Annotated in this window: 99 protein-coding genes, 3 tRNA genes and 1 pseudogene (2 of these 103 only partly in view); 65 read left to right on the top strand and 38 right to left on the bottom strand. The window is 61.4% G+C overall.

The annotated features are described in order from the left end of the window. The 3 genes in view from AB4O22_RS11815 to wecB are tightly spaced (at most 38 nt apart) and all read right to left on the bottom strand, a layout consistent with a single transcriptional unit that may run on beyond the window. A protein-coding gene (locus AB4O22_RS11815; protein ID WP_003201631.1) for a glycosyl transferase family protein crosses the window boundary here: on the bottom strand, positions 1-1,003 show its beginning. Its footprint begins 1,112 nt before the window's first position; 1,003 of the gene's 2,115 nt are visible here — the first part of the coding sequence; it begins with the start codon at positions 1,001-1,003; its stop codon lies off the left edge, out of view. A 12-nt stretch (positions 1,004-1,015) separates the two neighbouring features. Continuing rightward, entirely contained in the window at positions 1,016-3,229 is a 2,214-nt protein-coding gene (locus tag AB4O22_RS11810) for a hypothetical protein (RefSeq protein ID WP_223471928.1), read from the bottom strand. A 38-nt stretch (positions 3,230-3,267) separates the two neighbouring features. Then, positions 3,268-4,494 (bottom strand): non-hydrolyzing UDP-N-acetylglucosamine 2-epimerase, encoded by a 1,227-nt coding sequence (gene wecB / locus AB4O22_RS11805; RefSeq protein ID WP_080560970.1) that lies wholly within the window; start codon positions 4,492-4,494, stop codon positions 3,268-3,270. Between the two features lie 935 nt (positions 4,495-5,429). Between wecB and AB4O22_RS11800 the strand changes: the two genes are divergently transcribed. From AB4O22_RS11800 to AB4O22_RS11790, 3 genes are read left to right on the top strand one after another with little or no spacing between them, the layout of a single operon-like run. After that, positions 5,430-5,990, top strand: a complete 561-nt coding sequence (locus AB4O22_RS11800; RefSeq protein ID WP_460096361.1) for a TRAP transporter small permease — start codon at positions 5,430-5,432, stop codon at positions 5,988-5,990. Then, a complete protein-coding gene (locus tag AB4O22_RS11795; protein ID WP_460096360.1) occupies positions 5,987-7,267 on the top strand; it encodes a TRAP transporter large permease subunit in 1,281 nt (426 codons plus the stop codon). The genes AB4O22_RS11800 and AB4O22_RS11795 overlap by 4 nt, the downstream gene beginning before the upstream one ends. 55 nt (positions 7,268-7,322) lie before the next feature. Then, positions 7,323-8,342 (top strand): TRAP transporter substrate-binding protein, encoded by a 1,020-nt coding sequence (locus tag AB4O22_RS11790; RefSeq protein ID WP_027911695.1) that lies wholly within the window; start codon positions 7,323-7,325, stop codon positions 8,340-8,342. A gap of 150 nt (positions 8,343-8,492) precedes the next feature. Here AB4O22_RS11790 and AB4O22_RS11785 read toward each other — a convergent pair whose 3' ends face one another. Together AB4O22_RS11785 and AB4O22_RS11780 are read right to left on the bottom strand one after the other, a co-directional pair. Beyond that, a complete protein-coding gene (locus tag AB4O22_RS11785; RefSeq protein ID WP_223471930.1) occupies positions 8,493-9,284 on the bottom strand; it encodes a transporter substrate-binding domain-containing protein in 792 nt (263 codons plus the stop codon). Positions 9,285-9,376: 92 nt separating this feature from the next. Further along, entirely contained in the window at positions 9,377-10,030 is a 654-nt protein-coding gene (locus AB4O22_RS11780; protein ID WP_003201644.1) for a TetR family transcriptional regulator, read from the bottom strand. 141 nt (positions 10,031-10,171) lie between these two features. On the opposite strand from AB4O22_RS11780, the gene AB4O22_RS11775 reads away from it, so the two are divergent. Together AB4O22_RS11775 and AB4O22_RS11770 are read left to right on the top strand one after the other, a co-directional pair. Further along, entirely contained in the window at positions 10,172-11,398 is a 1,227-nt protein-coding gene (locus AB4O22_RS11775) for an arabinose transporter (RefSeq protein WP_003201646.1), read from the top strand. A gap of 55 nt (positions 11,399-11,453) precedes the next feature. Then, entirely contained in the window at positions 11,454-12,323 is an 870-nt protein-coding gene (locus tag AB4O22_RS11770; protein ID WP_223471931.1) for an SDR family oxidoreductase, read from the top strand. 51 nt (positions 12,324-12,374) lie between these two features. Here AB4O22_RS11770 and AB4O22_RS11765 read toward each other — a convergent pair whose 3' ends face one another. Together AB4O22_RS11765 and AB4O22_RS11760 are read right to left on the bottom strand one after the other, a co-directional pair. After that, positions 12,375-13,007 (bottom strand): response regulator, encoded by a 633-nt coding sequence (locus AB4O22_RS11765; RefSeq protein ID WP_223471932.1) that lies wholly within the window; start codon positions 13,005-13,007, stop codon positions 12,375-12,377. Positions 13,008-13,038: 31 nt separating this feature from the next. Further along, positions 13,039-14,400 carry a cache domain-containing protein gene (locus tag AB4O22_RS11760; RefSeq protein ID WP_223471933.1) on the bottom strand — a complete coding sequence of 454 codons (1,362 nt, stop codon included), beginning with the start codon at positions 14,398-14,400 and terminating at the stop codon, positions 13,039-13,041. Between the two features lie 310 nt (positions 14,401-14,710). Here AB4O22_RS11760 and AB4O22_RS11755 point away from each other — a divergent pair, with 310 nt between their 5' ends. After that, positions 14,711-16,771: a carbon starvation CstA family protein gene (locus tag AB4O22_RS11755; RefSeq protein ID WP_460096359.1), complete on the top strand. Its 2,061-nt coding sequence runs from the start codon at positions 14,711-14,713 to the stop codon at positions 16,769-16,771. A 15-nt stretch (positions 16,772-16,786) separates the two neighbouring features. Beyond that, the gene (locus tag AB4O22_RS11750; RefSeq protein ID WP_003201656.1) at positions 16,787-16,984 is read left to right on the top strand and encodes a YbdD/YjiX family protein; all 198 of its coding nucleotides are present in this window, start codon (positions 16,787-16,789) and stop codon (positions 16,982-16,984) included. A 192-nt stretch (positions 16,985-17,176) separates the two neighbouring features. On the opposite strand, the gene AB4O22_RS11745 is transcribed toward AB4O22_RS11750, so the two are convergent. Beyond that, a complete protein-coding gene (locus tag AB4O22_RS11745) occupies positions 17,177-18,973 on the bottom strand; it encodes a methyl-accepting chemotaxis protein (protein ID WP_223472738.1) in 1,797 nt (598 codons plus the stop codon). Positions 18,974-19,264: 291 nt separating this feature from the next. Here AB4O22_RS11745 and AB4O22_RS11740 point away from each other — a divergent pair, with 291 nt between their 5' ends. Further along, positions 19,265-21,388 carry a TonB-dependent siderophore receptor gene (locus tag AB4O22_RS11740; RefSeq protein WP_223472737.1) on the top strand — a complete coding sequence of 708 codons (2,124 nt, stop codon included), beginning with the start codon at positions 19,265-19,267 and terminating at the stop codon, positions 21,386-21,388. Between the two features lie 204 nt (positions 21,389-21,592). Here the strand turns inward: AB4O22_RS11740 and AB4O22_RS11735 are convergent, their stop codons facing one another. The 7 genes from AB4O22_RS11735 to ribBA all read right to left on the bottom strand — a co-directional run bounded on the left by AB4O22_RS11735 (position 21,593) and on the right by ribBA (position 28,597). Next, on the bottom strand, positions 21,593-22,636 hold the full coding sequence (locus AB4O22_RS11735) for an LLM class flavin-dependent oxidoreductase (protein ID WP_223472736.1): 1,044 nt from the start codon (positions 22,634-22,636) through the stop codon (positions 21,593-21,595). 29 nt (positions 22,637-22,665) lie between these two features. Then, positions 22,666-23,151 (bottom strand): flavin reductase family protein, encoded by a 486-nt coding sequence (locus tag AB4O22_RS11730; RefSeq protein WP_223472739.1) that lies wholly within the window; start codon positions 23,149-23,151, stop codon positions 22,666-22,668. Between the two features lie 44 nt (positions 23,152-23,195). Continuing rightward, on the bottom strand, positions 23,196-24,347 hold the full coding sequence (locus AB4O22_RS11725; protein ID WP_223472735.1) for an ABC transporter ATP-binding protein: 1,152 nt from the start codon (positions 24,345-24,347) through the stop codon (positions 23,196-23,198). A gap of 17 nt (positions 24,348-24,364) precedes the next feature. After that, on the bottom strand, positions 24,365-25,174 hold the full coding sequence (locus AB4O22_RS11720; RefSeq protein WP_028237711.1) for an ABC transporter permease: 810 nt from the start codon (positions 25,172-25,174) through the stop codon (positions 24,365-24,367). A gap of 6 nt (positions 25,175-25,180) precedes the next feature. Then, positions 25,181-26,125, bottom strand: coding sequence for an ABC transporter permease (locus AB4O22_RS11715; RefSeq protein ID WP_013693316.1), 945 nt, complete (start codon positions 26,123-26,125; stop codon positions 25,181-25,183). Continuing rightward, entirely contained in the window at positions 26,110-27,135 is a 1,026-nt protein-coding gene (locus AB4O22_RS11710; RefSeq protein WP_223472733.1) for an ABC transporter substrate-binding protein, read from the bottom strand. Before AB4O22_RS11710 ends, AB4O22_RS11715 begins: the two co-directional genes overlap by 16 nt. Positions 27,136-27,487: 352 nt before the next feature. Continuing rightward, positions 27,488-28,597, bottom strand: coding sequence for a bifunctional 3,4-dihydroxy-2-butanone-4-phosphate synthase/GTP cyclohydrolase II (gene ribBA, locus AB4O22_RS11705; protein WP_460096358.1), 1,110 nt, complete (start codon positions 28,595-28,597; stop codon positions 27,488-27,490). An 81-nt stretch (positions 28,598-28,678) separates the two neighbouring features. Here ribBA and AB4O22_RS11700 point away from each other — a divergent pair, with 81 nt between their 5' ends. Next, positions 28,679-28,972, top strand: a complete 294-nt coding sequence (locus tag AB4O22_RS11700) for a DUF1330 domain-containing protein (RefSeq protein ID WP_053162629.1) — start codon at positions 28,679-28,681, stop codon at positions 28,970-28,972. A 6-nt stretch (positions 28,973-28,978) separates the two neighbouring features. Here the strand turns inward: AB4O22_RS11700 and AB4O22_RS11695 are convergent, their stop codons facing one another. From AB4O22_RS11695 to AB4O22_RS11665, 7 genes are all read right to left on the bottom strand, one after another. Further along, positions 28,979-29,542, bottom strand: coding sequence for an NUDIX hydrolase (locus AB4O22_RS11695; protein ID WP_003201681.1), 564 nt, complete (start codon positions 29,540-29,542; stop codon positions 28,979-28,981). Between the two features lie 2 nt (positions 29,543-29,544). Continuing rightward, positions 29,545-30,297 carry a GntR family transcriptional regulator gene (locus tag AB4O22_RS11690; RefSeq protein ID WP_003201683.1) on the bottom strand — a complete coding sequence of 251 codons (753 nt, stop codon included), beginning with the start codon at positions 30,295-30,297 and terminating at the stop codon, positions 29,545-29,547. Between the two features lie 60 nt (positions 30,298-30,357). Next, entirely contained in the window at positions 30,358-30,762 is a 405-nt protein-coding gene (locus tag AB4O22_RS11685; RefSeq protein WP_460096357.1) for a carboxymuconolactone decarboxylase family protein, read from the bottom strand. 133 nt (positions 30,763-30,895) lie between these two features. Next, the gene (locus AB4O22_RS11680) at positions 30,896-31,381 is read right to left on the bottom strand and encodes a flavin reductase family protein (protein WP_003201687.1); all 486 of its coding nucleotides are present in this window, start codon (positions 31,379-31,381) and stop codon (positions 30,896-30,898) included. 12 nt (positions 31,382-31,393) lie between these two features. Then, positions 31,394-32,875 (bottom strand): aldehyde dehydrogenase, encoded by a 1,482-nt coding sequence (locus AB4O22_RS11675; RefSeq protein WP_460096356.1) that lies wholly within the window; start codon positions 32,873-32,875, stop codon positions 31,394-31,396. Continuing rightward, complete coding sequence (locus AB4O22_RS11670; protein WP_003201690.1) at positions 32,872-33,705, bottom strand: alpha/beta fold hydrolase; 834 nt, start codon at positions 33,703-33,705, stop codon at positions 32,872-32,874. Before AB4O22_RS11670 ends, AB4O22_RS11675 begins: the two co-directional genes overlap by 4 nt. A 45-nt stretch (positions 33,706-33,750) precedes the next feature. After that, positions 33,751-34,341 (bottom strand): amino acid synthesis family protein, encoded by a 591-nt coding sequence (locus AB4O22_RS11665; RefSeq protein ID WP_460096355.1) that lies wholly within the window; start codon positions 34,339-34,341, stop codon positions 33,751-33,753. Positions 34,342-34,544: 203 nt separating this feature from the next. Here AB4O22_RS11665 and AB4O22_RS11660 point away from each other — a divergent pair, with 203 nt between their 5' ends. The 24 genes from AB4O22_RS11660 (at position 34,545) to nudC (ending at position 63,886) form a co-directional block, all read left to right on the top strand. Beyond that, on the top strand, positions 34,545-36,032 hold the full coding sequence (locus AB4O22_RS11660) for a hypothetical protein (protein ID WP_460096354.1): 1,488 nt from the start codon (positions 34,545-34,547) through the stop codon (positions 36,030-36,032). 503 nt (positions 36,033-36,535) lie between these two features. After that, positions 36,536-37,945, top strand: a complete 1,410-nt coding sequence (locus tag AB4O22_RS11655; protein WP_003201697.1) for a circularly permuted type 2 ATP-grasp protein — start codon at positions 36,536-36,538, stop codon at positions 37,943-37,945. A gap of 3 nt (positions 37,946-37,948) precedes the next feature. Continuing rightward, a complete protein-coding gene (locus AB4O22_RS11650) occupies positions 37,949-38,899 on the top strand; it encodes an alpha-E domain-containing protein (protein ID WP_003201699.1) in 951 nt (316 codons plus the stop codon). Continuing rightward, positions 38,896-39,693, top strand: a complete 798-nt coding sequence (locus tag AB4O22_RS11645; protein WP_003201701.1) for a transglutaminase family protein — start codon at positions 38,896-38,898, stop codon at positions 39,691-39,693. Before AB4O22_RS11650 ends, AB4O22_RS11645 begins: the two co-directional genes overlap by 4 nt. A 349-nt stretch (positions 39,694-40,042) precedes the next feature. Continuing rightward, positions 40,043-40,645 carry a transposase gene (locus tag AB4O22_RS11640; RefSeq protein WP_003201705.1) on the top strand — a complete coding sequence of 201 codons (603 nt, stop codon included), beginning with the start codon at positions 40,043-40,045 and terminating at the stop codon, positions 40,643-40,645. A 68-nt stretch (positions 40,646-40,713) separates the two neighbouring features. Further along, positions 40,714-42,276: a ShlB/FhaC/HecB family hemolysin secretion/activation protein gene (locus AB4O22_RS11635; RefSeq protein WP_377588945.1), complete on the top strand. Its 1,563-nt coding sequence runs from the start codon at positions 40,714-40,716 to the stop codon at positions 42,274-42,276. A 17-nt stretch (positions 42,277-42,293) separates the two neighbouring features. Continuing rightward, positions 42,294-44,093 carry a DUF2341 domain-containing protein gene (locus tag AB4O22_RS11630; RefSeq protein ID WP_460105610.1) on the top strand — a complete coding sequence of 600 codons (1,800 nt, stop codon included), beginning with the start codon at positions 42,294-42,296 and terminating at the stop codon, positions 44,091-44,093. 10 nt (positions 44,094-44,103) lie between these two features. Further along, the gene (locus AB4O22_RS11625; protein ID WP_003201710.1) at positions 44,104-44,529 is read left to right on the top strand and encodes an ExbD/TolR family protein; all 426 of its coding nucleotides are present in this window, start codon (positions 44,104-44,106) and stop codon (positions 44,527-44,529) included. Between the two features lie 2 nt (positions 44,530-44,531). Next, positions 44,532-45,236: an energy transducer TonB family protein gene (locus AB4O22_RS11620; RefSeq protein ID WP_003201712.1), complete on the top strand. Its 705-nt coding sequence runs from the start codon at positions 44,532-44,534 to the stop codon at positions 45,234-45,236. 38 nt (positions 45,237-45,274) lie between these two features. Further along, positions 45,275-46,966: a putative porin gene (locus tag AB4O22_RS11615; protein WP_460096352.1), complete on the top strand. Its 1,692-nt coding sequence runs from the start codon at positions 45,275-45,277 to the stop codon at positions 46,964-46,966. A gap of 15 nt (positions 46,967-46,981) precedes the next feature. Beyond that, on the top strand, positions 46,982-47,629 hold the full coding sequence (locus AB4O22_RS11610) for a hypothetical protein (protein ID WP_013693324.1): 648 nt from the start codon (positions 46,982-46,984) through the stop codon (positions 47,627-47,629). Positions 47,630-47,651: 22 nt separating this feature from the next. Then, positions 47,652-48,131 (top strand): YbjN domain-containing protein, encoded by a 480-nt coding sequence (locus tag AB4O22_RS11605; RefSeq protein ID WP_003201719.1) that lies wholly within the window; start codon positions 47,652-47,654, stop codon positions 48,129-48,131. Continuing rightward, a complete protein-coding gene (locus AB4O22_RS11600; RefSeq protein WP_003201720.1) occupies positions 48,128-49,072 on the top strand; it encodes a peptidylprolyl isomerase in 945 nt (314 codons plus the stop codon). The genes AB4O22_RS11605 and AB4O22_RS11600 overlap by 4 nt, the downstream gene beginning before the upstream one ends. A 40-nt stretch (positions 49,073-49,112) precedes the next feature. Next, positions 49,113-50,093: a LysR family transcriptional regulator gene (locus AB4O22_RS11595; RefSeq protein WP_003201721.1), complete on the top strand. Its 981-nt coding sequence runs from the start codon at positions 49,113-49,115 to the stop codon at positions 50,091-50,093. 153 nt (positions 50,094-50,246) lie between these two features. Beyond that, positions 50,247-50,744 (top strand): GNAT family N-acetyltransferase, encoded by a 498-nt coding sequence (locus AB4O22_RS11590; RefSeq protein ID WP_003201722.1) that lies wholly within the window; start codon positions 50,247-50,249, stop codon positions 50,742-50,744. Between the two features lie 99 nt (positions 50,745-50,843). Next, positions 50,844-51,338, top strand: a complete 495-nt coding sequence (locus tag AB4O22_RS11585; RefSeq protein ID WP_027913040.1) for a hypothetical protein — start codon at positions 50,844-50,846, stop codon at positions 51,336-51,338. A gap of 94 nt (positions 51,339-51,432) precedes the next feature. Further along, entirely contained in the window at positions 51,433-52,104 is a 672-nt protein-coding gene (locus tag AB4O22_RS11580) for a DUF3313 domain-containing protein (protein ID WP_003201727.1), read from the top strand. Positions 52,105-52,230: 126 nt separating this feature from the next. Beyond that, positions 52,231-52,731 (top strand): thiol peroxidase, encoded by a 501-nt coding sequence (tpx, locus tag AB4O22_RS11575; protein WP_013693326.1) that lies wholly within the window; start codon positions 52,231-52,233, stop codon positions 52,729-52,731. A gap of 177 nt (positions 52,732-52,908) precedes the next feature. Beyond that, positions 52,909-54,225, top strand: a complete 1,317-nt coding sequence (locus tag AB4O22_RS11570; protein ID WP_460096351.1) for an MdtA/MuxA family multidrug efflux RND transporter periplasmic adaptor subunit — start codon at positions 52,909-52,911, stop codon at positions 54,223-54,225. Then, positions 54,222-57,317 carry an MdtB/MuxB family multidrug efflux RND transporter permease subunit gene (locus AB4O22_RS11565; RefSeq protein ID WP_460096350.1) on the top strand — a complete coding sequence of 1,032 codons (3,096 nt, stop codon included), beginning with the start codon at positions 54,222-54,224 and terminating at the stop codon, positions 57,315-57,317. Before AB4O22_RS11570 ends, AB4O22_RS11565 begins: the two co-directional genes overlap by 4 nt. Before the next feature lie 112 nt (positions 57,318-57,429). Then, positions 57,430-60,534: an efflux RND transporter permease subunit gene (locus tag AB4O22_RS11560; protein ID WP_013693328.1), complete on the top strand. Its 3,105-nt coding sequence runs from the start codon at positions 57,430-57,432 to the stop codon at positions 60,532-60,534. Further along, complete coding sequence (locus AB4O22_RS11555; protein WP_003201735.1) at positions 60,531-62,021, top strand: efflux transporter outer membrane subunit; 1,491 nt, start codon at positions 60,531-60,533, stop codon at positions 62,019-62,021. Before AB4O22_RS11560 ends, AB4O22_RS11555 begins: the two co-directional genes overlap by 4 nt. 215 nt (positions 62,022-62,236) lie before the next feature. Next, positions 62,237-63,049 (top strand): crotonase/enoyl-CoA hydratase family protein, encoded by an 813-nt coding sequence (locus AB4O22_RS11550; RefSeq protein ID WP_460096349.1) that lies wholly within the window; start codon positions 62,237-62,239, stop codon positions 63,047-63,049. Positions 63,050-63,055: 6 nt separating this feature from the next. Then, a complete protein-coding gene (nudC, locus tag AB4O22_RS11545) occupies positions 63,056-63,886 on the top strand; it encodes an NAD(+) diphosphatase (protein WP_013693330.1) in 831 nt (276 codons plus the stop codon). Here the strand turns inward: nudC and AB4O22_RS11540 are convergent. Then, a complete protein-coding gene (locus AB4O22_RS11540) occupies positions 63,854-64,633 on the bottom strand; it encodes a TSUP family transporter (protein WP_013693331.1) in 780 nt (259 codons plus the stop codon). The two genes, nudC and AB4O22_RS11540, sit on opposite strands and share 33 nt — an antisense overlap. Positions 64,634-65,030: 397 nt before the next feature. Here AB4O22_RS11540 and AB4O22_RS11535 point away from each other — a divergent pair. From AB4O22_RS11535 to AB4O22_RS11525, 3 genes are all read left to right on the top strand, one after another. Next, positions 65,031-65,104: transfer RNA gene (locus AB4O22_RS11535), tRNA-Cys, on the top strand. 194 nt (positions 65,105-65,298) lie between these two features. Beyond that, positions 65,299-65,385: transfer RNA gene (locus tag AB4O22_RS11530), tRNA-Leu, on the top strand. 230 nt (positions 65,386-65,615) lie between these two features. Beyond that, positions 65,616-66,083, top strand: a complete 468-nt coding sequence (locus tag AB4O22_RS11525; protein ID WP_032833317.1) for a hypothetical protein — start codon at positions 65,616-65,618, stop codon at positions 66,081-66,083. A 128-nt stretch (positions 66,084-66,211) separates the two neighbouring features. Here AB4O22_RS11525 and AB4O22_RS11520 read toward each other — a convergent pair whose 3' ends face one another. Beyond that, positions 66,212-66,574: an NUDIX hydrolase gene (locus AB4O22_RS11520; RefSeq protein WP_003201745.1), complete on the bottom strand. Its 363-nt coding sequence runs from the start codon at positions 66,572-66,574 to the stop codon at positions 66,212-66,214. Between the two features lie 285 nt (positions 66,575-66,859). On the opposite strand from AB4O22_RS11520, the gene AB4O22_RS11515 reads away from it, so the two are divergent. Further along, entirely contained in the window at positions 66,860-67,045 is a 186-nt protein-coding gene (locus AB4O22_RS11515; RefSeq protein WP_460096348.1) for a hypothetical protein, read from the top strand. Positions 67,046-67,133: 88 nt separating this feature from the next. After that, entirely contained in the window at positions 67,134-67,361 is a 228-nt protein-coding gene (locus AB4O22_RS11510; protein WP_003201749.1) for a PLD nuclease N-terminal domain-containing protein, read from the top strand. A 25-nt stretch (positions 67,362-67,386) separates the two neighbouring features. On the opposite strand, the gene AB4O22_RS11505 is transcribed toward AB4O22_RS11510, so the two are convergent. The 3 genes and pseudogenes from AB4O22_RS11505 to AB4O22_RS11495 form a co-directional block, all read right to left on the bottom strand. Beyond that, positions 67,387-67,812 (bottom strand): hypothetical protein, encoded by a 426-nt coding sequence (locus tag AB4O22_RS11505; RefSeq protein WP_003201751.1) that lies wholly within the window; start codon positions 67,810-67,812, stop codon positions 67,387-67,389. Positions 67,813-67,933: 121 nt separating this feature from the next. Further along, entirely contained in the window at positions 67,934-68,164 is a 231-nt protein-coding gene (locus AB4O22_RS11500) for a hypothetical protein (protein ID WP_069970838.1), read from the bottom strand. A gap of 153 nt (positions 68,165-68,317) precedes the next feature. Then, positions 68,318-68,571: pseudogene (locus AB4O22_RS11495) on the bottom strand (DUF6555 family protein). Between the two features lie 230 nt (positions 68,572-68,801). Here AB4O22_RS11495 and AB4O22_RS11490 point away from each other — a divergent pair. Together AB4O22_RS11490 and AB4O22_RS11485 are read left to right on the top strand one after the other, a co-directional pair. Further along, positions 68,802-69,701, top strand: a complete 900-nt coding sequence (locus AB4O22_RS11490; protein ID WP_003201756.1) for a polysaccharide deacetylase family protein — start codon at positions 68,802-68,804, stop codon at positions 69,699-69,701. A gap of 103 nt (positions 69,702-69,804) precedes the next feature. Beyond that, positions 69,805-69,996 carry a hypothetical protein gene (locus AB4O22_RS11485; protein ID WP_013693334.1) on the top strand — a complete coding sequence of 64 codons (192 nt, stop codon included), beginning with the start codon at positions 69,805-69,807 and terminating at the stop codon, positions 69,994-69,996. A 148-nt stretch (positions 69,997-70,144) separates the two neighbouring features. Here the strand turns inward: AB4O22_RS11485 and AB4O22_RS11480 are convergent, their stop codons facing one another. The 3 genes from AB4O22_RS11480 to AB4O22_RS11470 all read right to left on the bottom strand — a co-directional run bounded on the left by AB4O22_RS11480 (position 70,145) and on the right by AB4O22_RS11470 (position 73,260). Beyond that, the gene (locus tag AB4O22_RS11480) at positions 70,145-71,941 is read right to left on the bottom strand and encodes a DAHL domain-containing protein (RefSeq protein ID WP_003201758.1); all 1,797 of its coding nucleotides are present in this window, start codon (positions 71,939-71,941) and stop codon (positions 70,145-70,147) included. 252 nt (positions 71,942-72,193) lie between these two features. After that, entirely contained in the window at positions 72,194-73,048 is an 855-nt protein-coding gene (locus tag AB4O22_RS11475) for a prohibitin family protein (protein WP_003201760.1), read from the bottom strand. Positions 73,049-73,172: 124 nt separating this feature from the next. Next, positions 73,173-73,260, bottom strand: a tRNA-Ser gene (locus tag AB4O22_RS11470). 124 nt (positions 73,261-73,384) lie between these two features. Here AB4O22_RS11470 and AB4O22_RS11465 point away from each other — a divergent pair. Next, positions 73,385-74,056, top strand: a complete 672-nt coding sequence (locus AB4O22_RS11465; RefSeq protein ID WP_003201763.1) for a Bax inhibitor-1/YccA family protein — start codon at positions 73,385-73,387, stop codon at positions 74,054-74,056. A gap of 996 nt (positions 74,057-75,052) precedes the next feature. On the opposite strand, the gene AB4O22_RS11460 is transcribed toward AB4O22_RS11465, so the two are convergent. Continuing rightward, on the bottom strand, positions 75,053-75,331 hold the full coding sequence (locus AB4O22_RS11460; RefSeq protein ID WP_003201764.1) for a DUF1652 domain-containing protein: 279 nt from the start codon (positions 75,329-75,331) through the stop codon (positions 75,053-75,055). A 193-nt stretch (positions 75,332-75,524) separates the two neighbouring features. Next, a complete protein-coding gene (locus AB4O22_RS11455) occupies positions 75,525-76,985 on the bottom strand; it encodes an MFS transporter (RefSeq protein WP_460096346.1) in 1,461 nt (486 codons plus the stop codon). A gap of 131 nt (positions 76,986-77,116) precedes the next feature. On the opposite strand from AB4O22_RS11455, the gene AB4O22_RS11450 reads away from it, so the two are divergent. From AB4O22_RS11450 to AB4O22_RS11415, 8 genes are all read left to right on the top strand, one after another. Continuing rightward, positions 77,117-78,022, top strand: a complete 906-nt coding sequence (locus tag AB4O22_RS11450; RefSeq protein ID WP_003201768.1) for a LysR family transcriptional regulator — start codon at positions 77,117-77,119, stop codon at positions 78,020-78,022. A 332-nt stretch (positions 78,023-78,354) separates the two neighbouring features. Next, entirely contained in the window at positions 78,355-79,812 is a 1,458-nt protein-coding gene (locus AB4O22_RS11445) for a serralysin family metalloprotease (protein WP_003201770.1), read from the top strand. A gap of 56 nt (positions 79,813-79,868) precedes the next feature. Continuing rightward, a complete protein-coding gene (locus tag AB4O22_RS11440; protein WP_371916703.1) occupies positions 79,869-80,306 on the top strand; it encodes an AprI/Inh family metalloprotease inhibitor in 438 nt (145 codons plus the stop codon). A 139-nt stretch (positions 80,307-80,445) separates the two neighbouring features. Continuing rightward, complete coding sequence (locus tag AB4O22_RS11435; protein WP_003201775.1) at positions 80,446-82,245, top strand: type I secretion system permease/ATPase; 1,800 nt, start codon at positions 80,446-80,448, stop codon at positions 82,243-82,245. Next, positions 82,242-83,576, top strand: a complete 1,335-nt coding sequence (locus tag AB4O22_RS11430) for an HlyD family type I secretion periplasmic adaptor subunit (RefSeq protein WP_460096345.1) — start codon at positions 82,242-82,244, stop codon at positions 83,574-83,576. Before AB4O22_RS11435 ends, AB4O22_RS11430 begins: the two co-directional genes overlap by 4 nt. Before the next feature lie 14 nt (positions 83,577-83,590). Continuing rightward, positions 83,591-84,940 carry a TolC family outer membrane protein gene (locus AB4O22_RS11425; RefSeq protein WP_003201779.1) on the top strand — a complete coding sequence of 450 codons (1,350 nt, stop codon included), beginning with the start codon at positions 83,591-83,593 and terminating at the stop codon, positions 84,938-84,940. Between the two features lie 187 nt (positions 84,941-85,127). Continuing rightward, positions 85,128-88,220, top strand: a complete 3,093-nt coding sequence (locus AB4O22_RS11420; RefSeq protein WP_460096344.1) for an autotransporter domain-containing protein — start codon at positions 85,128-85,130, stop codon at positions 88,218-88,220. 63 nt (positions 88,221-88,283) lie between these two features. Continuing rightward, positions 88,284-90,137 carry a polyurethane esterase gene (locus AB4O22_RS11415; protein WP_013693342.1) on the top strand — a complete coding sequence of 618 codons (1,854 nt, stop codon included), beginning with the start codon at positions 88,284-88,286 and terminating at the stop codon, positions 90,135-90,137. A 129-nt stretch (positions 90,138-90,266) separates the two neighbouring features. On the opposite strand, the gene AB4O22_RS11410 is transcribed toward AB4O22_RS11415, so the two are convergent. Continuing rightward, complete coding sequence (locus tag AB4O22_RS11410) at positions 90,267-90,491, bottom strand: YgdI/YgdR family lipoprotein (protein ID WP_003201785.1); 225 nt, start codon at positions 90,489-90,491, stop codon at positions 90,267-90,269. A gap of 220 nt (positions 90,492-90,711) precedes the next feature. On the opposite strand from AB4O22_RS11410, the gene AB4O22_RS11405 reads away from it, so the two are divergent. The 3 genes from AB4O22_RS11405 to AB4O22_RS11395 all read left to right on the top strand — a co-directional run bounded on the left by AB4O22_RS11405 (position 90,712) and on the right by AB4O22_RS11395 (position 96,845). Next, positions 90,712-92,442, top strand: coding sequence for a VRR-NUC domain-containing protein (locus tag AB4O22_RS11405; protein WP_043042139.1), 1,731 nt, complete (start codon positions 90,712-90,714; stop codon positions 92,440-92,442). Next, entirely contained in the window at positions 92,439-94,769 is a 2,331-nt protein-coding gene (locus AB4O22_RS11400) for an ATP-dependent DNA helicase (protein ID WP_460105612.1), read from the top strand. The genes AB4O22_RS11405 and AB4O22_RS11400 overlap by 4 nt, the downstream gene beginning before the upstream one ends. Positions 94,770-94,916: 147 nt before the next feature. Further along, entirely contained in the window at positions 94,917-96,845 is a 1,929-nt protein-coding gene (locus AB4O22_RS11395; RefSeq protein ID WP_460096342.1) for a hybrid sensor histidine kinase/response regulator, read from the top strand. 43 nt (positions 96,846-96,888) lie between these two features. Here the strand turns inward: AB4O22_RS11395 and AB4O22_RS11390 are convergent, their stop codons facing one another. Then, positions 96,889-97,119, bottom strand: coding sequence for a hypothetical protein (locus tag AB4O22_RS11390; RefSeq protein ID WP_003201793.1), 231 nt, complete (start codon positions 97,117-97,119; stop codon positions 96,889-96,891). A 153-nt stretch (positions 97,120-97,272) separates the two neighbouring features. Between AB4O22_RS11390 and AB4O22_RS11385 the strand changes: the two genes are divergently transcribed. Then, positions 97,273-97,809 carry a hypothetical protein gene (locus tag AB4O22_RS11385; RefSeq protein WP_003201795.1) on the top strand — a complete coding sequence of 179 codons (537 nt, stop codon included), beginning with the start codon at positions 97,273-97,275 and terminating at the stop codon, positions 97,807-97,809. 12 nt (positions 97,810-97,821) lie between these two features. Here the strand turns inward: AB4O22_RS11385 and AB4O22_RS11380 are convergent, their stop codons facing one another. Continuing rightward, positions 97,822-99,159 (bottom strand): cation:proton antiporter, encoded by a 1,338-nt coding sequence (locus AB4O22_RS11380; protein ID WP_460096341.1) that lies wholly within the window; start codon positions 99,157-99,159, stop codon positions 97,822-97,824. A gap of 401 nt (positions 99,160-99,560) precedes the next feature. Here AB4O22_RS11380 and AB4O22_RS11375 point away from each other — a divergent pair, with 401 nt between their 5' ends. The 4 genes from AB4O22_RS11375 to ligD are packed head-to-tail and all read left to right on the top strand — an operon-like array spanning position 99,561 to position 105,717. Further along, positions 99,561-100,946, top strand: coding sequence for an iron-containing redox enzyme family protein (locus AB4O22_RS11375; RefSeq protein WP_460068961.1), 1,386 nt, complete (start codon positions 99,561-99,563; stop codon positions 100,944-100,946). 10 nt (positions 100,947-100,956) lie between these two features. Beyond that, positions 100,957-101,970 (top strand): methyltransferase, encoded by a 1,014-nt coding sequence (locus AB4O22_RS11370; protein WP_460096340.1) that lies wholly within the window; start codon positions 100,957-100,959, stop codon positions 101,968-101,970. Beyond that, positions 101,942-103,105: a carboxylate-amine ligase gene (locus AB4O22_RS11365; protein ID WP_003201801.1), complete on the top strand. Its 1,164-nt coding sequence runs from the start codon at positions 101,942-101,944 to the stop codon at positions 103,103-103,105. Before AB4O22_RS11370 ends, AB4O22_RS11365 begins: the two co-directional genes overlap by 29 nt. Beyond that, positions 103,102-105,717 (top strand): DNA ligase D, encoded by a 2,616-nt coding sequence (gene ligD, locus AB4O22_RS11360; RefSeq protein ID WP_460096339.1) that lies wholly within the window; start codon positions 103,102-103,104, stop codon positions 105,715-105,717. Before AB4O22_RS11365 ends, ligD begins: the two co-directional genes overlap by 4 nt. A 205-nt stretch (positions 105,718-105,922) precedes the next feature. Here the strand turns inward: ligD and AB4O22_RS11355 are convergent, their stop codons facing one another. Further along, positions 105,923-106,534, bottom strand: a complete 612-nt coding sequence (locus AB4O22_RS11355) for a Yip1 family protein (RefSeq protein WP_223471548.1) — start codon at positions 106,532-106,534, stop codon at positions 105,923-105,925. A gap of 167 nt (positions 106,535-106,701) precedes the next feature. Here AB4O22_RS11355 and AB4O22_RS11350 point away from each other — a divergent pair, with 167 nt between their 5' ends. The 3 genes from AB4O22_RS11350 to AB4O22_RS11340 are packed head-to-tail and all read left to right on the top strand — an operon-like array spanning position 106,702 to position 108,187. Further along, positions 106,702-107,202, top strand: coding sequence for a CinA family protein (locus tag AB4O22_RS11350; RefSeq protein WP_460096337.1), 501 nt, complete (start codon positions 106,702-106,704; stop codon positions 107,200-107,202). Positions 107,203-107,211: 9 nt separating this feature from the next. Continuing rightward, positions 107,212-107,730, top strand: a complete 519-nt coding sequence (locus AB4O22_RS11345) for a hypothetical protein (RefSeq protein WP_212795124.1) — start codon at positions 107,212-107,214, stop codon at positions 107,728-107,730. Positions 107,731-107,737: 7 nt separating this feature from the next. Next, positions 107,738-108,187, top strand: a complete 450-nt coding sequence (locus tag AB4O22_RS11340) for a DUF421 domain-containing protein (RefSeq protein WP_212795125.1) — start codon at positions 107,738-107,740, stop codon at positions 108,185-108,187. A 166-nt stretch (positions 108,188-108,353) separates the two neighbouring features. Here AB4O22_RS11340 and AB4O22_RS11335 read toward each other — a convergent pair whose 3' ends face one another. Next, a complete protein-coding gene (locus AB4O22_RS11335; RefSeq protein ID WP_003201809.1) occupies positions 108,354-109,211 on the bottom strand; it encodes an SDR family oxidoreductase in 858 nt (285 codons plus the stop codon). 187 nt (positions 109,212-109,398) lie between these two features. Here AB4O22_RS11335 and AB4O22_RS11330 point away from each other — a divergent pair, with 187 nt between their 5' ends. Then, complete coding sequence (locus tag AB4O22_RS11330; protein WP_003201811.1) at positions 109,399-109,803, top strand: VOC family protein; 405 nt, start codon at positions 109,399-109,401, stop codon at positions 109,801-109,803. Between the two features lie 57 nt (positions 109,804-109,860). Here the strand turns inward: AB4O22_RS11330 and AB4O22_RS11325 are convergent, their stop codons facing one another. Beyond that, positions 109,861-111,009, bottom strand: coding sequence for a MalY/PatB family protein (locus tag AB4O22_RS11325; RefSeq protein WP_460096336.1), 1,149 nt, complete (start codon positions 111,007-111,009; stop codon positions 109,861-109,863). A gap of 213 nt (positions 111,010-111,222) precedes the next feature. Here AB4O22_RS11325 and AB4O22_RS11320 point away from each other — a divergent pair, with 213 nt between their 5' ends. The 4 genes in view from AB4O22_RS11320 to AB4O22_RS11305 are tightly spaced (at most 60 nt apart) and all read left to right on the top strand, a layout consistent with a single transcriptional unit that may run on beyond the window. After that, positions 111,223-111,480: a DUF2790 domain-containing protein gene (locus tag AB4O22_RS11320; RefSeq protein WP_003201821.1), complete on the top strand. Its 258-nt coding sequence runs from the start codon at positions 111,223-111,225 to the stop codon at positions 111,478-111,480. Between the two features lie 37 nt (positions 111,481-111,517). Next, positions 111,518-112,888 carry an epoxide hydrolase family protein gene (locus AB4O22_RS11315; RefSeq protein ID WP_003201823.1) on the top strand — a complete coding sequence of 457 codons (1,371 nt, stop codon included), beginning with the start codon at positions 111,518-111,520 and terminating at the stop codon, positions 112,886-112,888. 60 nt (positions 112,889-112,948) lie between these two features. Continuing rightward, the gene (locus AB4O22_RS11310; protein ID WP_043042146.1) at positions 112,949-114,022 is read left to right on the top strand and encodes an alpha/beta fold hydrolase; all 1,074 of its coding nucleotides are present in this window, start codon (positions 112,949-112,951) and stop codon (positions 114,020-114,022) included. Between the two features lie 24 nt (positions 114,023-114,046). Next, positions 114,047-114,779, top strand: the 5' portion of a protein-coding gene (locus AB4O22_RS11305) for an alpha/beta fold hydrolase (RefSeq protein WP_003201829.1). Its footprint extends 44 nt past the window's final position; 733 of the gene's 777 nt are visible here — the first part of the coding sequence; it begins with the start codon at positions 114,047-114,049; the stop codon falls past the right edge of the window.

Genomic DNA, 114,779 nt, shown 5'->3' with positions numbered 1-114,779 from the left:
CCAGGGTCCAGCGTGCCTTCTGCCGGAAGGCGGTGCGGAACGTGTCCGGGAAGAACTCGCGCACGCACAATGGCATGGTCAGGGTCGATTCGTAGGGTTTGCGAAACCAGGATTTGCGCAGCACCCGGAACTGCACCGGGAAACGTACGAAGATCGCATTCATGCCAACCTTGGCCAAGCGCGCGCCAACGTCATAGTCCTCGGTGAGGCTGTCGGTGTTGAACGGCTGGTTTTCGGTTTCACCGGCCAGCACCCGCAGGGCGCGATGGGAAAAGCAGGTTCCGACGCCGGCCGAGGGTACGGTATCGGTCATGCTTTCACGCACCACCAGGTCCTTGCCGTGCCATTCGGCGAACTCGTCCATGTAGACGCCCGCCACCCATTCGTACCAGTTGCGCTCCAGCGACACCACGGGCAACTGGATCATGTCCTTGCGCGGCAACAGGTAGTTGAACAGACGCAGTTCCAGCGGATGCAGCACGTCCTCGCTGTCGTGCAGGACGACGCCGGCGAAGGTCATGCCATGGGTTTTCTCATGCAGGAAAATCGCCTGGATCACCCAGTTCAAGCAGTCGGCCTTGCAGGTCGGCCCGGCATGGGGCACTTCCACGCGGTGCAGTTGTTTGTAGCGTCTGCGCATCCGCTCGACTTCGTCGATGGTGCGCTGGTCGTTGATGTACGTACCGACGAACACCACGTAGTTCTGGTAGTCGAGTGTCGACACCATGTTCTCGATCATCGGCGCGATGACGTCGTATTCCAGCCAGGCCGGCACCATGATCGCCAGGGGCTGTTCGTCCCGGGCCAACAATTGCTCGACGGTCAGCGGCCGGTAGCGGCGGTCCACGGTGAACTTGCGGTACAGGCGACGAGACCAGTACCACACGTCAACGATCAGATCGTCCAGGCTGGAGATCAGGATCAGCACCGCGACCACGATGGTCGCGATCTCCAGGTAGTTGTAGTAATGGGCCAGCCAATAGGGCCAATAAATCGACGTCATCGAAGGGTACCGTTACTGGCGATTGCGACGGGCGCTACGGCCTGCCAGCAACAAGAGGAGGAACAGGATAATGGCGCCTGGAATCAACCAGAGCAGCGAAGGTTTACGCCAGGCGTCCAGGCCCTTGGGTTCTTCGCTGCCGATCAGCAGGCTACCGCTTGGGTCTTGGGTATCGAAGATCGCCACGGCCCCGTTGTTGCCCAGAATCGCCACGTCGCCACGGGTCAGCACAATCGGCTTGGCCAGGCTTGGCGGCTGGTTGCCCAGGGCCCGGTAGACCAGGCCGTGCTGGCCTGCGGTCTGCACCACTTGCAGCGAGGCCAATTGGTTGAGGGGTTGTACGTCCAGCAACACCTGGTCCTTGTGGTTGATGCGCAGGCGACCTTGCTCGTCGACCTGGACCGATTCCTGGCTGTCCTTGAGCGGCAACTCGAAGGCCAGGAAGGCTTTGTCCGGGCTGACGACGGCTTTCGGATCAGCGCTGACCTTGAGCTGCGCGCGCAGCGGCGATACGCCGCTGGTATCGGCCACCGAAATGACCCGCGTCAGGCTGCTGGCCGGTTGGTCGAGGTAGGCCTGGGGAACCAGGATCTGGGTGTCCACGGCGAAGCGTGCGGCCATGCCGGAGAAGTCGTCGTCCAGCGAGGTTTTTTCCAGGACGATGTGGCTGGTCGGCAGGACCGATACCGGGAAGGCTTGCGGCGTTTCCAGGCAGCGGTCGCTGACCGGCTGGCGCTGGAACGACACGCGCAAGGTGTTCTTCGAGCCCAGGGCGTAGCGTGGGATGTGGGCCTGGATGCGCTGTGGCTCACCATCGGTAGTCAGTTGCTGCGCGCCGATCAGGAAATCATTGAAAAACAGCGAGGCCACCGGTGCTGTAGCGGAAGCCCCCGGGGCTGCGGAGACGTTCACCACGGCCGTGACCGGCAGGCGACCGTCGTAAGCCACGCTGCCCAGAGGGAACGAAGTGCTCCAGTCGAATCGCGAGGCCACGTCGAAGTTGCCAGGGGCGCCGCCCAGTCGCGACAGGGCTACACGGCCATCGTCGCTCAACGGTGTTTGCGCTTCGCTCACGGTCAATTGGCGACTTTTCGCCAGTTTGCTCCACGCCGAACCGAGCAGCGACAAGGCTTTGCCGGTGGATTGCGGGGCGATCATCAGGACCGGGCGAGTGCCGAGCAGCGCCAGGCTTACGTTGTCGGTGCCGGCGCTCGCCAGCGCTGCGTTGACGTGCTGTTCGCGCCATTGGGTCAGCGCGCTGGCTGCCGTTGTGTCGAGGCCCTGGACCTGGTTTTGCAAGGCGTCCAGGGACTGGTTGATGGCCTTGAGCAGTTCCGGGTCGTTGATCGCCAGGTCTGCCTGTACGTTCGAGGTCTGGCCCAACACCAGCAGTGCGCCGATCTCGGCCGGGTTGGCCAAGGTGTGCGGGCCTTTGCCGTTGAGGCTGGCGAAGGCTGGAATGCTCAATAACTCGGCAGGAATGCGCAGGCTGCTCAGGTCCACGCTGTCCTGCACGACAGGGAAGGGCAGGATGCGGCTGTGTTTGCCGATGCGCTCCAGTGCCACGCCCAGGCGCCAGGCCGAATCGTAGCTGGCAGCGGACAACGAACCGGGGGCGACGAGGATGCCGGGTTCACCGGGCAGGGCCGTCCAAGCCGTACCAACGTCGCGTAACTGACTGGCGTCGTAGCTGTAGTTCAGGCGTGTCTCGGGTTGGATGCGCAGCACGTTGCCGATGACCCGATCGTCTTCGCACAACGGTCGAGACACCACCGAGGACCAGGCAACGCCCAGGCGCACCAGGCCGTTGTCACGCGCGGCCTTGTCGACGCCGAGTGTGGCGCTGGCATCGCCTTGTGCCTCGCTGAGCCCTTCGGCGCGCACCGGGTAACCATCGAGGGACAGCAGCAGGGTGTTGCGACCGCCTTCGCCATTGAGGTAGCTGGCATCCAGTTGCAAGGTTGCGTCATCGAGGGCAACGCCGGCGGGCACTGGCAGGTAGAGTTCGCGGCGGGCGTCGCTGGCGCTCAAGAGGATCGGCGCAGTGATACCCAGGTCGCTCAAGCGCACTTCACGTGTCTGGCGGGTATCGGCGTTGAGTCGATGAATAGCCTGGGTCAGCGGGCTGTCCGCAGCCAGGGCAAAGGTCGGCATGAGCGCGAGCAGGCTCAAGCCGCAGGCAAGGGCGCTGAGCGCACCCGTAGGGATGGCAACGGAAGGCTTCATTCAGGCAAGTCTCGATCTGATAAGAGGAATAACGGTGGTCAGTTGAAATCGGCGAGCAACTCACGCGGCTCGGACAGTGATGGAGCGACCGGCTGCTGTGCAGGCGGTTGGGCCACGACGAAGTCGTCGACCGGGCGCCCCATCAGGGTATCGACGATGCGTTGGCTGGCATTGCCGTCGCCATAGGGGTTGGCGGCTTGTGAGGCGCGGCGCCACAACGCGTCATCGTCGAACAATGCGTCCACGCCAGCGATGATCGATGCCGGCGAGGTGCCGACCAGGCGCACCGTGCCCGCCGCTACTGCTTCAGGGCGTTCAGTGACATCGCGCATCACCAGCACCGGTTTGCCCAGCGACGGCGCTTCTTCCTGCACGCCACCGGAGTCGGTGAGGATGACATGGGCGTGTTGCATCAAGCGTACGAAGGCCAGGTAGTCCAGCGGCTTGATCAAATGCACATTGAGCAGATCGCCCAGCTGTTCGGTCACCGGGCCTAGTACGTTGGGGTTGAGGTGCACCGGGTAGACGATCTGGATATCCGGTCGCTGGGCCAGGTGACGCAAGGCCTTGCAGATGTCCAGGAAGCCCTCGCCGAAGTTTTCTCGGCGGTGGCCGGTCACCAGCAGCAGCTTGCGTCCGGTTTGCAGGTATGGGAACTGTTGATCCAGTTCGTCACGCAACCGGGCATCGTCATTGATGCGTCGGGCCGTCAGTTGCAGCGCGTCGATCACGGTGTTGCCGGTCACCAGGCAACGGCCTTGCAGACGTTCGCCCAGCAAGTTGTCACGCGATTGTTCGGTAGGTGCGAACAGCAGGTCGGCGCTGAGGTCGATGCAGCGGCGGTTCATTTCTTCCGGCCAAGGGCTGTAGATGTCGCCGGTGCGCAGGCCGGCTTCCACATGGCCGACAGGGATGCGTCGATGGAAAGCGGCCATCGACGCGACCATGGCCGAAGTGGTATCGCCGTGGACCAACACCCGATCCGGCCGGGTCTGTTCCAGCACCGGGTCGATGGCTGCGTACAGCGCGGCAGTCAGGGAGTTGAGCGTCTGGTGCGGCGTCATCACGTCGAGGGTGAAATCGGCCTTGAGGTCGAACAGATCCAGGACCTGCTTGAGCATGCTCTGATGCTGGCCGGTGACACAGATCAGTGACTCAATGCCCGGTTCGGCGGCGAGGGCCTTGACCAAGGGGGCCATCTTGATGGCTTCCGGACGGGTACCGAAGATCGAAAGGATCTTGATTCGTGGATGATTAGTTGCGATGACGCCCTTCCTCGCGCAGTTTGCTGCGCCGCACAGCAGCTCGCCCGGACGCGATGAGGCATTCGAGAAAGCAAGCGATTTAAGTTGAGTAGTGACCCGTTGTCAGACAGCGGTTTGACGTACACAGGAAGTGACGCAGTGGCATCTTGAAGTTCGGGGCGGCAGATTATTAGCATCAAAAATCATGAGCGCAAAGATTTATATGCGGAAGTTTATTAATAATTTTCCTGAGGGTTGTTTAGTGGTCGGGTAGAGGTGTCTTAAAGATGCGCTATAACTTCTGTTACTTGTTGATATAAAAAGATTTTTTATTATTTAGATGCCGATTTAATGGCCTGTTCAGAATTGGGACGGTGGTGCCGATGTTTTTTTGGCGCCTAATTTCTCGCTTGGCCGGTGCGGGGGTGTCATTGGAATGGCGCCTGTAAGTCGTCTGAAATAACGGTTTTTACTTGGTTAGTTGGAGTTGAAGTTGGCTATCTGTAAAAAAGTTCAATTTAATTTTAGCTTTTATACTAATAAGCCAAAAGAATGGTTCCACTCGCAATGGCCCACTAGGCGGAGTCGTTACTTGTAATCGGTAAGTTGCGTAGAACGGTCCCACTCACATCCAAGAGGCGTAAGTCGTCCTCTCATGGCGACCGATAATCGCACGCTTTGTGTTGTACGCCTGTCGGGGTTATTGACCAAACTAACCGGGTGGTACATTTTATCGGCAACCCGTCTTGCCCTACGAGGCCAAGACCATAATAAAAATAGAGGAATACTCCATGCCTACTCGTCTGCGAGCGCCACACGCCTTTCCCTTGATCCGTTGTTCCAATCCGGAAGCACCTTCCAGCCTCTCAGGTTCGATCCGCTAGCGGCCCACGCTGTTTGCGGTCTTATCGCGCCAATGGGATGTCGGCGCTCGACAAGCCTCGGAGTTCTTCAAGATGACAAAAATCGTCGATCTGTATTTCAAGCTGCTCAAGCTACTGATTGTGTTGTGCATGGTCGCGATGATCGTGCTGGTGTTCGGCAATGTGGTGCTGCGTTATGCCTTCAACTCTGGCATCAGTGTGTCGGAGGAGCTGTCGCGCTGGTTCTTCGTCTGGATGATATTTCTCGGTGCCCTGGTGGCGCTCAAGGACCGTGCTCACCTGGGCATGGACAGCCTGGTCAAGCGCTTGCCGCCGGCCGGCAAGCGTATATGCCTGGTCATCAGTCATCTTTTGATGTTGTACATCTGCTGGCTGATTTTCAGTGGCAGTTGGCAACAGGCCGCGATCAACCTGAATGTAGTTGCCCCGGCGTCAGGATTGTCCATGGCGCTGTTTTATGGGGCCGGCCTGGTGTTTGGCGCCAGTGCCGCAGCGATCCTGCTCTACGAGCTCTACCTGGCGCTGTCCGGCAAGCTGGGCGACGACGAGTTGGTGATGGTCAAGGACAACGACGCCGAGGTGATCACCCCTAACTCCATCACCCCTGACCCCATCAAGAGTACCCGCCCATGACACTGGTTATTTTCCTCGGGTCCTTGATTGGCAGCATGGCACTGGGCATGCCCATCGCGTTTGCCTTGCTGGTGGTCAGTGTGGCGTTGATGTTCTACCTGGATCTGTTCGACGCGCAAATCATTGCCCAGAACCTGCTCAACGGGGCGGACAGCTTCCCACTGATGGCCGTGCCGTTCTTCATGCTGGCCGGCGAGATCATGAACGTCGGTGGCTTGTCCAAACGCATCGTCAACATTGCCATGGCGCTGGTGGGGCACAAGCGCGGTGGTCTCGGTTACGTGGCGATCATCGCGTCCTGCCTGCTGGCGTCGCTCTCCGGTTCGGCCGTGGCCGATGCGGCGGCACTGGCGGCCTTGTTGGTACCGATGATGGTGCTGGCCGGGCATAACCGGGCACGCTCGGCGGGTTTGATTGCCGCCGGTGGCATTATCGCGCCGATCATTCCGCCGAGCATTGGCTTCATTGTCTTTGGCGTGGCGTCCGGGGTGTCGATTTCCAAGTTGTTCCTGGCCGGCATCGTGCCGGGGATCATGCTCGGAGCGGCGCTCGCCATTGCCTGGTGGTTCGTTTCCCGCAGCGAGAATGTCGAGACGCCACCCAAGCAATCCCGTGCCGAGGTCCTGCGGGCATTGGTTGAGGGCAGCTGGGCCATGGGCTTGCCGATCATCATTATTTTCGGCCTCAAGTTCGGCATTTTCACCCCGACGGAAGCGGCAGTGGTGGCGGCGGTCTATTCGCTATTCGTGTCCCTGGTGATCTACCGGGAAATGAAAGTCAGCCAGTTGTACGAGGTGATCCTGTCCTCGGCCAAGACCACCTCGGTGGTGATGCTGCTGGTCGCCGCCGCCATGGTTTCTTCCTGGCTGGTGACCATTGCCGACTTGCCAGGCCAATTGGCGGCGGTGCTCGAGCCGTTCATGGATAGCCCGACCCTGCTGTTGGTAGTGATCATGCTGATGATCATCCTGGTCGGTACGGTCATGGACATGACGCCGAGCATCCTCATCCTCACACCGGTGCTGATGCCGGCGATCACCCAGTCGGGCATCGACCCGGTTTACTTCGGCGTGTTGTTCCTGATCAACACCGCCATCGGCCTGATTACCCCGCCCGTGGGCACTGTGCTCAACGTGGTGAGCGGGGTTTCCAAGCTCAATATCGAAGAAATCGTTCGTGGCGTGTGGCCGTTCCTGCTAGCGCAACTGGCGGTGCTGTTCCTGCTGGTCCTGTTCCCGCAACTGGTCCTGGGACCCCTGAAATTCTTCACCGGTTAATGCCGGTGCAAGCCGTAGTAGCTCGACTTAAAAACAATAATGATCGGAGAGTGACATGGGACAACTGATGAAAACCCTGTTGGCCGGGGCGTGCGCAACGGGACTGCTGCTGGGTAGCGTGGTCAGCCACGCCGATGAAATCCGCGAACGTACCCTGCGATTCGCGTTCCAGAACGTCAAGGAGCATCCACAAGGGCAGGGCGCGCAGAAGTTCGCCGACCTGCTCAGCGAAAAGAGCGGTGGCAAGATCAAGGTCCGCCTGTTCCCCGGCGGTACGCTAGGCGGCGACGTGCAAACGGTGTCGGCGTTGCAGGGCGGCACGCTGGACATCACCGTGCTCAACTCCGGCATCCTGGCCGCCCAGGCACCGGATTATGCCATGCTCGATTTCCCGTTCCTGTTCAACAACGTCGAGGAAGCCCATGCGGTGATCGATGGGCCGGTCGGGCAGAAACTGGCGGCGCAACTGGATAGCAAGGGGCTGGTAGGGCTGGGTTATTGGGACCTGGGTTTCCGTAACCTGACCAACAGCAAGCACCCGGTGACCAAGCTTGAGGACATGCAGGGCTTGAAGATTCGCGTCATCCAGTCGCCGATCTACCTGGAGACCTTCTCCGCCCTGGGCGCCAACCCGGTGCCGATGGCGTTCCCCGAGGTCTACACGGGTCTTGAGCAACACACCATCGACGGTCAGGAAAACCCGTTCACCGTGATCGAGGGCAACAAGTTCTACGAGGTGCAGAAGTATCTCTCCGTCACGGGCCACATCTTCAACCCGCAGTCGTTGATCATCAGCCAGAAAACCTGGAACCGCCTTAACGACGACGAAAAGGCAATGATTCGCGCGGCCGCGGCCGAAGCGCAAACATTCCAGCGTGAAGTCACGGCGGCGGGCATGGACAAGGCCAAGGTGACGTTGGCCGGCGCGATGACCGTGAATGAGATCACCCCAGCCGAGAAAGATCGCTTTCGTGAGCGCGTGCAACCGGTGATCGACAAGTTCGCCAAATCCCTGGATGGCGAGCTGGTGAAGATGATGTACGAGGAGATCGCCAAGGTGCGGGCGGCGCAGTGACGTAAAGCGGTCAGTCCTGAACAGGCCCAACCCTGTGTGGGAGCGAGCTTGCTCGCGATAGCGGTGCGTCAGCCAACATCAATGCGGCAGACGTGGCGCCATCGCGAGCAAGCTCGCTCCCACATGTTTTTTTGTTTTGTCAGCGAACGGTTATTGGGCGGCCGGGACGGCCAACCACTGCCCAATCACTTTCTGGTAGCTGCCATTGGCCTTGCTCAGGTGCAGCCACTGATCGACGTACATCTTCCAGGTGGCGTCATCCCGAGGCAGCAGGTAGGCCTTCTCGCCATATTGCAGGTAGCGGGTCGGGTTGACCGCGCACAGGCCGGGCTTGAGTTTTTGCTGGTAGAGCGCTTCTGACGCGTCGGTAATCATCACGTCGGCTTTCTTGTCCAGCAGTTGCTGGAAGATGGTCACGTTGTCGTGGAAACTGAGCTGGCCGTTGGGCAGGAACGCCCGGACGAAGGCTTCGTTGGTGCCGCCGGCCGGCTCCACAAGGCGTACCGAAGGCTGGTTCATCTGTTCGAGGGTCTGGTAGCGCTCCTTGTCTTCGCAACGCACCAGCGGGATCTTGCCATCCACGTCCAGGGTGTCACTGAAATAAGCTTTCTTCTGGCGTTCCAGCGTCACCGAAATCCCACCCATGCCGATGTCGCATTGACCGGCAACCATATCCGGCATCAGGGTTTTCCAGGTGGTCTGCACCCATTGCACCTTGACGCCCAGGCTGGCGGCCAGCGAGCGCGCCATATCGATGTCGATGCCTTCGTATTCGCCCGCCTCGGTTTTAAAGGTATAGGGCTTGTAGTCGCCAGTGGTGCACACCTTCAGTTCGCCGCGTTGCAGGACCTGGTCCAGCAGCGAAGGTGCCGGCTCGGCCAGGGCGCTGCCGGAGAGCACCAACAGGCCACAGAGCGTCATCGAGCTTGTTATGTTTTTCATAGTGATTGGACGTCTCGCAACGGAAGGGAACAAGACCGGGGAGTGTAGTGAAAGCGCCTGCTCGCTGTCACTGCGGTGTTGATCGTGAACAGTCAGCTGAGCGTCGTCTCGGGGGGCTGTCGCTGCAGGCTTTCCAGGTAGGCGCAGAACATATCGGCCATGGCATCGCTATAGACGGCAACTTCCACAGGAGAGCGAGGCGCGGATGAAAATCGCTTGCCCACGGTACTGAGCGTCGTGATCACCAGGTCACCTGCCAGGGCGCGGGCCTGTGCCGGGACGGCAGGCAGTGCTTGCAGCATGAAGGCGTCCACCGACTGTTGCACCGACATCCGCGCGGCCTGGTGTTCGGGGGCGTCGCGGTAGAGCGGTGCGGCGTCGTTGAGCGCGACGCGTATCTGGGCCTCGTCGCATTCGGACTGGATGAACGCCCGCACGAGGCTGCGCAGCCGCTCGAAGGGCGGCTGGCGGCTGTCTTCAAGGATCTCGCGCAGCATATCGCTGGTTTGTCGCCATTCATCACTTTGCAGGCGGAACAGGATCGCCGCTTTGTTCGGGAAGTACTGATACACCGAGCCGACGCTCACGCCAGCTCGCTCGGCAACTCGGGCCACCGTGAAACGTGCCGCGCCCTGGGTCGCCAGAACCTGAACAGCCGCCTCCAGAACGGCGGCGACGAGCTCGGTGGAGCGTGCCTGTTGCGGCTGTTTGCGTGAGGAAATCTGCGGGCTTGAGCGTTCGGACATACGGGCATGAGCCTCGGAAGGGAATGCGAATAGGAAATGCGACGGATTGTTCGTATCTTGAATGCGACGAATTGATCGCATTCTAGTCGGCTCCACAGACAACGTTCAACGTCACATCGCATCCTTTCTGTGAGTAGGGTTATGACTCAAAAAAACGTTCATCAGGGCGCCTCCTTGGCGCCTCAGGCAAGCGCTGACGTCAAGCCGGTGCTCAAGCTGTTGCCACTCACGCTGACGGTATTCATCGGTTTTCTGACCCTGGGCATGCAATTGCCGGTCTTGCCCCTGCACCTGCATGACACGCTAGGCATGGGTACGCTGGTCATCGGCCTGGTGGTCGGCGCACAATTTGCCGCGGCGCTGTTGTCACGCGCCTGGGCCGGCAACTTCGCTGACATGCGCGGAGGCAAGCGCGCCGTCATGGTCGGCCTGGTGACGGCGGCGGTTTCCGGGTTGGTTTATCTGCTGTCCTTGGCGTTCGTTGCTACGCCTGTCACGTCGGTCTGGCTCTTGCTGGGCGGTCGTGTCCTGTTGGCCCTGGGTGAAAGCCTGATCGTCACCGGCGCGTTGGGTTGGGGCATCGGCCTGGTCGGCGCGCAGCATGCCGGCAAGGTCATGGCCTGGAATGGTATTGCCATGTACGGCGCCTATGCCCTGGGCGCTCCGCTCGGCGTGGCGCTGAATAGCGGCTGGGGGTTCACCGGCATTGCCGTCGCGACGATTTTCATCCCGCTGCTGGCGCTGGCGATTGTCGCGGGTGTCCGGGCTGTCGCCCCTACGGCGACCCGGCGGGCACCGTTCTACAAGGTGTTGGGCGCGGTGTGGGTGCCGGGCATGGGGTTGGCGTTTTGCAGCGTTGGCTTCGGTGTCATCACGGCTTTTATCGCGCTGTTGTTTGCGGCCAGGGATTGGGGCAATGCCTCTCTGGCGTTCACCGCGTTCGGGCTGGCGTTCATCGGTGCGCGCCTGCTCTTTGGCCACCTTCCAGACAAGATCGGCGGCGCGCGTGTCGCCCTGGTCTGTGTGGTGATCGAAGCCGTCGGGCAATTGCTGATCTGGGGCGCCGACACTGCGCTGGTGGCCTATCTGGGCGCAGCGCTCACCGGCTTCGGCTATTCCCTGGCCTTCCCGGGCTTTGGGGTGGAGGCGGTGAAGCGCGCGCCAGCGCAGAACCGCAGTCTCGCCATGGGGGCCTATGTCGCGTTCCTGGACATTTCCCTGGGGCTGAGCAGCCCGTTGGCTGGGGCGTTGGCGGGCACGTGGGGGATCGGCGCGGTTTACCTGGGCGGGGCCGTTACGGTGATGCTGGCCTTTGTCGTGGCGCTGGCATTGGTGATGCCAGGGATGCAAGGCCGGCAGCCGGCTTGAGCTGCGCCAGAAGTGAGTCTGTGTTCCTCGATGGTTCTAATCAGGAGTTTGAAACATGCATGTATTCGTTACCGGTGCCACGGGCTGGGTTGGGTCTGCCGTGGTCCAGGAATTGATCGGTGCCGGCTATCAGGTCACCGGCCTGGCCCGTTCCGATGACAAGGTTGCCGCACTGGCCGCGACCGGCGCGAAGGTGGTCCGCGGGACATTGAATGACCTCGACGTCCTGCACCGGGCGGCTTCGGCGGCGGATGCGGTGATTCACACCGCGTTCAATCATGACTTCTCGCGGTTTGCCGAGAACGCTGAGTTGGACCGCCATGTAATCGAAGTATTGGGCAGCGCGCTGCAGGGGTCTGAGCGACCTTTGCTGGTGACGTCCGGCCTGTTGGGCTTGACTCGGGGCGCGAGCGAGCTGGAGGTGCCCAGCCCGGCTTCGCCGCGTAAATCCGAAACGGCGGCCCGGGCGCTGGTCGAGCGTGGTGTGCGCTGCGCGACCGTGCGCCTGGCACCCTCGGTCCATGGCCTCGGCGACCACGGATTCGTTCCGATCCTGGTTCGCCTGGCCCGGGAGACGGGCGTTTCGGCCTATCTCGGGGACGGCGTCCACTGCTGGTCGGGCGTGCATCGGCTGGACGCCGCACGGGTCTATCGGCTGGCGCTGGAGCAGGGCGTGACGCAGTCCGTCTACCACGCCGTCGCCGACGAGGCTGTGCCGTTCAAGGACATTGCCCAGGCGATCGGTCGTGGCCTGGGGTTGCCGGTGGAATCCCGGGAGCGTGAGCATTTCGGCTGGTTCGCCCACATGGCGGGCGCGAACATGGCAGTGTCCAGCGAATACACCCGCGCCTTGCTGGGCTGGACGCCAAGCGGCCCGAGTCTGTTGGATGATCTTGAGTTGCCTGGCTATTATCACGTCGATTGAAATGAATAACCCTGTGGCGATGGAGCAAGCTCCCTCGCCACAATGGTTTCTCTAGCGCGAAATGATCCCGTGGTCGATCGCGTATTTCACCAGGGCCGCGGGCTTGTCGATGTTCAGCTTGCGGCGGATGCTCAGGCGATGGGTTTCGACGGTGCGTACGCTGATGTCCAGCTCGCGGGCCATTTCCTTGTTGTTCAGGCCCTGGACCATTTTCGCCAGCACCTGGCTCTCGCGCGGCGTCAGCTCGCTGTCGGTGTTCGGGTCGGTGGCGAGCCGCTGGGCGATCTCGGCACTGTAGAACGTGCCGCCGCTGATGATGGCTTCGATGGCCGCGATGATTTCCCGCGACGGCGCGTTCTTGAGCACGTAGCCGCTGGCGCCGGAACGCACGGATTCGCTCACGTACTCGTAATTGTCATACATGCTGAGGATAAGGATCTTGAGGCTGGGGTATTGCTTGCCCAGCAGTCGGGTCAACTCGAGCCCGTTCATGTCCTTGAGGCTGATGTCCATCAGCAGCAGGTCCGGTTGGCTGCGACCGACCATTTCGATCGCCTGCGCACCATTCTCGGCTTCGCCCACCACGTCCAGTCGGGGCATGACGGACAGCAGGGCCTTGATGCCGTCGCGGACCAGGGAGTGATCGTCGACCAGCGCGACGCGAATCACCGGAGGCAGGTTCATCGGCAGGTGCTCTTGTTGGAAGGGGCGCGCATCAGTTTTCCGTTACCGAGAGGTTCATGGGCAGCAGGATATCCAGTTCGCTTCGTCCCGGTGCCGAGGTCACTTCCAGGCATCCGCCGAAATGCTCGACCCGTTCGCGGATATTGCGCAGGCCGATGCCGGCGTGGCCGCGCTCTACTTGCGGGACATTGAAGCCCATCCCGTCATCCACCACCGTCAGGCGCAAGGACTGGCTGGAGCCGAACAGGGTGATGCCGACACTTTTCGCCCCGGCATGGCGCTCGATATTGGTCAGGGCTTCCTGGGCAATGCGGAACAGCGAGACAGGGGCGCCATTTTCCAGGCGGCAATCGAATTCGTTGCTTCGGTAGGACACTTCAAGCCCGCTGCGCTGTTGGAACTCGGTCGCGAGTTGGCCAATGGCGGCGGGCAGGCCCAGGGTATCGAGCAGGGACGAGCGCAAGTCATGGGAGATGCTACGGATTTCGCCGATGGCTTCGCCTAGCCGATCGGTCGCGTTCTTGAGGATGCCCAGGCCATTCTCCTGGCCGTTCTCCAACACATGGCTGGCCAGTTCGAACTGGAACTTTATCGACACCAGCAGTTGGCTGATGCCGTCGTGCAGCTCGCGAGAAACCCGCGAGCGTTCCTCTTCCTGCAAGCTGACGATGCGCTGATTCAGCCGCTGCAGCTTTTTGTCGGCCAGGCGATGTTCGCTGACGTTGAGGGTCATGCCGCCGGCAAATACCAGCAGGACCGCCACCAAGGCGATCGCGGCGATGGCTTGCATGGTGCTGTGGATGCCGTGGGCAACTTCGTCGCGGGCTTGCTGGGTGGCGCGTTCGACGTCCTCCAGGTAAATCCCGGTGCCGAGCATCCAGCCCCATTGATCGAGCATCACGACATAGGCCAGCTTGTCGGTCACCTGGCCGGAGGAGGGTTTGTTCCAGGCATAACGCTGGAACCCTTCGCCTGACTCGGCACTCTTGAGCAATGCCTGGATGACCGGCAGGCCGTGGGGGTCCTTCATGTCCCAGAGGTATTGCCCCACCAGTTCCGACTGGCGGGCATGCATGAGGCTGCGGCCCTGGCGGTCGTACACGAAAAAGTAACCGTTGATGCCGAAGCTGAGCTTGCGCAGTTCTTCCAGGACCTGCTGCTGTGCGCGCTCGTCTCCCCGACCGTTGTCATACAGCGGGGCGATCAGACTCTGCGCCATCTCGACATAATTCTTCAGCTCCGCGCGCTTGCTCGCCAGGATGCTGTCTTCGATCAGTTGCGCCTGTTGATCGCCCAACTGGCGATTGAGCGAGATCACCAGGGCGCAGATGACCGCGATGGCCAGGACCAGCGGCAAAATCCCGAGGGCGACGATTTTGTGTTTGAGCAGCATCTGTACTCCTGTCCGGACTCGGCGGGGAGGCGAATGGCGGCATCATATGCCAAACCCATGGATGAGGCATAAAACCTGTGGCGCAAGACATGTGGGAGCAAAGCTTGCTCGCGATGCAGGCGCCGCGGTTTATGAAAGACCGTATTGACTCTATCGCGGGCAGCCTTGCTCCCACAGAAGTTGGGGTTCTACGTAGTACTACGGATTTATTTATTGACCCATTGCAGGGATATTGGGCCGGCTCCGAATAGCCGGGGCACACTATAAAAACAATCGCCGCAATCCACTGGATATCGGCAGGAGACACGCAATGACAACCCGTCTGGTTAAACACCTCGCCTGGTTTGCCGTGGCTGTTCTGGGAGCCTGTGCGTTGAGTGTCGTGGCCTTGCGCCGCGGCGAACCCATCAACGCCCTCTGGATCGTCGTCGCAGCCGTGGCCATCTATCTGGTCGCCTACCGCTACTACAGCCTCTTCATCGCCAACAACGTGATGCAACTCGATGCGCGCCGAGCTACTCCCGCCGTGCTCAACAACGATGGCCTGGACTACGTCCCGACCAACAAACACATTCTTTTCGGCCACCACTTCGCGGCCATTGCCGGCGCGGGGCCGCTGGTCGGGCCGGTGCTGGCGGCGCAGATGGGCTACCTGCCCGGTACGCTCTGGCTGATCGCCGGCGTGGTGCTGGCCGGTGCGGTGCAGGACTTCATGGTCCTGTTCCTGTCCACCCGCCGCAACGGGCGTTCCCTGGGTGACATGGTCCGTGAGGAAATGGGCCGCATCCCCGGCACCATCGCGCTGTTCGGCTGCTTCCTGATCATGATCATCATCCTCGCGGTGCTGGCGCTGATCGTGGTCAAGGCCCTGGCCGAGAGCCCGTGGGGCATCTTCACGGTGATGGCGACCATCCCGATCGCGATGTTCATGGGCATCTACATGCGCTACATCCGCCCGGGCCGCATCGGTGAAATCTCGCTCATCGGCGTGCTGTTGCTGCTGGGTTCGATCTGGCTGGGCGGGCAGATCGCTGCCGATCCGGTCTGGGCCAAGGCCTTTTCCTTCACCGGGATCCAGATCACCTGGATGCTGATCGGCTACGGTTTTGTCGCGGCGGTGCTGCCGGTGTGGCTGATCCTGGCGCCGCGGGACTACCTGTCGACCTTCCTCAAGATCGGTACCATCGTCGCCCTGGCGATCGGCATCCTGGTCACCATGCCCGAGCTGAAAATGCCGGCGCTGACCCAGTTCACCGACGGCACCGGGCCGGTATGGAAGGGCGGCCTGTTCCCGTTCCTGTTCATCACCATCGCTTGCGGCGCGGTCTCGGGCTTCCACGCGCTGATCTCCTCGGGCACCACGCCCAAGCTCTTGGATAACGAAACCAACGCCCGCTACATCGGTTACGGCGGCATGCTGATGGAGTCCTTCGTGGCGATCATGGCCATGGTCGCGGCTTCGGTCATCGAGCCGGGCGTGTACTTCGCCATGAACAGCCCGGCGGCGATCGTCGGCGGTGACGTGGTGGCCGTGGCCCAGACCGTCAGCAGCTGGGGTTTTGCAATCACCCCCGAGGCGCTGCAAGCGGTGGCCAAGGACATCGGCGAGACCACCGTGCTGGCCCGTGCCGGCGGTGCGCCGACCCTGGCGGTCGGGATCGCGCAGATCCTGCACTCGGTGCTGCCGGGTGAGAACACCATGGCGTTCTGGTACCACTTCGCGATCCTGTTCGAAGCGCTGTTCATCCTCACCGCGGTGGACGCCGGCACCCGTGCCGGGCGGTTCATGCTGCAGGACTTGCTGGGTTCGTTCGTGCCTTCGCTCAAGCGCACCGAATCCTGGCCGGCCAACCTGATCGCCACCGCCGGTTGCGTAGCGATGTGGGGTTACCTGCTGTACCAGGGCGTGATCGATCCGCTGGGCGGCATCAACACCTTGTGGCCGCTGTTCGGCATCTCCAACCAGATGCTGGCCGGTATCGCCCTGATGCTCGCCACCGTGGTCCTGATCAAGATGAAGCGCCAGCGCTACGTCTGGGTGACCATGCTGCCGGCGGTCTGGCTGCTGATCTGCACCACCACCGCGGGCCTGATCAAGCTGTTCGACGCCAACCCGGCGATCGGCTTTTTGGCCCTGGCGCGCAAATACAACGATGCCCTGGCCGCCGGCCAGGTCCTGGCTCCGGCCAAGAGCATCGAGCAGATGCAGCACGTGGTGTTCAACGCCTACACCAACGCGACGCTGACGGCCTTGTTCCTGTTCGTGGTCTTCAGCATCCTGTTCTACGCGCTCAAGGTCGGTATCGCCGCCTGGGGCACCAGGGAACGCACGGACAAGGAAGCGCCATTCCAGGCCTTGCCGGACGCTTGATAGGGGATTGCAACGATGTTCAATGACTTGAGTCGCCTGGGTAAATACCTCGGTCAGGCCGCCCGCCTGATGGTCGGCATGCCCGACTACGACAACTACGTCGAGCACATGCAAACCAAGCACCCGGACAAACCGTTGATGGACTACGAGGCGTTCTTTCGCGAACGCCAGGAGGCCCGTTACGGTGGCAAGGGTGGGCCCAAGTGCTGTTGAGTTGAGGTAGCCTCGAACCCCATGTGGGAGCGGGCTTGCTCGCGAAGGCGGTGGATCAGCAGCATTGATGTTGACTGACCCACCGCCTTCGCGAGCAGGCTCGCTCCCACAGTTGTTTTTGGGGTGGTCTCAAGATGTGCATACACCACAGATCCCCTGTGGGAGGATCTCAGGAGTCGTGCGAGCGCTTCATCACTCCGCCAACAACACCGCCGCATCGAAGCCCACCCGCAAGTTGCCCCAATGACGGCCGCCGAAGAAGAACGGTACGTCGATCTCGGTCATTATTTCCCCGGTATCGCGCAGGTAGGTCTGGAGCAGGAAACGCTGGACGTTGCCCGCCGCGCGCAGGCCGATCGGGTCGTTGAAGATTCGCTTGTTGCGGCACACCGGCAAATCCACCACCCGGTCGCCGGTTGGCGGCTTGGAGACCCAGCTGTTGTTCACCGGGCAGTAGCCCTTGCTGTCGACAATGAACGAAACCTTGCCACCCGGCGTGCTGCGGGTGAGTTTGTCGCATTCTTCCTGGCAAACCTGGGCAAAGCGTTCGGTGTAGCTGGCCATGTACTGCTTGGGGTCGGTGCCGGGAATCGGTTGGTAATTCTGATCGAACAGATTCAGGCCTTCACCTTGCAGCGCCTCCAGACGAACCTGGAGCGTGTCGCGGCACTGACTGGCCCGGGTGATGGCTGCATCCAGCTTGCCGTGGCCGAGCACGAAGCGACCCAACAGCGCCTGGACTTTTTCGGCCACGCCGGACAGGTCGCGGGTGGCCGTCGCCGAATGCTGCATGCGCTGGTCGATCAACTGACTGTCGGCGTGAATCTGGGTGACCCGGTCGTTGATCCCCGTGTTGCTGTCGGCGAACTGCTGGATATGGGTCGCGATGTCCGCCAGCTTGCCGTTGGTGGATTCGAAGTCGCCGATCATGCTTTCAAAATGACCGGAGGCGCGTTCCACCACTTTCTGGGTTTCCCGGGCGCTGTGGCTGATCTGGGTGGTCTGTTCGTGGGTGGAGCTGACCTCATCGAGCATGGCGTCGATGTTGCGTGAGATGTCATCGGTGGCCCGGCTGACGTTTTGTGCCAGGGTCCGCACTTCATCGGCGACCACCGCGAAGCCACGGCCGCTTTCGCCGGCCCGGGCGGCTTCGATGGCGGCATTGAGGGCCAGCAGGTTGGTCTGGGCAGAAATCTGCTGGATCAACCCGACAATCGACTTGATGCTTGAGGAACGCTGGTTCAAGGCGCTCACCAGCGTGGCAAATTCACCGAGGCTGTTGGAGATTTCGCTGATGTTGCCGGTCACTTCCAGCAGTTCGGCGTAGGAGTCGCGGGCCATGCTCAGGTTCTGGGCGGTGGTGCTGGAGATGCCTTGGGTCTGGCGCGAGACTTCTTCGATGCGGCCCACGGCGGTGTTGCTCTGGTCCATGACCTCCTTGGCGAAGCGGGCCTGGTGGGTGGCACTGTCACTGGAGTCGCTGATGTTCTTCAACGAGCGGGCCGATTCGACGGCGATGTGCACGGTCAGTGCCTGGACGTTGCTGATGATCTCCCGCTGCTTGGCCAGGAAACGGTTGCAAGTGCCGGCCAGCACGCGGATCTCGTCGTGAGTCACCAGCGGCAGGTCCTTGGACAGGTCACCTTCGCCGTTGGCGATCTCTTCCAGGGCCTTGGTCATGGCGGTGACGGGGCGCACGATGAGGTGGCGGAAATACCAGACCATGAAGCTGATCATGCCCAGCGTCAGGAACGCACCGAAGAGCAGGGCATGGGTGAGGCTGTCGAGCTGGCCTTCGATCTGCCCCAGCAAGGCACCGTCCAACTGCGCGTTGCGCAACTGCAGCACGATCTCGGCGCGGGCGCTGAGGGCCACCCAGTACAGCAAGCCACTGACCAGCACCAACAGGAAAAGGCTCGACAGTTTTTTGGTGAGGGTATCGAAAAACTGCATCTCGATAGACTCGTACAAGGCCTTTAACGTCTGCATGCCGCTGCTCCTGGGCAAAAAAATCTCTCAATGGAATACATTCGACCGCGCGCGCCAAAGCTTTAGGGTAGTTGGGCGATTTGATATCACCGTTCGCGAAATCTGTGGGAGCGAGCTTGCTCGCGATGGCGGTGGGTCTGTTGCATTGATGTTGGATGTACCGCCGCTATCGCGAGCAAGCTCGCTCCCACAGGGGGTCGGGTGCGATCATCATTTGATACAAAAGATTTACTGGGAATCATTCTCAAAGTATATTTGCTCTCATTAACGTCCCTTCTATGAGTGCGCGTCTTGAAACGTTCCACCCCCCTCGCTAATCGCAACGTCTTTATCAAGTGTGTGTTGCCAACGCTGTCCTGCTGCTTCATTGCCAGCCCATTGTGGGCGCAGGACGCTCTCGAACTGCCGGCCACGGACATCCAGGGCAGTCGCGTCACTCAGGAAGAGGGCTATACGACGTCGCAAGCCAGCACGGCGAGCAAGAGCGATATACCGATCAAGGAAGAAGCGCAATCGATCAACGTGGTGACCCAGCAGACCCTGGCCGACTATCAGGTGCGCTCGCTGAGCGACGCGATGAAGTTCGTCAGCGGCGTCAGCCAGGGCAACACCCTGGGCGGTTCGCGAGACTCGCTGGTCAAGCGCGGGTTTGGCACCAACGACGATGGCTCGATCCTGCGCGACGGCGTGCGTTCGAACCTGGGGCACAACTTCAGCGCCACCACCGACCGCGTCGAAGTGCTCAAGGGCCCGGCCTCGATGCTGTACGGCGCGCTGGAGCCTGGCGGCCTGGTCAACGTTATCAGCAAGAAACCGGAGTACACCCAAAGCACCACGTTGAGCGGCTCGGCCTATAGCGAAGGCGGCGGCACCATGGCCCTGGACACCACCGGGCCGCTGGGCGACACCGGCCTGGCTTATCGCCTGATTGCCGAGCGCGGCCACGAGGACTACTGGCGCAACTACGGGGTCAACGAGAGCACCCTGGTGGCGCCGTCCCTGGCTTGGACGGGGGAGCGGGCTTCGTTGAATCTCAGCTATGAGTACAACGAATATTCCAATCCGTTTGATCGGGGGACGGTGTTCACCAATGGGCATCCGGCCGATATCGATTACGACAAGCGTCTGGATGAGCCGTGGGCCAAGAGCGTGGGGATTCGCGAAACGGCGACGGCGCGGTTTGAGTATGAACTGAGCGAGGATTGGAAAACTCGCGTGACCTATGGCTGGAATAATGATCGGTATAGCCTTTCGATTGCGCAGCCCAACTCGCTGACTGGCAATAATCTGCGTCGGGCCGCCAACGGCGCTCATTACGATGACGAAACCCGTTACGCCAGCTGGGACTTCATCGGTAAACAGGAGCTGTTCGGCCAGCGCCATGACGTGTTGATCGGTGCTGATAATCAGGTGTCGGACCAATACCGTGGCAAGACCTACCGTGGGGCAGTGCGGGGGGGCTTCGATATCTCTGCGCCGGTGTACGGCGGCCTGGGAGAGCCCAGCGTCATCAGCCCGACCCAAAGCAATCTGAGCAATCAGCTGACTTCCAGCTCGGTCTACCTTAAGGACAACTGGCACCTGAATGATCGTTGGATCCTGGTCTTCGGTGGTCGCTACCAGCATTACGATCAGTTCGCCAAGCAAGGGTTGGTCACCAGGGTGCCGGTCCGCGACGACAACGGCGATGCCTTCGTCCCGTTCCTGGGGCTGGTCTATAAAGCCACCGGGGAGCTGTCGCTGTATGGCAACTACAGTCGTTCGTTCAAGCCTAACGACACCGTGGACGACAACCTCAGTACCTTCAAGCCGGAGGAGGGTCGTAGCTACGAAATTGGCGCCAAATACGATCCGCTGCCGGGCCTGAACATCAACCTTGCGCTGTTCGATATCGAGAAGAAAAACGTCGTGACGTCCTCTACGGTCAACGGCGTAACGCTGGCAGAAGCCGCGGGCAAGGTCGGCTCCCAAGGCCTCGAACTCGACATCACCGGTCGTCTGGCGGAACGTTGGGATTTGATCGGGACTTATGCTTATACCCACACTGAAATCCTCGATGACCCGAAAAACGAAGGTCACCGCCTGTCCGATGCGCCCAAGCACACCGCCAGCCTGTACTTGTCGCACCACTTGAACGTCCCGGCCGAATTCGGTGCCTGGCACGCCGGTGCCGGTGCGCGTTACGTCGGCGAGCGTGCGGCTAACGCGGCCAACGATTTCTGGCTGAGCAGCTACACCGTCGCCGACGCCTTCCTGCGCTGGGAGTCGCCGGTGCTGGGACACAAGACTTCGTTGCAACTGAACGTCGACAACCTGTTCGACAAGCAGTACTACCCGTCGTCCACCGGCAGCCAACTGCAAGTCAATGTCGGTGAGCCACGTACCGCTCGCCTGAGTGCAAGCGTAACGTTCTGATCCATCCAGAAAGCAAAATGCCCGGGCTTTGAAGTCCGGGCATTTTTTTGGCGTTACCGTCACATTCCAGCGGCCGTCGCGAGCAGGCTCGCTCCCACATTGGCTGGCAGTTGCCTATCTATTTGCGTTCACCACAACCCCCTGTGGGAGCGAGCCTGCTCGCGATAACGATAGAACTGACCCCGGAAATTTCAGGGCTGCGACTCACCGAAACGCTGGCACCACCTGCTGGATGAACAGCTCCAGGGATTTTTTCTTCTCGGCATGGGGCAGGCTGTTGTCGCACCAGAAGCTGAACTCATCCACTCCCAGTTCCTGGTAATACTTGATCCGCTCGATGATTTCCTGCGGGGTTCCGATCATGGTGTTCTTGCGGATGTTCTCCAGTTGGAACTCCGGGCGCTCGGCGAATTTTTCTTCCGGGCTCGGCGCAAGGAAACCATTGACCGGCACTTGCTTGTTGCCGAACCAGGCATCGAAGGTGCGATAGAACTTCGAGATCGCCTGGGCGCCGACCTTCCAGCCTTCAGGATCATCCACCGCATGCACGTGGGTGTGGCGCAGCACCATCAATTGCGGGCGTGGCACGTCGGGATTGTTGTCCAGGGCGGCCTGGAACTTGTTCTTCAGGTCCAGGACTTCCTCATCGCCCTTCATCAACGGCGTGACCATCACGTTGCAGCCGTTGGCGACGGCGAAGTTGTGGGAGTCCGGGTCACGGGCGGCGATCCACATCGGTGGATGGGGTTTGCGGATCGGCTTGGGTACGCTGGTGGAGGTTGGGAATTTCCAGATCTCGCCGTCATGGGCGTAATCGCCTTGCCACAGGGCGCGCACCACCGGGACCATTTCCCGCAGGGCCTGGCCTCCGGAGGAAGCCGGCATGCCGCCAGCCATGCGGTCGAACTCCACCTGATAAGCGCCCCGGGCCAGGCCGACTTCCATGCGGCCATTGCTGATCACGTCCAGCAGTGCGCATTCGCCGGCCACCCGCAGCGGGTGCCAGAACGGCGCGATGATGGTGCCGGCGCCCAGGTGGATGGTGGTGGTCTTGCCGGCCAGGTACGCCAGCAGCGGCATCGGGCTTGGCGAAATGGTGTATTCCATGGCGTGGTGTTCGCCGATCCACACGGTGCTGAAACCGCCGGCCTCGGCCAACAGGGTCAGCTCGCTCAGGTCTTCGAACAACTGGCGATGGCTGACGCTTTCGTCCCAGCGCTCCATGTGTACGAACAGGGAAAATTTCATGGCGCTATCTCTTGTAGTTGACGATCGGTTCAGGCGAGGACGGGCAGGGCGCCCATCTTGCCGTGGCAATAAACCAGCGGCCCCGGTGTGTGCTGCGGGACGATCAGGTTCTTTACGGCGCCGACCATGATGGCGTGGTCGCCGCCTTCGTATTCGCGCCACAGTTCGCATTCGATGATGGCGGTGGCATTGCTCAGCAGCGGGTTACCCAGTTCGCTCAAGGTCCATTCGATGCCCTGGGCCTTGTCCTTGCCCTTGCGGGCGAAGGCATAGGCTTCGTTCTGCTGGCCGCCGGAGAGCAGGTGGATGGCGAAGCGCTTGTTCTTGATCAGTACCGGATAGGAGTCGCAGCTGTAGTTGGGGCAGAACAGCACCAGCGCTGGCTCCATCGACAATGAGCTGAACGCGCTGGCGGTGAGGCCGACGATCTGGCCGTCGTCATCAAGGGTGGTGATCACGGTCACGCCGGACGGGAACGAGCCCATGACTTGTTTGTAGACGCTGGCATCGATCATTGGACGATCCTCGGGCTTTATCGGTTGTGGGCGCGCAGTGTTCATCAGTGGGCACCTGCGGCCTTGTTCAGGTCGCTCTCGGCCCATTGGGTGTAGACGCAAGCATCGGCGGTGGCCCAGCGCACACGCACCGGGTCGCCGGCCTTGAGTGGCATGCCGGCGGCGGACAGCGCCTTGACCGTCATGGCCGTGCCGCCGGACGTCACCACGCTGCAGGTCTGGCTTTCACCCAGGAACAGCACTTCGACGACCTTGGCCGAGACCTCATTCCAACCGGCTGCCAAGGGTTCCTGGGCGGCCTGTTCGACGCTCAAGGCGAGGGCTTTTTCCGGGCGCACCATCAGCAGCACGTCCTGGTCCGTTTGCAGGCCGGCGGTCAGGCGGATCGACAGCGACTGGCCCTCGAAGGTCGCCACTGCGTTGCCCTGGGCCTTGAGCTTGAGGAAGTTGGAGTTGCCCAGGAACGAGGCCACGAAGGCGTTCGGCGGGTTCTGGTAGAGGTCATAGCCGCTGCCCAGGCCGACGATCTTGCCGTGGCTGAAAATCGCGATGCGCTGGGACAGACGCATGGCTTCTTCCTGGTCATGGGTGACGTAGACGATGGTGATGCCCAGGCGTCGATGCAATTGGCGCAGTTCATCCTGCAAGTCTTCCCGGAGCTTTTTGTCCAGGGCGCCGAGGGGTTCGTCCATCAGCAGGATGCGTGGTTCGTAGACCAGTGCCCGGGCAATCGCCACGCGCTGCTGCTGGCCTCCCGACAGTTGCGAAGGGCGGCGATGGGCGAACTCTCCCAGTTGCACCAGTTTGAGCATGGCGTCGACCCGGCGTTCGCGCTCGGCGCTGGCCAGTTTGCGAATCGCCAGCGGAAAGGCAATGTTGTCGCGCACCGACAGATGGGGGAACAACGAGTAACGCTGGAACACCATGCCGATGTCGCGTTTGTGCGGCGGTACGTTGACCAGGGATTTTCCGCCTACCTGGATCTCGCCGCTGCTGGGGGTTTCAAAGCCGGCCAGCATCGACAGCGTGGTGCTCTTGCCCGAGCCGCTGGAGCCGAGGAAGGTCAGGAATTCGCCGTCCTGGATCTCCAGGGAAATATCGTCCACGGCGGCAAAGTCGCCGTAGTGCTTGTTCAGGTTGCGCAGGCTGACCAGGGTCTTGTTGTTCTGTTGTGCGGGGTCTTTGACGGCACTCATCGTGTTCTCCTAGGCGCTCAGGCGCTGATTTCATTGCGCCGGCGCAGGGCGGCGGCGATCACCATCACCAGGACCGAGAGGCCGATCAGCAGCGTCGAAGCGACGGCGATCACAGGCGTCAGGTCCTGGCGCAGGGTGGTCCACATCTTGACGGGCAAGGTTTGCAGGGTCGGGCTGGCCATCATCACGCTCAGCACCACCTCATCCCACGACACCAGGAACGCGAACAGGGCGCCGGCGACCATGCCTGGGCGAATGGCCGGGAAGGTCACCTTGAACACCGCTTGCAAGCGTGAGGCGCCGCAGATGACCGCTGCGTCCTCGATGGACTGGTCGAACAGCTTGAGCGAGTTGATGATCGAGATGATGGTGAAGGGCAATGCGACGATGACGTGGCTGACCACGAACGCGAACATCGTCCCGGTGTAGCCCAGCTTGAGGAACAGCGCATACACCGCCACGGCGATGATCACCAACGGCACGATCATCGGCAGGGTGAACAGGCCGTAGAGCATTTCCCGGCCCGGGAAGCGTCCACGTACCAGGGCAAACGCGGTTGGCAGGCCCAGCGCCACGGCGCCGACAGTGGTCAGTACCGCGACCTTGAGGCTGGTCAGTGCCGCGTTCATCCAGTCAGGGTTGGAAAAGAACTGGCCGTACCATTTGAGCGTCCAGCCCGGTGGCGGGAAGACCAGCCATTGGGACGAACCGAACGACAGCAGTACGATGAACACGATCGGCAGCAGCAGGAACAGCGCGATCAGGCCGGTGGTGAAATACAGGCCGAACCGCATGCGCCGGCTCATGGCATTGGGAGTCAGGAGCATGACGGCTTACCTCGCGTTGCTGGCACCCACCGGGGATTCCGGCTGGAGCTTCAGGTAGAAGTAGAACAACACCAGGGTGATCGCCACCAACAAGGCTGCACCGGCGCTGGCCAGGCCCCAATTGAGGAACGACTGCACCTGCTGGATGATGAATTCAGGCAGCATCATGTTCTGCGCGCCGCCCAGCAGTGCCGGGGTCACGTAGTAACCGAGGGACATCACGAACACCATCAGCCCACCGGAGAACAGCCCCGGCCGGCACAGCGGCAGGAATACCCGGAAGAAGTTGGTCCAGGGGCTGGCGCCGCAAATCGAACCGGCCTGCAGGATCATCGGGTCGATGGCCTGCATGGTCGCCTGCAACGGCAGGACGATGAACGGGATCATGATGTAGCTCATGCCGATCACCACGCCGGTGAGGTTGTGCACCATCTCCAGCGGCTGGTCGATGATGCCCAGCGCCATCAACGCCTTGTTCACCACCCCGGAGGCTTGCAGCAGCACCAGCCAGGAGTAGGTGCGGGCCAGCAGGCTGGTCCACATCGACAGCAGCACGATGTTCAGCATCCAGCGCCCCCAGCCACGGGGCACCAGGGTGATGGCCCAGGCCAGGGGGAAACCCAGCAGCAGGCTGAACAACGTCACCAGCCCGGCCACCGAAAAGGTGTTGAACAACACCCGGGCGTAGGCTGAGTTGGCGAACAGTTGCTCGTAGTTGCCCAACCCAGGCACCGGCTCCAACACGCCGCGCAGCAGCAGGCCGATCAGCGGCGCCAGGAAGAACAGGCCGAGGAACAGCAAGGCGGGGAGCAGGTTGCCGGCCCCGCGCCAGCGCTGCATCAGCGACGGCGCTTGTGGCGCAACGGCCTTGGTGGTTACCACACCGGCAGCGCCAGCGGCGCCTCCGGTGTGTCGGGTTGCCGTTGCCGACATTTTTATTTGACCAGCCATTCGTTCCACCGTGTCGCGATGTCCTGACCGTTCTTGGCCCAGTACGCGAAATCAAGCGTGATCTGATCCTTGGCGTAGGCGGTCGGCAGATTGGGGGCGAGCACCGAATCCAGGCGTGCGACGCTGTCGACGTTGACCGGAGCATAGGCGGTCAGGTTGGAAAAGTCGGCCTGGCCTTTGGCGCTGCTGGCGTTGGCCAGGAATTTCATGGCTGCGGCCTTGTTTTTCGAACCCTTTGGAATGACCAGGATGTCGGCCATGACCAGGTTCTGCTTCCAGCTTACGCCGACGGGTGCGCCGTCCTGTTGCAAGGCATAGATGCGACCGTTCCAGAACTGCCCGATGCTGGCCTCGCCGGAAGCGAGCAACTGCTGGGACTGGGCGCCGCCGCCCCACCAGACGATGTCTTTCTTGATGGTGTCGAGTTTCTTGAAAGCGCGGTCCAGGTCCAGCGGATAGAGCTTGTCTGCCGCGACGCCGTCAGCCAGCAGGGCCAGCTCAAGCACACCGGGGCTAGGCCATTTGTACAGGGCGCGTTTGCCGGGGTAGGTCTTGGTGTCGAACAGTGCGGTCCAGTCCTGGGGCTTGCCGGAACCGAGCTTGCCTTCGTTGTAGCCGAGGACGAACGAGAAGTAGAACGAGCCGACGCCGTGGTCGGAGACGAAGCGCGGGTCGATCTTGTCGCGCTGGATGATCGAAAAGTCCAGGGGTTCGAGCAGGCCTTCGGCGGCGGCGCGCAAGGCGAAGTCCGCTTCGACGTCGACCACGTCCCACTGCACGTTGCCGCTTTCGACCATGGCCTTGAGCTTGCCATAGTCGGTGGGGCCATCCTGGACCACGGTGATGCCACTGGCCTTGCTGAACGGGTCGGCCCAGGCCTGCTTCTGCGCGTCCTGGGTGCTGCCGCCCCAACTGACGAAGTTGACGCTTTCAGCGGCCATCGTCGCCTGGCTGGTGATACTCAGCAGGCCGGCAAAAAGAATTGCGGCTGCACTTTTCTTCAACACCATTTTCACGCCCTCATTGTTGTGTTTTTGAGCGGGCTTTTGTCGCCCGCCTATCGGGAGCAGTAGGTCCATCTGGCCTTAAAAGGCGACCGTGCCAAGGGCTCTTGTTTGTACTTTCCCTCTCGGGGGCACTTGGCTGAAGTGTTCGGTCTATGGAATATCATATTATGGTATTCCAAACTTTCTGCAAGCATTTTGCCGTACCGGCTATCTGTCCGGGGGCAGATTTTTCCCTGTCATTGCTGGGTTGAACCCTGTGGGTGCGAGCTTGTTCGCGATGGCAATGGATCTGCCGACATGGATGTTGACTGACCCACCGCTATCGCGAGCAAGCTCGCTCCCACAGGTTTTTCTGTTATCCGGTGAAGGGAATGCTTTCCACTACCTCCAAGTCATACCCCGTCAACCCCGCGTACTTGAGCGGTGGTCCCAGGTGGCGCAATTTGCCCACCCCCAGGTCCTGCAGAATCTGCGCCCCGGTGCCCACTTCAGAATAGATGCGCGATTGCGACCGGCTGAACTGTCGTGGTGGCTGGGTCAGTTGCGGCACGCGCTCGAGTAGCGCCTGGGAGGACTCGTGGTTGGCCAGCACGACCACCACGCCGCGACCTTCTTCGGCCACCCGCTGCAGGGCCGCCCACAGCGTCCAATTGGAAGGGCCGTTGTATTCGGCCCCGACCAGGTCCCGCAGCGGGTCGATCACATGTACGCGCACCAGCGTCGGCTCATCCCGGCGAATCTCACCCATCACCATCGCCATGTGCACGCCACCTTCGATGCGGTCTTCGAAGGTGAACAGGCGGAAAGTGCCATGCACGGTAGGCAGTTCTCGTTCACCAATGCGCACCACGGTGTGCTCGGTGCTCAAGCGGTAGTGGATCAGGTCGGCGATGGTACCGATCTTGATCCCGTGCTTGCGGGCGAAAATCTCCAGGTCCGGCCGACGGGCCATGGTGCCGTCATCGTTCATCACTTCGACGATCACCGACGCTGGTGTGAAACCTGCCAGGCGCGCCAGATCGCAACCGGCTTCGGTGTGTCCGGCGCGGGTCAGCACACCGCCTTCCTTGGCTCGCAGCGGGAAGATATGCCCCGGCTGCACGATGTCGCTGGGCCCCGCATCGGCGGCTACGGCGGCGGCGACAGTGCGCGCCCGGTCGGCGGCGCAAATACCGGTGGTCACGCCGGTGGCGGCCTCGATGGACACGGTGAACGCGGTGCTGAACACGCTGCCGTTGCTCGGCACCATTTGCTCAAGGCCCAGACGCTGGCAGTGTTCGTCGGTCAGGGTCAGGCAAATCAATCCGCGCGCTTCGCGGGCCATGAAGCTGATGGCCTGGGCATTGCAACAGTCGGCGGCCAGCAACAGGTCGCCTTCGTTTTCCCGATCTTCGTCATCCACCAGCAACACCATCTTGCCCAGGCGGTAGTCTTCGATGATTTCCTGAATGCTGTTAAAGGCCATGGCGGGCTCTCTTTGTTTTGATAGGGCTTGCTGGAATGTTGTTGTGGTATACCATAATACAAAACAAACCAAGAGGTCACTATGAAGGCGTACTGGATTGCTCATGTGGATGTCACCGACCCTGATCAATACAGCCAATACACCCAACGGGCGCCGGCGGCGTTTGCCTTGTATGGCGGTCGGATGTTGGCCCGGGGCGGGCGTAGCGAAGCGATGGAGGGCAGGCCCACGCCGCAGCGCAGCGTGGTGATCGAATTCGACTCCTACGAACAGGCGCTGGCCTGCTATCACTCGGCGCAGTATCAGGAGGCCAAGCGACATCGCGAAGGCGTGGCGCGGGCCGAGGTGATCATTGTCGAGGGTGTGGCGCCCTGAGATACGTCAGCGGATAAAGTGAATCTTGCCGCTGTCGTCGTTGCCCATGTAGATGCCATAGACCCCGGCCTGGCGTTCCTCGATATAACGTTCGAGGATCTGCCGGATGGCCGGGTAGTAGATGCTGTCCCAGGGAATGTCTTCGGGGGCGAAGAACTGGCAGGCGAGGGTTTCCGGGCCGAACTGGCCGGTGATCTCCAGTGCGATGGCGCGGAAGATGATGTACACCTCGCTGATCTTCGGCACGCTGAAGATCGAGTAGGGCGAAACGATTTCAGCGCGTACGCCGGTTTCTTCCCAGACTTCGCGCAGCGCCGCCTGTTCTGTGGTCTCACCGCCTTCCATGAAACCGGCCGGCAGTGTCCAGGTGCCTGGGCGCGGCGGGATGGCGCGCTGACACAGCAGGTACTTGCCGTCCTGCTCGATGATGCAGCCGGCAATGATCTTCGGGTTGACGTAGTGGATGTAGCCGCAACCGCCACACATCAGTCGTTCATGGGTATCGCCCGTTGGCAGACGGTGATCGAGGTCACTGCCGCCACACTTTGGACAAAAGCTCGGGCTGAACATGGCTAGCGACCTATGCGCGGTTCTTTGAGGGCGATGGGCGGGATGATCTCGGGGATTTCACCGGTCTCTTCCTGTTTGCGCTTGAGGTAATCCAGGGCGACCTTGGCGGCGGCGCGCACGTGGTCGACGCAGGCCTGGTGGGCCGCCAGGGGATCGCCGCTCTTGATCGCCTCGACCATGCGTTCCATTTCCTGGTTGCTGTCGCCGCGACGGTTTTCCTGGGACACCGAGGTTGCCCGCAAATAGCTGATGCGTGCCTGCAACTGGCGCAACTGGGTGGCGGCGACATGGTTGCCGGAGCCTTCGAGCAATACGTCGTAGAAGCCTTGCACCGAATCGATGACCTGTTGCAGTTCGCCCTCCTTGAGGGCCTTGCGGTTTTCCGCGAGGGCTTTTTCCAGGGCCTTGATGTCCTTGGCCTTGGCCCGCAGGGTGAACAACTGGACGATCAGGCCTTCGAGCACGCAACGCAGCTCATAGATATCCACGGCGTCGGCCAAAGTAATAATGGCGACCCGCGGCCCCTTGGCATCGGCAAACTCCACCAGGCCTTCGGATTCCAGGTGGCGCAGCGCTTCGCGTACCGACGTGCGGCTCACACCCAGGCGATCGCACAGATCGCGTTCGACCAGGCGATCACCCGGCAGAAGCTGGAAGTTCATGATGGCGCTTCGCAGTTTATCCAGCACGATCTCGCGCAGGGTAACGGGGTTGCGATTGACCTTGAAGCTGTCGTCGAGTGGCAGGCGTTTCATGGGGTCCGCTCTGTAATATGGCTGTCCATGCCAAACGGGCAACATCCGTGCACGTTCAGATCAAACAGCCGAGGGTTGACTGGAGGCCTCGGCATCGGCTTCGGCGAAGGCTTCACGGGCAAGCCGGAAACTGTCCACGGCAGCGGGGACGCCGCAATAGATACCGACCTGAAGCAGAATTTCGCGTATTTGCTCACGACTCAGGCCGTTACGCAAGGCGCCGCGCACATGCAGCTTGAGTTCGTGCGGGCGATTGAGCGCCGAGATCATGGCCAGGTTGATCATGCTGCGCTCCTTGAACGATAAACCCTCGCGACCCCAGACATGGCCCCAGCAATATTCGGTGACCATTTCCTGCAACGGCCGGGTGAAATCGTCGGCGTTCTCGATGGAGCGGTTGACGTAGTCCTGGCCCAGCACCTGGGTGCGGATCTTCAGGCCTTGTTCGTACTTGTCGTTGCTCATGCGGACTCCCTGAAGAAGTGATGAACCTGTGGGAGCGAGCTTGCTCGCGATAGCGGTGGGTCAGTCACAGTAATGTTGGATGTGCTGCCGTCATCGCGAGCAAGCTCGCTCCCACAGGGGATGTGTATGGTCATCAGGCCAGCGCAGGCAGCGGGCCCAGCTTGCCTTTGTGGTAGATCATCGGTGTTACCGGCTGTTCAGGCAGGATCAGGTTCTTCACCGCACCGACGATGATCGCGTGATCTCCACCGTCGTATTCGCGCCACAGTTCGCATTCGATGATCGCCGTGGCTTTGCTCAGCAATGGATTGCCCAGGTCGCTCAGGTGCCAATCGATGCCCTTGGCCTTGTCCTTGCCTTTACCGGCAAAGGCATAGGCTTCGGCGGTCTGGTCGGCGGACAGCAAGTGGATTGCGAACTGCTTGCTGTCGCGCAGCACCGGGTAGGTGTCAGAGGCGTAGTTGGGGCAGAACAGCACCAGCGCCGGGTCGATCGACAGCGCGCTGAAGGCGCTGGCGGTGATGCCGACGATATTGCCGTCCGGGTCCAGGGTGGTGACCACCGTGACGCCGGACGGGAAGGAGCTCATGACTTCTTTGTAGATACCGGGTTCGATCATTTCTCAGGACTCCTAGCGCATCACGAACGGATCAGGCATAGGCGCCTGGGACAGGTTGATCCACACCGTTTTCAGTTCGGTATAGGCCAGCACCGAATCGATGCCGCTCTCGCGTCCATAGCCACTGTTCTTGAAACCACCGATGGGCGCCATGGCCGACACTGCACGGTAGGTGTTGACCCAGATGATGCCCGAGCGCACATCCCGGGCCAGGCGATGGGCACGGCCCAGGTCGCGGGTCCAGATGCCGGCGGCGAGGCCGAATTGCGAGTCGTTGGCGATCGCCAGGGCTTCGGCTTCGTCCTTGAAACGAATCACCGAGGCGACCGGGCCGAAGACTTCTTCCTGCATGATCTTCATCGAGTTGCGGTCGCATTCGAACAGTGTCGGCTCATAGAACCAGCCATCCCCGAGATTCTCTGGACGCTTGCCGCCAGTGCGCAGGCGCGCACCTTCGGCGATGGCATCGGCGACCAGGCCTTCGACCACGGCCAGTTGCTGCGCGGTGGCCATGGGGCCCATTTCGCTGGCGTCTTCCTGCGGGTTGCCGATGCGGATGCGCTGGGCCCGTTCGACCAGGCGCGAGACGAACTCATCGTAGATTTCGTCCTGCACCAGCAGGCGTGAGCCGGACACGCAGCTCTGGCCGGATGCCGCATAGATCCCGGCAATTGCCCCGTTGATCGCACTGTCCAGGTCGGCGTCGGCAAAGATAATGTTTGGCGACTTGCCGCCCAGTTCCAGCGACAGCTTGGCGAAGTTCTCGGCGCTGCTGCGCACCACATGGCGAGCGGTGGCCGCGCCGCCGGTGAAGGCGATCTTGCGCACCAGCGGATGGCGGGTGAGGGCGGCGCCGATGCTCGGGCCGTAACCGGTGACGACGTTGACCACACCCGGTGGAATGCCGGCTTCCAGGGCGAGGCGAGCCAGCTCGAGAATGGTGGCCGAAGCGTGCTCGGACGGTTTGATCACGATGGTGTTGCCGGCCGCCAGTGCCGGTGCCAATTTGATCGCCGTCAGATACAGCGGGCTGTTCCAGGGAATGATCGCCGCGACCACGCCCATGGCTTCGTGCACGGTGTAGGCAAACAGGTCGGGCTTGTCCAGCGGCAGGGTGCCGCCTTCGAGCTTGTCGGCCAGGCCTGCGGTGTAGTGGAAGAACTCCGGCAGGTAGCCGACCTGGCCGCGGGTTTCACGGATCAGCTTGCCGTTGTCGCGGCTTTCCAACTGGGCCAGTTGTTCTTTGTTCTCGGCGATCAGGTCACCGAGTCGACGCAGTAACTTGCCGCGTGCAGTGGCGGTCAAGCCGCGCCAGGCCGGGCTGTCGAAAGCGCTCTGTGCCGCCTGGACGGCGCGCTCGACATCGGCTTCGTCGGCGTCGGGCAACTCGGCCCAGGGTTGGGCCAGGGCCGGGTTCAGACTTTCGAAGGTCTTGCCGGAGAGGGCATCGACCCATTCACCGCCGATGCACATCGAAAAACGTGCGAGTGTCATGCAACGATCCCCTTTATTTGGTTTTGTCGGGCGTTTGCTGTGTCGAGAAATTCCAGCAACAGCTGGTTGACCAGGCGCGGCGACTCTACCGGCATCATATGCCGCTGCTCGGCGAGTACGGCAACCGTGGCGCCGGGAATTCGCTCGGCCAGTTGCCGGGCCATTTCCGGTGTCGAGCCGGGGTCCAGTTCGCCAGTGGCGATCAGTGTCGGTACCTGAATATTGCCCAGGTCATCGGCGCGGTACATGTCCTGGGTGGCGAACAGTTCATAGGTGGTCAGGTAACCCTGGGGATCATTCTGCGCCAGGGTCTGGCGCAACGCGGCAATCTGCGCCGGGTTGGCCGCCTGGTATTCACGGCTGAACCAGCGCGACAACGCAGCCTCGGCATTGGCGTCCGGCCCATGCTCGGCGGCCTGGGCCGTACGGGCGATGACCCCGGCGCGCTGTTCGGCGCTGCGGTTGAACACACTGTTGAGCACCACCAGGCCTTGCAGGCGTTGCGGGTAATGCAAGGCAAACGCACGGGCTACCAGCCCGCCCATGGAAAAGCCGATCACCGTCGCCTGGGGCAGTTGCAAATGATCGAGCAACTCCAGCAACTGGTCGGCGTAGCCCAGCAGCGCGGTACCGCTTTGCGGACGCGGGCTGGCGCCATGGCCGAGCATGTCGTAGGCAATCACACGGTATTGCGTGGCCAGGCCAACGACCTGGCCGCCCCACATTTCTTTGTTCAGGCCCACACCATGGATCAAGACCACGGGTTGGCCTTGGCCGGTTGCCAGGTAGCTGGTGCCGGCCGGGGTGAGTTCAGCGGTGAGCCGAATCATGGAGCGCTCCTGCATGCCTTTTTTATTGTGGTTACCGAGGCTGGATTACTGCGCATTCTCGGCGGCCAGTTCTTCCAGGTCGATGTAGCGGTTGCCGATGCGCGGATGCAGGCGGCCGCCATCGGCGCAGCCCAGCACCACGACGATTTCGTCGGCGCGCGGGGCGTCTTCAATTTGCATTTCCAGGGTGATGTAGTGCGAACGCAGGCCTTCGTCGTCCTTGTGCATCATCGGGATCTGAATCGAGGTGCCAGGGCCGCCGCGCTTGTTGGTGAAGCTCAGGTAGCTCTTGGCCTTGACCGCTTCGCGGTAGTGGTTGCCGAAGCGCAGGGTGTGGATCACGGCGGAGGCGTGCTCGATTTCGCCGTCGGCGCCCACCACGGCGGCCTTGCCATAAGCTTCGATCTTCTCGGCGCCGCCGATGATGCTCACCAGGCGCTCGACCATCAGCGCGCCGAGGTCGGAGCAGTTGGCGCGGATTTCCGGCTTCAGGTCTTCGACAAAGCCGCGACCCAGCCAAGGGTTTTTCATTACCATCGCCAACCCGACCATGGTCACCGGTTTGTCGGTGGCCTTGCCGCCTTCGATAAAGGTTTCTTCGACATAGCTGACGATCTTGCGAATTTCGAAACTCATGAGCTGCTCCCTGGGTGGGTGATTAGGTCTTTGCGTATGATGGTATACCATAATACTGAAGGCGCAAATCCCCACGGCGAGTTTGTGTTCGGGAGGCGACCGAAGGCAGCTTGCCCGCGACCCAAGGGGAATTGGTCTACGCTTGGTGCGCGGACACCCGATTGTTTTCGGATAACCCTGCAACGTGTCCCGGGGGAGGAAGGATGCCCTTCGAAGTCGCCGATATCTCAATCACCGCCTGGTCGTTGATGAGCCCAACTTACGAGACGCTCAAACCCCACGAAGCCCTTATCAAGCGTTTCCTGGGGAGCGATCTGCAGGTTCGCTTTCCGACGACCCAGGCGGCCGTGCAGGCGCTGGCGCAGCCCGCTCAGGCCTTTCCCCTCAAGTGGCGGGTGGGGGCCACTCCATTGGCCGAGGCCAATCAAAGCATCAACCAGTGTCTGGATGCCCTGGCGCTTTATTTGCGGGACCAGGACAAACGCAAGTACCAGGACATGCTGGACGACGCGAATGCCACAGGTGGCTCGCTGTTCACCGATGCGCGGAAAAACACACCGGCGCAATTCGTCGGCCAGAAGTGCACTTATTACTACCAGGGCGCGTACATGTCGGGTGATCAGTTCGCTGTCGGCGCGGCGTTGTGCCATGACCTCAGCTCACGACTGATCTTGCTCTACGCGGCCGCTGACGAGGCGGCGGCCAAGCGGCTGGTCAAGTTCTATGGCACTTCCTGTGGGGTAAAGGCCGCTCGGTTGCTGCCGGTGTTGGTCACCGATGCCAAGGCTGCCTGCGAGACGTGTCGCCTGGTGGTCGACGCCAGGATCAATAAAAGTGCGCTGCCACCCTTCACCGACGCGGTACTGGGATTCCTGGCCGGCGTCGCCAACGGTGCAAAATTGTGCCCCGTGGGCGGCGCCACCACCGATGTCGCAGCGTCGGTGCTCAGTGGCGACGGCAAGGGCAGCATCGCCAAGTGGGACAATGTCGATCCCAATACCAATCGCTACTGGGCGTATCGCCTCGACAAGTTCCTGGGGCTCAAAGGGGTGGTCAAGGGCCAGAGCTACATCATTGTCTGGACCCGCTTCAGCGGCAAGGACGGCGGTGCCCATCCGGAATTGGACGACAGTTGGACGGGGTTGGGGCAGGTGTGTCACCGGCTGTTGAAAAAAGGTCGGAACGTCATCGTGGTCGGACGCCCGAGGACCAACCGGGACCTCAACGTGAAGCTGACGACCCACCTGGGTCAACTCGACCAAGCTGACGGTCCTGTGTCCCGAGCCAATCTTCAGGTCTGGGGTGAGTATTGGAAGTTGGACAACGGCAACCCCAACCAGAAAATCATCGGGCCGAACCGTGCTGCCGAATATGCCATTTTCCTGCGTATGAAAAGTGCCGAATGGAATTGCAAACTGGTGCACCTGGGCATGCGCAGCGGTGCGATGGATGCCGCGGCCTTGCTGGGCATGCGCACTCGATTCATCGAAAACGCCGGCAACGAGCAGATCGCGCGAACGACCAAATGGACCGGGGCGACCAATACCAATCTTCTCTACCAGCGCATCCCGGTGGCCGAACTGCCTACCTGGAGGGCGCGAGGCCGAGAGGAAAACCTGGTGGTCAAGCGAGGTTACCTGCCCACAGACCTGGAGATGATCGTCGCCAGTGTCGAGGGCGCATTGACTTGAGGTGAACGGCCGTGCTGCTTCAAGCTGGGGCGGCGGGTATGAATCCGTGCATTTTCCTGCAACGTTGCAGTGCGTTCAGGTTTTCACTGCCTGGGGTTGAGCGCGGCGCGTGAAGGGTCAGCCGTGGATGAATGAGTAAAAACTTCCCTCTTGTGGGGCAAGGCTGTCCCATTCCACCCGCTCAAGAACCGTTCAAGCCGCGTTCGAGAGAAAGGGCGCCCGCATTTATGGTCGTTAATGTCGCTAGATCGAAAAATAATTTCGCCTTTTAGTGGTTTTGCAATACTTTTTCTATTCAGGGTGTGACGCCGTGACGCTTAGGCACACCCTTTGCTAAGCATTGAAAAGCCGGCCTCCCAGGCCTGGACACACCATCCATGAAGAAACAGAGGGGAATCCCAGGACCGCACTCAATAAAGCAGGGCTCAAAGCAAGGCAAGGCCGAACCGTCGGAATGACGAAGTGATAAGAAATGCCGTGTAGAACGCGGCTGGGAGTTGGCTATGCCCCACGCTTTTTTTAATGAAATGTATGACGCCAAGGGTGACTGCCGCCCGCATTACCAAGCCTTCTCGCGCTGGCTGGCGGATACACCGCTCGAGCTGCTAGAGCAACGCCGCCGCGAAGCCGACCTGCTGTTCCATCGAGCCGGTATCACTTTCACCCTCTACGGGGACGAGCAGGGCACCGAGCGGTTGATTCCGTTCGACATCATCCCGCGCAGCATCAAGGCCAGCGAATGGCAGATGGTCGAGCGTGGCTGCATTCAGCGGGTCCAGGCCCTGAACATGTTCCTGGCCGACATCTACCATGGGCAGCACATCCTCAAGGAAGGCATCATTCCTCCCGAACAGGTGCTCGCCAACGAGGGGTATCAGATTGCGATGCAGGGCCTGAACCTGCACCGCGGCATTTACGCCCATATCGCCGGTGTCGACCTGGTTCGCGACGGTGACGGCAGCTACTACGTGCTGGAGGACAACCTGCGTACCCCCAGCGGCGTGAGCTACATGCTCGAAGACCGCAAGATGATGATGCGCCTGTTCCCCGAGCTCTTCGCCGCCCAACGCGTGGCTCCTATCGATCATTACCCGAACCTGCTGCTCGACACCCTCAAGAGCTCAAGCCCCCTCGAGAACCCTACCGCCGTGGTGCTGACCCCGGGGCGCTTCAACAGTGCCTATTTCGAGCACGCGTTCCTGGCCCGTGAAATGGGCGTGGAGCTGGTGGAGGGCGCGGACCTGTTCGTGCGTGACGACCATGTCTACATGCGCACCACCGCCGGCCCACGGCAGGTGGACGTGATTTATCGTCGCCTTGACGATGCCTACCTCGACCCGCTGTCGTTCAACCCCGATTCGATGCTGGGCGTGCCCGGGCTGATCGCTGTGTACCGCGCGGGCAATGTGGTGCTGGCGAACGCGGTCGGCACGGGCGTGGCTGATGACAAATCGATCTACCCCTACGTCGACGAGATGATCCGCTTCTACCTCACCGAAGAACCGATCCTGAAGAACGTGCCCACCTGGCAGTGTCGCAAGCCTCAGGACCTGTCCCATGTGCTGGCCAACCTGCCGGATCTGGTGGTCAAGGAAACCCAGGGCTCCGGCGGCTACGGCATGCTGGTCGGGCCGGCCGCCAGCGCGGCGGAGATCGAAGATTTCCGCGCACGCCTCAAGGCCCGTCCTGAAGCCTACATCGCCCAGCCAACCTTGAGCCTGTCCACGTGCCCGACCTTTGTCGAGAGCGGCATCGCGCCGCGCCACATCGACCTGCGTCCGTTCGTGCTGTCGGGCAAGGAAACGCGCCTGGTGCCCGGCGGGCTGACCCGCGTGGCGCTGCGCGAAGGCTCGCTGGTGGTGAACTCGTCCCAGGGCGGTGGCACCAAAGACACTTGGGTAGTGGAGGACTAAGACATGCTTTCAAGAACTGCTTCGGACCTCTATTGGATGTCCCGCTACCTGGAGCGCGCCGAGAACCTGGCGCGCATGCTCGAAGTCAGCTATTCGTTGTCGCTGATGCCCCAGGCCGGGCGCAGCGATGGCCATGCCGAGCTGGCGATGTCGCTGCTGGCGGCCGGTACGCTGGACGACTACAACGCCCGTTATGACGCGCTCAACACCGAGCGCATGCTGCATTTCTTCGCGCTGGATGAAACCAACCCCGGCAGTATCTACAGCTGCCTGCGGGCCGCGCGGACCAATGCCCATGCCGTGCGCGGGCGCATTACCGCCGACATGTGGGAGAACATCAACGCTACCTGGCTGGAAATGCGCAACATCGCCAGCAACGGCCTGGGGCGCTACGGCATCAGCCATTTCTGCGAGTGGGTCAAGGAGCGCTCGCACCTGTTCCGTGGCGCGACGTCGGGCACGATCATGCGCAACGATGCCTACTGCTTCATTCGCCTGGGCACCTTTATCGAGCGGGCCGACAACACGCTGCGCCTGCTGGACGCCCGCTACGAAATGTTCGGCGAGGAATCGGAGGAGGTCAGCGACAACTCGGCCCGTGGTTATTACCAGTGGAGTGCCTTGTTGCGTGCGTTGTCTTCGTTCGAGGCGTTCAACGAGATCTACCGCAATGCGCCCAATGCCGAGCAGGTTTCCGAGATGTTGCTGTTGCGTGCTGACGTCCCACGCTCGCTGCATGCCTGCATCGAGGAGCTGGACCATATTCTCGCCAGCTTGCCGGGCAACAACGGCCGGCCAGCGCAACGCCTGGCCGCCGAGCTGAATGCGCGCCTGCGTTATTCGGGGATCGATGAGATCCTGGCGTCGGGCCTGCATCAATGGTTGACCGACTTGATTGGGCAGATCCGCCACTTGGGCCAGACCGTCCATGAGTCTTACCTGGAGGTCGTATGAAACTATCCATACGCCATGACACGACCTACAGCTACGCCGATGAAGTCTGCACCAGCATCCAGTTCCTGCGCCTGACGCCCCGGGACACTCAGCGCCAGCGCATCCTGGAATGGCACCTGGAGCTGCCGCGACTGGTACGCAGCCAGATTGATCCCTATGGCAACATCTTGCATGTGATGACCATGGACGAGCCCCACGGCGCCTTGGTACTGACGGCTTATGGCGAGGTGGAAATCCATCAGTCCATCGCGATGGAACCGGACAACCAGTCGCCGCTGCCTTTCTTGCGCACCAGTCGCCTGACCCAGGCGGATGAGACCCTCAGCGCCTTCGCCGTCGAGCAATGCGCTGGCCGGCGCGATCGTTCGGCCTTGACCGATCTGATGAATGGTTTGGCGGCGCGGATGCCCTACAGCCCCGGCACGACGGCGGTCAACAGCACCGCTGCCGAGGCGTTTGCCGGTGGAACGGGGGTGTGCCAGGACCATACTCACGCATTCCTCGCCTGCGCCCGCAGCCTGGGCATTCCTGCGCGCTATGTTTCCGGCTATTTGTGCACCGAAGATGAAAGCCACCTGGCGAGCCACGCCTGGGCGGAAGCCTGGCTGGATGATGGCTGGTACAGCTTCGACGTGACCAACCGCCTGACCCTTCCCGACCGCCACCTGAAACTGGCGGTCGGCCTGGACTACCTCGACGCCTGCCCGGTACGCGGCATGCGCCGGGGTGGCGGAGCGGAACAGATGCAGGCGAGGGTGCAGGTAAGCTCGATGGTGCAGGTGCAGCACCAATAACGGCAGGCTTCATCGCCACCACCCGATCCCACATGGAATTGGGTGGTGGACACAAACCTTGTATCCACCCGAGAACCCCTGTGGGAGCCGAGCTTGCTTGCGATGGCGGCAGCCCATCCAACATCGATGCAAACAGATCCACCGCTTTCGCGAGCAAGCTCGCTCCCACAAAAAATCCGCCAGTCGCCCCAAGTCTGGGCATCTCCCTGGTCTCCCCAAAATGAAGCTTTCATGACAAAAGTTCGGTAGCACATCGCCATTCCCGTCATGCCTGTGTGACGTGTTCAAGGGGGCCTGCAAGGTCGTTTTGGAGCCGGGGCGCGAAGCCGGGAGTGAGGCGATGGGGACTATGGAACGTTATTCGAAAGTGGGCATGCAGGAGCTTGACCAGCGGCTGTCGAAGATCGTCGAGGCGGCGCGCAAGCAGCCGGTCTCGGTGTATCGCTACGGCGCACCGTGGGTCTGGATCGTTTCCCAGGATGACTGGCAAGGCGCGCTCAAGGAAGTGTCCAGCTACATTCCGCAAGGCCATTCACTGGTCTTGCTGCGTCCGCAGATCGACGACCTGCTGGATGACCATCGCGATGTGTTGCAGGGCCTCAACGCCGGTGCCCAGATGTTGATCGCACCGCAAACCGCCATGCATATCCTCCTGCTGCAACTGCTCTATTCGGTGCCCAGCGAGCAGCAACTCTACGAACAACTCAACTACAACCTGCTGTTCCGCTGGTTCGTCGGCCTGGACCTGAACCAGAAGGTCTGGAGCTTCAACGTCCTGAGCAAAGACCTCGCCACACTGCTGGGCGACGCGCGGGCGGTGCGGCTCATCCAGAAAATCATCGGTGAAGTGTTCTGTGGCGCCTTGCTGCAAATGCCGGAGTTCTCCTTGAACTTCGCGCTGCTGCACACCTGGCTGGCCCGGCACGCCACGACATCGATCGCAAGCAATTGAGCCGTATTTTGAATTCAGGGGGTGGTGTGGAGCATTTCTTCAAATCGCGGCCGGCGCTGTGGGGCTGGTTGCTGTTGGCGGTCGGGGGGCCGTCGGCGTTCGCCGCCGAAGGAGGGCAGGAGGCCGAAGCGGCGCCGGCGCGCCTGGTGGACGTGAACGAGTATTTCGTGCGGGGCAACACCGTGCTCGATGCCCGGGCCATCGAGGAAGCGGTGTACCCGTTCCTCGGCCCGCAAAAGGCCTTGAGCGACATCGAAGGCGCCCGGGAGGCCTTGCAAAAGGTCTATCAGGCCCGGGGTTATCAATCGGTGTTCGTTGAGTTGCCAGAGCAAAAAGTCGAAGACGGCATCGTCTACCTGCAAGTCAGCGAAACCAAGATCGGCCGGGTACGGGTGGTGGGGGCCAAGCATTATTCACCCGTCGAAATCCGTGATGACGTGCCGGCGCTCAAGGAAGGCGAGGTGCCTGATTTCGCCCAGGTCCAGGCAGAACTGGCGCTGCTGAACAAAACCCCGGGGCGCCAGGTCATGCCGCTGGTGCGTGAAGGCCAGCGCCCCGGGACGATGGACGTGGATTTGCAGGTCGAAGACCAGGACCCCTGGCAGGCCAGCCTGGGGCTGAACAACGACTACAGTGCCGACACCGAGAAGCTGCGCACGGTCGCCAGCCTGGGTTACAACAACCTCTGGCAACTGGGCCACAGCGTTTCGCTGACCTTCTTCACCGCACCCCAGGACACCGAAAACGCCAAGGTCTGGTCGGGCTCCTATACCGCGCCGCTGAGCGAACGCTGGAGTGTGCAGTTCTCGGGTTACCAATCCGACAGCAACGTAGCGACGGTTGGCGGCAGCAACGTGTTGGGCAAAGGTCATTCCTACGGGGTGTCGGCGATCTACAGCCTGCCGTCCAGTGGGGCATGGGCCAACAGTTTTTCGGTCGGGGTGGATTTCAAGGATTTCGAAGAAGAGCTCAACCTCGGTGGTGCCAGCGATAAGGCACCGCTCAAGTACGCGCCGTTCACCTTCGCCTACAACGGCTTTCGCTACACCGAACACAGCCAGTTGGGCCTCGGCCTGAGCCTGGTGGCGGGCACCCGGAGCCTGCTGGGTTACGGCAGCTCCGACGAAGAGTTCGACTACAAGCGCTATCGCGCCAGCCCCAGCTTCGCCGTGCTCAAGGGTGACGGCAATTACACCTTCACCTTCGGCAATGATTGGCAGACCGCCTCCAAGGCGGCCTTCCAACTCGCCTCCGGGCCGCTGGTTTCCAACGAACAATTCTCTGCCGGTGGCGCCACCTCGGTGCGTGGCTACCTGGCCGCCGAGCGCACCGGTGATGACGGCTACTTGCTGTCCCAGGAGCTGCGCACACCGTCCCTGGCCAAGTTTCTCGGCAGTTATGTCCAGGAGTGGCGCTTCTATGCCTTCGCCGAAGGCGCGCAGTTGTACTTGCGCGACGAACTGCCCGACCAGGAGGCCGACTACAGCCTCGCCAGCGTCGGCCTCGGCACACGCGCCAGCCTGAGCAAATGGCTGTCCGGCAGCCTCGACTGGGGCTATCCGCTGCTCGAAGGGCCGAACACCTCGAAACAGGAATCGCGCCTGCATTTCAACCTGCAAGCGACGTTTTGAACCCAGGAGTCATGTCCATGCAACGCTTATTGTTATCCCTGTTTATCTGCCTGGGGCTGGTGCTTCCGGCGACCGCCAACGCCTGGTGGCAGGATGATTGGCACTACCGCAAACAGATTTCCGTGGACACCACGCCCCAGGGCGCCGCCATCGCCCAGGCCTTGGGTCGCACCGCGTTGCTGGTGCGCCTGCACACCGGCAATTTCACCTTCGACGGCGTCAAGGACGACGGCTCGGACCTGCGTTTCGTCAGTGCCGATGACAAGACCGTGCTCAATCACCAGATCGAAAGCTTCGACCCGTTGATGGGCATGGCGCTGATATGGGTTGATGTGCCGAGCGTGGAGGGTGGCCAGCGTCAGGACGTGTGGATGTATTACGGAAACCAGAAGGCGCCGGCCACGGGCAGCGGCCAGTTGACCTTCGACCCGGACTACACCGCGTTGTACCACTTTGACGGCGCCACAGGCGTACCGCCCCGGGACACCACGGCCTACGGCAACAATGCCCAGGGCGCGGCCGGTGTCAGCATCGACGGCGTGATCGGGCGTGCCTTGCAGTTCAACGGCCAGCCGCTGTTGTTGCCGGCCAGCCCTTCGTTGCAACACAGTGCCGGTGCAGCGTTCACCTTCAGCACCTGGCTGCGCCAGGACCAGGCCAGTGGCGAACAGATCATCCTGGCCCGTCGCGAAGCCGTTACCAGCCTGTTGGTTGGCGTCAACCAGGGTGTGCCGTTCGTAGCGATCAATGACCAGCGTGCGGTCTCGACCCAGCCACTGAACCCTGGCCAGTGGCAGCACCTGGCGTTGACCGCCTCGGGCGACCGGGTCGTGCTGTACGTCAATGGGCGTGAAACCGCGAGCCTGGCGGTGGCGATGCCAGCGTTCAATTCGCCGATAGCCCTGGGGGCCGACCTTTCCGCAGGTGCCTTCGCGCCATTTGGCGGGGCCATGGACGAAGCGCGCCTGTCCAAGGTCGCCCGTCCGGCGCCGCTGTTGTTGGCTGACGCCAATGCCCAGGGCGCCGAGTCGAAACTGGTGGCCTACGGTGTCGATGAAGAACAGTCCGGTTTCGGCTTTGGCAGCCTGGGTTTCCTGCTCAAGGCCGTGCCGATGGACGCCTGGGTGATCATCGGGGTACTGGTGCTGATGATGTTCCAGTCGTGGATCATCATGATCCGCAAGAACCGCATGGTCAGCCGTCTCAGCGCGGCCAACGAGGCCTTCCGCGAACAGTTCGCCCAGATCGGCACACGCCTGGAAATGTTCGCCGACGACCAGGGCCTCGTCCAGCGCCTGCAACATTCGTCGCTGTGGCGCTTGTACCTGGTGGCCGTCAAGGAAATCCGCACCCGCCGCGAGCAGGGCGCTGACACTTCGTCGGTGTCGGCAGCCACCATCGAAGCGATCCGCTGTTCCATGGACGGCGTGCGCACCCGGGAAAACCAAGCACTGAGTTCGAAGCTCTCGACCCTGTCCAACGCCATCGCCGGCGGTCCGTACATCGGCCTGCTCGGCACCGTGCTGGGGATCATGGTGGTGTTCCTCGGCACGGCCATGGCCGGTGACGTGAACATCAACGCCATTGCCCCGGGCATGGCCGCGGCATTGCTCGCCACCGCCATGGGCCTGTTCGTCGCGATCCCGGCGCTGTTTGGCTACAACCGCCTGATCACCCGCAACAAGGAAGTCAGCGCCGACATGCGGGTCTTCGTCGACGAGTTCATTACGCGCCTGGCGGAGATGCACGGCGAAGGCCAGTCCGGTGAAGCGGCGCATCGCCGTAATCATCACGTCCAATCGTCCGTACCGGCCTGAGGGAATCGCCATGGCTAGCGTAAACGCTTCACACGATGACGACGATGACGCGGCGGTCGACAGCATCAACATCACGCCGCTGGTGGACGTGCTCATGGTGGTGCTGGTGATGTTCATCCTCACGGCCACGGCCCAGGTGTCGGGTATCCAGATCAACCTGCCCAAGGCCAGTGCCTCGGTGTCGTTGTCCGAAGCCAAGACCAAGGCGATTTCGGTGAACGACGGCGGGCAGGTCTTCCTCGATGCCTATCCGGTGACCCTGGCCGAGCTGGAAGAGCGCCTGCGCATCGAAAAGGCCCAGAGCCCGGACTTCCCGGTGATCGTGCGCGGCGACGCGACGGTGCAGTACCAGAAAGTCATAGAAGTGCTGGACCTGCTGCGGCGCCTGGAACTGTCCCAGGTCGGTCTGGTGACCGGCAAACCGAGCCAGGGCTGACCATGACCGCCAGACTTCCCATCGATCCGCCCCCGGTGAAGACCTCGCCGTTGCGCCTGCTCAAATGGGCCGCCGGCCTGGCGCTGGGTGCCGTGGCGGCCTGGCTGCTGTGGCAGTGGGCCAATGACATGAGTGGCGTGCGCCGCGAAGCGCCGAAGGTGCCGACCATTATCCCGCTGCCGCCTCCGCCCCCACCACCGCCGGAGAAACCCAAGGAGCCGGAACCCCAGGTCGAGGAGAAGGTGGTCGAGCCAGAGCCGACCCCGGAACCCGAAGAGGTCAAGCCCGAGGAAGAGGCACCGCCGTCGCCGGTCGATGACCTGGCGAACCCGATGCAGATGGACGGCGATGCCCAATCCGGCAACGACGCCTTCAACATCGGCGCGGGCAAGGGCGGCGGCATGGCTGGGGCAGGGGGCGGGCGCCTGGGCAATGGCACTTACAGCCAGTTCCTGGCATTCACCTTCCAGCGCTTGCTGCGAGAAAACCCCGACTTGCGCAGCCTGGCGTTCTCGCTGCAGGCCGATGTCTGGCTCAGTGCCGTGGGCGAAATCACCCGGGTCGAGTTGGTCAAGTCCAGCGGCAACCCGCAAGTGGACGAACAAGTTATTTCCGCCCTGCGTGCCGCGCCCCATTTGAGTGAACGGCCACCGGCCTCCCTGACTTTACCCGTGCGCTTGTCCTTGCAGGGACGGCGGCCGGGTTAACCGACTATTTGAAAGTTTGCCAAAGGAGTTGTGTGCAGATGATTTCCAATGTGAATCGATTATCGTGGGCGATCGGCCTGGTGGTCCTGAGCCTGGCCGGGCACGCGGCCGCCGCCCCAGCGCCCTCGGAAAACGCCACGATCAATCTGATCCGCCTGCTGGTGCAGCAGGGCGTGTTGAAACAGGATCAGGCCGATGGCTTGATCACCCAGGCTGAACGGGAAGCCGTGCAGGCCCGCCAGGCAGCCACGGCGGTTGCCGCAACGCCGGCCGGCGCGCCGGGGGACGTGCGGGTGCAATACGTGCCGAACATCGTGCGTGAGCAGATCCGCGACCAGGTCAAGGCTGAAGTCATGGCCACCGCCAAGCAGGAAAACTGGGCCCAGCCCAACACCTTCCCGGATTGGGTCTCGCGCATCAGTTTCGATGGCGACATTCGCCTGCGGGATGAGTCGCGCTATTACTCGGGCACCAACAGCAACCAAATCGTCGACTTCGCCCGGCTCAATGACAAGGGCCCCTACGACGTCAACCCCAACAGCAGCTCCAGCCTGCCGCCGTTGCTCAACACCCGTGAAGACCGCGAGAACCTGTTCCGCCTGCGCGCACGCCTGGGCATGAAGGCCGTGATTGCCCCGCAATGGACCGCGGGCATCCGCATCGGTACCGGCTCCGACAACAACCCGGTGTCCACCACCCAGACCCTCGGTGGTGGTTTTGGCAAGAAAGACATCTGGCTCGACCAGGGCTACCTGACCTGGAAGCCATCGGACGAATTGACCCTGACCGGCGGGCGTTTCGCCAACCCGTTTTTCTCCACCGACCTGTTGTATTCCGGTGACCTGAACTTCGACGGTGTGGCGGCGAACTTCAACCACAAGCTCAATCAGGACTGGGGCGTGTTCGGTACTGTTGGCGCGTTCCCGGTGGAGTACACCAACGACACCAGCACCAGCAACGGCAGCGACAAGGAGGAGAGCGACAACAAGTGGTTGTACGGTGCGCAACTGGGGGCCAACTGGGCCATCAACGACAGCAACCGGATCAAGGGGGCCATGGCCTATTACCGCTTCGACGACATCGAAGGCCAGCGCTCTTCGTCGTGCCAGCCTTGGGCCGGTGATCCAGGCTGCGACAGCGACGGTTCACGCGTGGCGTTCATGCAAAAGGGCAACACCGTGTTCCTGCTGCGCGACATCGCGCCCAATCCTCTCAACCCGTCCACCACGCCACAGCCGCAATACGTCGGCCTGGCCTCGGAATTCAACCTGCTGGACCTGAACCTGGCGTGGGACACCGATCTGCCCGAAGACCTGAAGCTGCGCAGCCAGGCCCACTACGTCCACAACCTGGGCTACGACGAAGGCGAGATGCGCAAGCGCTCCGCCGGGCAATTCGCCAACAACCTGGACAGCGATGGCGAGGTGGAAAGTGGCGCCAACGCCTGGATGCTCCAGTTCACCCTGGGTAACTCCCTGGAGCTCAAGCGCGAGGGCGACTGGAACCTGTTCGCCGGCTACAAGTACATCCAGCCCGATGCCTTGCCGGACGGCTTCAACGATTCGTCATTCCACTTGGGCGGTACCAATGCCAAGGGTTATTTCCTGGGCGGCAACTATGGCCTGGCGAGCAACGTCTTCGCCACCGGTCGCTGGTTGAGTTCCGAAGCGGTGTACGGCGCGCCGTACGACATCGATGTCTTGCAGCTTGAAATCAACACGCGCTTCTAAGCGCAGGGAGACCTCATGAAAAGGCGAGCCAAATACCCATGCCCGGCTGCGTTGCTGATGCTGGGTCTGCTGCTCAGTGGCTTGGCGCACGGCGAAGGCCTGGAAGAGCGGCTGCGGGCACAGCTGCGCAGTACCACCGCCCAGTTGCAGGCCCTGCAAAGCGAGCAGGCCCAGGCCAGCGCCGCTCGTCAGGCTGCCGAGAGCCAGGCCAAGGAGGCCCAGGCGCAGATCAAGCAATTGACCGCACAACTGAGCAAGGCCCAAGCCCTGGCCGAGCAGTTGGCCGGACATCAGCAAAACCTGCAAAACCAGGCCCAGGCCCAGGTGGCGGCGAGCAACGAGCAAATCGGCAAATTCAAGAAAGCCTATGAAGAACTGTTGACCCTGGCCCGTGGCAAAGAGACCGAGCGCGCCCGCCTGGAGGCGCAATTGACCGAGCGTGACACACAAGTGCAGCAATGTTCGGTCAAGAATCAGCAAATGTACGAAGTCGCCAAGACGCTGCTGCATGCCTACGAAACCATTGATGTGACCGACATCATGAAGATCCGCCAGCCGTTCGCGGCCAAGGCCCGGGTGCGTTTCGAAGAGCTGGCCCAGGGCTTTGGCGATGATCTCTACAAGAACCGTTTCGATGCGCCCCAGGCCTCGATCACTCACTGAACAGAACAAGGAAGAAGCGAGCATGACCTCAATGATTGAATACGTCGGTGCAAAATCCCTGACCGAGTGGTTGCAGGCTGCGGGTTATCGGGTCAACGAAACCGAACAGAACGGCATCGTGCAACTGCTCAGTGCCAGCCAGGGCATCGGCTTTGCGGTGCGTTTGGGTAATCCTGCGCCGACAGCGGGCCAATACCTGGACTTCACCTTCAGCTGCGCCTTGCGGGTACAGGGCGAGTTGCCAGCTGGGTTGGTGGAGTTGTGGAACGCCTCGCGCCGCTTTGCCCGGTTGTCGCTGCAGGGTGAGTTCCTGGTGATGGAAATGGACGTGGTGGTCGCGGCAGGCGTGAGCGCCGATCATTTGCGCAGCCACCTGGAACTGTGGGATCGCCTGTTGCAGGAGTTCATTGTCTACCTGCGTGAGTACAGCCAGAACGCGGCGCGCCTGCAAACCCCGGCCGAGCCCGTCGAGGCGCCATCGGAGGAGGCCGTCGCATCGTGAAAAAGCCGACCTTCGTCATCAGCGCCGCAGCGCTGGGCCTGCTCGCCGTGGCGCTGGTGCTGGGTCTGCGGCCGGGAAGCGATCCGGTCGCCGCGGTACAGACCGTAAGCGTTGCTACGGCCGACTCGCCGAGCCTGGCGCGCTTGGGCAACCAGCACGTCAGCCCCGATGAACTCAAGGCATTGCTGGCCGCGCTGGCTCCTGAAGTTCGCCAGCAAATGCGTGGCAATCGGGCTGCGCTGGAAGGCTGGATTCGTGCCCGCCTGGCGGAAAAGGCCGTGTTGGAGCAGGCCGACGCCCAGGGCTGGCGCGAGCGGCCCGAGGTGGAGCGCCAGACCCGGGCGGCGGCTGAGCAGATTGTGTTTCGCGACTACTTGCGGTCGGTCAGCCAGGTGCCCGCCGGGTATCCCAGTGAAGACGAGTTGAAGCAGGCTTATGACGCCGGGAAAGCCAACTGGACCGCACCGGCGTTGTACCGCGTCAGCCAGATTTTCCTGGCAGCCACCGAGCCGCAAACCGTAGAGGCGGTGCGCCGGCAAGCGCTGGAGTTGAGCAAGAAGGCCCAGGCCTCGCCCGCTGAATTCGGCGCCCTGGCCAGTCGTTTTTCCCAGGACCGCAGCAGTGCCGAGCGCGGCGGTGACAGTGGTTTCCAGCCCTTGCAGCAACTGGTCCCGCCGGTGCGTGAGGCGGTGGCGCGCCTGAAGGTCGGCGCGGTGTCGGACCCGGTGCAAAGTCCGGCGGGGTTTCATGTCATCAAGCTCACCGAACAACAGCCGGCCCGGGAAGCGACCCTGGACGACGTCCGCGAACGCCTGACCCAGGCCCTGCGCGCCCAGCGCCAGGAACAGATCGCCAAGGCCTACCTGGACGGCATGCTCGACACGGCCACGTTGAGCATCGATGGCGCGCAGTTGAGCAAGGTGCTGGAGGAGGGGCTTTAGGCCGGCCCAAATAATTCGTACAACCGACAGGGAGTCACCCATGACCTTCACCGAGCCCGCAGGACGCCAGGCTGTCACCGCATACCGCACACCGTTGCGTGTCCCCGATCCCTGGCTGACATTGGCCGGCGGTATTGAACCGCAGGTGGCGCAGTGTTTCCTGGTCAGTGCCCGTTGCGGCTGCTTCATGCAAGCGGCTCGTAGCCTCAACGTCAAGGCAACCTGGCTGCGCAAGCAGTTGGCGCAGTTGGAGACGCGCCTGCAACGCTCGCTGTTCAGCTTCCAGGGCAGCGCCTTGACCCTCACTCGTGAAGGCCGGCAGTTGCAGGCGCGATTGATCACCCTGGCCCACGAAAGTGCGCCGCCGCTGAACGATCAACCCTTGATTCGCCTCGCCGTGGCCGAGTCGATTCTGCATGACATCCTGGGACGCGACCTGATCTCGTTGCTACGGCGCAACGCCAGCGTGCGACTGCAGATCATCACCCTGGACAGTGAACTGGCACTGCAAGCCGTCAGCGCCGACCTGGTGCTCTGGTTGAGTGATGCCCAGGTGTCGGTGCCAGGGCCGAGCTTCGCCACGTTGCCCGCGGATCGACTGGCGCGGATGGACTATGTGCCGCACATCGCCAAGCGCTATTCACGACCGGCCACGCGCCCGGATTGCCTGGAGGACCTGAACGACTACATGCTGGTGCAATGGCAGGCGGACCGACACGTGGATGGCTTCGCCCCGTGGAATGCCCTGATAGAACAGCGCCGGGCCGGCGTGGTGCAGGTGCAATCCTACGAATTGATGCTGGAAATGATTCGCTGCAGCGCCTGCATCGGTCTGTTGCCGCAGTACATGAGCCGTTTCGACCGAGGCCTGGTGGCATTGCCGCAAGTGTTCGGCCCGTCGATGCAACGGTATTTGTGGATGGCCGTCAATGCCCAGGCCGAAGGCTCGCCAGAGGTGCAGATGCTTCGTGAGCTGATCCATCACACGCTGGATGAGCGCCGGGATTGGTTCCAGACCTAGCTGGTAGCACGATAATCCTGTGGGAGCGAGCTTGCTCGCGATAGCGGTGTATCCGTCAACGCGGATGCCAAAACCACCGCTCCCACAGGTTCCCCATAGCGCCTGGCGCGGCTTATAGTGATCGGCCTTGTCACGCCTCCAGGGAGGAGCTGCATGTCCGAATCATCGATCACCCTCGTACGCTTCACTGAAGCCCACATCGCCGGTGTCACCGCGCTCTACAACGATCCGGCGGTGACTCGCCAAGTGCTGCAAATGCCTTTCCAGTCCACCGAAGTCTGGCGTAAGCGTCTGGCAATGGACGACGAGCGTTTATTGAAACTGGTGGCCCTGCACGAGGGTGAAGTCATCGGCAACCTGGGACTGGAGCAGTTTTCGCGCGTGCGCCGTGCCCATTGCGGCAGTCTCGGCATGGGCGTGGCTGTCGCCTGGCAGGGCAAAGGCGTGGGGTCGATGTTGCTCGCGGCCGCGCTGGAGGTTGCGGACAACTGGATGAACCTGCGGCGGGTCGAGTTGACGGTGTACGCTGACAACGAAGCGGCCATCGGGCTGTACCGCAAGTTCGGCTTCGAAACCGAAGGCCTGATGCGCGACTACGCCGTGCGTGACGGTCGCTGGGTGGATACCCTGGCGATGGCGCGGTTGCGCTGAAGAGCCCAGCGCGCAGGCAAAGAGGGCTTTTACGTACGCCAACGTCTTGAACCTGTCATCATCGCGCTTCGCAGTACTCCCTTAATCGAGGACCGGCCCATGGACGATGTACAGCAATTGGGCGAGATGCTTCGTCACTACGCCGACAGCGAAGCGCACAAGAAACAACTGCACCAGGCCCAGGCAACGGTCTGGGCCGAACAGATCAAGGCGTTGTACGGGCAAATCGAGCAATGGCTGGCGCCCGTCATGGCGCTCGGCCTGCTGGAACTTAGCCGTGAGACCTATGTGGCGCACGGGCCGAGCGCTCCGGTAGAGACGTCCGGTTTCAAGACTGAAAAACTGACCTTGACCATCACCGGTAGACCGGTGGAATTCGTTCCGGAGGTGATGGGCGTAGGTGGGCTGATTTCTTTGTCGATCATTGGCCTGGCGGCGACCCGTCACGGCAGTATTTCGCTGGTTTGCCAACCGCCATCGGTGCAATGGCAATGGCGCCGGACCAACGGCTTGAAGGACCCCGACACATTTGCCTTCGATGCCAACTTCCTCGCACAACAGTTGCAGAGCCTGATACCGCGTGAACGCGGCTGAATCACGCACGCGCTTCTCAGCGCAGGCAAAAACCTGTCCATTGGCTATACCTGTAGTTCCGGCCCCGCCTCGTGTGGCTTACAGGAGTGACAGCATGAAGTTTTCGTCGATGATCGGCACTGTTTGCATTGCCTCGCTCGCCTTGGCGGGTTGCTCCAGCAAAGTCACCCAGCCGGATGAGTACTCCGGGTTCCTGGGGGATTACAGCCGGCTCAAGGAAGAGAAGTCGCCGTCGGGGGCCGAGGTGATGCGTTGGGTCGATCCGAAGATCGACCCGGGCAAGTACACCAGTCTCTATATCGAGCCGACACAGCTTTACCCCAAGCCGCAGCCGACCGTGAAGATCCCCCAGGCCACGCTGTCCGGTATCACCGCTTATTACGATCAGGCCCTCAAGCGGGAAGCGGGAAAGTCCTTGCCCCTGGCGACAGCTCCTGGGCCGGGTGTATTGGTGATGCGGGCGGCCATCACGGCTGTCGGCAGCAAGACCGAAGGCTTGAAACCTTATGAGGTGATCCCGATTGCGCTGGTGGCGGCCGCTGTCAGCACGGCCAGCGGCATTCGCGACCAGGAAACCACCCTGGGCACCGAAGCGGTTTTTCTCGATGGTGGCAACAACGCGGTGGTCGCCCAGGTGGTGCGCAAAGGCACGGGCAAGCCGTTGTCCAACGAGTCCCAGGTGATGAAGCCCGATGACGTCAAAGGGGTCATCGATGGCTGGGCGTCGGATTTGCATCAGTCGTTTCTGAAATTCAAGGCTAAATAACCACCGCCGTTACCTCACGCGCCGGCGTCCAAACCACGACTTTTTATGTCCAACCATAGGTCGCGCAAGCATTTCGTGGTTAACTCCGGCCTCACCATTTTCAAACCTGTCAGAAGGAATCCGTTCATGGCTCAAGTCACCCTCAAAGGCAACCCGGTCCAAGTCAACGGCCAGTTGCCACAAGCCGGTTCCAAGGCGCCAGCCTTTTCCCTGGTTGCCGGCAATCTGTCGGACGTTTCCCTGAAGGACTTCGCCGGCAAGCGCAAAGTGCTGAACATTTTCCCAAGTGTCGACACGCCGACCTGCGCCACCTCCGTGCGCAAGTTCAATGCCCAGGCCAACGGCCTGACCAACACTGTGGTGCTGTGCATCTCCGCCGACCTGCCGTTTGCCCAGGCGCGTTTCTGCGGTGCCGAAGGCCTGGAAAACGTCCAGAACCTGTCGACCCTGCGCGGTGCCGAGTTCATCCAGGACTACGGCGTGGCAATCGCTGATGGCCCGCTCAAAGGCCTGACCGCCCGTGCCGTGGTGGTGCTGGACGAAAACGACACCGTGCTGCACAGCGAGCTGGTCAAGGAAATCGGTGAAGAGCCAAACTACGACGCTGCGTTGGCCGTTCTGAAATAAGGTATTTATTACAATTGTTAACGGCCTGGCCCTGTCCAGGCCGTTTTCTTTTGTGCTTCAAGGCGTTAGCCGACTATGTGCCAGGTAAGCCCAACGTAAATTGCCGGTAAAGGCGCTTTGCTAAACACCCGCCAGTGCTTATCGTTCAGCCTCCCGTAAAAGAAGTCCACGCGCCCAATGGTTGATCACTCCATGCAATCCTCTGTTTCCCGCAATTCCCGTCGCTGGCTGTTCGGCCTGTTCATCGTATTGGTCGTCGCGGCGCTGGCCTGGAAGTTCTGGCCCAGTGGTTCGGCACAGAAGCCTGGGGCAGGGGATAAAGCCGCGGCGGGGCATGTGGGGCGCTCGGGTGGCATGCGGCCAGGGTTTGGTGGGACGACGGGGCCGATTCCGGTGCGGGTGGCGCCGGCGGTGACCGGGGATTTCCCGCTGTACTACAAGGCGCTGGGCACGGTCACGGCCCTCAATACCATCAACGTGCGCAGCCGCGTGGGTGGCGAACTGGTCAAGATCGCTTTCGAAGAAGGGCAGATGGTCAAGGCCGGGGACCTGCTGGCCGAGATCGACCCGCGCCCGTACCAGAACGCCTTGCTCCAGGCCGAAGGCACGCTGTTGCAGAACCAGGCCCAGTTGAAAAATGCCCAGGTAGACTTTGAGCGGTATCGCGGCCTGTACGCTGAAGACAGTATTGCCAAGCAGACCCTCGACACCGCCGCGGCGCTGGTGGGCCAGTACCAGGGCACGGTCAAGACCAACCAGGCGGCGGTCAACGACGCCAAGCTCAACCTCGAATTCACCAAGATCCGCGCGCCCATCTCCGGGCGGGTCGGCTTGCGGCAACTGGATATCGGCAACCTGGTGGCGGCCAACGACACCACGGCCCTGGCAGTCATCACCCAGACCCAACCCATCAGCGTCGTGTTCACCTTGCCGGAAAACAACCTCGACACGGTGCTCGCCCGTTATCGCAGCGGGGCGAAACTGCCCGTCGAAGCCTGGGACCGGGGCGATGTGAAGCTGCAGGCCAGCGGCGTGCTGCAAAGCCTGGACAACCAGATCGATGTCACCACCGGCACCTTGAAGTTCAAGGCCCGCTACGAGAACCGCGACCAGTCGCTGTTCCCCAACCAGTTCGTCAATGTCCGCCTGCTGGCCGACACCCTCAAAGGCGTGACCCTGGCACCGACGGCGGCCATTCAGTTCGGCACCAATGGCACCTTCGTCTATGCCCTGGATGGCGACAAGAAGGTCACCATCAAAAAGCTGAAGATCGGCGCCAGCGACGGTGCGAACACCGTGGTCACCGAAGGCCTGGTCGCCGGTGACCGGGTGGTGCTCGAAGGCACCGATCGCTTGAAGGAAGGCAGTGAAGTGGAAGTGGTCAGCGACAGCCAGGAAGTGCCCACCACGCCGACCGAGCACCTGCAGGGCAAGTCCGCAGCGGTGCCCGCTGAGCCGGTTGCGGCCGACAAGGCGAAAAAGGGCGGCGCATGAATCTCTCGCGGCTGTTCATCCTTCGCCCGGTCGCCACCACCCTGAGCATGCTGGCGATCATCCTGGCCGGCCTGATCGCCTATCGGCTGCTGCCGGTGTCGGCATTGCCCCAGGTCGATTACCCGACCATCCGTGTGATGACCTTGTACCCGGGCGCCAGTCCCGATGTGATGACCAGCGCGGTGACCGCGCCCCTGGAGCGCCAGTTCGGACAGATGCCGGGCCTGACGCAAATGGCCTCCACCAGTTCCGGTGGTGCATCGGTGATTACCCTGCGCTTCAACCTCGACATCAACATGGACGTCGCCGAGCAGCAGGTGCAGGCCGCGATCAATGCGGCTACCAACCTGCTGCCCAAGGACCTGCCGGCGCCGCCGGTGTACAACAAGGTCAACCCGGCCGACACCCCGGTGCTGACGCTGGCTATCACCTCCAAGACCATGCTGCTGCCCAAGCTCAATGACTTGGTGGACACCCGCATGGCGCAGAAAATCGCCCAGATCAGCGGCGTCGGCATGGTCACCATCGCCGGTGGCCAGCGCCAGGCCGTACGAATCAAGGTCAATCCCGAGGCCCTGGCGGCCAACGGCCTGAACCTGGCGGATGTGCGCACATTGATCGGCGCCTCCAACGTCAACCAGCCCAAGGGCAACTTCGACGGCCCGACCCGGGTCTCGATGCTCGACGCCAACGACCAGTTGACCTCGCCCAAGGATTACGCCGAACTGATCCTGGCCTACGCCAACGGTGCGCCGTTGCGGCTCAAGGACGTCGCGCAGATCGTCGATGGCGCCGAAAACGAACGCCTTGCCGCCTGGGCCAACGAAAACCAGGCCGTGCTGCTGAACATCCAGCGTCAGCCGGGGGCCAACGTCATCGAAGTGGTGGACCGGATCAAGGCCCTGCTGCCGAGCATCACCGACAACCTGCCGGCCGGCCTGGATGTCACCGTGCTGACCGACCGCACCCAGACCATCCGCGCATCGGTCACCGACGTGCAGCATGAGTTGCTGATCGCCATCGTGCTGGTGGTCATGGTGACCTTCCTGTTCCTGCGTCGCGTCAGTGCCACGATCATTCCGTCGGTGGCTGTGCCGTTGTCGCTGATCGGCACCTTCGGCGTGATGTACCTGGCCGGTTTTTCCATCAACAACCTGACCCTGATGGCCCTGACGATTGCCACCGGTTTCGTGGTGGACGATGCCATCGTCATGCTGGAGAACATCGCTCGCTTCATCGAGGAGGGCGACAGCCCGCTGCAGGCAGCACTCAAGGGCGCGAAGCAGATCGGCTTCACGCTGATTTCCCTGACGCTGTCGCTGATCGCCGTGCTGATCCCGCTGCTGTTCATGGCCGATGTCGTGGGACGGCTGTTTCGCGAGTTCGCCATCACCCTGGCGGTGGCGATCCTGATTTCCCTGGTGGTGTCCCTGACCCTGACGCCGATGATGTGCGCCCGCTTGCTCAAGCGTGAGCCCAAGGAAGCAGAGCAGGGCCGTTTCTACCGAGCCAGCGGCGCCTGGATCGACTGGTTGATCGCCGCCTACGGACGCAAGTTGCAATGGGTGCTCAAGCACCAACCGCTGACCCTGCTGGTGGCGGTGGGCACCCTGGTGTTGACGGGGGTGCTGTACCTGGCCGTGCCCAAGGGGTTCTTTCCGGTGCAGGACACCGGGGTGATCCAGGGCATTTCCGAGGCGCCGCAATCGATCTCCTTTGCCGCCATGAGCGAGCGCCAGCAGCAATTGGCGAAAGTGATCCTGGCGGACCCGGCGGTGGAGAGCCTGTCGTCCTACATCGGCGTGGACGGCGACAACGCCACGCTCAACAGCGGGCGCCTGCTGATCAACCTCAAGCCCCACAGCGAACGGGATGACAGCGCCACCGAGATCATTGCCCGCCTGCAGCCGCAACTGGATCGGCTGGTGGGCATTCGCCTGTTCATGCAGCCGGTGCAGGACCTGACCATCGAAGACCGGGTCAGCCGGACCCAATACCAGTTCAGCCTGTCGTCGCCGGACGCCGAATTGCTCAGCCTCTGGAGCGGGCGGCTGGTCGAAGCCCTGGCCCAACAGGCGGAGTTGACCGATGTGGCCAGCGACCTGCAGGACAAGGGTTTGCAAGTCTACCTGGTGATCGACCGCGACGCAGCCTCTCGCCTGGGCGTCTCGGTGTCGAACATCACCGATGCGCTCTATGACGCCTTCGGCCAGCGGCAGATTTCCACTATCTACACCCAGGCCAGCCAGTACCGCGTAGTGTTGCAGGCCCAGGCCGGGGAGCGGATCGGGCCGCAGGCGCTGGACCAGATTCACGTCAAGACCACCGACGGCGGGCAGGTGCGGCTGTCGAGCCTGGCCCGGGTCGAAGAACGCCAGGCGCAACTGGCGATTGCCCACATTGGCCAGTTCCCGGCGGTGATGATGTCGTTCAACCTGGCACCGGGCGTGGCCCTGGGGCATGCGGTGGACGTAATCGAAAAGGTCCAGCGGGACATCGGCATGCCGGTGGGCGTGCAGACCGAGTTCCAGGGCGCGGCCCAGGCATTCCAGGCCTCGCTGTCGAGTACCTTGCTGCTGATCCTGGCGGCGGTGGTGACCATGTACATCGTCCTGGGCGTGCTGTACGAAAGCTACATCCACCCGATCACCATTCTTTCCACCTTGCCCTCGGCGGCCATCGGCGCCTTGCTGGCCTTGATTCTCAGCGGCAATGACCTGGGCATGATCGCGATCATCGGCATCATCCTGCTGATCGGCATCGTCAAGAAAAACGCGATCATGATGATCGACTTCGCCCTCGACGCCGAACGCAACCGGGGCGTCGACCCGCAGACGGCGATCTATCAGGCTGCATTACTGCGCTTCCGTCCGATCCTGATGACCACCCTGGCGGCCTTGTTCGGTGCAATACCGCTGATGTTCGCCACCGGTTCCGGCGCCGAACTGCGCCAGCCTCTGGGGTTGGTGATGGTCGGTGGGTTGTTGGTGAGCCAGGTGCTGACGTTGTTCACTACCCCGGTGATCTACCTGTATTTCGATCGACTGGGGCGCCGGTTTGCCAGGCCCGATGGGAAAGAGGTGCAGGTATGACGGCGACGCCCGAAATCCTGGGGCATTTGTGGCGAGGGAGCTTGCTCCCACATAGCGGGAGCAAGCTCCCTCGCCACAACAGCCTGCTCATTGAAGCCTGGAGCGGCTGCTGATGAACCTGTCCGGTCCATTCATCAAGCGTCCGGTCGCGACCATGCTCCTGAGCTTCGCCATCATGCTGCTCGGTGGTGTGAGCTTCGGCCTGCTGCCGGTTTCGCCGCTGCCGCAAATGGATTTCCCGGTGATCGTGGTCCAGGCCAACCTGCCAGGGGCCAGCCCCGAGGTGATGGCTTCAACGGTGGCTACGCCCCTGGAGCGTTCCTTCGGCGCCATCGCCGGGGTCAACACCATGAGCAGCCGTTCCAGCCAGGGTTCTACCCGCGTCATCCTGCAATTCGACCTGGACCGTGACATCAACGGTGCCGCCCGGGAAGTGCAGGCGGCCATCAATGCGTCGCGCAACCTGTTGCCCAGCGGCATGCGCAGCATGCCGACCTATAAGAAGGTCAACCCGTCCCAGGCGCCGATCATGGTGCTGTCGCTGACCTCGGATGTGTTGAAAAAGGGCCAGCTCTACGACCTGGCCTCGACCATCCTGTCCCAGAGCCTGTCCCAGGTCTCGGGCGTCGGCGAGGTACAGATCGGCGGCAGCTCGTTGCCGGCGGTGCGCATCGAACTGGAGCCGCATCTGCTCAACCAGTACGGCGTGGCCCTCGATGACGTGCGCACCGCTGTTGCCGATAGCAACGTGCGCCGGCCCAAGGGGTCGGTGGAGGACGATCAGCGCATGTGGCAGGTCCAGGCCAACGATCAACTGGAGAAGGCCAAGGACTACGAAACGCTGATCATCCGTTACCAGGATGGCTCGGTACTGCGGCTCAAGGACGTGGCGAAAGTCACCGACAGCGTCGAGGATCGCTACAACAGCGGTTTCTTCAACAACGATGCCGCCGTGTTGCTGGTGATCAACCGCCAGGCCGGGGCCAACATCATCGAGACGGTCAACGAGATCAAGGCGCAACTGCCGGCGTTGCAGGCCGTGCTGCCGGCCAGCGTCAAGCTGAACCTGGCCATGGACCGCTCGCCGGTGATCAAGGCCACTCTGCATGAAGCGGAAATGACCTTGCTGATCGCCGTGGCCCTGGTGGTGCTGGTGGTGTTCCTGTTCCTCGGCAACTTCCGCGCCTCGCTGATCCCGACCCTGGCGGTGCCGGTGTCGCTGGTGGGCACGTTCGCGGTGATGTACCTGTACGGTTTCTCCCTGAACAACCTGTCGTTGATGGCGTTGATCCTGGCGACCGGGTTGGTGGTGGACGATGCCATCGTGGTGCTGGAGAACATCTCCCGGCATATCGACGAAGGCGTGCCGCCGATGAAGGCCGCGTACCGGGGAGCCGAGGAGGTGGGTTTCACCTTGCTGTCGATGAACGTCTCGCTGGTGGCGGTGTTCCTGTCGATCCTGTTCATGGGCGGCATCATCGAGAGCCTGTTTCGCGAATTTTCCATCACGCTGGCGGCGTCCATCGTCGTTTCGCTGGTGGTCTCGCTGACCCTCACGCCGATGCTCTGCGCCCGTTGGCTCAAGCCTCACGTGCCGGGGCAGGAAAACCGCTTGCAGCGCTGGAGCCAGCGGCTCAATGAGCGCATGGTCCGTGGTTACGCCATCAGCCTGGACTGGGTGCTGCACCATCGGCGCCTGACCTTGTTGAGCCTGCTGGTGACCATCGGCGTGAACGTCGCGTTGTACGTGGTGGTGCCGAAAACCTTCATGCCGCAGCAGGACACCGGCCAGTTGATCGGTTTCGTGCGTGGCGACGACGGGCTGTCGTTCAACGTGATGCAGCCGAAGATGGAGATCTTCCGCCGCGCCGTGCTCAAGGACGAGGCGGTGCAAAGCGTCGCCGGTTTCATCGGTGGTAACAACGGCACCAACAACGCCTTCATGCTGGTGCGCCTCAAGCCGATCAAGGAGCGTAATATTTCTGCACAAAAGGTCATCGAGCGCCTTCGTAAAGAAATGCCCAAGGTTCCCGGCGCTCAGTTGATGTTGATGGCCGACCAGGACCTGCAGTTCGGTGGCGGTCGCGAGCAGACCACCTCGCAGTATTCCTACATCCTGCAAAGCGCCGACCTGGCGTCGCTGCGCGCGTGGTATCCCAAGGTCGTGGCGGCCTTCCGGGCCTTGCCGGAACTCACCGCCATCGATGCCCGTGACGGTGGTGGGGCGCAGCAGGTGACGCTGGTGGTGGACCGCGACCAGGCCAAGCGCCTGGGCATCGACATGGACATGGTCACCGCGGTGCTCAACAACGCCTACAGCCAGCGGCAGATCTCGACCATCTACGACAGCCTCAACCAGTATCAGGTGGTGATGGAGGTCAATCCCAAGTACGCCCAGGACCCGAGCACCCTCGAGCAGGTCCAGGTGATCACCGCCGATGGCGCGCGCGTACCGCTGTCGGCCATTGCCCACTACGAGAATAGCCTGGAGGACGACCGGGTCAGCCATGAAGGCCAGTTCGCGTCCGAGGGCATTTCCTTCGACATGGCCGAAGGTGTCACGGTGGAGCAGGGCACCGCGGCCATCGAGCGGGCACTTGCCAAGCTTGGATTGCCCGAGGATGTCATTGCGAAAATGGCCGGCACCGCCGATGCGTTCGCCGCCACCCAGAAGAGCCAGCCGTTCATGATCCTCGGGGCGTTGCTGGCGGTGTACCTGGTGTTGGGTGTGCTCTATGAAAGCTACATCCATCCGCTGACCATCCTGTCTACGTTGCCATCGGCCGGGGTCGGCGCATTGCTGTCGATCTACGCGCTGGGTGGCGAGTTCAGCCTGATCTCACTGTTGGGGCTGTTCCTGCTGATCGGCGTGGTGAAGAAAAACGCCATCCTGATGATCGATCTGGCGCTGCAACTGGAACGTGCCGGGCAGACGCCGCTGGAGTCGATCCGCAGCGCTTGCCTGCTGCGGTTGCGGCCAATCCTGATGACCACGCTGGCGGCGATCCTTGGCGCCTTGCCGTTGCTGCTCGGTGCTGCCGAGGGCTCGGAAATGCGCCGGCCATTGGGCCTGACCATCATCGGTGGGTTGGTGTTCAGCCAGGTACTGACGCTCTACACCACCCCGGTGGTTTACCTATATCTCGACAAACTGCGCCATCGCTTCAATCGCTGGCGCGGCGTGCGCACTGATGCTGCCCTGGAAACTCCGCTATGACCGATCGTTCGCCTTTCAATCTTGTCGCAACACTGGCGACTGCCCGTGGCTCGCGGGTGCTGAGCCTGGTGCTGTGCGTGGCGATGCTCAGTGCCTGCGCCGTCGGCCCGGATTATCAACGTCCCCAGGCTGCCGCCCCGGTGCAATACAAGGAGGCCCAGGGCTGGCGCCAGGCCAATCCCAGCGATGCGATGGCCAGGGGCGCCTGGTGGGAGCTGTACGGCGATGCGCAACTCAATGGCCTGGTGAACCAGCTCAATGCGTCCAACCAGACCGTGGCCCAGGCCGACGCCCAGTACCGGCAGGCCCGGGCACTGGTGCGCAATGCCCGTGGCGCATTTTTCCCTACCGTGGACCTGACCGTTGGCAAGACCCGCTCCAGCCAGGGCACCGGTAGCAGCAGTTCGAGCCTGAGCAGTTCGTCCAGCGGCATTCGCGATACCTATAACGCCCAGGCCGGCGTCAGTTGGGAGGCGGACGTGTGGGGCAAGTTGCGCCGCACCCTGGAAGCCGACGAGGCGAGCGCGCAAGCCAGTTTTGCCGACCTGGCGGCGATGCGTCTGAGCCAGCAATCGGAACTGGTGCAGAATTACTTGCAGTTGCGGGTGATCGATGAACAGAAGCGCTTGTTGCAGACCACCGTCGACAACTATCAGCGCTCCCTGAAAATGACAGAAAACCAGTACCGCGCCGGGGTGTCCGGCAAGGACGCGGTGGCCCAGGCGCAAACCCAGCTCAAGACCACCCAGGGCGACCTGATCGACCTGATCTGGCAACGGGCCCAGTTTGAAAACGCCATCGCCGTGCTGATCGGCCTGCCGCCCGCCGAATTCAACCTGGCCGAGACCCAGGACATCCCGTCATTGCCGCAAATTCCGGTGGCGCTGCCTTCGCAGTTACTCGAGCGCCGGCCGGATATCGCCTCGGCAGAACGCTCGGTGATGGCCGCCAACGCCAACATCGGGGTCGCCAAGGCCGCGTATTACCCGGACCTGACCCTGAGCCTCAGTGGCGGCTACAGCAGCAGCACCTACGACAACTGGGTGAGCGTGCCGAACCGCTTCTGGTCGGTAGGGCCACAACTGGCGATGACGCTGTTCGATGGCGGCCAGCGTTCGGCAGAGGTCGACCGTACCGTCGCGGCGTATGACCAGACCGTCGCCACCTATCGCCAGACCGTGCTCGACGGCTTGCGCGAGGTGGAAAACTACATGATCCAGCTCAAGGTGCTGGAAGACGAAGCCCGCGTGCGCCAGGAGGCTCTGGACGCCGCCCGGGAATCCCTGCGCCTGACGCAGAACCAGTACAAGGCCGGGTTGATTGCCTACCTCGATGTGGTGACCGTCCAGGCCACGGCCTTGAGCAATGAACGCAGTGTGCTGAGCTTGCAGCAGAGCCGCCTGATCGCCAGCGTTCAATTGATTGCCGCATTGGGCGGGGGGTGGGACGGGCAGCTGCAGGCTAGCGAACAGGCTGCCGAGAACTGATACCCACCACTGTCCCTGTGGGAGCGAGCTTGCTCGCGAAAGCGGTGTTTCGGCTTGCAGAAATGTTGACTGAACTACCGCCATCGCGAGCAAGCTCGCTCCCACAACGACTTGCGGTGAGGTCAGTCCCGCTTTTGGCCGATGCACTGCCTACGTCCTGTCGCGATGGCTTGTTATAGTTCAAGCCTCTTTTCAGCCGGTAAAGGATCACTGCCATGTCGCAATACCAAGCGTTCAACGTCGAACTTGCAGACAACATTGCCCATGTGCAGATCAATCGCCCGGAAAAGATCAACTCGATGAACGCTGCGTTCTGGAGCGAGATCATCGAGATCTTCCAATGGATCGACGACACCGATGCCGCACGGGTGGTGGTGCTGAGCGGCGCCGGCAAGCATTTCTCCTCGGGGATAGACCTGATGATACTGGCGGGCGTGGCCAACGAGTTGGGCAAGGACGTAGGGCGCAATGCACGCCTGCTGCGGCGCAAGATCCTGCAACTGCAAGCCTCGTTCAACGCCGTGGACAACTGCCGCAAACCCGTGCTCGCGGCTATCCAGGGCTATTGCCTGGGCGGGGCCATCGACCTGATTGCCGCCTGCGACATGCGTTACGCGGCCGAGGACGCCCAGTTCTCCATCAAGGAGATCGATATCGGCATGGCCGCCGATGTTGGCACATTGCAACGCTTGCCCCGGATCATCGGGGACGGCATGCTGCGTGAACTCGCTTATACGGGGCGCACTTTTGGTGCCGACGAAGCGCGCAGCATCGGCCTGGTCAATCGTGTCTACAGTGACACCGCCAGCCTGCTCGACGGCGTGATGGGCATCGCCCGGGAAATCGCCGCCAAGTCGCCGATTGCCGTGACCGGCACCAAGGAAATGATCAGCTACATGCGCGACCACCGCATCGACGACGGTTTGGAATACGTCGCCACCTGGAACGCCGCCATGTTGCAATCGACCGACCTGCGCGTGGCCATGGCCGCCCATATGAGCAAACAGAAACCTGAATTTCAGGATTGATTGACCATGATTTCACGCTGGACCACCGCAGTACTCGATACCGCTCTTGCTGGCGGCTGGGCCGTCGCCCGCAGCCCTGAGGGCTTTCTGTTCGATGACAACGGCGCGCTGTTTCCCCGCGAATGGCTCAAGCGCCAAGACCTGTCGATCCTCGCCGAGCATGGCATCGGTCACCTGGATGGCGAGCCCGTCTACCTGCTGGAATTGCACAGCCTGCTGGACATCCCTGGCTGCAACTGGAAAGGCCTGCGGGCGTTCATGCTCGAGGATGACCACACGCTGTACAAAGTGTTGGGCTATGCCGCGCAGATCGGCACCTGGGCCCGCGAGCATCGTTTCTGTGGCAGTTGCGGCAAGCGCATGGGCCAGATTCCGTTGGAACGGGCCATGTATTGCGATGCCTGTGAGCTGCGGCACTATCCGCGGATTTCTCCGAGCATGATCGTGTTGATCACTCGCGGCGATGAAGTCCTGCTGGCCCGTTCGCCGCGTTTCGTCCCGGGCGTCTACAGCACCCTGGCGGGGTTTGCCGAGCCTGGCGAGTCGGCCGAGGATTGCCTGGTGCGCGAGGTTCGCGAGGAAGTCAGCATCGAGGTGAAGAACATCCAGTACATGGGCAGCCAGTGCTGGCCGTTCCCCCATTCGATGATGCTCGGTTTCCACGCTGAATATGCCGGTGGCGACATCGTGCCCCAGGAAGATGAAATCGAGGACGCGCAGTGGTTCAACGTCCATGACCTGCCACCGTTGCCGGCTTCGCGCTCCATCGCCCGCTACCTGATCGACCTGTATGTGGCGCGGCGCCTAGGCCACGCTGAACCAGTGCTGCCAGGCTAGGCGCACGGTCAAGCCCAGCACCACGGTGATGAACACCGGTCGGATGAACTTCGCGCCGCCGCTGATGGCGGTGCGAGCGCCGAAGAACGCGCCGATCATCACCGACACGCCCATGCTCAGGCCGATGACCCAGTCCACTTGCCCGGAAAAGATGAACACCGACAGCGCCGCGATGTTGCTGACGAAGTTCATGCTACGGGCCACGCCGCTGGCCTTGACCAGGTCGATGGGGTAGAGCAGCAGGCTGCTCACAGTCCAGAACGCCCCCGTACCCGGCCCGGCCACGCCATCATAGAAGCCCAGGCTGAAGCCTTGGGGCGACTGCCATGTCTTCTTGATCGGTGCGTTGCTGTCCAGCGGTGCCTTGGGCGTGCCGCCGAACAACAGGTACAGGCCACAGGCGAAGACGATCACCGGCAGCATCTTGTTCAGCCACTCGGCGGGCAAGTAATGGGCGACGATGGCGCCGGTCAGGGCCCCGACCAGGGTGCCGACGAGGGCATGAGTCCACTGCCTTGGGTGGAACAGCTTGCGCTTGTAGAAGGTGAAGCTGGCCGTCGCCGAGCCGAAGGTCGAGCTGAGTTTGTTGGTCCCCAGGACCAGATGAGGCGGCAAGCCTGCCGTCAGCAGGGCTGGCGTGGTCAGCAACCCACCGCCACCGGCAATGGCATCGATGAAACCGGCAATGAACGCGACAACAGCAAGGATAGCGAGGGTAGTGAGGTCAACGCTGAGTTCAAAAGGCATGGAATAGGCTTATTTAGCAGGTCGCAGAAGGGCTGCGGGGAGGGCCGGTATGTTACCCATAATGGTGCAGGGCTGCGACAGCCGGTTGGGGCGTTGCACTGTAAGATCCCACAACCCCGCAAATCGCCCGTGGCGTGGGAGCATGCTCTCGCTGGGCTGCGCAGCAGTCCCAAAAGGCTTCCTGATATCTGCCTGGCACACCGAGACCGCTGGACAATTTTTTTTTGAAATCAAGGGGTTGTCAGCCTGGGCAAATGAGTACATAATTGCGCCCATCGAACGCACTGGGACGTAAAAAATCTCAATGTTTTCAAGGAGATAACGGCGCCTAGATGCCCTGTATCCTGATCAGGTTTGTACCGCGGTTGATGTGGCAGCATTGCATCAAACGTTCTGAGGCCGAATAGCAAAATGGTTATGCAGTGGATTGCAAATCCACCTACGCCGGTTCGATTCCGACTTCGGCCTCCACTTTTAAAAAGCTCTGTAGATCTATGATTTACAGAGCTTTTTTATTTTCGAAGCATTGAAAGCTTTTGTATTGAAAAGGACATGAGCTACCTTGCTTCGCAGGGGAGGGATGTATATATTCCCCCCTCTTGCTGCACCAGCCAGAACATCGGCCACTGGATTTTGCCGACGTTCCCATGGCTAACCGCGCTACCGCCCGAATGGCGAAACTGGTAGACGCATGGGACTTAAAATCCCCCGCTCGTAAGGGCGTGCCGGTTCGATTCCGGCTTCGGGCACCATCTAAAATCAAGGGTTTGCGAGCGAAAGCTAATGCAAACCCTTGTTCGTTTCCGCTTCTGAAAACTGCTGCGGAAACGGAGCCCAAGCCTGCGGGTATTTTCAAGCGCAAGCCTCTACACTCGGCGTTGAGATTAGCAAGGTGAGTGGCTGGTGGTTACGTCCTCCAGCCCTTGCCCAGTACGCTAATCCTTTGACCATGGAGAGGTAACGAGTGAAAACGATCGCAACGATGAGTCTGTTGGCCTTGATGAGCAGCAGCGCTGTATGCGCTGGGGAGACAACCTCCGTTGATGGGAAAACGCTAGCCGTGAACTTTGGCGAGCCGACCGTCAAGCAGGTTCTGCACTATCGGAAAATGTACGATAAGAAGCCCTTTCCCGACGCGGAAATTTATTACTACAGCAACGGTTTGTACAAAATCATCTCTCAGGGAGAAAATCATTACGGTGTCTACGTCTTGCAGGGCCAGCACACCGACGAGACATACACTGTGAAGTTCATCTCCCTGCCTTCCCCTGACTGGGGCAATAAAACGGCGTATCACCAGCTCACCTTTATTCGAGGTGATGCACAAAACGTATTTATCCAGAACGCAATTGTCGACACCGGCGAGGCGATAGCCCAGCAGAACGGGACCTATACGCAGGAAGAAAATACCGTGGTCAACCCGATCAGTACCGCCTGGCAGAAAAAGTGAGCCCGTTGCCCTCAGCGGCTTGATGGCAGATTTCTGGCAATTTTTTGATCATTTAGTTTTTATAAAACAATAGGTTGCATGATATTTCTCATGCAACCTATCCGGTATTGGTCGTCAGTACCGGTGCCTCACAACCGTCGCCGAAACGCCTCGAGAATGTCCCGCGTCCCCTTTTTCATTTGCAACTGGGCAATAGCGTCCAGCGGATGCCAGAGGCAATCGCTGATTTCATTCTGTGGCTTGGCCGCCGTCGAGTCGCTGACTGATGCTTCGAACACATGATGTTCGGTCTGCCCGTCACTGATTCGCATCAAGTAGAGCAGATTCTCGACGTCCAGGCCGGTTTCCTCTGCCAATTCCCGAATGGCTGCGCCGGCATGGGTTTCGCCGCGCTCGACGGTACCGCCCGGCAACGCCCAGCGGCTATTGGCTTTGCGAACCAGGAGGATGTGGCGATTTTCCTCGCAGATGACGGTCGCTCGAATTTTCATGGCCGTGCTCGATCTGTGACTGTCATTAAAGTGAAATATAACTGCAATATTTGCGCCTGGCATTAGCTGCTTCGTTCAAATGTCGAGTTTTTCAAGGTCTTATCCACTACGACCGCGACGGAGCGGGAAAGACTGAGCTTATTTGTGCCTGTCATCGCTTCGCTCCATCTCTGCGACCGCTAGCACTAGGTTTTCGACCGGTTATCGCCTCAAATGAATCAGCTTCAAAAAAATGAATCCATGTTGGGTGCATTGGCCGGCCCCGATAGGGGAAGGAAGCGAGAAATGACCACCGTTGAAGACTTCAAGATCAAATCCCGTGAGCTCCTGGTAGAGCTCGATACGGCAACGTCGGAAATGATGAAGCTCATATGTGTTCATCAAATGAGTGGATCGACCTGGGATGAGGCAGTCCAGCGTCAACATGAAGCTTATGAGCAGTGGGTCGCTTATCTGAACGAGCGGGGATAGCTGCCAATGCGCGTCCCGAGGGTGCAAATTCTTTGAACGGCGCCTCAACGGCTCTGCCTAATCCTTGAACCGACAAGAGGATTAGGTCATGTCTGAATTAGCCAGTTATTTCTGGATCGCTGTTGCGGTGCTTTTGCTGCTCGTCGATTTGTGGGCGATCGTCAGTGTCTTTCGAAGCGACAAGTCGGTCGGGACCAAGGCGGGCTGGGCCCTGCTGCTGATCGTTTTGCCGGTGCTGGGCCTGGTCATCTGGGGCGTAGCCGGGCCTCGCGGAGTCAAGGAAGGTCCGTCATCGCCGGAGCACAGCAAGGGCTAGCCAGGAAGCGGCTGTGACAGCCACCTCACTGGTTTATCCAATTGCCGCCGGTGGTTTCGCAGTCTTCCCGGGCCTGCTGCAACTGCTCGACGCCGTAGTAGTACCACGTCACTTTTGCATCATCGGGAAGGGTGGCCGACCCACCGCGCTTTTCCTTGCTGGTTGAGTGCGGGTTGGCCAACGCTTCCTGGGTCGGCTTCGCCTGGCATGTCGCCACGTATCCCTCGGCACAACGTTCGACTCTACGCTTTTGAGTCGTGAGCGTTCCCTTGCTTTCATTGCTGCAAGACCAATCGAGGGCTTCGGCGGGCATGCCTTTGTATTCGTAGCAGCTATGGCTTTCGATCACTGGAACGGCCTGGCTCTGGGATCGTGTGATGACGTCGCAGCCTTGGGCCAAGACGGCGGCGGGGCTTGCACAAACGATCAATAGCAGGATTCTGGCATTCATGAGTTTCTCCCTTTGCGGATTCTGCACCGGTGCCTATCAATTTCGAGGTGCAAAAAAAGCCCACGTTCCATCAGTTTTCCAACCGGTAGAACTCAGGGAGAAACGGGGCTGGCGCAGCGCGTCAGCGGAACTTGGGTAGAGGGGGGTCAGCAGGCTTGAGCGACGTTAGCGCGCTTTGGATCGACGGAGCGTCTTTGTCGATGTCGTTGAGCCGGTCCCGGATGCGCACTGCAGTGGGATGCCCGCCTTGGTGGTCGACCCAGTCGGCGATTTCCTTGCAGGCTGCCGTGAGCCTGGCCTGACGCGATTCGAGCAAGGTGAGCAGGGTGGTGATGGACTCTTTTTCGGACATGTCACACCTCCATTCAGGGGTTGATGAGGCAGCACAAAACCCGCCAGGGGGCGGGCTGCGCCGTGGTTTAAGCGTAGTTGAGTTATTTCAGGTCTGTCGAAGAATCCGGCGTCCGGCTAGACAGCCGGTGCGCCGGAAACAATGCGAGTAGTGTCAGCTGGACTCCTTGACCCAGGACGGCGTGACGCTTGCCCGCCAGCGTACGTCGGTAATACCGTATTTTTCAGCAAGGGGCTTGGAGACCCGCTTGACCTTTCTCTCCCGAATTTCGGTATGCGCCCGACCCCCGCGTCGCAACTGGCCCAATGCCAAGCCTCGGAGTTATTCATCACTTCCGCGCGAATAATGAATGACTTGGGTTCGCCATGGAGTATGTAGTCAATGATGTAAAGCGATGGCCCGCCCATAAATCCTCCCTAATTAGTCCTATACGGATGGATACAAAGGCATTCGGAAAATTCCATCGAATTTCCAGACGGTCAAATTAATACCGCTCAGGCTCGTGCACCGAGCAGCGGCAAAACAGCCGGAACTCACGGCAAGGAACCAAACCCGGTTACCCTTCTCCAAGGTGAGCTTCAACACCATAGGCCAGGGATCAAAGGCGACGCAGTGCAGCATCAACAAAAGGCAAAACATGAAAAACATCGCCAGGGTGCTGTTCATCGCAGCCCTCGCCATCGGTTTGTCGGGCTGCATTGGCGCCCCCATCGAACTGACGCCGCAAACCGAGCAACGCTTGCGCGAACAACCCCCGATCCGTTTCCTGCTGACATTCGATGATGGGCCCAGCGCCTCGTCTATCTGGAACCCTAGCCTGGAGGTGCTCGACGCACTCGCAGACAATCCGCTACAGCCCGGCATCAAGGCGGTGTTTTTCCTGCAGACCCGCTCACCACGTGCCGGTGGCAGTGATATTGGCCGCTCGGTAATGCGCCGTGAACAGCAGGAAGGCCATGTGCTGGCCTTTCATACGGCGACCCACTGGCACACCAATCACCGGTCGCTGAGCCCTGATGAGCTGGAGCAATCGCTCAGCAATGGTGGGAGCGATATCGCCGCCATTAGCGGCGCGGCGCCGATCTTGGTGAGGCCGCCATTCTGGAGCTTCGACAAGCGCACTGCGGCCGCCTACCGACAGCATGGCCTGCACATTTTGTTGACCGATCTGAGTGCAAATGACGGCAAAGTCTGGGGCATCACGATGAGCCCGCGGCGGCGGATCAACCTGATCCGACAACTTTCCGAAGTGCGCGAGCGCATCGCCGCCGGGCAACTGCCAGCGGTGGACGGAGTTATTCCGGTGGTGGTGACGTTTCACGACATCAATCGTTATACCGCCCGGCATGCTCGTGAATACCTGCAAATCCTGCTCGACAGTGCCAAGGCTACCGGGGTGAGGACCGACGCCAAGCCGTTCTATGATGACCACCAGGCGCTGGAGCGAGCGGCCTTGGCTCGGACGGTCGATCACAGCACTGAACCCGTGCATTTACCGGGGTTGTGGGACTGGTTGTGGGATTCGGATTCCCACTGAGGGCGCCACGAATGCGGCGGGTGTCGCGACGTTCGGTTGGCCGCCCGGCGCAATCAGCGTGTATGGTAGGCCGTGCACCCTTGGTTGAAGTCGGAGGTGACCAATGAGCACTGCGATGCTGACGAAAATGCACATCAACGGTTATGACGTGCTTAGCGTAAACAGCGGCCCGTGGAGGGTCTGTACCCAGGCTGACCGGTTGGGTTCCTTTGCTTCCCGCGAGGAAGCGCTGGCCTATGCCGCCGCGTTGCCGACCCGAAGAGCCCGTAGCGGCCGGCCTGTAAACACGAAATAGGTGGGGCCGGTACAGCCAACCTCTCGGTGACAGGTAGACCGCTATCGCGAGCAAGCTCGCACCCACAGTTTTTCCGGGTATTCACCAATAATCCCCTGTGGGAGCTTGCTCGCGATGGCGGCGGGTCAGCGTGCGCCCGTCACGGTGATCAGGCACGGGCCAATTCCAGCGGGACTTCCAGGGTAAACAGAGCGCCTTGCCCCGGTCCGTCGCTATGGACATAGAGGCGGCCATTCATTTCAACCGCCGCCAGGGCGCAGCTGTGCAAGCCAAACCCATGGCCGTCCTTGCGGGTCGTGAAGCCGTGATTGAAGATGCGGGCCAGGTTCTCCGGGGAAATGCCTTCGCCTCGGTCCTTGACGCTCAGGCTCAGCGTCGTTTCGTCTAGGATGCGGATCCCCAGGGTTATCTCCCGTGGGTGCTCACTGATGTGCGACATCGCGAATTTGGCGTTGCTGATCAGGTTGATCAGGATCAGCAACAACCTGTGCTTGTCCCCCATGATCGCAGGAACTTCCTGATATTCCTTGATGACGGTGACGTGATGCCGACTGAGCGCACCCGAATTCATGCGTAGCGCATCTTCGAACAGATCGCTGACATTGAGCGGTTCGATCAACCTGGCGGCCCCTGCATAGGTTTGTTGAGTGGTGACGATTTCCTTGATGTGATCGATGCTCTTGGTCAACTGCGCCAGCTCATCGATAAGCACTGCCTGTTCCGCGGCGATGGAGTCGACCAGTTCGTTGAAATAACGCGGCAGCAACCGGCCTTTTTCATCATGGGTGATGAACTGGCCAAGATCCTCGGCATGTTCATTCATCATTTTGACCGCCTTGGTGAGCCCGAGCGTCTTGCTGTTCCTCAACTTGCGGGTCACGAGCTCGGCCGAAATGTTCACGCTGTTGAGCACATTCCCGACGTTGTGCAATACATTCGTGGCTATTTCGGCCATCCCCGCCATCCGGGCTGCATCCACCAGTTCGCGTTCGGCCTCCATCAGCTCGCGAGTGCGCTCCTGCACGCGCTCCTCGAGCCGTTCATTGGACGTTTGCAGTTGCTGGTTGATCTGGTTGATAACGGCGTAACTGCGAACCAGGCGTACCGCCAGATAGATCATCAATAGCGCCATGAGGCTGGCACACGCGCCCAGGTAGATATGGTATTGACGGTCCGCAGCGGCTGTCCTGCGCTGTGTCTCGTTCAATAGCTCGTTGATGCTGTCCAATTCCTGGGCCACCGGAATCACGCTGATGCGGTCCAGCAGATCATTGACGATTGGTTGCTCCTGGATAATGGATTTGACGTGCTGGGTCAGGGCAATGAAGAGGGGCTGGTTGGTCGCGGGCAGTTGGTCGACATATTTTTCCAGATCACTCAATTGGCGCTGCACTTCCTCGGCTTTGTCTGAGGTGACATAAAGTGCGTACTCCAGCGTTGTCAGTGTCAGCTCACGAACATTGGAGGCTGTTGCCAGGCGTCCCGTAGAGCTTTCGGTGCTCATCTCTGCTAGCAACGTTTGAATACCGTCCTCGACCATCGGCAACGCATCCAGGGCGATGCGTAGATTGGCGTTGTGTTGCTGGAATTGATCGACCAGTACTGTTTTGTTCTTGACCGCATCCACATAACCGTTGCGTCTGGATGCCCAAAGGGCCGCCAGGGGACCAGCGTTATTGAGCTGCTCCAACTGCTCCCATCGACTGTTGGCCTCAAGCGGCGGCGCCAGCGACAGGTTATTGTTCACGCCGATCTTTTTCCTGAGGATCTTGACGTTCCAGTTAGCGTCGGCCTGCTTGAGCTGGCGAATGAAGTCGCGGGATTCGAAGTAGGTCGATGAGTCGTACGTGTATGACTTGATCAAAAAGAATATCAGTGCAGCAAACACAATCAGCGCGACGGCCAATAGGGCGGGCCATTTATATTTTTTGATAATAGTGGTCACGCTATTCTCCTGCTCAAGGCGCTTATCGAAGGAGTTGGTGAATTCCCGAGGGGGGAGAGATGCTCGAGGGAGGAGCCGGAAGGGGGGAAAGGTAAACGTCGTGCGGGTTGGTGTGCCGGTTTGCTGTGGCCTGGGTACACGTTGAGCTCCCTGCTAACGATGAACGTCGGGTTCATGGTTGAGTGTAGCGCTAACGAGAGGGGCGATGCTTGCTGCGCGAAAGGCGCGGCCGGGCAGGCCGCGCCCCTGGCGTTACTTGATGTCGATGAAGGGCAGGGCGCCGTTTGGTAGCACGGTAGTCGGCAAGACGCCATTCCAGCGCTCGGCCTTGGTCAGTTCCACCAGGTTCTGGTTGCTGGCCAGGGCCTGGGCCCGCGCCTTGATGGCTTCGGCTTCGGCTTTGCCGCGCAACTCGGTCGCCAGTGCGTCTGCCTTGGCCTGCGCCACTTGCGAATCGGCTTCGGCCTGGGCCTGAGTCACGCGAATCTGTGCTTGCACTTGCTCGGTGGCGAGCTGTTGCTCGCGGGTCTTGACCTGGACTTCCGCAGCCATGCGCGCTTCGATGGCTTTTTCGTAGGCATCACTGAAGTCAATGTTCTCGACCTGGACGCTGTCGATGATCACGGGGCCGGTAATGGTGGCCTTGATGGCGGTGGAAATATCGTTGACCAGTTGGACGCGGTTCTGCACGGCAGCCACGGCGTTGAACTTGCCGAATACGTTTTCCACCTGGGTTGGCACCTGGCGGCTGATCATCCGGTCGCGGATACCTTCCAGGTCCTTGAACTGGGTATAGACCTTCGCAACATCCGAAGGCGCGATGTGCCAGGACACGGACACCTTGAGCTGGGCGGACTGTTGGTCCTTGCTGTAGGCCTGGAGGTCTTCATAAGCCGTCACTTGGCTCTGGACGCTGATCAGGCGTACCGACTCGATAAATGGCGTCTTGAAGGACAGTCCCGGTTCAATGACGCCGACCAGCGCCCCGTTGCGCAGCAGCACGCCACGCTCGGTTTCGTCGATCGTGTACCAACTGCCAAAGAACACGCACAACAGGACGATGCCCGCGATTGCGGCAACGATGGAGCCGATGGTTTTACTGGTCACTTTTCTTTCCTTGATTGGCTGGGGAGGGTTTGCCATAGCTGTGTCCAATGTTGAAGCCGCAATTGGCATTCTGAATGCCAGACACGAAAAAGCCCTGAATAATCAGGGCTTTAACGTTAGAAGATGGCGGAGGCGATGGGATTCGAACTCATGGACCTGTTACAGTCGACGGTTTTCAAGACCGTTGCCTTAAACCACTCGGCCACACCTCCGTATTGCGTTGCGGGCGCCATAATACCCGAATGAAACACACTGTCAAACTCTCTACGTAGCTTGTTACAGAGCGTCTGTTATGATCCTTGCCACTGAATGTTTCAAAACCGGAGGAGTGTCGCCATGCGCGAACAGGATTACGCAGTGAACAACAGCGTGCAGGCTGAGCAGCTAGAGGTTAGCCGCGTCCTGCGCAACACTTATGGCTTGCTGGCCCTCACACTCGCTTTCAGCGGTGTGATGGCCTACGTCGCGCAACAGATGCGGGTGGGTTACCCGAACATCTTCGTCGTGCTGATCGGTTTCTACGGCCTTTTCTTCCTCACCAACAAACTCCGTGATTCGGCCTGGGGCCTGGTGTCGGCTTTCGCCCTGACCGGCTTCATGGGCTTTTTGCTCGGCCCGATCCTCAATCGCTACCTGCAAATGCAGGGCGGCGCCGAAGTGGTCAGCTCGGCCTTCGCAATGACCGCACTGGTATTTGGTGGCCTGTCGGCCTACGTGCTGATTTCCCGCAAGGACATGAGCTTCCTGGGTGGTTTTATCACCGCAGGTTTCTTCGTGTTGCTGGGGGCGACGCTGGCCAGCTTCTTCTTCCAGATCAGCGGCCTGCAACTGGCGATCAGCGCCGGCTTCGTGCTGTTCTCGTCGGTCTGCATCCTGTACCAGACCAGCGCCATCATTCACGGCGGCGAGCGTAACTACATCATGGCCACCATCAGCCTGTATGTATCGATCTACAACCTGTTCGTCAGCCTGCTGCAGCTGTTCGGCCTGATGGGTCGCGACGACTGATTGCATTCGTGATGGGTGAGAAGCCCGCTTCGGCGTGATGCTGTTCACATACAAACAACGGCGTTTTTTCAGAAATGAAAGGCGCCGTTTTTTTTCGTTTTTAGGTGCATTTTTTTGGAGGGCATATCCGTTTCTGCGGTAACGGCTGCTTAGGGTTCCGCCCTGACGGCGGCTCACTTTTGAAAAGCCCGGGAGCCGGCCCAGTCAAAAGTAAGCAAAACGCTTTTGCCCCACCACTCGATGTCTCGCCTAGGCTCGGCATCCATGTCGAGGTGCCCACTGCGCAATGCCTGCGTTCGGCCAGCGTGGTTTAACGGGGCTCTCAGATCAAGATCCAAAGCAAAGCAAAGCAAGAGCGGGACATGGGGCATGTCCGGCATCCATGTGGCTGAGTCACCGCTATCGCGAGCAGGCTCGCTCCCACATTGGATCTTCGGCAGACACAATATTCGTGTGCTCCCGGAGTTCCTTTGTGGGAGCGAGCTTGCTCGCGATGAGGCCCGCAGCCCAACATCCCTGTAACTGACCCACCGCCTTCGCGAGCAAGCTCGCTCCCACAGGAGAAACGCGATCACCAAGAACCAGGTCGGCTGTTAGGCCGCCTCGGCGTGGACGTTGATCTCGGCGCCCCGTTAACCACGATGGCCGAACGCAGGCATTGTGGAGTGGGCATCCCGGCATGGATGCCGGGATAGCCGCGCTGGGCCATGGATGGCCCTTCGCGGCGGCCCACGGAGCAATGCCTTCGTTCAGGCATGCCGAGCCTAGGCGAGGCACCAAGTGGTGGGGCAAAGCGTTTTTGGTTACTTTTGGCGCTCTTCCAAAAGTGACCCGCTGTAAGAGCGGAACCGCCAGCAGCCGTTACCGCAAAAACGGATATACACACCAAAGCAAGTAAATCCCGAGCCCCCTCAAAAAAAAACGGCACATCCCCTTGGAAAAAGAGAGGTGCCGCTTTTGGAACCTAGGTGAACGGTATCGCCACATGAAGTGGACTTAAGAGGCAAACCGCCGCAACCCCACCGGTGGCACAAAGGCTTCCAGCTCGGCCTCCACCGCCTCGATTATTCGTTCAACATCCGGGGCATTCATCACAGTTGCGCAGGGGATACCCGCAATGGCGATCATGGTTTCGCCGCTGGCACGGTCAAACAGCCGGGCAACCATGCTGCCAGGCGCATCCATGCTCGCTTCGAATCCCATGGGATGGAAGTGCCAGCGCATCAACTGGCAAGCGTTGGGGAACGTAACCTTGCTGAAAGATCCTTTATTCATGTGTTGCCCGCCTTCTTCAATCGAGCGCTTCCTTTTGCTCATGTCAGGAAGGAAGAGCCATCATGGCTCTACCAGTGAGAACTAAAAATAGCACCTGAAAATGAAGCTCATGTGGATTTTTTCAGTCCGTTTTGCGATTGGTTCACTTTTTTTGATCTGGATCACGACTTAAGCGGCAATGTCCAGAATGCCATCACGCTTGGCTGGGGTTGTCCCGAGGCTTGGGCAATGGCTCTGGCACGCGGCTTTTCCAGGCGATAAGCAGGGCCAGGGTCATCATCGCCAGGGCGACGGCGAAGGTCATGTGCAGACCGTTCGTCACGGTCGCAGGGCTGGCGTGGGTGATGTCATTCGTCGCTGCCGCTGCCGCAAACACCGCGCCGAGCACGGAGGCTCCGGTGAAGAAACCCAGGTTGCGCGACAGGTTGAGCAGCCCGGCGATGACGCCTCGCCGCTGGGCAGCGACATCGGCCATGACTGCTGTGTTGTTGGCCGTCTGGAAGAATGCGTAGCCGAGGGTCGTCACCACGATAGCCGTGAGGTAGCCGACGATGCCAAGCGCAGGGGAAACCAGTGACAGCATCAGGCAGCCGAGGACCATGGTTGCCAGGCCGGCGAGCCGCATGGGCTGCACGCCGAAGCGATCCGCCAGGCGTCCGGCAGGCACTCCGGCCAGCGCCGCGACGGACGGCCCCGCGGCCAGCGCCAGCCCCACGAAGGCCGCCGGCAATCCGAGGGTGATGGACAAGTAAAAAGGCCCGACCAGAAGCGTCGCCATCAAGACCGTCGCGACCAGGGCGCTCGTTGCCAGGCCTGATACCAATTGCTTGTCGCGAAAGACTGCCAAGGGAATCAACGGCGATACGGCCCGGGACTGGGCCCGAATGAACAGTCCGCCGCCCACGAGCGCGATCAGCAGCGCAAGATTCAATCCGCCAAAGTTTCCGTGTTCGGAGGTCATGGCCAAGGCATAGGCGGCGAGTGTCATTGCCAACAGCAATGTACCGGTCACATCGAGGCGGACTCCTTCGGGCTTCAGCGGCACTTCACGCACCGGTAGCGAATACCACGCCAGCCCTAGCGTCAGCAGGCCGAGGGGAATGTTGACCAGGAACAAGGCCGGCCAACCGAACCCGCTGATCAACATACCGCCAAAGGACGGTCCAAGGGCTGTGCCCACTGCCGACAGCGTTGCCAGCAGGCCCATGGCGCTGCCGGTTTTTTCCTGATCGACCGTTTCGCCAACCAGCGCCAGGGTCAGCGCCATCATGATGGCGGCCCCCAGGCCTTGCAGCGCCCGACCTGCGACCAGCAGCCAGAGCGAGGGCGCCAGGCCGCATACCGCCGATGCCAAGGTGAACAGGGCGATACCGACCAATAGCAGCTTGCGCCGGCCCATCAGGTCTCCCAAGCGGCCGACACTGACAATCAGCGTGGTGATTGCCAGCAGATAGGCCAGCACCACCCATTGGACCTGCTGGAAAGAGGCACCGAGCGCCTCGGCCAGCGTCGGCAGTGCCACCGAAGCCACACTGGCGCCAAGGGAGGCCAGCAGTGTCGAGAGCGCAAGGCTGGCCAGGGTCCGGCGAGGTGAAAAGGGCTTGAGCGTGGGCGCGGTTGCCGGCCGGTTCTGTTGCGTGTTGACGGGTTTCATCGTGTCACCTGTATCGTGGCGCTCGAAACGGAGCTGTCAGAACGTTACGCCTGGGCATAACATGGCGGAAGACGCAGCATTTGCACGTTATAGCTGCAGCAAACGCCATATCTTCAATTCGAGCTACCGCCATGTCCTCACCTGACCTCAATCTGCTCGTCACCCTTGATGTGCTGCTCTCGGAAGGCAGCGTGGCCCGGGCCGCCCGGCGCTTGCAGCTCAGCCCGTCGGCCATGAGCCGGGCACTGGCGCGGTTGCGTGAAACCACCGGTGACCCGCTGTTGGTTCGGGCCGGGCGAGGGCTGGTGCCGACACCCCGCGCGCTGGAGTTGCGCGAACAGGTCAGCCACCTGGTGCAGCAGGCCCAGGCGGTGCTGCGGCCAGTGACGACCCCGGATCTCGGGCGCTTGAGCCGAACTTTCACGTTGCGCACCCGCGAAGGGTTCGTGGAAAACTTTGCCATCGACCTGATCACTCGCATCCATGAGCAAGCGCCCGGCGTGCGCCTGCGTTTCGTGGAAAAGACCGACCGCGACAGCACGGCGCTTCGCGAAGGCACCGTGGACCTGGAGACCGCCGTCGTGGACAAGGACACCAGCCCCGAACTGCGAACCCAGGCCTTGTTCAGCGACCGCTTGATCGGCGTGGTGCGCGCGGGACACCCGCTGAGCCAGGCAACGGTGAGCGCCACCGGTTATGCCGCAGGCGGGCATGTCGGTGTGTCGATGCGCGGCCTGGATCATGGCGTCATCGACCAGGCCCTGGCGGCGTTGAATCTGTCCCGGGAAATCGTCACCACCGTGCCAGGCTTTTCCTCGGCGCTGGGACTGGCCCGCTCGAGTGACCTGATTGCCAGCGTGCCTGAACGCTACACCGCGAGCCTGCGGGTCGGCCTGCACAGTTTTACGCTGCCGTTTCCCGTACCTGGGTTCACGATCGCCATGCTCTGGCATCCGCGGATGGACGCCGATCCTGTGCATCGTTGGCTTCGAGGTTGTCTGCGGGAAGTGTGTGCACGTAAAACCGTTGAGGTTTAGTAGATATTCATTAATAGCATTTCGCTGGCACTTAGTTGGCGAAAGTGCGACGCCGTGCGCAAATTGCTAGTTATCGATATTTAATATTTAAATAGAATTTTGTCCGACAATCCGCAAATCGGGCAATTGAGCGTGGGCACTAACGAGGCAGAACCCTATTATTTATGGGCGTTAAGGGTGGGGCGTGAAATTGAACGAAAAAAATTGCTAGACGTTTGATTTCCAATTGTGTCAGGTTTCTTACGTCCTCATTGGGCGAGTGATAGGACGATCTCGCCAGAGATTGTCTGTCTGACTAAAACTGTTCCATTTGCAAACAAGGAAGTATGTTTATGTCGAAAGTCAAAAGCAGCGCTATTGATTCTGCCGAACAACTCCTCTGGGCGCCGCAATCATTGGCAGCTGCCAGTAGTGCGTTCAACCAGATCAATAGTTTCAGCCACCAATACGACCGGGGCGGTAACCTGACTGTCAACGGCAAACCGTCGTACTCTGTCGACGAGGCGGCCACTCAGTTGCTGCGCGACGGCGCGGCTTACCAGGACCGGGACGGCAGCGGCAAGATCGAGCTGACCTACACCTTCCTCACTTCCGCCTCTTCCAGCACCATGAACAAGCATGGAATCAGCGGCTTCAGCCAGTTCAGTGCGCAGCAGAAAGGCCAGGCGGCCCTGGCCATGCAATCCTGGGCGGACGTGGCCAACGTCACCTTTGCCGAAAAAGCCAGCGGCGGCGATGGTCACATGACCTTCGGCAACTACAGCGGCGGCCAGGATGGCGCGGCGGCGTTCGCTTATCTGCCAGGGACGGGTGCCGGCTATGACGGGACCTCCTGGTACCTGATCAACAGCAGCTACACCCAGAACAAGAACCCGGACCTGAACAACTACGGCCGCCAGACCCTGACCCACGAAATCGGTCACACCCTCGGCCTGGCCCACCCGGGTGACTACAACGCTGGTGAAGGCAGCCCGACCTACGATGACGCCACTTATGGCCAGGACACCCGTGGCTACAGCGTCATGAGCTACTGGAGTGAAAGCAATACCGACCAGAACTTCAGCAAGGGTGGCGTCGAAGCCTACGCATCCGGTCCGCTGATGGATGACATCGCGGCCATCCAGAAGCTCTATGGTGCCAACACCACGACCCGTACCGGCGATTCGACCTACGGTTTCAACTCCAACACCGGACGCGATTTTCTCAGTGCGTCTTCGTCGTCGGACAAAGTGGTGTTTTCGGTATGGGACGCGGGCGGTCGCGACACCCTGGATTTCTCCGGTTTCACCCAGAACCAGAAAATCAACCTCAATGACGCCTCGTTCTCCGATGTTGGCGGCATGGTAGGCAACGTCTCCATCGCCAAGGGTGCCGTCATCGAAAACGCCATCGGCGGCGCGGGCAGCGACTTGCTGATCGGCAACTCGGTGGCCAACGAACTCAAGGGCGGCGCGGGCAACGATATCCTTTGGGGGGCCGGCGGTGCAGACAAGCTCTGGGGTGGCTCGGGGTCGGACACATTTGTGTTCGCCGCCAGTTCCGATTCGCGGCCGGGAGCGACGGACCAGATCCTCGATTTCGTCAGCGGCCTGGACAAGATCGACCTGACCGGTATCACCAAGGGCGCGGGCCTGCACTTCGTGAGCGCGTTCACCGGGGCGGCGGGCGATGCGGTGTTGTCGACATCGGCTGGCAACAGCCTGCTGTCGGTGGACTTCTCCGGGCACGGCGTGGCTGACTTCCTGGTCAGCACCGTTGGCCAGGCAGCGGTCTCGGATATCGTGGCCTGATGTCCATGTCCCGCGGGGGCGGCTGCCCCTGCGGGACCCCGGCCAGGATGAAAAAAATGCGTAGAAAATTCATGCCCAGTAGCGTTCAGGCAACCGCCGGGTTGCTCGCTACGCTGATGATGTTTTGTGGAGAAGTCGCCATGGCGCGCAGTCTGTTGTTAGCAGAACCCTCGCAGTTGGCCGGTCAGTGGCAGGCTGTTCTGTCGAGCCCGCAGGACAATGCGCAAACCCAGGCGATGCAGGACAAACCGTCCAACAGTTGCCTCGTCGAACTCAAGGTGGACCAGACCCTGGGCGGGCAAACCGATTGCCTGGGCCAATGGTTGGGGGATGAACCGGTTCGTTGGTTCACCGAACCCGACGGACTTTCCCTGATCGGCAAACAAGACTCCAGGACTCACTTGGGGCTGCGTCAGGGAGATCATTATCAAATGACCTTGAAGTCCGGTTTGATACTCAGGCTTGAGCGGAATAAATCCCAGAGTGCTCATTAACGAGTGAGTACAGTTGAGCCTTGATCGAAGTGCGCTTGTTCAAACAGGCGTGCGTTTCGGTGTGGACCGAATTGAAAAACAAAGATTGGTAAGTTGAATAACGGGCCCGTTCGCGGGCAAGCCAACTGCAAGGAAGATCATGAATAGGGTAAGGAGCGTTGCCGCGGCGCCGCTGTTTAAAGCGCTGGGCGATTATAAAAATATTCTGATCAGTGTTGGATGTTTTACCGCGCTGATTAATGTCCTGATGCTCGCACCTTCGATTTATATGCTCCAAGTGTATGACCGCGGGTTGTCATCACAGAACGAGACCACGCTGGCGATGTTGTCATTGATGGTCGTCGGCTTCTTCGTATTCATCGGGCTGCTGGAGATGGTCCGCAGCTTCGTGGTCATCCGCATCGGCAGCCAGTTGGAGAGACGCTTCAATCTCCAGGTGTACAAGGCCGCGTTCGAGCGCAATCTGCGCCAGGGTGAAGGCAACGCCGGGCAATCCCTGGGCGACCTCACGCATATTCGCCAATTCCTCACCGGGCCGGCGCTGTTCGCTTTCTTCGACGCGCCGTGGTTTCCCATCTATCTGCTGGTGATCTACCTGTTCAACGTGTGGCTCGGCGTGTTTGCCTCCATCGGCACGCTGCTGCTGATCGGCCTGGCCTGTCTGAACGAGGCCATGACCAAAAGAGCCTTGGGGCAGGCCAGCGTCTACTCGCAACAATCCACTCAACTGGCTACCAGCCATTTGCACAACGCCGAGACGATCCAGGCCATGGGCATGCTCGGAGCGCTGCGCAGCCGCTGGTTCACCGTGCACTCACGGTTTCTCGGCTTGCAGAACCAGGCCAGCGACACCGGCGCGGTCATCAGCTCCCTGAGCAAGACCCTGCGCCTGTGCCTGCAATCGCTGGTGTTGGGCTTGGGCGCACTGCTGGTGATCAAGGGCGAGATGACCGCCGGGATGATGATTGCCGGCTCGATTCTGATGGGACGGGTATTGAGCCCCATCGACCAGTTGATCGCCGTGTGGAAGCAGTGGAGCGGCGCCAAGCTGGCTTATCGGCGTCTCGACGCGCTGTTGCAGGCATTTGCGCCCCAGGATGACGGCATGACGCTGCCAGCACCCAAGGGCCAGGTGAGCTTCGAGCAAGTGAGCGCAGGGCCACCAGGGCAACGCAACGCGACGCTGCAGCAGGTCAGCTTCAGCTTGGCTGCCGGGGAAGTGCTTGGCGTGCTGGGGGCGTCCGGTTCCGGCAAGTCCACCCTGGCCCGAGTCCTGGTGGGTGTGTGGCCGACCTTCGCGGGTACGGTGCGCCTCGACGGGGCCGACATTCATCGCTGGAATCGCGAGCAACTCGGCCCGCACATCGGGTATCTGCCCCAGGACATCGAGCTGTTCAGCGGCAGTATTGCCGAGAACATCTCCCGGTTTCGCCAAGCCGATCCGCAAAAAGTCGTTGCCGCCGCGCAGCAGGCCGGGGTCCATGAGTTGATCCTGCGCCTGCCCCAGGGCTATGACACGGTGCTGGGGGAGGACGGCGGTGGTTTGTCCGGCGGGCAGAAACAACGGGTTGCGCTGGCCCGGGCGATGTACGACCGGCCGAGCCTGGTGGTGCTCGACGAACCCAACTCCAACCTCGACACGGTTGGCGAAGCGGCGCTCGCCAGTGCCATCGCGCAGATGAAGACCCAGGGCACCAGTGTCGTGCTGGTCACTCATCGTTCCTCGGCACTCGCCCAGGCCGACAAGTTGCTGGTGCTCGACGAAGGCCGGCTACAAGCCTTCGGCCCAAGCCAGCAAGTGTTGCGGGCGCTTTCCGGCCAGTCGGGCCAACAGGACAACGCGCCGCGCAGCTCACCGCCGAACAGTCCCCAGACGGCCCCCAACGGACTGAGCATGAGTCGCCAGTACCAGGCTGCCAGCAAACCGGGTGGCACATGAGCAAGGAACTCGACATGAATCTCGAACATTCTCAGGACGTTGAGCACCCGGAGCGCGACGCCCGCTTCTTCACCCGCATGGGCTGGGCGCTGGCGCTTGTTGGCGCGGGCAGTTTTTTTACCTGGGCCAGCCTGGCGCCGCTGGACCAGGGCATCCCCGTGCAAGGCACCGTGGTGGTTTCAGGTAAGCGCAAGGCGGTGCAATCGATGAGCAGCGGTGTGGTCAGCCGGATCCTGGTGCGCGAAGGCGAAGTGGTGAAGCAGGGTCAGCCGCTGTTCCGCCTGGACCAGACCCAGGCCGCCGCCGACGTGCAATCGCTGCAGGCGCAGTACCGGATGACCTGGGCAAGCCTGGCGCGCTGGCAAAGCGAGCGAGACAACCTGTTGCAGGTGAGTTTCCCGGCTGAGCTGAGTCGCGATCCCGCCCCACGCCTGGCCCTTGTGCTTGAAGGCCAGCGGCAACTGTTCAGCAGCCGCCGCGAAGCCTTCGCCCGGGAGCAGGCTGCGTTGCGCGCCAACATCGAGGGTGCGGCGGCGCAACTGGCGGGCATGCGTCGGGCCCGCAGCGACCTGACCGCCCAAGCCGAATCCCTGCGCCTGCAACTGGGCAACCTGCAACCCTTGGCCGACAACGGCTACATCCCGCGCAACCGATTGCTGGACTATCAACGCCAACTGTCGCAAGTGCAGCAGGAACTCGCGCAGAACAGCGGCGAAAGCGGGCGAGTGGAGCAGGGGATCGTCGAGTCGCGCCTGAAGCTGCAGCAGCATCACGAGGAATACCAGAAAGAGGTGCGCAGCCAATTGGCCGACGCCCAGCTCAAGAGCGAAACCCTGCAACAGCAATTGAAATCCGCCGGATTCGAGCTGCAACACAGCGAAATCCTCGCCACCGCCGATGGCATCGCCGTCAACCTGGGGGTGCATACCGAGGGCGCGGTGGTACGCCAGGGCGACACCTTGTTGGAAATCGTCCCCCAAGGCACGCGGTTGGAGGTGGAAGGGCATTTGCCGGTGCACCTGATCGACAAGGTCGGCCCGCATTTGCCGGTGGACATCCTGTTTACCGCCTTCAACCAGAACCGCACGCCAAGGGTGCCGGGGGAAGTCAGTTTGATTTCCGCCGACCAGATGCTCGATGAGAAGACCGGCGCGCCGTATTACGTCCTGCGCAGCAGCGTCAGCGACGTGGCGATGGACAAGCTCAACGGCCTGGTGATCAAGCCCGGCATGCCGGCCGAGATGTTCGTGCGCACGGGCGAGCGCTCGTTGCTCAACTACCTGTTCAAACCGCTGCTCGACCGAGCCGGCTCTGCGTTGACCGAAGAATAAGGATGTCCGGCGGTATGAAGCGTTTCTATTGGCTGGCCGTGCTGGCCGTTTCCGTGTGCAACAACGCCTGGGCCATGGGGCCCTTCGAGTTCTACGAGCAGGCCCTGCGCAATGACCCGGTCTACCTGGGCGCGATCAAGGAGCGCGATGCGGGCCTGGAAAATCGCGCCATTGGCCGCGCCGGGCTGTTGCCGCACCTGGGCTACAGCTACAACAAAGGTCGCAACCAATCCAAGGTCACGTACCTCAACGATCGCGGCGCCAGTCAGCATGACGATCGCAACTACAGCAGCTACGGCTCCAGCCTGACACTGCAACAACCGCTGCTGGACTACGAGGCGTACGCGGCCTACCGCAAGGGCGTGGCCCAGGCGCTGTTCGCCGACGAAAGTTTTCGTGGCAAGAGCCAGGAGTTGTTGGTGCGGGTGCTGAGTTATTACACCCAGGCGCTATTCGCCCAGGACCAGATTGACATTGCCCTGGCCAAGAAAAAGGCGTTCGAGCAGCAATTCCACCAGAACGAGCATCTGTTTCGCCAGGGCGAAGGTACGCGCACCGACATCCTCGAGGCGCAGGCGCGCTATGAACTGGCTATCGCCGAAGAGATCGAGGCGCGCGATGAGCAGGACGCCGCCTTGCGTGAACTGGGCTCGCTGATTGGCGTCCCGGCCCTGGATATCGGCGACCTGGCCCCGTTGCACGACACCTTCCAGACCTTTGCCTTGCAACCGGCCAGTTTCGACACCTGGCATGAGCTGGCGGTGAGCAATAACCCCAACCTGGCATCCCAGCGCCAAGCGGTGGACGTGGCGCGTTTCGAGGTGGAGCGCAACCGCGCCGGGCACCTGCCCAAGGTCAGCGCCTACGCGACGATGCGCCAGAACGAATCGGAAAGTGGCAACACCTACAACCAGCGCTACGACACCAACACCATCGGCCTGGAAGTCAGTGTGCCGCTGTACGCCGGTGGCGGGGTCTCGGCGTCGACCCGCCAGGCCAGCCGCAATATGGAACAAGCCGAATACGAGCTGGATGCCAAGACCCGCGAGACGCTGATCGAATTGCGCCGCCAGTTCAGCGCCTGCGTGTCCGGGGCGAACAAACTGCGCGCTTATCAGAAGGCCCTGAGCTCCGCTGAAGCACTGGTGGTCTCGACCCGGCAAAGCATCCTTGGCGGCGAGCGGGTCAACCTCGACGCACTCAATGCCGAGCAACAGCTCTACACCACCCGCCGCGACCTGGCCCAGGCCCGTTACGACTACCTCATGGCCTGGACCAAGCTGCATTACTACGCCGGCACCCTCGGCCCGCAGGACCTGGCGAAGGTGGATGAGGCGTTTGTGTCCCGGGCGCCAATTCAATGATCGGCGCTTTGTCTTTGTGGCGAGGGGATTTATCTGTGGGAGCAAAGCTTGCTCGCGGTGCAGGCGCCTCGGTTCCAGAGATACCGCGTTGTTTTTATCGCGGGCAAGCCTTGCTCCCACAGATAAATCCCCTCGCCACAGAAGGTATTTTCAGCAATTCATAAAACGCTACTAAGGATGGTTCGTGATGAAAGTCGATAACAAAAAACAGCCCGGACAGACGGGCCGCGTGTTTCTGCTCAAGGCCCTCAACCGCGCCGTGCTCTGCGCCCTGGCGACCTTGGGCACGGCCCAGGCGGCGCCTTATGTCGAGAGCGGCAGGGCGGGCAACCCGGACAGCTGGCGCAGCAGCGAATTCAACGCCGAATGGGGGCTGGGAGCCATCAACGCGCAACAGGCCTACGCCGCCGGGTATACCGGCAAGGGCGTCAAGCTGGGGATCTTCGACCAGCCGGTCTACGCGGCGCACCCAGAGTTCTCCGGCACCGGCAAAGTCGTGACGCTGGCCACCAGCGGCATCCGTGAGTACACCGACCCCTACATCCCGGTGAAGGCCGGTGATGCGTTCCGCTACGACGGTTCACCCACTGTGGGCTCCGATGGCAAGCTGGGTTCCCACGGCACCCATGTCGGCGGGATCGCTGCCGGCAGTCGCGATGGCAGCCCGATGCACGGTGTGGCGTACAATGCGCAGATCATCAGCGCCGACAACGGCGACCCGGGCCCCGAGGATGGCATCATCCTGGGCAACGATGGCGCGGTGTACAAGGCGGGTTGGGACGCGTTGATCGCCAGCGGCGCACGCATCATCAACAACAGCTGGGGCATCGGCATCACCGATCGTTTCGACCTGGGCGGCCGCGATCCGGCGTTCCCGCACTTCACCGTGCAGGACGCGCAACTGCAATTCGATCAGATCAAGCCGCTGCTGGGCACCAAGCCCGGCGGCGCCTACGAGGGCGCCATCGCCGCGGCCCGCAGCGGGATCGTGACGATCTTCGCCGCCGGCAACGACTACAACCTCAATAACCCCGACGCCATCGCGGGCCTGGCGTATTTCGTGCCGGACATCGCGCCGAACTGGCTCACCGTGGCGGCGCTGCAAATCAACCCCGACACCGCCAGCGCCGATCCGTACACCATCAGCACCTTCTCGTCGCGCTGCGGCTACACCGCCAGTTTCTGCGTGTCGGCACCGGGCACACGGGTCTACAGCGCCGTGATTGGCGGCACCAGTGCCGACGACCTGACCGTCGGCTACGCCAACAAGAGCGGCACCTCCATGGCCGCGCCCCATGTTGCCGGCAGCGTGGCGGTGTTGATGGAGCGTTTCCCGTACATGACCGGCGCCCAGGTCGCCAGCGTGCTGCGCACCACCGCTACCGACATGGGCGCGCCGGGCGTCGATGCGTTGTACGGCTGGGGCATGATCAACCTGGGCAAGGCCATCGACGGTCCATCGATGCTGGTGACCGAGCAGGACATTCCCGAGGAATTTCGCATCGAGGGCGCCTACGGCTCCGGTCAGTTCGTGGTGGACCTGCCGGGCATTGGCGCGATCATCGATGCTGGCAAATCCACGGAGCGGGTGTGCAGTGGCATCCAATGTGGCCTGGACGTTTGGCGCAACGACATCGCGGGTCACGGCGGGCTGACCAAGGAGGGCATCGGCACCCTGGTGCTCACCGGCGCAAACACCTACAGCGGGCCAACCCTGGTCAATCAAGGACGGCTGGCAGTCAATGGCTCGCTGGCCTCGGCCGTTACCGTCAATGACGGCGGCATCCTTGGTGGCAACGGGCGCATCGCCAGCCTGACCGCCAACCGCGGCGGCAGCGTGGCGCCCGGTAACTCCATCGGCACGTTGCAAGTGGCCGGCGACGTGACGTTCCAGCCCGGTTCGAACTACGCGGTGGAGGTCTCGCCCACCTCCAGCGACCTGATCGTGGCCGGCGGCAAGGCCTCCATTGACGGGGCGACGGTGTCGCTGTCCCTGGAAAACAGCCCGACGCTGCTGACGGCCGGCGACGTGAAAAGCCTGCTGGGCAGGCAGTTCAATATCTTGCAGGCCGTCGATGGTATTGACGGGCGCTTCGCTGAAGTCTTGCCCAACTATGCGTTTCTGGGGGGCGACCTGGCGTACAGCGCCAGTGGCATTCAACTGGCGGTCGAGCGTAACGATGCGTCGTTTGCCAGCCTCGGCTTGACGCCTAACCAGCGTTCCGTCGCCTCGGCCGCCGAACAATTGGGCGCGGGCAACGGACTCTACGAAGCCTTGCTGCTTTCGCCCAGCGCCGCCGTGGCGCAACAGGCATTCCAGCAACTGTCTGGTGAAATCCATCCGGCCATTGGCACGCTGCTGATCAACGACAGCCGTCAATTGCGCGACGCCGTGGGGGATCGCCTGCGCCAGGACGCACTGTACGACGCCGGTACGCCGACCGATGCCAGCAGCAATGCCTGGTTCAAGGTGCTGGGTGCTTGGGGCAAGAACGATGGCGGACATGATCACGCCAGTACGACCAGCTCCATCGGCGGGCTGCTGGCCGGTGTCGACGGCCTGATCAGCGACCAGACGCGACTGGGCTTCGTCACCGGCTACAGCGACAGTTCGTTGAGCATGGGCGACGGCACCCACTCTTCGGCCAAGGCCGACAGCTATCACCTGGGCGTCTATCTGGGGCATGAGATCGACGCGCTGCGCCTGACCGTCGGCGGCGCCCACAGCTGGCATCGCATCGACGTCAAGCGGGACCTGCAATGGGGTGACGTCAGCGGCCGAGAGAAAACCAAGCGCGATGCCCGGACCACCCAGCTCTTCACCGAAGCGGCGTATCGCCTCGACTTGCAACCGGTCGCCCTGGAGCCGTTTGCCAACCTGGCCTATGTGCACCTGGACAGCGACAGCTTCCATGAGAAAGGCGACAACGCAGCCCTGCACGCTGGCGACGACCGTCGCGATGCCGTGCTCTCGACCCTGGGCGTGCGGGCCAGCCACACCCTGGCCCTGTCGGATCAACAACAACTGCAGCTGTCCGGCTCCCTCGGCTGGCAGCACAACCTGAGCAGCACCACGTCCGAACAGGATCTGGCATTTGCCGACAGCAGCAGCACTTTCGCGGTGCAGAGCGTGTCCATGGACCGCAACGCTGCTGTGATCGGCGCCCGCGCCGGGCTCGCGGTCGCCAAGGATGTGCGGGTCAACCTCGATTACAACGGCCTGCTCGGCTCCCGGGATAAATCCCATGGCGTGGGCTTGACGCTGGATTGGCAGTTCTGACCAGGAGCAAGGAAGTCTTGCCACCCGGTTCCCGCATTCCAACAACAAAAGAGAGCAACAACCATGGGTATCTACGACTACAAGAACCTCGGCACCACCGAATCCAAGGCACTGGTCAGCGACGCAATGGCGATCATGCTGTATTCCTATCACAACCTCGACAACGGCTTTGCCGCCGGTTACCAGCACAACGGCTTCGGTGCCGGCCTGCCGGCGACCCTGGTGACCGCGCTGCTGGGCGGTACCGATTCCCAAGGGGTGATTCCCGGCGTGCCGTGGAATCCCGACTCGGAAAAACTGGCCCTGGAGGCGGTACAGAAGGCCGGCTGGACGCCCATCAGCGCCGATCAACTGGGTTACGCCGGCAAGGTGGATGGCCGCGGGACGTTTTTTGGTGAAAAGGCCGGCTACACCACCGCGCAGGTAGAGATCCTCGGCAAGTACGACGCCGAGGGTCACTTGCAGGAAATCGGCGTGTCGTTTCGCGGCACCAGTGGCCCTCGGGAAAACCTGATTGGCGATTCCATCGGCGACGTGATCAACGACCTGATGGCCGCACTGGGGCCTAAGGACTATGCGAAAAACTACGTCGGCGAAGCCTTTGGCAACCTGCTGGGGGACGTCGCGAAGTTTGCCCAGGCCCATGGCCTGACGGGCAACGACGTGCTGGTCAGCGGCCACAGCCTGGGTGGGCTGGCGGTCAACAGCCTGGCGGACTTGAGCGCGAGCAAATGGTCAGGGTTCTACTCCAGTGCCAACTACATCGCCTACGCCTCGCCAACCCAGAGCAGTACCGACAAGGTCTTGAACATCGGCTACGAGAACGATCCGGTGTTCCGCGCCCTGGACGGCTCGACGTTCAACCTCGCGTCGGTGGGTGTGCACGATGGGCAACAGGAATCGGCCACTAACAATATCGTCAGCTTCAACGACCACTACGCTTCGACTGCATGGAACGTGTTGCCGTTTTCCATTCTCAACATCCCCACCTGGATTTCCCACCTGCCTACCGGCTATGGCGATGGCATGGGCCGGATCATGGGCTCGGTGTTCTACGACCTCACCGAAAAAGACTCCACCATCATCGTCGCCAACCTGTCGGACCCTGCGCGCGCCAATACCTGGGTGCAAGACCTCAACCGCAATGCTGAAACCCACACCGGCAGCACGTTCATCATCGGCAGCGACAGCAATGACCTGATCCAGGGCGGCCAGGGCAACGACTACCTGGAAGGCCGCGCCGGCAACGACACCTTTCGCGATGGCGGTGGCTACAACGTGATCCTGGGCGGGCAGGGCAGCAACAGCCTGCAACTGCAGCAGTCGGTGAAGGATTTCAGTTTCGCCCACGATGGGGCCGGGACGCTGTATATGCGCGACGCCCATGGCGCGATCAGCATCACCCGCGACATCGGCACGTTGGTCAGTAAGGAGTCCGGGCTGTTCTGGGGGCTGCTCAAGGATGAAGTGAGCCACAGTGTCACCGCCAATGGCCTGGTGGCCGGTGCCAACCTGACGGCGTATGCCTCTTCGATCAAGGGCAGCGCGGCCAACGACACCTTGGTGGCGGGAGCGAAGGGTGACTGGCTGTTCGGCCAGGACGGCAACGATGTGCTGGTGGGCGGCGCGGGTAACGACACCTTCGTCGGTGGTGCAGGCAATGACCAGATGCAAGCGGGAGGCGGCAGTGACACTTTCCTCTTCAACGGCGCCTTCGGCCACGACCGGATCAGCGGCTACGACGCGGGGGACAAGCTGGTGTTCCTCGGCGTACCAGGTGCCGGGGCAGGTCATGACTACAGCCAGTACCTGTCACAAGTGGGCAATGACACGCTGCTCAAGGTGGGCGACAGTTCCGTGACCCTGGTGGGCGTAGGTCTCGGTCAGGTGGGGGGCGAAGGGATCGTGTTCGCCTGATATAGCCATCGCGAGCAGGCTCGCTCCCACAGTGGGTCATAGGTGTGTACTGGATTTGTGTTCACCACCGAGCCTTTGTGGGAGCGAGCCTGCTCGCGATGGCGATGCAGCAGGCCAGTCACGGGTTAATCAGTCTTCCTTGCGAATGGTTGCCACATCATCGGCGCGGACCCGGACTTTCCTGCCGGAAATATCCTCGAACTCGTAGAAACCGTCAGCGGTGCGGGTATTGGGGGTGTCCTTGGTCAAATACTGGGTACCGTTCTGCAAGGTCACCACGGTTGGCGACGCGCAGCCAGCCAGAGCCAGAAATGCCACGGCGACCATGGGCAGGCCCAGAAACCTGATGTTCATAACCATAACCTCTCAATCAAAAGGACACGGCGCAACTGATTCGACCGCGCCATCATGTTAGTCAACCGCCATTGGTCTCGCTTGCTGTAGGAAAGTTCATCGCTAGCTGAAGGATTTCATCTTAAATATAGGAGACCGTTCATCTTTTGCTGTTGCCTGGCTGGTTTACAGCTGTTATCTGTATGCATAACCAGTATCCGATATCCTTGGTGTTCTTTCCGTGGCAGTCCGTTCCCTCGACGATCCGTTTTACTACCTGAACAACTTCCAGCAGGTGCTCGCTTGGTTGACGCAGCGTTATGCCGATGTGCTCAGCACTGACGAGCAGCGTTTCATCGAGCACTTCGCCGCGCTGCCGCGTGGTGCCCAGGGCTTGCTGGTGCGGATGGTGATGCGCAAGGGGCTTCGGTTTCGCCATAGCAAGCTGCACTACCCGGAAATTGGCGACATCGGCGCCGCGGTCGCGCCACTGCTGGCGCTGGGTTGGGTCGAGAAAGAGGCCCCCATCGGGCTCGCCGAACTGTTCGAGGTGCTGCTCAAGCCGGAAATCCTCCTGTGCCTGGGTCACCTGATCGAACAGCCCAAGGCGAAAAAGACCGAATGGCTCCAGGCCTTGGACGAGCGCCTCAACCAGTCCCAGCCGTTCCGTGCCTGGTGCCCGCAGCTGGACGACAGGCTGTACAGCCTGACGATCATGAATCTGTGTGACCGGCTGCGGTTGATGTTTTTCGGCAACCTTTACCAGGATTGGTCGGAATTCGTCCTGTCGGACCTGGGCATCTTCACCTACGAAACCGTCGAGTTCAGTGCCGAGTCACGGGGGTTGCGCAGCCGCGAGGACGTCGATGCCTGCCTGTTCCTGCACGACTGCCAGCAGCGCTTCGAAGCTGGCGAGTCCCTGGAAGAGATCGTCGCCCAGGTCAACGAGCTGTCCCTGGACAATCCGTGGCTGGAGCGGCGCCGGGGCAAGTTGTTGTTCCAGATTGGCCAGCACGGCGAACGCATCGGTGACTTCGCCTTGGCCTTGGGCATCTATCGCGATTGCGCTTACCCGGGCGCGCGGTTGCGGATGGTCCGGGTGCTGGAACGCATCGGCGAATACGCCCTGGCCCTTGAACTGGGCGAGGCGGCGATGCAGGCACCGCAAAGTGCCGCCGAAACCCAGGCCTTGCTGCGGATTGTGCCCCGTCTTCGGCGCAAGTTGGGCGGTCCGCCGGTGCCACGGGGCCTGGCTCGGGAAATGGAGCGCCTGGAACTGCAACTGCCGCGCGTCGATCCGACCTTGTCGGTGGAGTACCACGTCCAGGCCCACCTGCACGACGAAACCGCGCCAGTGCATTACGTCGAGAACAGCCTGATCAATTCGCTGTTTGGCCTGCTGTGCTGGCCGGCGATCTTCGCGCCATTGCCTGGCGCGTTTTTCCACCCGTTCCAACGCGGGCCGGTGGACCTGCTCAACGAAGATTTCCATGCCCGTCGCGCCGAGCTGTTCGCAGCTTGCCTGGCAGAGTTGGACGATGGCCGCTATCGGCAGACCATCGGCCGTCGCTATGCCGAAAAGCGGGGCGTGCAGTCGCCTTTCGTATTCTGGGGCGCGCTGTCCGAGCCCTTGCTGGAGCAAGCCCTCGATTGCCTGCCGGCCGCGCATCTCAAGCACTGGTTTGACCGTCTGCTGCTGGACATCAAGGCCAATCGCGCCGGTATGCCGGACCTGATCCAGTTCTGGCCGCAGCACAAGACCTACCGCATGATCGAAGTCAAAGGCCCTGGCGATCGGCTGCAAGACAACCAGCTACGCTGGCTGGAGTTCTGCCATGAACACCAGATGCCCGTTGCCGTTTGTTATGTGCAATGGGCAGAGTCAGCCATCGCGAGCGAGCTCGCTCCCACATGGGATGAGTCACCACAGATCACCTGTGGGAGCGAGCTTGCTCGCGATGGGGCCGCATGAACCCGGCACCCAGCTACAGCATCGCCGTGCGGGCATTGTGTGAGTTCACCGCCAAGGTGGGTGACCTTGACCTGCGCTTCACACCTTCGCCCACGGCCCTGGAAGGCATCGCCGGCCATCGCACCGTGGCCTCGCGGCGCAGCGAGGGTTATCAGGCTGAAGTGGCCCTCGAAGGTCATTACCAGACACTGACAGTCAAAGGCCGGGCCGATGGCTACGACCCCGTTCGCCAATGCCTTGAAGAAGTGAAGACCTACCGGGGTGAGCTGGCCAAGCAGCCAGCCAATCATCGCCAGCTGCATTGGGCCCAGGCGAAAATCTATGGCGGGTTGATGTGCCAGAAACTGCAATTGCCGCACATCGACGTGGCTCTGGTGTACTTCGACATCGTCAGCGAAAAGGAAACCTGCATCACCCAACGTTTCGAGGCGACACAGCTGCAAGCCTTCTTCGAAGCGCAATGCGCGTTGTTCCTGGCCTGGGCCGAACAGGAAATGGCCCATCGACAGGCGCGCAACCTCGGCGCGCAATCGCTGGTATTTCCCCATGCGGGTTTCAGGTCGGGGCAACGGCACCTGGCCGAATCGGTGTTCAAGGCCGTCAGCACCGGCCGCTGCCTGATGGCCCAGGCGCCAACGGGCATCGGCAAGACCGTCGGTACCTTGTTCCCAATGCTCAAGGCTTTGGCGCCGCAGCAACTGGACAAAGTGTACTTCCTCACGGCGAAAACCCCAGGGCGCAAGCTGGCCCTGGATGCGGCGCGGGTGATCACCCACGGCGCGTCGTCAATGCCATTGCGGGTGCTGGAAATGATCGCCCGGGACAAGGCTTGCGAACACCCGGACAAGGCATGCCATGGCGAATCCTGCCCACTGGCCCGCGGTTTCTACGACCGCTTGCCGGGCGCCCGGGCAGCAGCGAGCCAGGTCACGTTGCTCGACCAGGCGGCGTTGCGCGAGATCGCGCTGGCCCATGAGGTCTGCCCGTATTACCTCAGCCAGGAAATGGCCCGCTGGGCCGACGTGGTGGTGGCCGACTACAACTATTACTTCGACTTCAGCGCGTTGCTCTTCGGCCTGGCCCAGGCCAACGGCTGGACTGTCGCGACCTTGGTGGATGAAGCCCATAACCTGGTGGAGCGCGGGCGGCAGATGTACAGCGCGACCCTCGACCAGGCCACGCTGACCAGCGTGCGCAAAACCGCCCCCGAACCGCTGAAGAAATCCCTCGATAGGGTCAATCGCCAGTGGAACGCCTTGCATGCGCCCCAGGTGGCGGCCTATCAGGCTTATGAAAAACTGCCGGAAAAACTGCTCCAGGCCCTGGCCAACTGCACGACGGCTATCGGCGATTACCTCAACGATCATCCCCAGGGCCTGGACAGCGGATTGCAGGCGTTTTACTTCGACGCGTTGCAGTTTGGCCGGGTGGCGGAAACCTTCGACGAGCACTTTCTGTTCGACATCCACAAGCGCGAACTTGGCCGCCAGCGCAGCCTGTCTACGCTGTGCCTGCGCAACGTGGTGCCGGCCGCATTCCTGCGGCCCAGGCTGACGGCGGCCCGCAGCACGGTGCTGTTTTCCGCGACCTTGAGCCCCCGGCACTACTACGCAGATTTGTTGGGGACGCCGGGCGACACGGTATGGATCGACGTGGAATCGCCGTTCAAGGCCGAACAACTGGACGTGCAGGTTGTCAGCCGCATTTCCACCCGTTTTGCCCACCGCCAGGCGTCCCTGGAGCCCATTGCCGCGTTGATGGCTCGCCAGTTCCGTGAGCGCCCGGGCAACTACCTGGCTTTTTTCAGCAGCTTCGATTACTTGCAGCAAGTGGCTGGGCTGTTTGCCGAGCGGTACCCGCAAATTGCGCTTTGGACGCAATCGCGCGGCATGGGCGAAGCCCCCCGGCAGGCGTTTCTCGAGCGGTTCATGGAGCACAGCCAAGGCATTGGCTTTGCGGTGCTGGGTGGCGCGTTCGGCGAGGGCATCGATTTGCCGGGTTCACGCTTGATCGGCGCGTTCATCGCCACCTTGGGGCTGGCGCAGTTCAACCCGGTCAATGAGCAGATAAAACAACGCATGGCCGCGATCTTTGGCGATGGCTACGACTACACCTACTTGTATCCCGGCCTGCAAAAAGTCGTGCAGGCGGCCGGCCGCGTAATCCGCACCCAGCAGGATCGCGGGGTGGTATTGCTGATCGATGACCGGTTTGGCGAGGCCAGGGTGCAGCACTTATTGCCGCGTTGGTGGTCTGTCACTCAGGAAACACACCCCGCCACCTGTGGGAGCGAGCTTGCTCGCGATAGCGGTCTGTCAGTGACATGAAGGCTGGCTGAAACACCGCCATCGCGAGCAAGCTCGCTCCCACAGGCCCCCCCCAGGGCTGGGGTTTGTGAATAGCCTGGGAATAATTTTTCCTGGCGCCAGACTTGTTCCATACTCCGCAAAAGTCCACACGGATGCCCCGGCCAGATGCTTGAGAACGACCCCAAGACCCCACTCATGAACGAGGAACAGCGCTTTCGCCTGCTCATCGACGCTGTGGTCGACTACGCCATCTACATGACCGACCCATCGGGCATCATCACCAGCTGGAACTCTGGCGCCAGGCGTTTCAAGGGCTACGAGGAATCCGAGATCCTGGGCCAGCATTTTTCCCGTTTCTACACCGATCAGGACCGCGCCGCCGGCCTGCCGCAACGGGCGCTGGACACGGCTGTGCAGGAGGGGCGCTTTGAAGGTGAGGGTTGGCGGGTGCGCAAGGACGGTACGCTGTTCTGGTCCCATGTGGTGATCGATCCGATCATCGACAGCCAGAGCGGCACCTTGCTTGGTTTCGCCAAGATCACCCGCGACCTGACCGATCGCAAGATGGCCGAGGAAACCCTCAAGCAAAGCGAGCAGCAGTTCCGCCTGCTGGTGCAAAGCGTCACCGATTACGCCATCTACATGCTCGACCCGCAAGGCCAGGTCACCAACTGGAACCTGGGGGCGCAGCGGATCAAGGGTTATCTACCGGCCGAAGCCATCGGCCAGCATTTCTCGATGTTCTACACCCCCGAAGATCGCGATACCGGCGAGCCGCAGCGCGCGTTGAGCATCGCCGCCAGCGAAGGGCGTTTCGAGAAGAAGGGCTGGCGCATGCGCAAGGATGGCACGCGCTTCATGGCCCACGTCGTCATCGATGCGATTCGCAGCGACACAGGCATGCTGTTGGGCTTTGCCAAGATCACCCGCGACATTACCGATGCCACCCAGGCCCAGCAGGCCCTCGAACAGGCCCGCGAGGCGCTGTTCCAATCCCAGAAACTGCAAGCCATCGGCCAGCTCACCGGCGGCATCGCCCATGATTTCAACAACCTGTTGACGGTCATCCTTGGCAACCTGGAGATCGTGCGCAAGCGCATGCCCAACGAGCCGAAACTCACTCAATTGCTGGACAACGCGACCCAGGGCGCGCTGCGCGGGGTTTCGCTGACCCAGCGCATGCTGGCGTTTGCCCGCCGGCAAAAACTGACCTACGAATCGGTCGAGCTGTCGGCCCTGGTGCAGGGTATCAGCGGCCTGCTGCAAAGCTCCCTGGGCCCGTCGATACACATCCAGACCCGTTTCGCCGAGGCGCTGTCGCCGGTGTTGGCCGATGTCAACCAACTGGAACTGGCGATTCTCAACCTGGCGACCAACGCCCGGGACGCCATGCCCCATGGCGGCCAGCTCATGATTACTGCCGATGAGCGGCAAGGGTGTGATGCGGCCCCGGACAAGCCGATGGCTCCCGGGCGCTACATTTGCCTGGCGATTACCGATGAAGGCGAGGGCATGGATGAAGCCACGCTGGCCTCGGCCGTGGACCCGTTTTTCACCACCAAGGGCGTTGGCAAGGGCACGGGCCTGGGGTTGTCCATGGTGCATGGCCTGGCGGAGCAGTTGGGGGGACGTCTGACGCTCAGGAGCCAGAAAGGTGTCGGTACCACCGCGCAGTTGTGGCTACCGGTGGCGAACAACCCGGCACCGGGTAAAGCGTCGATCCAGGAAGCAACACAGCCGGTCGACGAGTTGAAAGTGCTGGTGGTCGATGATGACAGCCTGGTGCTGACCAGCACGCGCCTGCTGATCGAAGACCTCGGGCACCGGGTCCTTTGCGCAGCCTCGGGCGCCCAGGCGCTGGAGTTGCATGAGCGCAACCCGGACATCGACCTGGTGATCACCGACATGGCCATGCCGCAGATGGACGGTGCGCAGCTGGCGAAACTGTTGCGCGACCGCCAACCGAGCCTGCCCATCATCCTGGCCACCGGTTATGCCGAACGCCTCGAAGGTTTCGCCACGCAATTGCCTCGGTTGATCAAGCCGTTCAAGCAGATTGACCTGGTGCAGATCATTGGGCAGACGATGAAATAGTCAGGAGCGCAACGTCCGCCTCCTTTGGTGAGGGAGCAGTCGCCTATTCGGTATTCTTCTTGAACCCACGCAAATTCATCGCACACAGGCAAAACTGCAACACGATCAATGCATACGCGTGGGTATGAAGCCCCCAGATCACCCACAGAATATTGCTGGCAATAAAACAACTGAATCCCGCCACTCGGCGTCGCGGTTGGCGTGAGCCGATCAACCAGGCGGCCAGCACCGTGACGAGCATCGCTGGCCATTGCACCCATCCAAGATAATCCACACAAGCGTCCTCTTGCCCATACGAACTAGAGACCCTGGCGGTTGGGGAGCGTTTCCTTGGACATTGGATGCACCTGCGGTCCATTGGCTTGAACTTGCCGTGTGCCGGGTTCTTCTAATGAGTCCGAATCATCACCGAGGCTCAGCCTGCGCAATGCCCAGAATACTCACCGGGCCCACCCCGGAAGAAGAACTGACGGAACACAACGCCAAACTGTTCGGTTCGCCCAAGGAACGACTGGATTTCTATCGCCGTGAGATCCAGTACGAGACCAGCATCCTGGCCAACCGAACCGATGCTTACCTCGCTGCCCAATCTTTCCTGGTGATCGCCTTTGCTTCGTGCATGGCCAACCTGAACCCGGAGTGGGGCAAGTTGTTCACGCTGATCGTGCCACCATTTTTGGCCTTGCTGGGCTTCTTGAGCTCGCTCAATGCCTGGCCGGGCATCAAGGCGGCCTACGAAATCATCGATCATTGGCATTTCAAACAGAGCGAGTTATTGCGCGCCGAACCCTTGATGGGCCTGGCCTACGACGAGTCGCCACTGTTCAGCGAGCGGGAGTCGACGCACAAAGGCTACCGCAAGTCGCTGCTGTTCTCGGTGCGTACACCGTGGATCTTCGCCACCTTCTGGGTGTTGCTGGGGGTGTATTCGGTCTATATCCAGATGGGCGATCCTGGCGGTTGAGACACGCTCGTCTCAGCCTGAATGCTTGCGGCGCTCATACCATGCCAGGGTCGGTTGGGTCGTGACACCATGGACCAGAATGCTCAGTGCCACCACCGACAGGGTGAGGTTGATGCACAGTTGCGCCACCTCCGGCTGCAGGTCATGGTTCAAGGCAAAAAACAGATAAAACAGGCTGCCGATCCCGCGGATGCCAAACCAGCCGATCAGCAGCCGCTGCGGTCCGTCGAGCAATCGCCCCCAGGGCATCGCCAGGACGCTTAGCGGGCGGATGACGGCAAACAGCAGGGCACCGGTCGCCAAGGCCCGCCAGTCCCAATGGTTGGCCAGCACGACGCCGAGCAGGGTGACCAGAAACACTTCCATCGATCGCTCCACCAGGCTGCCGAATGCGAGCATGTCGCTCATCATGACCCCAGCGGCCAATTGACCATCGTCCAGCGACTCGGTATCGCCCAGGACAGCCTGCTGGGGATCGACGGTTTCGTGGCCCACCACCGGTTGCACCAAGTGCTCTGCCGGCGGCGCCGCTTCATCGGTGGACTTGACCTCGGCCTGGCGCAGCCCCAGACCGGCGGCGAACACTGAGAGAAAGCCGTAGCCCTGGATCCACTCGGCCACGACGTAGGCCAGGGCAATCAGCGCCAAGGCCAGGTAGTCATTGGGCGACAACGTGCTATCGGCGTTCTTGATGCGCATCGACAAGGTCAGCTTGCCAATCCCGCGGCCCATCCAGTAGCCGACCAGCAAACCGGCCGGCACCGCCCACAGGACGTTACGCAGCAGCCACTCACCGAGAAAACCGCTGCCGTCGTCGCGCAGCATCAACAGGCCGAAGATCACAAAGGGAAACGCCGTCCCGTCGTTCAGTCCCGCTTCGCCCGACAGGCCGAAACGCACCCGGTCGTCATCCCGCGCATCGTTGACCTGCACCAGCGCCGCCAGCACCGGATCGGTAGGTGCCAGCATCGCGCCGATCAGCATCGACACGCCCCAACTGAGCCCGAACAGATAATGCAATGCCAGGCACAGGCCGGCGATGCACAGGATCATCACCGGCCCGGCCAGCCCAAAGGCCACGCGCCAGGTACGGTTGTTGAGGGGCAAACGCAACTTGAGGCCGCTGACGAACAACGAAAACACCACCGCGACTTCCGTGAGGTGCTCCATCCAGACCGAGGAGTCGCTGATGTCCAGCTTCAGCACGTCCAATCCCATCGGCCCGATGGCGACGCCCAGCACCAGGCACATCGCCGAGGTGGTGACCGGCATCCAGCGCAGATAGGAGGAGGTCAGGGCCAGGGTCAGCAACACCGCACCGAGCACCGCTACCCATACCGTGAAAGTCATCGTTGCTCCTTGGATAGCAAGGGAGTCAGTCGCAACACCCTGTACGACCGCCAAGCACAATTCTGTGGCGAGGGGATTTAGCGAAACGTCGCACCGCCCCGCTGTGGGAGCAAAGCTTGCTCGCGATACAGGCGCCTCGGTTCCAGAGAGACCGCGTTGTTTTTATCGCGGGCAAGCCTTGCTCCCACAGATAAATCCCCTCGCCACAAGGGTGTTCACTTGCTGGTATTGGCGCACTTGTCCTCATTCGAGGGCTGGAGCGAAGCTAGGGTTCCCCTCGTGAACGGACAACCCGTTTATCCGCCTGCCTTTCAACCCAACGGAATTTTTCGTCGTTGCCGGCGCTCTGCAACAGAAGAGACGTGTTGATTCAGCGTCCGCCGAGAACCCAAGAGGCCCTTATGACTGCGCTGACACCCCTTCAATCCCGGCCGGCTACCGTGCACCCCGTTACGCCTGACGGGCACGTGCGCCAATGTTATGAACAACTGTTCCAGGGCCCCGACGACGCTGACAAGCAAGCCGTCGCCCAAGCGTTCCTCCAGGAATGCATCGCAAAGGCTGCGGCGCTTCCCCAGGAGATGCCCGATGACCCCACGGCGCTGCAGGCCTGGGTCGAGCAGCACAGTGCCGGCGTGGCCCGGCAATACGCTGACTACCTGGAGCGGCGCAAAAATGGCGGCGCGCGCGAGTTCTTCAGCGGCAAGGCCCACGCCCTGTACTTCCTGCAGGCGGTGGCACCGACCAAACGGGTGGACGGTGCCTGGCTGTATGGCGTGGTCAAGCACTGGCACGACCACCGTTTCGAAGGGTTGCTGTGCACCTACCTGGAAGAACTGGGGGACGGTCATCCCGCGCAGAACCATGTGGTGCTCTATCGCAAGTTGCTCGCCGAACACGACCTGTCGGACGCCCCGGACATCGACGACGACCTTTATCTGCAAGGCGCTGTGCAACTGGCCTTGGGTTACGCCGGCGACGAATACCTGCCAGAGGTCATCGGCTACAACCTGGGCTATGAGCAATTGCCCCTGCATCTGCTGATCAGCGCCTATGAGCTGAGCGAACTGGACATCGATCCGTACTATTTCACCCTTCATGTCACCATCGACAACGCCAGCACCGGCCACGCCCATAAGGCCGTGCAAGCGCTGCTGCAGCTGATGCCGATGGAAGCCGACCGTGACGCTTTCTGGCACCGGGTCACGTTGGGCTATCGCCTCAATGACCTGGGGCAGGGCAGCCGGGACATCATCGGCTCGTTCGACCTGGATCGCGAAGTGCTGGACATGCTTGAACGCAAACGCCCGTTCGGCCAGCACATGCATTCCGATTACTGCAAGTTCGAAGGCAAGACCGTCAACCAGTGGCTCTCGGCGCCAGGCCAGTTGGAAGGGTTCTTGGCGGCAATGCAGAACAAAGGCTGGATCAAACGCCATGAAGACCCGCAGAACAGCCGCTTCTGGAAGCTGATCAACGGGGCTGGCGCAGCCATGTTCGGGGTGTTCAGCCCTTACGAAAAACAGCTGCTGCACGATTGGATAGCCGGTGACTGGCTGGACGAGGGCACAAGGTCCGGCGTCCGGCGCGGTCCGGTTGCGGCTTGCGAGCCAACGACACCGATGGATGATCCCGATGTACAAAGCTTGCAACAGGCACTGCAAGGCCGGGCGCCCAACGAGCAGATGCAGGTCCTGATGCCCTGGCTCTGTGCTCGGCGTCATAGCCATCCGGCGGGGCTGTTGGCGACTCGCCGCTTCATCGAACTCAAATCCGCACTTCGCTAGGGAGCCCTGCATGAATGAGGAAGAACGCCTGTCCGAGACGGACCTTGCGCTGCTGCAACTGGGCCGGCGCCTGCAAGCCGACGGCTACCGTTTCATTACCCCGACGCCGTTGACCCACGAGCGGGTCAACCAGCGTCCCGGCAATGAGCGCGCCAAGACCATGCGGGACGTGTTCGGCTGGTCACGGCCGTTTGCACCGGGGTTGATCAGCACCGATGAACAGCGGCAACTGCAAGACGCCCAGGTGCTGGAAGCACACGACGGCCTGTTGCGTAGCCGGGTGCGCTGGTCGAGCCTGGATGGCTTGCTGTTCGCTCATTCGCAGTTCCCCACCCAGGCCACCAATGCGGTGTTTTTCGGTCCTGACAGCTACCGCTTTGCCCAACTGATCCATACTCATCTGCAACAGAACTTCACGGCGGTGCATCGCGCCGTGGACATCGGTTGTGGTGCGGGCGTCGGTGCGATCGTGATTGCCCGCGCCCGGCGTGAAGCACAAGTACTGGCGGTGGACATCAACCCGCAAGCCTTGCGCCTGAGCGCTGTGAACGCCGCGCTGGCCGAGGTGGGCAATGTCGAGGTCGCTCGCAGCGATGTGCTGCAGGACGTGCCAGGCAACTTCGACCTGATCGTCGCCAACCCGCCGTACATGGCTGATCCATCCGAGCGCGCCTATCGCCATGGCGGCGGCGCACTAGGCGCCGGGTTGTCGTTGCGTATCGTCGAACAGGCCTTGCCCCGGCTGGCCCCGGGCGGCTCGCTGGTGCTGTACACCGGCGTGGCGATGGTGGATGGGCGCGACCCGTTCCTGGAAGCGCTGGGTCAATGGCGTGACTCGACGGATTTCGGCTGGACCTACAAGGAATTGGACCCCGACGTGTTTGGTGAGGAATTGCTGACGCCGGGTTATCAGGACGTGGAAAGGATCGCCGTGGTGGCGTTGGTTGTAACCCGCATTGGCGCAGGTATTGGCGGGGTTATCGGAGGGATTATCGATGAACAGGCGCATGAAATTCGGCATTGAAGAGGAGTACTTCATCACCGATCTGCAAACCCGTCACATGCCAGGCGAGCCACCCGCGGAGGCTGTCGCCGCGTGCCAGGCCGAGCTGGGCAAGCATTTCGCCCATGAAATGTTCTTGTGCCAGGTCGAGATGGCATCGCCCATCTTTCGCAGCCTGTCAGAGGCTGCCGACTACCTGAGCCAGGTGCGTACGGGCTTGAACCAGCGGTTGGCGCCGTATGGCCTGGGCCTGCTCAGCGCCGGTTCACACCCGATGGCCACCCCAGTGCTGCAACCGACCGACGAGCTGCATTTCCAGCAACTGTTCGATGATTACCAGCGGGTGGCGCGGCGCAGCGTGCTGTCGGGCCTGCATGTCCATGTGGAAGTCCCGGCCACCCAGGATCGGGTGCGAGTCATGAATGAGATCCTGCCCTGGCTGCCGATGTTCCTGGCCCTGAGCGCGTCATCGCCGTTCTGGAACGGTGCCTACAGCGGCTTCAGCAGCTACCGGCAAGTGGCCTGCGATGAATGGCCACGCATGGGCGTGCCGGAGTTTTTCGAAGACGAGTCGGCGTTCGCCAGCTACGTCGACATGCTCATGCGTACCGGGTCCATTCGCCAACCCAGCGATTGCTGGTGGGTGATACGGCCTTCCTCACGTTATCCCACGCTGGAACTGCGCATTTGTGATGCCTGTCCTCGGGTCGACGACGTCCTCTGTCTGGTCTCGCTGTTTCGCCTGATGGTGGCCCATGCCGTGGCACAGCGCCGGCCTGGCGCCAACTACAGCCAGATGTCCCAGTGGGTCCTCAAGGAGAATCGCTGGCGGGCCAAGCGTCACGGGATTCTCGCGGAGTTTATCGTCGAGGGGCAGGAGCAGCCGATGTTGATCGGTGAATGGCTGACCCTGGCCGAGCAAACCTTCGGTGAGACCGCAGCAGAGTTGGGTGTCCAGGACGTATTCAAGCAGGTGCGCCGCATGGTGCAGGAAGGCACCAGCGCCGACCGGCAAATCGTCCTCTTCGAACAGGGGCTGCTGCTGGGCGATTCCGTCGAACAGGCCTTGAGCCGCGTGGTCGATCAATTGCTCGCGGAAACCGCCGGGCTGCCGGTCGCCGATCCGGCGTTGCAACAGGTGGCAGGTGGGCCATGAGCAGCAAGACCCTGAATGACTACAACCGCATGCGCGACTTTGCCGCCACCCCGGAGCCGGCGGCGAAGCGCTCGCGCAAATCGGCGAAGACTGCCCATGCCTTGCAGTTCTGTATTCAAAAACACGACGCCTCGCGGCTGCATTACGATTTTCGGCTGGAGCTGGACGGTGCGCTCAAGAGCTGGGCGGTGCCCAAAGGCCCCTCCCTGGACCCGAAAGCCAAGCGCCTGGCGGTGCATGTCGAAGACCATCCGCTGGATTACGCCACGTTCGAAGGCAACATCCCCGAGGGCCATTACGGCGCCGGTGACGTTATCGTCTGGGACCGGGGTGTCTGGATTCCCCAGGATGATCCCCATGAGGCCTATGAAAAGGGCCGGCTCAAGTTCGAACTGCAAGGCGAAAAGCTCAGCGGCCTGTGGAACCTGGTGCGCACCCACATGCCTGGCAAGCAGGAGCAGTGGTTCCTGATCAAGCATCAGGACCAGGCCGCCCGCCCCGAGAGTGAATACGACGTGGTCCAGGCCGAACCGAACAGCGTGCTCAGCGATCGCACCCTGGTGCCCAAGCGCCGCGGCAAGGCCGCTGCAGCCAAAGCGGTGAAACAACCGGAAAAGGCCGTGCAGGCGAAATCGCCAAGAGGCGCCGCGAAAACCACCCTCAGCGGCGCGGTCGCCGGACCGTTGCCGGACACCCTCAAGCCGGAACTGGCAACACTGGTGGAAAGCGCGCCCGAGGGCGAGTGGCTCTATGAAATCAAGTTCGACGGTTACCGGGTCATGGCGCGCATCGAACACGGCGACGTAAGGCTGCTGACCCGCAACGGCCATGATTGGACCCACAAATTGCCAAGACAGGCCGAAGCCTTGGCTGAGCTGGGCTTGGAATCGGCCTGGCTCGACGGCGAGATGGTGGTTGCCAACGACCAGGGCGTGCCGGACTTCCAGGCCTTGCAGAATGCCTTCGAGGCCGGCAGCAGTGGCAAGATCGCCTATTACCTGTTCGACATGCCGTACCTCAATGGCATGGATTTGCGCAAAGTGCCAGTGCAAGAACGCCGGACGGCATTGGCCGCAGTGCTGGAGCCCAATGAAAGCCCCTTGCTGCGGTTTTCCGATGCTTTCGAAGAAACTCCCGAAGCGCTGCTCAACAGCGCCTGCCAGATGCAGATGGAAGGGTTGATCGGCAAGCGCATCGGCAGTGCCTATGTGTCCAGGCGCAGCAACGACTGGATCAAGCTCAAGTGCAAGAATCGCCAGGAGTTCGTGGTGGTGGGCTTCAGCGATCCCAAGGGCGCTCGCAGCGCCTTCGGTGCCTTGCTGCTGGGGCTGCATGACGCTGACAGCGGCCAGTTACGCTATGCCGGCAAGGTCGGCACCGGGTTCAACGAAACCACCCTTAAAAGCATCTACCAGCAACTGCTGCCCCTGGAGACCAAAAAGGCCGCCGTGGTCAACCCGCCCAGCGGTTACGAAGCCAAGGGCGTGCACTGGCTCGAACCGACGCTGTTGGCCGAAGTGGCCTTTGCCGAAATGACCAAGGACGGCTCGGTGCGCCATGCGGTCTTCCATGGCTTGCGCAACGACAAGCCGGCCAAGGACATTACCCAGGAGCTGGTCAAGCCCGTGAAAAAAACCGCTGCGGCAAAAAAAACCAAAGCCAAGCATGAGCCTGGCGCGACACCGGCCAAAACCAAGAGCAAGGCCAAGGCACCGGCCTTGGACGGCAAGGTCCGCATCACTCATCCGGAGCGCGTCATTGACGCCAGCAGCGGCACCACCAAGCTGCAACTGGCCGAGTACTACGCCAGCGTGGCCGAATTCATCCTGCCAGAACTGGCGGATCGCCCGGTGGCCTTGGTCAGGGCGCCGGATGGCATCGCCGGGGAACTGTTCTTCCAGAAGAACGCCGAGCGCCTGGCGATTCCCGGTATCACCAGTCTGGACAAGGCGCTGACCGGGCAGCCGGTGATGATCATCAACAACGCCGAAGCGCTGATCGGCGCGGCGCAGATGAGCACGGTGGAGCTGCACACCTGGAACGCCACCTCGGTCGATCTGGACAAGCCTGACCGCTTCGTCCTCGACCTTGACCCGGACCCGGCGCTGCCCTGGAAAAGCATGGTCGAGGCGACGCAGCTCACGTTATCGGTGCTCGATGAGCTGGGGCTCAAGGCGTTCCTCAAGACCAGCGGAGGCAAGGGCATCCATGTGGTGGTGCCGCTGACGCGCAAGCTGGGTTGGGACGAGGTCAAGGGGTTCAGCCATGCGATTGTCAGTCACATGGCCAAGCTGCTGCCGGACCGTTTTTCGGCGGTGTCCGGGCCGAAGAATCGGGTAGGGCGGATTTTCATCGATTACCTGCGCAATGGGTTGGGCGCTACCACCATTTGCGCTTACGCCGCCCGGACCCGGGAAGGGTTGCCGGTTTCGGTGCCTGTTTTTCGTGAGGAGGTGGCCGAGCTCAAGGGGGCGAATTTGTGGAATGTGCACAATGTTCATGAGCGTCTGGCGGAAGTTGGGCATGAGCCTTGGGCGGGGATTAAGCGGACTCGGCAGAGCATTACGGCTGAGATGCGTAGGCGTATTGGTATGAGGGAGACGGATAAGTAGTGTGTTTTATAGGGGGGTGTGGATCCATTGCTGCGGTAACGGCTACTTATGGTTCCGCTTAACGGCGTGCCGAGATCAACGTCCTCCACGAGGCGGCCTAACAGCCGACCCGATTCTTGGTGGAGACCGCGTCTTTCCTGTGGGAGCGAGCTTGCTCGCGATGGGTACTGCAATGCCGCCGTAATTGGTGGGTGCAGTATCACCTTCAGCCCACCGGCACTCGCAGATATTCCGGCTGCAGGTAGTTGAACCATAGCAGGATCATTTCCACCAGGATTGTCACCAGGACCAGCAAGCCGACGCCCCAGACACTCGCCGAGTAGAGCAGGCCCTGTTCTTTCCTGAGGCTCATGAACTTGGGCAATCCGACGAATAGCAGGAATGTCGAGTAGGCCGAGGCCAGCAACAAGACGGCCACCGCCAGCCAGCGATTCGGGTAGAGCCCGAAAATCCCGGCCAGGAAGTATGGCGTCGCCGTGTAGGCGGCGAAGCCGATGCATTGGTTGACCGTCGGACGGACGTCGAAGGAGCGGGACATCCAGCGAATGAACAGTCCCATCAGCGCGACGCCGACCACGATGGTCAGGTACAGCAGCACGCACAATTGAAATGCGCTGGCGCGGCTGAGCCGTACCGTCTCGTTTTCGGCCAGGCTCCAACCAGTCCAGGTGGTGCCGATGAACAGGCACACCGCCGGAATCAGGGCTAGCAATAGCAGATGAGCCAGGTAATGGCGCGGATGAGCCTGTTCCTGCTCGCGAATGTCTGTCCAGGCGAAATCAGGATGCGTGAACAGTTTGACGAAAGGTGCAGACATGACGACCTCCTGATCAGGATGGCCTCTGCATGAGGCCCTTATAGGTTTGAGGTGCAGCAAAAGACCGGGGTTTCATTTATTTGCTGGCGCCGGACGACGGGGCGATAAAGGGAATGAATCACTACGGCAAGAGTCAACCCATCAGCATCCCTGAAGGACCCTTTGCCATGACTGCAGCCAAAATCCTGGTCGATTATCTACGAGAGCATGACCTGCGCCTGACCACGGCCGAGTCCTGTACCGCCGGGCAGATCGTTACGTTGTTGGCCGAGGTGCCGGGCAGTGGTTCACTGATCGAAAGCGGTTATGTGGTGTATTCCCCTGAAGCCAAGCAGCGTCTGCTCGGTGTCAGTCCACGCACCATCGATACCTTCAATCTGACCAGTCGTGAAGTGGCCGAGGAGATGGCCCTTGGCGCCTTGCGCGACGCCAATGCCAATGTCGCAGTGGCGACCACCGGGCTGCTCGGACCAGATGACAAGGACGGCATACCTGCCGGCACCGTGTGTTTTGCCTGGGCGTTCGATCTGAACGGCCAGCGAGCGCTGTTCAGCCGCTGCGAACGGTTCTTTGGCAGCCGCGGCCAGGTGCAACTGTGGGCAGCGCAATACGCGTTGCAGCAATTGCCGGTCTTTCACCAGCGGGCTGTGGCCGGTGAGCAGCGGTAGGGCTAGATCATGACCGATCAATACGAGCAGGACGACCACCGCAGCCGCCAGTTCCCGGTGCGTGAAGACATGGCCTTCCAGCACAAGGTCTGGCGTTTCGAGCGAGTGGGCTGGTATGTGTTGGTGCTGCTGGTGATCCTGACCTTGCTGGGGCTGTTTTCCCGTGGGCCATTGAGCAGCCGGGAGCTGCAAAGCCGCGACGGTAGCCTCGGCGTCGAATACGAGGCCTTCCACCGCAACGGCTCGACCAACGCCATGGTCATTCGTCTCAAGGGTCAACCCAACGCCGTGCTGGAAGTCGAGTTGGGCGGCGATTGGCTGGAAGGTTTCGAGGTGCAAGCGTTGCAACCGGCGCCAATACACTCGGCGGGCGCGGGGCAGGGCATGACACTCCGGGTCCAGGCCGATGAACGGGGGCAGGCCAGCCTGCATCTGTCATTGCTCGGCGAAGGGCTCGGCACTTATCACAGCCGCATCGCCACCTCCGGCGGTGCCACGCTCAGTTTCAATCAGTTCATTTTTCCTTAGGTGACCTATGGATTCGGTGCTGCGGGCAACTGCGATTTACCTGGCATTGCTGGTGTTGTTCAAGATCGCCGGACGCCGGTCGCTGGCGGAACTCACCACTTTCGACTTCGTGTTGTTGATGATCATCGGCGAGGCGACGCAGCAGGCGTTGCTGGGGGATGATTTTTCGCTCACCAACGCGTTGATGGTGATCGTGACGCTGATTGCCATCGATGTGGGATTGTCGCTGCTCAAGCAACGTTCCCAATGGGTGTCACAACTGATCGACGGTGGCCCGACCGTCATCGTCGAGGACGGACGAATCCTCCAGGGCCGGATGCGCCATGCCCGGTTGGTGGAGGCAGACATCATGGAGGCGGCGCGCTCGAGCCAGGGTATCGAGACCCTGGAGCAGATCAAGTTCGCGATCATCGAGCGCAATGGGAAGATTTCGGTGATTGCCAAGGAGCAGACCTGAGTACTGTCGTCGTTCCAACACCGATTGTGCTGATCGTTCCCCCGCTCCGCGTGGGAATGCATCCCGTGACGCTCTGCGTCACACTTCAGAAACGGAACGCGGAGCGTCCCTGGCGGCATTCCCACGCAGGAGCGTGGGAACGATCGAAAAAAATGTTGCGCCTGGCTCAAAGTATCGGCTTACCCCCAGTAATTCCATAGCGCTCCCCGGAGATGTAGCTGGCTTCGTCCGAGGCGAGCAGCACATAGATCGGCGCCACTTCAACCGGTTGGCCGGGGCGGCCGAGCGGGGTCTGGGAGCCGAAATTCTGTACCTCTTTCTCGGGCATGGTCGCCACGATCAGCGGCGTCCAGATCGGTCCTGGTGCCACGCTGTTCACACGGATGCCCTTGGGGCCGAGCATTTGTGCCAGGCCGCCGGTGAAGTTGGCGATGGCGCCCTTGGTGGTGGCATACGCCAGCAGCGTCGGCTTGGGCATGTCGGAGTTGACCGAACTGGTGTTGATGATCGAGCCACCCGGCTTCATGTGCGGCACGGCGGCCTGGCAGATCCTGAACATCGCCGTGATGTTGATATCGAACGTACGCACCCATTCTTCGTCGGATATTTCCTCAAGACTTTCATGGGTCATCTGGAACGCGGCATTGTTGACCAGAACGTCGATATGCCCGAAGCGGGCGACGGTTTCATCGACGATTTTGCGGCACTGGTCTTTGTTCGCCAGGTCTCCGGGCAGCAACAGGCATTGGCGCCCGGCCTGCTCGACCCAGCGCGCGGTTTCCTTGGCGTCTTCATGCTCGTCCAGATAGGCAATCGCCACGTCCGCGCCCTCACGGGCAAAGGCAATGGCGACGGCGCGACCGATGCCGCTGTCGGCGCCGGTGATCAGGGCGATTTTGTTCGCCAGTCGTCCGGAGCCGGTGTAGCTCTGTTCGCCGCAGTCCGGGTAGGGATCCATTTTCCGTTGGCTGCCAGGCACCGGCTGGCTTTGTTTCGGGAAAGGTGGGAAAGGGTATTCGACCATTGTCGTTCTCCAGGCTTGGTTGCGATGGAGGGTGGACTGCGGGGTTTCGGGCAGAGTTCGGTCGGATTTTATTGCCAGTCGATGAGCGTGATGCCGGGCGTTTCGTCGGTGAATCGAGCGCTGCGACGAGCGTTGGATGAAGCTATGTTCTTCAATTAACGTACGGGTTTCGATAAGGAGCAGGACCATGTTCAGCCACATTCAGATCGGTGCGCGCGACCTGCCGAAAATGGTCGCTTTCTATGACGCCGTCCTCGGCTGCCTGGGGCTGGAACGTATCGAAGGTGAACACGACTCGGGCCCACCGGGGGAGGGTTGGCAGCGCCCCGGCAAGCATTGGCCACAGGTTTTCGTCCAGTTGCCTTTCAACGGCCTACCCGCTACCTGGGGCAATGGCATGCAAGTGAGCTTCGCCGCTGACTCCCCGCAAACCGTGCGTGCTGCCTGGGAGCAGGCGATTGCCATGGGCGGTTCCGACGAAGGCCCACCCGGCCCGAGGCCGCAGTATTGCGAAGGCTATTTCGGGGCCTATTGCCGCGATCCGGAAGGGAACAAGCTGTGCTTTGTCCATGCGCCGGATATGCATGAGTAACGGTTGTGACGAGGGGATAAATCCCCTCGCCACAATGGATTGTTGTCGCCTGTTGGATCAACCCCTGGCTTTCAGGCTACGCTCCATCCGCGCAATCCCTTCCTCCAGCAGCGTCCGCGGGCAGCCGAAGTTCAAGCGCACGAACTGACCGGCATCGTCACCAAAATCCAGGCCGGCACTCAGCCCCACCTTGGCTTCTTTCAGGAAGAAGCCCTGCGGGTCATCCAGTCCCAACCCGGAGCAATCCAGCCAAGCCAGGTAAGTACCCTGGGGCACGGTCATGGTGATGCCCGGCAGGCGAGAGCTCACCGCTTCGACCAGGTAATCGCGGTTGGCCTGCAGATACACCTTCAAGGCCTCTAGCCACGGGCCGGCCTCGCTATAGGCCGCACGGGTCGCTTCAAGGCCGAGGGCATTGACGCTGTCGACCATGCCGGCCCGGGCGCTGTTGACCCGTTCGCGCAGCTCGGCGTTCTGGATAATGGCGAACGAGGTTTTCAACCCGGCGATATTGAAGGCCTTGCTGGCGGACATCAGGGTGATGGTGCGCTCGGCAATTTCCGGGCTGAGGGACGCGGTCGGAATGTGCACGCGGCCGTCGAAACACAGTTCGGCATGGATTTCGTCGGAGATGATCCAGGCGTCCTGCTTCAGGCAAATGTCTGCCACGGCCTTGAGCTCCTGGCGGTCAAACACCTTGCCCAGCGGGTTATGGGGATTGCTCAGCAACAGCGCGCCACCGCCCTGCAATGCGTCGCGCAATGCCGCCAATGGCGTGTGGAATTCACCGTTGACCGGGTCGAATGGCAATTCCACTTTGTTCAACTGCCAGTGACCTGGGGCGTTGCGTAGCGGCGGGTAGTTGGGCACCTGCACCACGACATTCTGCTGGGGTTCTACCAAGGCATGCAGCGCCATGTTGAAGCCCGGTTCGACACCCGGCAGGAACACAATCTGCTGGGGCTCGACGCGCCAGGCGTACTTGCTCCACAGGTCGGCCACGATGGCGGCACGCAGATCGTCCTGGGCCACGCTGTAGCCCAGCATCGGATGTTCCAGGCGCTTGTGCAGCGCGTCGATGATCACGGACGGGGCGGAGAAGTCCATATCAGCGACCCACATCGGCAACACATCGGCCGGGTAGCGGCTCCATTTGGTACTGCCGGTGCCGTGGCGCTCCAATACCGTGTCGAAATCGAAAGTCATGGGGGTTCCATCAGTCAGTCATGAGATTGCGAACATCATACCCCGAGCCCTCCGGATACGAATGTATCTCTGTGTATCCAAGGCCATTGTTGATACGGACGATTTCATTCAAGGCCGTCGCTGACACATGCGCGATACCTGGCCGACGTCAAATGAGCCCACCGAGACAGCCCAAGCCGTCTCACTGGCTCACCCCACGTCGGAGATAACGTCATGAACTGGAAAAACCTCAGCATCGCGTCCCTGTTTGCCGCACTGAGCCTTGGCGCTGTCGCGGCCAATGCCCAAGGCAGCATCAAGCCTCACACCTACATGTATGGCGACCACCTGGATGTCGCCAAGGTGCTTTCGGTCAAGCAAGGCTCGGGCTGCGGCGTCGTGGAGACACGCATGACCTACCTGGACTCGGCCGGCCAGATCCAGGCACTGGACTACAACGCCGTCGCTCAGGACTGCGCTCAGGACAATTGATCCAGGTCCGTGGGCCACTCACTCAAGGAGAGTCATCATGCTTGCAATTTCATCCGTTTGCGCCTGGCACCGTTGCCTGGTTCACACCGCCTGGGGCAGTGCGCTCAGTCTCGCACTGCTCGCTGCCAGCCCGGGGGCCTGGGCGGCCACCGTCGACGTCGCGCCATCCGGCACGGTTCAATCGTCTCAATCCGAAGCCATCCGTCCATACCGCATCCATGTCGATGACGCGAAGCTGGCCGAACTGCGCAAGCGCATTGCCGACGCCCGTTGGCCGGACAAGGAAACCGTCAACGACGTTTCCCAGGGCGTGCAACTGGCCCAGGTACAGGACTTGGTGAAGTATTGGGGCAACGGTTATGACTGGCGCAAGGCCGAGGCCAGGCTCAATGCATTGCCCGAATTCATCACCACGATCGATGGTGTCGACATCCAGTTCATTCATGTGCGTTCGCGTCATCCCAACGCCATGCCGCTGATCCTTACCCATGGCTGGCCGGGTTCGCAGTTCGAGTTTCTCAAGACCATCGGCCCGCTGACCGATCCGACCGCTTACGGCGGTCGCGCCGAAGACGCTTTCGACGTCGTGATCCCCTCGATTCCCGGCCACGGCTTTTCCGGCAAGCCAACTGAGTTGGGCTGGGGCCCGGACCGCGTGGCCAAGGCCTGGGACGTGCTGATGAAACGCTTGGGCTACACCCATTACGTGTCCCAGGGCGGTGATCATGGGTCGGTCATCTCCGACGCCCTGGGCCGCCTGGCGCCGCCCGGTTTGCTGGGCATCCATTTGAACATGCCGGCGACCGTGCCGCCGGAGCTGGTGAAGCCGATCAACAGCGGCGAACCGGCACCTGCGGGGTTGAGCGGTCCGGAACGCACTGCCTACAACTCGCTGAGCACCTTCTTCGGCCGCAATGCAGCCTACGGCGCGATGATGGTGACCCGGCCGCAGACCATCGGTTATCTGCTGGCGGATTCGCCCTCGGGCACAGCGGCATGGATGTACGAAAAGTTTGCCGCCTGGACTGACAGCGACGGCAAGCCGGAACGTGTGCTCAGCCGCGATGAAATGCTCGACGACATCAGCTTGTATTGGTTGACCGACACCGGCGCATCGTCCTCCCGTTTCTATTGGGAGAACAACAACAATAACTTCAGTGCGGTGGCGCAAAAAACCGCAGACATCAAGGTCCCGGTGGCGATCACCGTGTTCCCCCACGAAATTTACCAAGCCCCGAAAACCTGGGCCCAGCGGGCCTATCCATCGCTGTCCTACTTCAACGAAGTCAGCAAGGGCGGCCATTTCGCTGCCTGGGAGCAGCCGCAATTGTTCAGCGAAGAGTTGCGCGAGGCATTCCGGCCATTGCGTAGCGCCGCGAAAAACACCGTCGCCCAGACCGCTCATTAAACCTTTCCTGGCGGCTCCGGACCGGGAGCCGCTCACCCGCCATTCGTAAGGGAGATTCACATGGACACGACTCTGAACCACCCATCCGCACTGCGCCGTACTCGTTTGTTCACCCCAGCCATCCTGGTGTTCGCGATAATGCAATTGGGCGCCTTGGGCTTCGCGTCGTCGCAGGCAAACGCCGCCGATGTACCTGCCAGCACCATCGGCGCCATTACCCCGGGTAGTCACACCTCGTTCGGCCCGTTGAAGCACGTCAAGGCCGGCCTGCTGGACGTTTCCTATGCCGAGGTCGGTCCCGCCGACGGGCCGGTGGTCATCCTGCTGCATGGTTGGCCCTATGACATTCACAGCTACGCGGATGTGGCGCCAGCGCTGGCAGAGAAGGGCTATCGCGTGCTGATCCCGTACGCCCGCGGTTATGGCGATACGCGTTTCCTGTCGGCCAAGACCCTGCGCAACGGCCAGCCTTCTGCACTGGCAAACGATCTGATTGATTTCATGGACGCACTGAAGATCAAGCAAGCCGTGCTCGGCGGTTATGACTGGGGCGCACGCACCGCCGACATTGTCGCGGCCCTTTGGCCGGAGCGGGTGAAGGCGCTGGTGGCGGTGAGTGGCTACCTGATCGGCAGCCAGGAGGCCGGCAAGACACCGCTGCCACCGGCCGCCGAACTGCAGTGGTGGTATCAGTTCTACTTTGCGACAGAGCGTGGTCGCCTCGGCTACGAGAAAAACACCCACGACTTCGCCAAACTGATCTGGCAGCTGGCGTCGCCCAAGTGGAACTTCGACGACGCGACGTATGACCGAAGCGCCGCCGCTTTGCAGAATCCCGATCATGTCGCCGTTTCAATCTTCAACTATCGCTGGCGGCTGGGCCTGGTCAAGGGCGAGGCCAAATACGACGCGCTGGAAAAGAAACTGGCGACGTTCCCGTCGATCAGCGTGCCGACCATCACCTTGGAGGGTGATGCCAATGGCGCTCCTCATCCCCCCGCCGAAGCCTATGCCAAGCGTTTCACTGGCCAATACGAGCATCGCCTGATCGATGGCGGTGTCGGCCACAACTTGCCGCAAGAAGCGCCGCAGGCTTTCGCCCAGGCTGTGATCGACGCTGATCATCTGCGCTAACACTCAAAACCCAAGGAGTATTCAATGAAAAAAGTCATTGCCGTACTGGCGTGCAGCGCTGGTCTGTTCATCGGTGCCAACGCGTTTGCACAAACTGAAAAACCCACCGTGGTCCTGGTCCATGGTGCCTTTGCCGATGCATCGAGCTGGAATGGTGTCGCCAGGATTCTCGAGAAAGACGGCTACACGGTGGTGGCGGCGGCCAACCCTCTGCGCAGCGTGAAAAGCGATGGCGCGGCGGTGTCAGCCTTGTTGACCAGCATCAAGTCTCCCGTTGTGCTGGTCGGTCATTCCTACGGGGGCAACGTGATCAGCGAAGCGGCCAATGACCACGCCAACGTCAAGGCACTGGTCTACGTCAGCGCGTTCGCCCCCGAGGCGGGGGAAACCGTCGCCGGACTTGCCGGCAAATTCCCCGGCAGCACCCTGGGCCCAACCCTTGCCGCGCCTGTCCCGCTGACGGATGGCGGCAAGGACTTGTACATCCAGCAAGCCAAGTTCCACGACCAGTTCGCCGCGGATGTTCCCGCCGGACAAGCGGCCCTGATGGCCGCGACTCAACGGCCGGTCACGGAAGCGGCTTTGAACGAGCAGGCCGGGCCGCCCGCCTGGAAGCACATTCCGTCCTGGTACATCTATGGCGACAAGGACAAGAACATCCCGCCGCAGGCCATGGCGTTCATGGCCCAGCGTGCCGAGGCCAAGGCGGTGAAAGTGGTCAAGGGCGCGTCCCATGTGGTGATGGTTTCAAACCCCG

This window comes from Pseudomonas sp. S3_B11 (assembly GCF_054667715.1).
This window is presented reverse-complemented; position numbering and strand designations above follow the sequence as displayed.

What these genes read in the sequence shown, in the direction of transcription:
- AB4O22_RS11780 (WP_003201644.1), bottom strand. Translation starts at nt 10,030, where the DNA reads ATGTCCGAACGCTCAAGCCCGCAGATTTCCTCACGCAAACAGCCGCAA.
- AB4O22_RS11315 (WP_003201823.1), top strand. Translation starts at nt 111,518, where the DNA reads ATGCTTGCAATTTCATCCGTTTGCGCCTGGCACCGTTGCCTGGTTCAC.
- AB4O22_RS11755 (WP_460096359.1), top strand. Translation starts at nt 14,711, where the DNA reads ATGACAACCCGTCTGGTTAAACACCTCGCCTGGTTTGCCGTGGCTGTT.
- AB4O22_RS11605 (WP_003201719.1), top strand. Translation starts at nt 47,652, where the DNA reads ATGACCTCAATGATTGAATACGTCGGTGCAAAATCCCTGACCGAGTGG.
- AB4O22_RS11580 (WP_003201727.1), top strand. Translation starts at nt 51,433, where the DNA reads ATGAAGTTTTCGTCGATGATCGGCACTGTTTGCATTGCCTCGCTCGCC.
- AB4O22_RS11375 (WP_460068961.1), top strand. Translation starts at nt 99,561, where the DNA reads ATGACTGCGCTGACACCCCTTCAATCCCGGCCGGCTACCGTGCACCCC.
- AB4O22_RS11550 (WP_460096349.1), top strand. Translation starts at nt 62,237, where the DNA reads ATGTCGCAATACCAAGCGTTCAACGTCGAACTTGCAGACAACATTGCC.
- AB4O22_RS11790 (WP_027911695.1), top strand. Translation starts at nt 7,323, where the DNA reads ATGGGACAACTGATGAAAACCCTGTTGGCCGGGGCGTGCGCAACGGGA.
- AB4O22_RS11525 (WP_032833317.1), top strand. Translation starts at nt 65,616, where the DNA reads ATGAGTCTGTTGGCCTTGATGAGCAGCAGCGCTGTATGCGCTGGGGAG.
- AB4O22_RS11460 (WP_003201764.1), bottom strand. Translation starts at nt 75,331, where the DNA reads ATGAATAAAGGATCTTTCAGCAAGGTTACGTTCCCCAACGCTTGCCAG.
- ribBA (WP_460096358.1), bottom strand. Translation starts at nt 28,597, where the DNA reads ATGGCCTTTAACAGCATTCAGGAAATCATCGAAGACTACCGCCTGGGC.
- AB4O22_RS11515 (WP_460096348.1), top strand. Translation starts at nt 66,860, where the DNA reads ATGACCACCGTTGAAGACTTCAAGATCAAATCCCGTGAGCTCCTGGTA.
- AB4O22_RS11655 (WP_003201697.1), top strand. Translation starts at nt 36,536, where the DNA reads ATGCCCCACGCTTTTTTTAATGAAATGTATGACGCCAAGGGTGACTGC.
- AB4O22_RS11450 (WP_003201768.1), top strand. Translation starts at nt 77,117, where the DNA reads ATGTCCTCACCTGACCTCAATCTGCTCGTCACCCTTGATGTGCTGCTC.
- AB4O22_RS11745 (WP_223472738.1), bottom strand. Translation starts at nt 18,973, where the DNA reads ATGCAGACGTTAAAGGCCTTGTACGAGTCTATCGAGATGCAGTTTTTC.
- AB4O22_RS11430 (WP_460096345.1), top strand. Translation starts at nt 82,242, where the DNA reads ATGAGCAAGGAACTCGACATGAATCTCGAACATTCTCAGGACGTTGAG.
- AB4O22_RS11565 (WP_460096350.1), top strand. Translation starts at nt 54,222, where the DNA reads ATGAATCTCTCGCGGCTGTTCATCCTTCGCCCGGTCGCCACCACCCTG.
- AB4O22_RS11585 (WP_027913040.1), top strand. Translation starts at nt 50,844, where the DNA reads ATGGACGATGTACAGCAATTGGGCGAGATGCTTCGTCACTACGCCGAC.
- AB4O22_RS11350 (WP_460096337.1), top strand. Translation starts at nt 106,702, where the DNA reads ATGACTGCAGCCAAAATCCTGGTCGATTATCTACGAGAGCATGACCTG.
- AB4O22_RS11485 (WP_013693334.1), top strand. Translation starts at nt 69,805, where the DNA reads ATGAGCACTGCGATGCTGACGAAAATGCACATCAACGGTTATGACGTG.
- AB4O22_RS11645 (WP_003201701.1), top strand. Translation starts at nt 38,896, where the DNA reads ATGAAACTATCCATACGCCATGACACGACCTACAGCTACGCCGATGAA.
- AB4O22_RS11385 (WP_003201795.1), top strand. Translation starts at nt 97,273, where the DNA reads ATGCCCAGAATACTCACCGGGCCCACCCCGGAAGAAGAACTGACGGAA.
- AB4O22_RS11725 (WP_223472735.1), bottom strand. Translation starts at nt 24,347, where the DNA reads ATGAGTGCCGTCAAAGACCCCGCACAACAGAACAACAAGACCCTGGTC.
- AB4O22_RS11630 (WP_460105610.1), top strand. Translation starts at nt 42,294, where the DNA reads ATGCAACGCTTATTGTTATCCCTGTTTATCTGCCTGGGGCTGGTGCTT.
- AB4O22_RS11660 (WP_460096354.1), top strand. Translation starts at nt 34,545, where the DNA reads ATGCCCTTCGAAGTCGCCGATATCTCAATCACCGCCTGGTCGTTGATG.
- AB4O22_RS11615 (WP_460096352.1), top strand. Translation starts at nt 45,275, where the DNA reads ATGATTTCCAATGTGAATCGATTATCGTGGGCGATCGGCCTGGTGGTC.
- AB4O22_RS11770 (WP_223471931.1), top strand. Translation starts at nt 11,454, where the DNA reads ATGCATGTATTCGTTACCGGTGCCACGGGCTGGGTTGGGTCTGCCGTG.
- AB4O22_RS11640 (WP_003201705.1), top strand. Translation starts at nt 40,043, where the DNA reads ATGGAACGTTATTCGAAAGTGGGCATGCAGGAGCTTGACCAGCGGCTG.
- AB4O22_RS11410 (WP_003201785.1), bottom strand. Translation starts at nt 90,491, where the DNA reads ATGAACATCAGGTTTCTGGGCCTGCCCATGGTCGCCGTGGCATTTCTG.
- AB4O22_RS11395 (WP_460096342.1), top strand. Translation starts at nt 94,917, where the DNA reads ATGCTTGAGAACGACCCCAAGACCCCACTCATGAACGAGGAACAGCGC.
- AB4O22_RS11340 (WP_212795125.1), top strand. Translation starts at nt 107,738, where the DNA reads ATGGATTCGGTGCTGCGGGCAACTGCGATTTACCTGGCATTGCTGGTG.
- AB4O22_RS11760 (WP_223471933.1), bottom strand. Translation starts at nt 14,400, where the DNA reads ATGCTGCTCAAACACAAAATCGTCGCCCTCGGGATTTTGCCGCTGGTC.
- AB4O22_RS11560 (WP_013693328.1), top strand. Translation starts at nt 57,430, where the DNA reads ATGAACCTGTCCGGTCCATTCATCAAGCGTCCGGTCGCGACCATGCTC.
- nudC (WP_013693330.1), top strand. Translation starts at nt 63,056, where the DNA reads ATGATTTCACGCTGGACCACCGCAGTACTCGATACCGCTCTTGCTGGC.
- ligD (WP_460096339.1), top strand. Translation starts at nt 103,102, where the DNA reads ATGAGCAGCAAGACCCTGAATGACTACAACCGCATGCGCGACTTTGCC.
- AB4O22_RS11510 (WP_003201749.1), top strand. Translation starts at nt 67,134, where the DNA reads ATGTCTGAATTAGCCAGTTATTTCTGGATCGCTGTTGCGGTGCTTTTG.
- AB4O22_RS11765 (WP_223471932.1), bottom strand. Translation starts at nt 13,007, where the DNA reads ATGAACCTGCCTCCGGTGATTCGCGTCGCGCTGGTCGACGATCACTCC.
- AB4O22_RS11310 (WP_043042146.1), top strand. Translation starts at nt 112,949, where the DNA reads ATGGACACGACTCTGAACCACCCATCCGCACTGCGCCGTACTCGTTTG.
- AB4O22_RS11625 (WP_003201710.1), top strand. Translation starts at nt 44,104, where the DNA reads ATGGCTAGCGTAAACGCTTCACACGATGACGACGATGACGCGGCGGTC.
- AB4O22_RS11750 (WP_003201656.1), top strand. Translation starts at nt 16,787, where the DNA reads ATGTTCAATGACTTGAGTCGCCTGGGTAAATACCTCGGTCAGGCCGCC.
- AB4O22_RS11555 (WP_003201735.1), top strand. Translation starts at nt 60,531, where the DNA reads ATGACCGATCGTTCGCCTTTCAATCTTGTCGCAACACTGGCGACTGCC.
- AB4O22_RS11325 (WP_460096336.1), bottom strand. Translation starts at nt 111,009, where the DNA reads ATGACTTTCGATTTCGACACGGTATTGGAGCGCCACGGCACCGGCAGT.
- AB4O22_RS11700 (WP_053162629.1), top strand. Translation starts at nt 28,679, where the DNA reads ATGAAGGCGTACTGGATTGCTCATGTGGATGTCACCGACCCTGATCAA.
- AB4O22_RS11690 (WP_003201683.1), bottom strand. Translation starts at nt 30,297, where the DNA reads ATGAAACGCCTGCCACTCGACGACAGCTTCAAGGTCAATCGCAACCCC.
- AB4O22_RS11785 (WP_223471930.1), bottom strand. Translation starts at nt 9,284, where the DNA reads ATGAAAAACATAACAAGCTCGATGACGCTCTGTGGCCTGTTGGTGCTC.
- AB4O22_RS11440 (WP_371916703.1), top strand. Translation starts at nt 79,869, where the DNA reads ATGCGTAGAAAATTCATGCCCAGTAGCGTTCAGGCAACCGCCGGGTTG.
- tpx (WP_013693326.1), top strand. Translation starts at nt 52,231, where the DNA reads ATGGCTCAAGTCACCCTCAAAGGCAACCCGGTCCAAGTCAACGGCCAG.
- AB4O22_RS11330 (WP_003201811.1), top strand. Translation starts at nt 109,399, where the DNA reads ATGTTCAGCCACATTCAGATCGGTGCGCGCGACCTGCCGAAAATGGTC.
- AB4O22_RS11670 (WP_003201690.1), bottom strand. Translation starts at nt 33,705, where the DNA reads ATGATTCGGCTCACCGCTGAACTCACCCCGGCCGGCACCAGCTACCTG.
- AB4O22_RS11710 (WP_223472733.1), bottom strand. Translation starts at nt 27,135, where the DNA reads ATGGTGTTGAAGAAAAGTGCAGCCGCAATTCTTTTTGCCGGCCTGCTG.
- AB4O22_RS11400 (WP_460105612.1), top strand. Translation starts at nt 92,439, where the DNA reads ATGAACCCGGCACCCAGCTACAGCATCGCCGTGCGGGCATTGTGTGAG.
- AB4O22_RS11380 (WP_460096341.1), bottom strand. Translation starts at nt 99,159, where the DNA reads ATGACTTTCACGGTATGGGTAGCGGTGCTCGGTGCGGTGTTGCTGACC.
- AB4O22_RS11800 (WP_460096361.1), top strand. Translation starts at nt 5,430, where the DNA reads ATGACAAAAATCGTCGATCTGTATTTCAAGCTGCTCAAGCTACTGATT.
- AB4O22_RS11665 (WP_460096355.1), bottom strand. Translation starts at nt 34,341, where the DNA reads ATGAGTTTCGAAATTCGCAAGATCGTCAGCTATGTCGAAGAAACCTTT.
- AB4O22_RS11455 (WP_460096346.1), bottom strand. Translation starts at nt 76,985, where the DNA reads ATGAAACCCGTCAACACGCAACAGAACCGGCCGGCAACCGCGCCCACG.
- AB4O22_RS11335 (WP_003201809.1), bottom strand. Translation starts at nt 109,211, where the DNA reads ATGGTCGAATACCCTTTCCCACCTTTCCCGAAACAAAGCCAGCCGGTG.
- AB4O22_RS11500 (WP_069970838.1), bottom strand. Translation starts at nt 68,164, where the DNA reads ATGTCCGAAAAAGAGTCCATCACCACCCTGCTCACCTTGCTCGAATCG.
- AB4O22_RS11685 (WP_460096357.1), bottom strand. Translation starts at nt 30,762, where the DNA reads ATGAGCAACGACAAGTACGAACAAGGCCTGAAGATCCGCACCCAGGTG.
- AB4O22_RS11590 (WP_003201722.1), top strand. Translation starts at nt 50,247, where the DNA reads ATGTCCGAATCATCGATCACCCTCGTACGCTTCACTGAAGCCCACATC.
- AB4O22_RS11445 (WP_003201770.1), top strand. Translation starts at nt 78,355, where the DNA reads ATGTCGAAAGTCAAAAGCAGCGCTATTGATTCTGCCGAACAACTCCTC.
- AB4O22_RS11570 (WP_460096351.1), top strand. Translation starts at nt 52,909, where the DNA reads ATGGTTGATCACTCCATGCAATCCTCTGTTTCCCGCAATTCCCGTCGC.
- AB4O22_RS11355 (WP_223471548.1), bottom strand. Translation starts at nt 106,534, where the DNA reads ATGTCTGCACCTTTCGTCAAACTGTTCACGCATCCTGATTTCGCCTGG.
- AB4O22_RS11680 (WP_003201687.1), bottom strand. Translation starts at nt 31,381, where the DNA reads ATGATCGAACCCGGTATCTACAAAGAAGTCATGAGCTCCTTCCCGTCC.
- AB4O22_RS11505 (WP_003201751.1), bottom strand. Translation starts at nt 67,812, where the DNA reads ATGAATGCCAGAATCCTGCTATTGATCGTTTGTGCAAGCCCCGCCGCC.
- AB4O22_RS11415 (WP_013693342.1), top strand. Translation starts at nt 88,284, where the DNA reads ATGGGTATCTACGACTACAAGAACCTCGGCACCACCGAATCCAAGGCA.
- AB4O22_RS11795 (WP_460096360.1), top strand. Translation starts at nt 5,987, where the DNA reads ATGACACTGGTTATTTTCCTCGGGTCCTTGATTGGCAGCATGGCACTG.
- AB4O22_RS11370 (WP_460096340.1), top strand. Translation starts at nt 100,957, where the DNA reads ATGAATGAGGAAGAACGCCTGTCCGAGACGGACCTTGCGCTGCTGCAA.
- AB4O22_RS11465 (WP_003201763.1), top strand. Translation starts at nt 73,385, where the DNA reads ATGCGCGAACAGGATTACGCAGTGAACAACAGCGTGCAGGCTGAGCAG.
- AB4O22_RS11730 (WP_223472739.1), bottom strand. Translation starts at nt 23,151, where the DNA reads ATGATCGATGCCAGCGTCTACAAACAAGTCATGGGCTCGTTCCCGTCC.
- AB4O22_RS11650 (WP_003201699.1), top strand. Translation starts at nt 37,949, where the DNA reads ATGCTTTCAAGAACTGCTTCGGACCTCTATTGGATGTCCCGCTACCTG.
- AB4O22_RS11675 (WP_460096356.1), bottom strand. Translation starts at nt 32,875, where the DNA reads ATGACACTCGCACGTTTTTCGATGTGCATCGGCGGTGAATGGGTCGAT.
- AB4O22_RS11610 (WP_013693324.1), top strand. Translation starts at nt 46,982, where the DNA reads ATGAAAAGGCGAGCCAAATACCCATGCCCGGCTGCGTTGCTGATGCTG.
- AB4O22_RS11595 (WP_003201721.1), top strand. Translation starts at nt 49,113, where the DNA reads ATGACCTTCACCGAGCCCGCAGGACGCCAGGCTGTCACCGCATACCGC.
- AB4O22_RS11365 (WP_003201801.1), top strand. Translation starts at nt 101,942, where the DNA reads ATGAACAGGCGCATGAAATTCGGCATTGAAGAGGAGTACTTCATCACC.
- AB4O22_RS11810 (WP_223471928.1), bottom strand. Translation starts at nt 3,229, where the DNA reads ATGAAGCCTTCCGTTGCCATCCCTACGGGTGCGCTCAGCGCCCTTGCC.
- AB4O22_RS11715 (WP_013693316.1), bottom strand. Translation starts at nt 26,125, where the DNA reads ATGGCTGGTCAAATAAAAATGTCGGCAACGGCAACCCGACACACCGGA.
- AB4O22_RS11735 (WP_223472736.1), bottom strand. Translation starts at nt 22,636, where the DNA reads ATGAAATTTTCCCTGTTCGTACACATGGAGCGCTGGGACGAAAGCGTC.
- AB4O22_RS11420 (WP_460096344.1), top strand. Translation starts at nt 85,128, where the DNA reads ATGAAAGTCGATAACAAAAAACAGCCCGGACAGACGGGCCGCGTGTTT.
- AB4O22_RS11540 (WP_013693331.1), bottom strand. Translation starts at nt 64,633, where the DNA reads ATGCCTTTTGAACTCAGCGTTGACCTCACTACCCTCGCTATCCTTGCT.
- AB4O22_RS11320 (WP_003201821.1), top strand. Translation starts at nt 111,223, where the DNA reads ATGAACTGGAAAAACCTCAGCATCGCGTCCCTGTTTGCCGCACTGAGC.
- AB4O22_RS11345 (WP_212795124.1), top strand. Translation starts at nt 107,212, where the DNA reads ATGACCGATCAATACGAGCAGGACGACCACCGCAGCCGCCAGTTCCCG.
- AB4O22_RS11620 (WP_003201712.1), top strand. Translation starts at nt 44,532, where the DNA reads ATGACCGCCAGACTTCCCATCGATCCGCCCCCGGTGAAGACCTCGCCG.
- AB4O22_RS11520 (WP_003201745.1), bottom strand. Translation starts at nt 66,574, where the DNA reads ATGAAAATTCGAGCGACCGTCATCTGCGAGGAAAATCGCCACATCCTC.
- AB4O22_RS11775 (WP_003201646.1), top strand. Translation starts at nt 10,172, where the DNA reads ATGACTCAAAAAAACGTTCATCAGGGCGCCTCCTTGGCGCCTCAGGCA.
- AB4O22_RS11720 (WP_028237711.1), bottom strand. Translation starts at nt 25,174, where the DNA reads ATGCTCCTGACTCCCAATGCCATGAGCCGGCGCATGCGGTTCGGCCTG.
- AB4O22_RS11435 (WP_003201775.1), top strand. Translation starts at nt 80,446, where the DNA reads ATGAATAGGGTAAGGAGCGTTGCCGCGGCGCCGCTGTTTAAAGCGCTG.
- AB4O22_RS11490 (WP_003201756.1), top strand. Translation starts at nt 68,802, where the DNA reads ATGAAAAACATCGCCAGGGTGCTGTTCATCGCAGCCCTCGCCATCGGT.
- AB4O22_RS11695 (WP_003201681.1), bottom strand. Translation starts at nt 29,542, where the DNA reads ATGTTCAGCCCGAGCTTTTGTCCAAAGTGTGGCGGCAGTGACCTCGAT.
- AB4O22_RS11425 (WP_003201779.1), top strand. Translation starts at nt 83,591, where the DNA reads ATGAAGCGTTTCTATTGGCTGGCCGTGCTGGCCGTTTCCGTGTGCAAC.